Here is a 115,343-nt window from a genome sequence, read left to right as displayed (position 1 = left end):
GGCACAACGTGGACTACGGCACGCCTGTAGAAGTTATGGTAGCGCAAGGCGGCGGCCAAGTGGTGGAAGCTGGCTACGCCAACATGTGCAGTCCAGAACACGTGGAAATGATGATTTCTGAAAAAACAGCGGCCATTCTATACATCAAAAGCCACCATACCGTGCAAAAAAGTATGCTGACGGTGGCCGAAGCGGCCAAAGTGGCGCAACGCCACAAGGTGCCGCTAATTGTTGACGCGGCAGCAGAAGAAGATCTTTTCAAATACACTGAAGCAGGCGCTGATTTGGTGATTTACAGCGGCGCCAAAGCAATTGAAGGGCCAAGTGCCGGTTTAGTGGTCGGGAAAAAAGAATACATTGACTGGGTGCGCCTACAAGGCAAAGGCATTGGTCGAGCAATGAAAATTGGCAAAGACAATATCTTGGGCTTTACGCAAGCAGTGGAAGAATACTTGGCACATGGCAGTGAATCAGGGGCTTCGATGCAAGAGCGCTTAAAACCGTTTGTTGAAGCCATCAACAACTTGTCAGATTTAACCGCCAAAATCGTCCAAGATGGCGCTGGCCGAGACATTTATCGCGCCAGTGTTAAAGTGGACGGCAGAAAAACTGCCAAGGAAGTCATCCAAGCATTAAAAGCAAAAAGTCCAGCCATTTATACGCGAGAATATCAAGCCAACAATGGCATCATTGAGTTTGACATTCGTTCTGTCAATCAAGAAGAAATGAACAAAATCGTGCAACGATTACAAGAAATTATGGACACAAAGGAGAAATAAGCCATGTCATTAAAACCTAATTATTTAGAAGAACGCATTTGTTTAAACGTCTTAGCCAATTCAGTAGAAAATGCCCAAGCCTGTTATGAAGCAGCAGAAGGGCATGTTGTGTTAGGCGTCCTTTCAAAAAACTATGAAACCGATGAAGCAGCCATTGACGATATGAAAAAATACCAAGCAGCAACCAACAACGCTTTATCTGTCGGCTTAGGGGCTGGCGATCCTAATCAAAGTCAAATGGTGGCTCGCTTATCAGAAGTTCTACAACCGCAACACGTGAACCAAGTCTTCACAGGTGTCGGCGCTTCGCGGGCCTTACTTCGTCAAGACGAAACAGTGATTAATGGCTTGGTTTCACCCACAGGCAAAGTTGGCTATGTCAACATTGCGACAGGTCCGTTAAGCTCGGGTGCGCCAGCGGCGGAAGTGCCTATCGAAACCGCCATCAAATTGTTGAAAGACATGGGGGGCAGTTCCATTAAATATTTCCCGATGAAAGGCTTGGCTCACAAAGAAGAATACCAAGCAGTAGCAGCAGCTTGTGCCAAGTATGACTTTTATTTAGAACCAACAGGGGGCATTGATTTAGAAAACTTTGAAGAAATTGTTCAAATTGCGGTGGATGCCGGCGTTAAAAAAATCATTCCTCATGTCTACAGCTCAATTATCGATCAAGAAACAGGGGACACTAGAACAGAAGACGTGAAAACGTTACTAACCATGATGAAAAACACATTGAATAAGTAAAGGGCCAATCTTTATTTGACTTTCTTCGCCAGATTTGCTACTCTCAAGTGGAGAATAAATAAAAACCAACAAATGAATGTGGGGTATTTTGGTGAGTGTCGTAGGTATCTAATTGATAAGTTGAATAACCAGTGAACCAAGCAAGGTTTATTTGGTGTGCTTAGAAAGTGATACCTGTCAGTCATCTCATTTACTAAATACCTCCTTTAGAAGAGGTTTCTTTAGTAACCTTTATCCAATGATAAAGAGGACAGCGGTAGAACGCTGTCCTCTTTTTTCTGTAGAAACTGGTTTTTATTTAAAGGCGCCAGGTATTCTTTTCGCGATAGAAAGGAAGAAAAAACAAATGAATCATGAAACCATTCAAAAATTACAATTTACAACAATTCTTAAAGAAGTTCAAACACGTGCGATTGGCGAGTATAGTAAAGAACGGTTGGCGAAAATGGTCCCTGCAACACGTTTAGAAACAGTGCAGTCCCGCTTAACGGAAACAACCGAGGCCCGCTTAATTATTGATAGCGGACAACACGTCCCTTTCATGGGCTTGAGCCAAATTACCCGCTTGCTTCAACAAGTGAAAAAAGGCTTAATCCTTACACCAAACGAATTGATTGAGGTGGCTGACTTTTTAAGAAGTAGTCAGCGAATCCAGAAGTTTTTTGAAAAAAATCAATACCAAACACCACGCCTATTTAGTTACAGTCAGCACTTAGCTGATTTCAGAGCAATTGAAGAACAAATTTATACGAAAATCCATAACCAAAAAGTTGCCACCGATGCTTCTCGACAACTTCGGAAAATCCGGCGTCAAATCAATGAATGCCAACAAGAAATTGAAACAAAAGTCACCAAATTTTTACGTAATAAAAATAATCAACTGTATATTCAAGAAAATATGATGGTGAAAAAAGGGGAACATTACACGGTACCAATCAAAGCTAGCTATAAAAATAAGGTTTCAGGCACAATCATTGAGCAATCCAATAAAGGACAAACGGTCTTTATTGAACCTGTAGCAATTAGTAAATTAAATGAACAATTGACACTCTTAAAAGCGGAAGAAACAGCGGAAGAATATCAAATTTTGGCAGAACTAACAGGGTTAATCAATGAGCAAGAACGACTTGTCGATCAAGCCGTCGATACAATGACCACCTTAGATATTATTTTTGCACGAGGAAAGTATAGTCGCGAAATTGGTGGGATTACGCCAAAAGTAAACAAAGAAGAACGCTTGCGCATTGTTCAAGGAAAACACCCTCTTTTATTAGAACACGCAGTACCATTGACGTTTTCTTTAGGAGCAGAGTATCGAGGACTTGTCATTACAGGTGCCAATGCTGGTGGTAAAACGGTTGTCTTGAAAACAGTTGGCTTATTGACTGTCATGACACAATTTGGGTTGCAAATTCCAGCACAAGCGGGCACAGAGATTCCAGTATTAGATGAAATTTTTGTCGATATTGGTGATCAGCAAAATCTGGAAAATGCGTTAAGCACTTTTTCTGGGCACATGAAAAATATTGCGGAAATGTTGCGTAACGTTAAGCGACACACGCTTGTTTTATTAGATGAAATTGGCAGTGGAACCGAGCCGAACGAAGGAGCTGGCTTAGCGATTGCTATCATGGAAACGATGTATCAAAAGGGGGCCTTGGTAGTTGCAACGACCCATTATGGTGAAATTAAACGTTTTGCCCAAGAGCATGACGATTTTGTGCCCGCCGCAATGGCCTTCGATCGTGAAACATTAACGCCCAAATATCAATTGAAAATTGGTGAAGTTGGCGATAGTCAGGCTCTTTGGATTGCACGTAAAATGAAGATGGAGCCACAGCTCATTGAAAAGGCGGCTCATTATATTCAGCGGAAAGAATACCCTACTAATCGAAGTCTATTTAAACCCCTGAAAGCAAAAGAAACGACCTTTGCCACGTTTGTAGAAGAAACACACCGTTATCAAAAAGGTGATCGTGTCCTATTGACAGAAACACAACAAATTGGGTTGGTTTTTACAGATGAGGGTGAACAAGAAATCCAAGTATTTGTGAATGATAAAATCGAAAATGTACCACGAAGACGGTTGAAATTACAAGCGAAAGCACAAGATCTATATCCGCAAGACTATGATTTAGAAAGTTTATTTACAGATTTCCATGAACGAAAGAAACTCAAAGATATTGAACGCGGCTCAAAAAAAGCGCAGAAACAATTACGCAAAGAAGCCGAAAAAAGAGCAGCAAGACGCGACAAATAAGGAACTTAACAGAAGCAATACAACAACTTAACACTTTGTTTACTTGTTATTTATCAGAAATCAACTAAGACTTGTTATAGTCAATGTATGGGTAGATATGAAGGAGGAAACAAGGAAATGAAGAAAAGAGCTTTGCTAGGGGTTACCTTATTAACATTCACAACATTAGCGGGTTGTACAAATTTATCTGAACAAAAAAGCGGCGAAAAACAAACAGAGGTTGCTGAAGCGAAGGCAACTGAATCCGAAAAAGCACCAGTAAAAAATGTTATTTTTATGATTGGAGATGGCATGGGGAATCCGTATACAACGGGCTATCGCTATTTCAAAGCCAATCACTCAGACAAGCGTGTTCCCCAAACAGCTTTTGATACCTATTTAGTTGGGCAACAAGCCACTTATCCAGAAGATGAAGAAGAGAATGTCACCGATTCAGCGTCCGCAGCGACAGCGATGGCTGCTGGAGTGAAAACCTACAATAATGCTATTGCGCTCGATAATGACAAGTCCAAAACAGAAACAGTGCTGGAACGTGCGAAAAAAGTGGGGAAATCAACGGGGCTTGTAGCAACATCTGAAATAACACATGCAACCCCTGCTGCATATGGCGCACATAATGTTTCACGCAAAAATATGGCAGAAATCGCTGATGACTATTTTGATGATCAAATCGACGGACAACATAAAGTCGATGTGTTACTTGGCGGCGGCTCCGAATTATTTGCCCGGAAAGATCGTGATTTAGTCAAAGAATTTTCCCAAGCGGGTTATGGTCATGTCACAGACAAAAAGTCGTTAAATGAAAACCAAGACGACAAAATTTTAGGCTTGTTTGCACCAGGCGGGCTACCTAAAATGATTGACCGAACGGAAGAGGTCCCTTCATTAGCTGATATGACAGAAGCGGCTCTTCAACGGTTAGATAAAAATGAAAAAGGTTTCTTTTTAATGGTTGAAGGTAGTCAAATTGATTGGGCCGGGCATAGCAATGATATTGTTGGCGCGATGAGCGAAATGCAAGACTTCGAAGCGGCGTTTGAAAAGGCCATCGATTTTGCCAAAAAAGATGGTGAAACATTGGTGGTTACAACTGCAGATCATTCAACAGGGGGCTTGTCTTTAGGCAAAGGAGATCAATACAACTGGTTGACGGAGCCTTTACATGCGGCAAAACGCACGCCTGATTTTATGGCAGAAGAAATTATTAAAAATGGTAATGTGGAAAAAACAGTGACTGAGTATATTGATTTTCAATTAAGTGAGGCTGAATTGAAAGCAGTGAAAACAGCGGCGGAGTCAAAAGATGTTGAAAAAATCGCTCAGGCATTAAGAAAGATTTTTGATGAACGTTCGAATACTGGTTGGACTACTGGCGGACACACAGGAGAAGATGTAAATGTCTATGCTTATGGCCCACAAGCAGAAGCTTTTTCAGGACAAATTGATAATACAGACCAAGCGAAGATTATTTTTGGCTTAGTAGATGGCACCGGGCAAAAAGCTGAGATTAAAGATAAAGGTATTGGCAAATAACAAAATGAAGAAAAAGCAGAACGTATAGAAGTTCTGCTTTTTCTTCATTGGAGGCATAAAAATTTTATCTCTGTTATAATGAAGGTAACCAGATAAAAGTGAGGTCAAATAATGAAAAAAATGCATGTTGAAAGTGAATTTGCACCGTTACGTTCAGTTGTTTTAGCACAATCGCAATTTTGTTTACCAGATAAATTTGATGAAGCGGATACGACTTTTTTAACAGAGGAAAATGCCCGTTTAACACAGAATAATGAAGGGCGCGATTTAGCAGACTTTGCACCAGAACAACAAGTGCGTTGGGAAAAAGAAAAAGAAGTCATGCAAGGAGTATTAGAATCTTATGGCGTAGAAGTATTTCGTCCACGTTTATTGACAACCTATGAAAAAGAACATGGCAAGGAATTGGGCGTAGGATATAGTAACTTCTTTTCACGAGACCCTTTTTTTACAATTGGCAATCTCTTAATAGAAGGAAACTTAAGATTTCAACACCGTCGACAAGAAATTTTACCAATTCGTCCGATTATTCAGCAGTGGACACAAGAAGCAGAAGGCTATTATTTTGCTGCGCCACAACCTGACATTTCTGAAGGGGCTTTAAGTGAAGCAGGTCCCTTTATTGAAGGCGGCGATGTTTTAGTTCTAGGAAAAACAATTTTTGTGGGCTACTCTGGCTTGGCAAGTAACCTAGCAGGAATTCAGTGGTTAGCCAATATGATTGGTCATTTTGGTTATGAAGTGGTGCCGGTTCGGTTACATCCGCATATTCTCCACTTAGATTGTGCGTTAAGCTTGTTGAGAGAAGGCTTGATGATTGTTTGTGAAGAGGCCTTTTTGGATGGACTTCCTGCGCAATTAGCCAACTGGGAAAAAATTCACGTTACTTTGCAAGAAGCAGCGTATTTAGTGACAAATGGTCTACCGCTTAACGAAGAAACGTATATAACGGACCAATCGTTTACAACCTTAATTCCTCAAATAGAAGCAAAAGGTATCAAAGTTGAGGCAATTGATTACCATGTTTCTAGAATGTTAGGTGGTTCTTTCCGTTGTACAACGCAAGCTTTGATTAGAGAATAGTCAGCGAGTGATTATCAATTTTCGTAAGAAAAAATGTACGTTTTGTCTATGAAAACGATATAATTTTAGTTTTCACTATTTTTTTTAAAAATATTGAGGAAATTTTGATTTAATAAATGCGAGAAAACGTCAAAATGTTAGTGTTTGTTACTAATATTTTGACGTTTTCTCGCTGTTTTTTTATAAAATTACCACTTTATATATGAAAAAAAACGATATCTTTTTTGAAAATTACGTTTTCAAAGACACAAAAAGTCGTTGGAACCTTGCTGTTATAGTAAATTCATTTTTTTTGCATGAGGTGTTTAAAATTTGAAATCACAAGCAGTCTTTTTTTCGCTATACTTAGTTTACGTTCTACTGAGATAGAAAAGTTTTTCACTTTTTTATTCATTAATTAACCAAGATATAAAGGAGAGAGTAAAATGAAGAAAAAAACATTGGTAACTTTATTTGCAGGAACAGCTATTTTAGGGGCAAGCATCGCTCCTGCAGCAGCGCATGCAACAACGACTGGTACAACACCAGCAAACGTAGAGATGACAAGTGGTTCATTACCAGGCGGTACGGGTGATGGAGATGACGGAAGCACACAAGAGCCAGGACCAGGTACGAATACTAACTTTGATTTGTTATATGTTCCAACAGAATTCAAATTTGCTTCGACAGAAGTTAGTTCTGATTTATCAGCGATTTCGTTAGATGCGACAGGTACCCAAACAAAACGTTATGGTGTCGGGGATGTTCGTGGAACACAAGCGGGTTGGTCAGTTACTGCCGGCGTTGCTGAAATGAAAAACGGTACTGCTACGTTAGAAGGTTCAATTACCTTTGCACAAACAGGAGCGGTAGCGAAATATGATGAAACAACAACAAAATACTCACGTGATGTGGCTGCCTTTGCAGCAGATCCAGGAAGTCCTGAATTTGCTGGAACAACTATTCCAGTAGGTGGAGCAGCTGTATCAATTGCTACAGCAGCAGTTGGTAAAGGTCAAGGTACATGGGATTCTGAATTATCAAATGTAAAATTAAACATTACAACACCTAGTTCACAAATTATAAATGGTGCGTATACAGGTAACGTAACTTGGACATTAGTGGCTGCGCCATAAACAGTTACTAACGAGAATACTGCATTACTAGAAAAGGAGCTGCGCAGTGGTGCACGGCTCCTTTTCGATACATAGGAGGAACAAATAATGAAGACAATGCGCTGGCTAATCGTCACAGTTTTTATTTGTGTGATGGCATTAAGCATCCCTTCTGCTGTACAAGCAGAAGAAGCGGATGACAACATGAATACAAAATTTACAGTTAAACCCAATATTCCTGAGAATCAAGCGAAAAATACGCAATCCTACTATGATCTCATTGTAAAACCAGGACAGAAACAAGAAGTCGAATTATCATTAATTAATAAAACAGATGAAGAATTGACGATTGATTTAAATTTGGCGAATGCTGTGACGAATGACAATGGTTTAATTGTGTACAATGATTTCGAGAAAAAACCAGATTCAAGTTTAAAAGTACCCTTGACAACATTAATTAAATTACCTGAGGAACATGTAAAAGTTCCCGCTAAGAAAACCGTAACAGCCAAAATGACTGTCGAAATTCCAGCGAATGGTTTCCAAGGATTAGTTTTGGGTGGTGTTTATGCTTCGCTTGCAGAAGATGAAAAGGAAGAAAAAGGAAAATCAACGGGTTTAACCAGTCGATATGGATTTAATGTAGCAATTGCTTTACGAATGTCAGAAGATACACCGATGTATCTAGCAGAGACTCTTCAATTAGTTAAATTAGTTCCGACCATTGCTTTAGGAAATAAATCGGTCCAAGCGGTTATTCAGAATCCGACATCCGCTATTTTTCCTGAAGTACGTTTAGAAGGAAAAGTAACGAAAAAAGGCGAAACGAAAGAATATGCCAAACGGATTTTACCAAGTGTTCGTTTTGCGCCAAATTCGACGATGAACTTCCATTTAGATTTCGGGAAAGAAGATGTTCGTCCAGGAACCTATATTTTTGAAGGAAAAGCGGTCTTGAAAGAAGATGAACAACAAGTGTGGCCGTTTAAGCAAGAATTTACCATCAGTAGTCAAGAAGCCAAAAAATTAAATAAAGAAGCAGTAGTGAAATTGGTCCTACCGACTTGGTGGAATCAAGCTTTTTATGGCTTGTTAGCTGCAACAATTGTGAGTCTAATTCTAGCTATTTGGCGTTTTACGCAACAGAAAGCAACACTGAAACAACAAGCCTATTTACAACAAGAAAAACAGGCAGCCTTGAAAAATAGACAAGGAGCACGCTATGATGACAATGAAAAGTAAAGGGTCACTTCTGGTGACATTGGGAATACTTTTAACCGTCAGCATTGCGATTCTGACCGCTTCTTCTGAGAGCTTTGCAGAAGAAGCGGGACAAACGAATATCGGTGTGACGTTTTATGGAGGGAAGGCACCCCTAAGAACGAAAGGTGGCACTAAGTCAACAGAACAACCAGTCACTAATAAAGATAAAAAAACGTCACAACAACAAGACAAAGTGAGCAGAAAAACCACTGCTAAAACGAATCCGACTAATGCACAGACGTCATTACCAAGGACAGGTGAACGAAATAGCACGTGGCTTTACAGCCTTGGTATTGCATGTTTACTCGTAGTACTAACAAGTTTCTATTATTTGAATAAAAAAAGGAAAAAGGAAAAATAATGTGCTGTTTTTATAAACAGAGTCAATTGTAGAAGGAGGAATATAGATGGAGATTACGATGTGGATTTGGATTTGTGCTGGCTTGGCCGTCCTTTGTTTTGCTTTATTTTTACTGTTCTTAGTAAATAGCATGAATTTTGTTCATCAAGCAAAGCCTAAGCAGTCTTTAGTAAAACAATCAATGTTTAGTTGGCTGCTTCTGGTGATGTGTGGTGGCTGGGTAGCAATAGCTATCTTGCTGAATATCGCATTACAAACACAATTAACATAAAGAAAACCCGTTGTAAGTTTTTAAGAAACTTGCAACGGGTTTTTGTTAACTTTAAAATAAAGAACGGTACAATTTATCAAAAAAGTACAGTAGACATTTGTACCCAACTTAGATAGAAAATAAAGCGCTATCATTATATGATGATTACAGGAGGAGGACACAGCTGTGAATTATAAAATAAGTTATCTCCTTGACGAGTATGCAGGGCAAAAAATTGCGCTCTCTTTGGCTCAACAAATAACCGATCTTTCGCAACGAGAATTAGTGACACAACTTTCGACAATAGGCGGAGCAGTTCAACAGAATACCGTCAGCATTCCAAACCTTTCCGCAAATGAATGGGGAAAACAACTTTTTCAACAACGTCAAGTGATTTATAGCGAAACAGAAAGACAAGCACTTATTTTTTTACTCACTTATTCAGAAATCGAAGAACTATCGGTGTATCATTACCAAAATTTTTTAGATGTTTCGAAAGGTACTATTTTAGCGGACATCAAAAAAGTACGACACCAACTAGCAACTGAAAACATTGCTTTATCCTACGAACGAAAACGAGGGTTTTACCTAGAAGGAGATGAATTTCGGATTCGTCGTTTCGGGAAAAATTGGCTTGCCCGCCTCTTACAACAAAAGTCGGGCACCTTCGCTTTATTTTGCTGGCTCAGTCAGCATCAAATGAGCCAATACGCAAAAATGCGTGACGGCATTCAATTAGCCGTCCAGGAAGCGCAGCTTCAACTGGTACCCAGCAGATTGGATGAAATTAGTTACTTTCTTGCTTTTTCTCAAAAAAGATTAGGCAAATATGGAACAGTCGTCTGGCCTGAGAACCAGTTAATTCAGTCCTTACGCGCTTATCCCGTCAGTCGTCGTATTTTAAGTGATTTAGTTGGGCCAGTGGCGAATGTAGAAACTGAGAGTCTTTTTTTCACGATTTGTTTAATGACAGCCTTGCAAGGAGAATTGCGAGATACGAAGTTAGAGTTTTTATTAGATATTTCTGGTGAAATTATTCGGAAAATGGAATTGTTGGCCGTTGTTCAATTTGAACAGCCTCGTGAATTGCTCATGAATGTGTATTATCATCTGGTTCCTGCCTATTTTCGGATTAACTATGGCTTTTACTTGCCGAATGTTTTAATCAAGGATATTCGACAATCGTATCGGTCGCTTTATCATCTTTGTGAACAAGCGTTAACTCCTTTAGAAAAATTAACGAAACGGTCAATCCCGTCAGAGGAAATCGGTTTTTTTACCATATTATTTGGTGGAGAAATTTTCGGCCAAAAAAATGAGCAGCGGCAAGAAAAGCTAAAAGCGCTAATTGTTTGTCCCAGTGGTATCAGTTCTTCGTTGATTTTGCAATCGGAATTGCGTCGGCTATTTCCAATGATTGAATTTAAAGAAACGAATGCGGTGAGGGAAATAGAGAATGTATCTGAAAAAAGCTATGACATCATTTTCTCAACGGTCCCTATTGAAACAGCCAAAAAGGTTTATCTTACCAAGCCCATTATGAGCTCTTTGGAGAAAAATCAATTGATGCACCAAGTTCAATCAGATTGGCTATTGCCAGGTATTTCCATGCCAGATGTTAAAGATATTTTAGATGCGTTAAAACCTTATATTTCCTTAAAAAAAGGAGTCACAGAAGCGCAGTTATATCGTGTCTTGCATCGTAAAATGAACAAAATTTTAGAAAAAGAGGAGGATCTGCGTCCAATGTTATCGGAATTATTAACAACAGAAACAGTCCAAGTCCTGCCTGAAGTTGCAGACTGGCGAGCGGGAATTACAGAAGCTGCCAAGCCGTTATTAAAAAATGGCAGTATTACGGAAAAGTACATTGATGCGATGATTCAAAAAGTCGAATCGTTTGGGCCATTTATCCATATCTGTCCAGACGTAGCATTGCCTCATGCGCGACCAGAAGATGGCGTTAATCAGTTAGGCATGTCATTACTAAAAATCCAAAAAAGTGTCGATTTATTAGAAGATCCTAAGCATGAAATTCACCTTTTTATTTGTTTAGCTGCTTCAGATAACGAAACACATTTACGGGCCTTATCTAGTCTGACAAAAATTCTATCAAAAAAAGAATCATTACATCGCTTAGTGGCGGCTGAAACCGTCCCAGAAATACTATCAATTATCCAAGAAGGAGAGAAATAAGATGAAGATTTTTACAGTTTGTCAAAGTGGTTTAGGAACAAGTTTTATGGTACAAATGAATATCCAACAAATTTTAGAGGAAGTCGGTGTTGATACAGATAATTTTCAAATTGATCACACAGATGTCGGGAGTGCCAGTGGTGATATGGCTGATTACTTCTTTGTCGAAAAAACATTGCAAGATGCTTTAGGGTCAATTCCTGATGAAAAAATCATTCCTTTAAATGCGATTATTGATTACGATGAAACGAAGGAGAAAGTCTTGAAAGTTTTAGATGACAATGGCATTGCACATCAATAAGAAGGAGGAAAAACATGGAAACTTTATTGAATTTATTTGTTTCAATTGTTAGCCAGCCAGCGATTCTGGTTTCATTAATTGCTTTGTTGGGATTAGTTTTACAGAAAAAGAAATTTTCTGATGTTGTTCAAGGAACGTTGAAAACATTCGTCGGCTTCTTAGTTTTAATTGGTGGCGCAGGGCTATTGGCGAACTCATTAACGCCCTTTGCGGAGATGTTCCAAACCGCATTAAATACACAAGGCGTGGTGCCTAGTAATGAAGCAGTTGTAGCGATTGCCTTGCAACAATATGGGACACCAACTGCTCTGATTATGTTGGTGGGCATGGTTGTTAATATTCTGTTGGCGCGTTTTACACGTTTTAAATATATCTTTTTGACAGGTCAAGCGATGATGTACGTTTCGTGTTTGACAGCCGTTATTTTAGTGGGGGCCGGTTTTAGCGTTAGTTTACCAATGATTCTTTTAGGTGGTTTATTTGAAGGAACTTTATTAACAGTGACACCTGCTCTTTGTCAGCCCTTTATGAAACAAATTACTGGAAATGATAAAGTAGCAATGGGGCATACAGGGAATATTGGTTATGCGGCAAGTGGCTTTATTGGAAAAGTCTTTGGGAATAAAGAAAAGTCAACGGAAGATATTAAAATTCCTAAAAGTTTTGGTTTTTTAAGAGACTCAACCATCTCAATTATGATTTTGATGTCGATTGTCTATGTGATTTTGGCTTTGCTGGCTGGGACAGGCTATGTCGAGCATGAGTTAAGCAATGGCGAAAATGCGATTATCTTTTCATTAATTCAAGCAGGAACCTTTACGGCTGGTTTCGTAGTGGTTTTACAGGGTGTGCGGATGGTTTTAGGAGAAATTGTGCCAGCTTTCCAAGGAATTGCTAAAAAATTAGTGCCTAATTCTAAACCAGCACTTGATGTTCCCATTATCTTTCCTTATGCGCCAAATGCTGTCTTGATTGGGTTCTTTGTGAGCTTTATTGTGGGAACTATTTCAATGTTAGCGATGGTTGGTCTGAATACCACCGTGATTATACCAGGCGTTGTCGGGCACTTTTTCTGTGGTGCCGCGGCAGGCGTTTTTGGAAATTCCACAGGGGGACGTCGAGGAGCGATTTTAGGAGCTGCGTTTAATGGCTTATTAATTAGTTGGTTACCGTTATTTATTTTACCAGTCTTGGGTGATCTACAGTTAGCATCCTCAACGTTTGCGGATACAGATTATTTAATCCCAGGCCTATTTTTAGGCAAATTAGGTGAGGCAGGTCCGAGTCTTTTAGTAGGAGGAATCATTGCTTTTGTAGTGGTTGTTCTTTTGGCTAGCGCTGTTTTGACTATGCGGGAGAAAAAAGTCGCCGAAGAAAACTAAGTGTTTTCTTCTACAAAAAGGCAAGTGGGACAGAAGTCGTTTTGACTTCTGTCCCACTTGCCTTTTACCATTGTTCTTGGATAAACTGTGCAATTTGTTTCCGCGCTTGTCGTCCTTCTGGCAAGTATTGTTTCATTGCGAAAACGTGTTGCATGCCAGGCACCAATCGGCAAGTATCTTGTGGTCGTGGCCCTAATTGCTTTAAAAATTGGTGATAGGAAGGGCAAAAAACTTCATGTGTGCCGCCCACGAAAAAAAGTGGCGGAAATTTTTGATAATCAAAGGACAAGCAATTTAAAGAAAGCGTGGCGTGATTGGCCGTGTCGTCAATCTCTTGGGCAATTAATTGTAAATAGTTCATGCCAATCATTTTGTCCTTTTTTTGATAACTTTTGGCAACAGGAATGTCTAAATGTCCATCTAACCAAGGAGAAATTAAAACAGCAGCTTTGGGTAAGCGTTCAGGGAAATCGATGGCTAAATTCTGCAATACGTTTAAAACCAATGTACCACCAGCAGAATCACCTAATAAAATAACATCTTCGGGATCATAATGCTGTAAAATTTCTTGATAAGCAGCATAGCAATGATTATAAATATCAGCAAAAGACTTATTTGGTGCTAATGGATATACAGGGATAAAATAATCTGTTGCAAAAGAGAGATCTTCAATTAGTTTATAACTAAAGTCTAATTGGCTATAGGCGAGATTCAATGTAAAGCCCCCACCATGCAGGTACAGTACAGCTTTCTTGGTAGGCGCAATAACGGAGTTTGACATGCGATACATCGTAGGAAATTGAGTCGTTTCTTGAAGAGGAAAAAGATGACGTAAATGTTTTGGCAAAGTTACTTGTTCATTTAATGATCGTTGCCAATGATAAAAAGCCTTGGTGACTTTCGGATTTCGTTCAAGTCGAGCAATTTGGGAAAGACGTAAAGAATCTTCAAAAAGACAGGCTTTTAAGGATTTTTGACGAGAACGTGCGTGGAACAAATATGCGCTAGCTAACAACAAACCAATCGATTTCTTTTTCAATTAAGGCCCTCCATTCAGCAAAAAGTAAATCATTTTTTCTACAGTATAACATTTTAAAAGTAGAACAACGAAATTTGTTGAAGGGATGAAAGGACGGTTTAAACGAATGTACGTATTTATTTGTGGTTGCGTAAAGTAAATGATTGTAGTAAATTAAATGAGATTAAGAGGTCCGGTGAATGGGCGCGTTCACGGCAAGGAGAGAAGTAGGATGACAAATAAAAAGGTTACAATTAAAGATGTTGCCAATGACTCAGGTGTCTCCATTACTACCGTTTCACAAATTTTAAACGGGAATGGGGCACGGTTTAGTGGGAAAACGGTCGAAAAAGTATTGGCTGCAAAAGAGCGATTAAACTATCAGCCCGACTATTTTGCGCAACGTATGGTGATGAAAAAAAGTAAGACGATTGGCGTAATCGTACCTGATATTACTAATCCATTTTTCGCGCAATTGATTCGAGGAATTGAAAGTGTTTTATACAAAGAAAATTTTATACTGATGTTATGCAATGCGGACCAAGACGTTACAAGAGAACATGAATATTTAACAGAGTTGATTCGTCGTAGTGTCGATGGCTTTGTGATTGCAAGTTCTGAAATTTCCAATCAAACGATTAATGAAACGCTACGTGCGAAAAAGATTCCGTTTATTGTACTTGACCAAAAAAAAGCAGAAGGCTTTAGCGACGCTGTTTTGACAGACGATTATAGAGGTGGGCAACTAGCAGCAAAACATTTACAAGAGCAACGACATGAACAGGTCGTCGTGGTAATGCCACCACATGCGCCAGTCAATATTCAGCAACGGTTAAAAGGTTTTTGTTCTGTTTATACGGAAAAGGTCCAGTTAATCGAAACAGAATTATCAAAAACTGGCGGCTACCAAGCTGTCCCCGAAATTTTAAAAACAGAGAGCACCGGAATTTTTGCTATCAATGATGAAATTGCTTTTGGTTTATATCGAGGATTAGCAGAAGCGGGCAAAAAAATTCCTGAGGATTATAGTATTATTGGTTATGACAATGTTGACATGTGCGAGTATGTTTCGCCGCCGCTAACAACAATTGCTCAACCTGTTTTTCAATTGGGGCAAACTACGGCGACTTTATTATTGGAAAGAATCCATCAGCCTGCAAAAGATTGGGAGGAGCAAACCTTGCCGGTCCAACTGATTGAACGATTTTCGACAGCACCCTTGAAATAGCTTTCAAGGTGTGCTATATTTTTGTTGTGGAATTAAAACGTTTTACTAAAACGTTTTAATTAGAATGAAAAAATAAATTTTATTGAGGTGGATGAAAATGAACACGGTTACAATTATCGGAAGTATCAATTTAGACACAACATTAAGAGTCAAAGAAATGCCAAAACCAGGCGAAACAATTCACGCCATTGAACATTTTACAGCAGGTGGTGGTAAAGGAGCAAACCAAGCAGTTGCAGCGAAACGTTCAGGCGCAGAAACATATTTTATTGGTGCTGTGGGAAATGATGGCGCTGGAGCTATGATGACTGATTTAATGAGTCAAGATGAAATTAATTTAACTGGGGTTACCACTTTAGAGAAAACAGCTACTGGCCAAGCCTTTATTATGGTAGATAACGCTGGTGAAAATAGCATTATGATTTACGCAGGAGCCAATAACGCCTTTACGCCAAAACAAGTACAGGAACATCAAGAAATTATTGAAAAAAGTGATTTTGTGATTGCCCAATTTGAAAGTGCGATTGATAGTACGATTGCAGCGTTTAAAATTGCTAAAAAAGCAGGCGTCAAAACGATTTTAAATCCCGCACCTGCGTTAGAACAAGTTCCTGAAGAATTACTAAACGTGACAGATATGATTGTACCAAATGAAACAGAAACCGAAATTTTAACAGGCATTAAAATCACAGATGAAGCGAGTATGCGTAAAGCCGCAGAAGCACTTCATCAATTAGGGATTGAAGCAGTAATTATTACAGTAGGTAGTAAAGGCGCCTTTTATGACGTCAATGGACGAAGTGGTATTGTGCCTGCTTTTAAAGTGAAAGCGGTTGATACAACGGCTGCTGGCGATACTTTTATTGGCGCATTAAGTAGTATATTAGAGAAAGACTTTAGCAATTTGGAAGAAGCTATTCGTTATGGAAACAAGGCGTCCTCGTTGACTGTTCAACGTTTTGGAGCCCAACCTTCGATTCCTTATCAACACGAATTGGCAGACAAATAAAAAGGAGCGAGCGACATGAAAAAAACAAAAGTTATTAATTCAGATATTTCCCGCGTCATCGCACAAATGGGTCATTTTGATAAATTAAGTATTGGTGATGCAGGCATGCCTGTGCCTCGAACTACAGAAAAAATTGATTTAGCAGTTACCAATGGTGTCCCTAGTTTTATGGAAGTTTTAAACAATGTCCTTGAGGAATTGGCAGTTCAACGAATTTATTTAGCAGAAGAAATTAAAACAGAAAATCCTGACATGTTGACAGCAATTAAAACTCGTTTACCAGAAACTCCCATCAGTTTTATTCCTCATACAGAAATGAAACAAGAATTAAACAACTGCCATGCCTTTATTCGGACAGGGGAAATGACCCCATACGCAAATATTTTATTAGAAAGTAACGTTGTCTTTTAAACGAGAGAGGGGAAATAGAGATGAATGCGACTGCATTATTAATCGGTTTAGGACCGCTTCTAGGTTGGGGGCTTTTTCCAACAATTGCTTCAAAAATTGGTGGACGTCCGGTGAATCAAATTCTCGGTACCAGTTTAGGAACATTGATTTTTGCCGCTATTTTTTCAATGATTAATGGTTTGGCTTTTCCAGCGGGCATGGATTTATTCTTTTCAATTTTATCTGGTGTCGGTTGGGCCTGTGCGCAAATCATTACATTTAAATGCTTCACGATGATTGGTTCATCACGTGCCATGCCAGTAACGACCGCGTTCCAACTTTTAGGGGCTTCTCTCTGGGGTGTCTTTTTCTTAGGAAACTGGCCAGGTGCGACAGCCAAATTGTTAGGCGCATTTGCCTTAGTGTTAATCATGATTGGTGCCAAAATGACGGTCTGGTCGGAAACGGAATCCGCTGAGAGTGCTGGGATTATGAAAAAAGCAGTTCTTCTATTAGCCGTTGGTGAAATCGGCTATTGGGCGTACTCTGCAGCACCCCAAGCGACGGCAATTGATGGCATGCATGCCTTTTTACCACAAGCAATAGGCATGGTAATTGTCGCAGTTATTTATTCAGCAGTTGTCACTATTAAGGGTGGGGAAACATCGCCATTTATAGAAACTGTTTCTTACAAACAAATTTTTTCAGGCTTTTTCTTCGCCTTTGCAGCGTTAACTTATTTAATTTCAGCGCAGCCAGATATGAACGGCTTGGCAACTGGCTTTATTCTATCCCAAACATCAGTTGTGCTTGCAACGTTGACAGGTATTTGGTTCTTAGGTCAAAAGAAAACAGCCAAGGAAATGACCGTAACGATTATCGGCTTAGTTTTGATTTTGGCAGCAGCTACGATCACAGTGATGATTTAAAAAAGTATTCAACGACCTATTATTCAGGGCGTTGAATACTTTTTTTTATTTGTTCTAAAAATAATGCAGCAGCTGTGGAAAGAACCGTATTTTTGCGCCAAATTAAACTAATTTTGGCTGTTAAAGCAGGATATAGCGGGATAAAACGTAAATTTGTTTGCTTTGTTTCTAGAATACCATCAATGCTTAGGGCGCTACCTAGCCCAGCTTCTACCATCAGTGAAGCGTTGTAAAGTAAGTTGTAGGTCCCAACGATTCGGAACTGATCTAGACTTGCTTCGAGCCAATCAGAGAGTTGGCTCGGAACTTGTGCTTGTCGAGAAATAAATAAAGGTTCTTCTTTTAAATCGGCTGCAGTAATAACATTTTTAGTGGCTAAGGGATGGTCCTTTACAGTAATTAAGCCCCATGTATCTACAACTGGTAATGTTAAATAGCTATATTTTTGTTTAGGTGCAGGCTCAATAATTAAACCAAAATCTAATAATCCTTTGTCTAGCCGTTCTATTACATCATCTGCATTCCCACTGTATAAATGAAGGTGAATATCAGCTGAGTGCTGGCTTGTTATTTGTTGTAGTGCATTCGCTAAAAAAGACATAGCTTTTGTTTCGCCGCCACCAATCGTGATTTCGCCATTAATGAATTCATTTTGCGACAAGTTGGTGACTGTTTTATTCGCTAAGCTTAAAATATCTTGCCCTTGTTTAGCTAAATATTCTCCTTCAGGTGTTAATTGTATTTGTCGATTTCCTCGTATAAATAATGTCACGCCTAATTCTTCCTCTAATTCTTTTAATTGCTTAGATAATGTTGGTTGTGATACATGCAATTGTTTGGCTGCGCCACTAATCGTTTTTTCTTGGACCACTGCTAAGAAATAGTGAATCACTCGTAATTCCATTACTTTCCCTCCTATAACTAAAACGCATACTTATCTATTTATTATAAGTATTAGACAGAGGAGTTGTCACGTATTACGATAAATTTAGCAAAAGGAGGCGATTAGGAATGCTTACAAAAAATCTCCAAGAACTAATTGCAACAGGTAGCATTGATAAAGATGAACCACTATTTCAACTTATTCATCAGATTCAAGAGGAAAATAGTCGCTATTTAATAGAATTAAATCAACAAGCCTATACACATAATGAAGTAAGGAATCTTCTTGCCACGATTATCCAAGACAAAATTGACGAAACTGTTACGATTTTATTGCCTTTTTATACAGATTTTGGACGCAATATACATTTTGGTAAAAATATTTTTATTAATCGGGCAGCTATGTTTGTTGATTTAGGGGGCATTATAATTGAAGACAATGTTTTAATTGGTCCGCGCGTTAATCTCTTAAGTGTCAATCATCCGGAACTGCCAATGAAACGGCGAGGCGTATTGCTAGCACCAATTACCATTAAAAAATTTGCGTGGTTAGGTGCGGGTGTCACTGTTTTACCAGGTATTACGATTGGTGAAAATGCTATCGTAGCAGCTAATGCGACTGTAACTAAAGATGTGCCAGCTAACGCTATTGTTGCAGGAACACCAGCTAAAATTATTCGTTGGATTCAGGAAGATAAGGAGGAAATATAATGAAATCATTATCAGAAAAAGTTATTGTTATCATGGGCGCTTCCAGTGGCATCGGTGAGGCAACAGCCCGTTTACTTGCCAGAAAAGGAGCGAAGTTAGTCATTGCAGCACGTCGACAAGAACGTTTAATTGCTATAAAAAAAGAACTTCCTGAAGCAACGATTCTCGTGCAACAAGCAGATGTAACGAAAGAAGAGGAAGTTCAGCGTGTAATCAAGCTTACAATGGAAAAATATGGACGAATTGATGTTCTTTTTAACAATGCAGGAGTTATGCCAACGGCGCCTCTTATTGAAGCACCAAAAGGAGAATGGCGTCAAATGCTAGATATTAATATTATGGGTGTTTTAAATGGCATTGCGGCAGTTCTTCCAATTATGGTTGAACAAAAATCAGGGCAGATTATTGCTACTGATTCTGTGGCAGGACATGTCGTTTATCCAGATTCGGCTGTCTACTGTGGAACAAAGTTTGCTGTTCGAGCAATTATGGAAGGATTGCGACAAGAACAAAGAGAGAATAACATTAAATCAACGATTATTTCACCAGGTGCTGTACAAACAGAACTTTATCAAACAATTTCTAATCGAGTAGTAGCTGAAACGTTACATCTAGAACAGTTAAGTTGGGGCTTAAAGGCGGAAGACATTGCGCAAGCGGTGGTCTTTGCCATAGACACGCCAGATCGTATGTCAATCAGTGAAATGGTTGTTCGCCCGACAACACAAACGATTTAATTTAAAAAGTATTCCTAGAAAGGAATACTTTTTTTAAATCGTGATTGTTCGTTTTTTACAGAATTTAGAATTTGATATTTACATATTTGTTGGTTTATTATATGATTAAACACGTTGTTTCATTAATAAATTGAATATTTTACGAACATTGTAAGATGTTTAGATTTTAGGAGGACGGAACATGAAAGAAAAAATAAGTTCATATTTTGAACTTGAACAATTGAATACGAATATGAAACGAGAAATGTTAGCTGGTTTCACCACATTTATCTCAATGGCGTATATTTTGTTCGTTAATCCAACCGTACTTGGTGCTTCTGGCATGGACGAAGGCGCTGTTTTTACTGCCACCGCTTTAGCGAGTGCCTTAGGTTGTATTTTAATGGGTGTGTTGGCGAAATATCCGATTGCGACAGCACCAGCTTTAGGAATTAATGCATTCTTTGCTTATTCAGTCTCTGTTGGTATGGGGATTCCTTGGCAAACGACATTAGCGGGCGTTTTTGTGGCTTCATTGATATTTATTTTAATTACAATTTTTAAATTACGCGAGCTAATTATTGATGCAATTCCTGCAGACTTGAAATTTGCCATTTCAGGTGGGATCGGGTTGTTTATTGCTTTTCTTGGTTTAAGCCAAGGTGGCTTAATTGTGGCAAATGATGCGACACTCGTTGGCTTAGGACCTTTGAATGTTGGTTCAACCTGGGTCACCATTGTCGGCTTAGTCGTAACTGCAATTTTGTTAGTTCGTCGAGTACCGGGTGGTATTTTTATTGGGATGGCGATTTCAACGATTGTTGGTTTAGCGACAGGCGTTATTCCAATGCCTGATAAGATTATTTCAAGCGCGCCAAGTTTAGAACCAACATTTTTAGTGGCGTTAGGACATGTGAAAGATATCAATACGATTCAAATGTGGGTCGTGGTTTTAACGTTCCTATTAGTAACATTCTTTGATACGGCTGGTACGTTGGTGGGCTTAGCCAATCAAGCAGGTTTTATGAAGGACAATAAAATGCCGCGTGTGGGGAAAGCTTTAGCCGCTGATTCAACAGCGATGTTAGCTGGTTCTCTACTAGGGACATCGCCAGTTGGCGCATATGTCGAATCATCTGCGGGGATTGCTGTGGGTGGTCGTTCAGGAATCACAGCTATTACAACAGGGATTTTATTTATTTTCAGTTTGCTATTTTCTCCTTTGTTAGCAGTTGTCACTTCGCAAGTTACAGCGCCAGCGTTGATTATTGTTGGCGTTTTGATGGCACAATCCTTAAGCAAAATTAAATGGAACGAAATGGAAATTGCAATCCCTTCCTTCTTAATCTTGTTAGGAATGCCATTGACATATAGCATTTCAGATGGGATTGCCTTAGGCTTTATCTTCTATCCAATTACAATGATTGCGGCAAAACGTGGGAAAGAAGTTTCGCCAATTATGTATGGCTTGTTCTTTGTTTTTGTCGGATTCATGTGGATCCTGAATGCGCAATAAGTAAGAGAGAAAGTTATCAAATAGTTGATTCATAAGACAATGAACTTATGAATCAACTATTTTTTTTCGACTAAGCACTAGAAAAACGCCCCTTATTTGATGTATAATTTGCAAAGACATTGACCTGTGAAGATACAGGAACAGAGAGGAATTAATTGAGTGAAGTATACAGAAATTATGATTTCAGGTAGTAGTTTCTGTTGAAATGTATTGAGAATACTGGTTTTTAATGTCTTTTTTCGTACAGTAAATAAGTTCAAAAAGCAATGATTGTTAGCTCTTGTGTTAGCGGTTGTTGCTTTTTAAATACTTAAATATGTTTTGTTATTAAACAATATGCTTTCCTTATAGTAAGTATCAATTCATAAAACTAGGTATTCACAATTGTTATTAAAGAGGTAAAATCCGAAAATATGCGAATATGCATTGTATATTATAATTTTAATGTGATAAAATAAATATTTTAAAAATTATTTTTGTTAGAATTTTCATTGATATAAAAATAGAAAAATTAATGATAGTTGTTTTGTTATTAATTTTTTTGTTTTTGTTGTCTAATCAAAGACTTTTAGATTTTTCAGTATAAAAATACGTTTTTTAATTAGAATAAGATGAGTTTTTGCTTGAAAAATGATTGGATAGTGGTAAAATAATTTCATCAATATTGATAAAATTATAACGGAGGTGTATTAAAATGAATGTTGAAGAAGTTTTAGTGTCGCAAAAAACCCCAAATGCAATTAATGAAGAGACTGAATTATATGGGTTTGGGTATGGTTCTGTCGTTGAGAACATTACTGTCTCTAAAGGTGGAGGCGGTGGTGGAGGCGGCGGCGGTGGCTGTTGTTGTTGTTGCTGCTGTTGTTGTGGGGGTGCCACAGGATTAGAAGAATAGAAACTTCATAAGGTAAGTGGACGCACTTACCTCTTTACATACTCAAGTAAAAAGGAGTGAAAAAATGTATAAAGTAAACCCTTTTATATGGCATGATCTTAGTGAAAAAGAAACATTCTTTCAAACAAAACTATCTTCGATAATTATTACTAATAAAAATTTAGTTAGAATGTTAAAAGATTTAGAAAAAAATGAAGTAATAAATTTTGAGGAATCTCTATTATCCAATTATTTTAGGAGCAACATGATTAATAATGTACTGGTCTTTTTAGAAGAAAATAAATTAATTAAAAAGCTAGATATAGAAAATAATAAGGTTAATGAGGTTTTGGTATATACCGATGATTCTGAATTTTCTGAATTATTCGATTACGTGTTTTCCGAAAAATTTACAATTAGTCATCAGAGCAGTATTTCCCACTTAGAATCTAAAAATATGGATGGTAAATTGCTTATAGTATTTTTAAAGGCTTTCAATTTTAAAGAATATGAAAATATTGTAAATATAGCCAAGGAAAAGAATGTAGTCATTAAAATAATTTTTAGCTATAATCATCATATTTATTTTTCGAATTTCTATAAAAGGGAATGGTACAATCCATGTCCAATATGTTTTTTTTCTGAACTAGAAAGCCAATTAAGAGGAGAAATAACTTCTGATACAGCTAATTTTCAGACAATTATAGATTTACTTTATACAAAATCACAAAATTTTGCTATAGAATACCCGTTGCAAAAGGATGATTATTTTACGATAGTTTATACCATAATGAGGAATTTGGATAGCGATTTAATGAAATGTGACTTAGATGAAGTTTTATCTATTGATTTAAATAATCATTTAGTTACAAAAGATATTGCTTATCATTGGGGGTATTGTGATTGCTATGAGTGATTATTATTGGAATGAATATAAGAATGTACTATTAGATGAAGCATATTTAATTGATACGTTAAAATATCAACAAAGGGTAGTGAATAAACAAGTAGAAGAGAATAATTTAGATGAATTGAGCGATGTTTTAGGTCTTTATAATGTGAAATACTCGGATATTAGGTTAGCGGTATATCCTTTTGATGAGTTACCTGTCTTTATAAAAACGTTAGTTAGTGATTTACAAAAAAATTATGCTTCCTTTATATATAAAGTTAGTATGCCAATACTAGCCATAACAAAAAAAATAGGGAATGTAAATACTGGTTGTTATTCTTTTGATTTTAAAAATAATTTTTTGATTCTATATGAAACTGATGTAACTAAGATTAGAGAAATAGTAAATGATAAACTGGTATTAGCTTTTTTTTTAAACATAGAGGATGCAATTTGTTTATATAAAAAAAAGGCGTACACAAATGGTATAAAAGAAATTGGTTATGTTTCTAAAAGCAGTCAATTAGCGATTAGTAAAGAAAAAAACATAATAATAAACGAAATGCTAGTACCAGAGCAACAACTGACAAATGGATTAGGTATAAACTTGAGAAAATGTTTGTTAATGGAAGCTTTAATTTTAGAGGTGTTAACTAATGATATTCACGAATAAAAGTTCCTACGGTGTGAAAAGTGATATGTTTTTATCAAATATAAATATTGGATATGTGAATTTTTCACGTGTCAAGATTAAGCAAGGAACGACAGCAGGTAGTGCTTTCTCAGTTGACGAAAATAAACAGTTATCACTTATTAAAAGTTATAATGAATATTTAGAAAGACTTTTCTTAGGGATACCATTAAGTACAAATAAAACTATTTCTTCTGTAAATTTAGAAAAAAATATTGTAAGTAGCAGAAAATATTCAGAATTTGGATATGGAAATCATGAGTTTGGATTTAATGATACGACAGGAACTTCATCTGGAAAACTTTCAGAAGTAATAATCCAAAAGGCACTAACAGAATTGATTGAGAAAAATGAAGTATTTTGTTTTTGGTATGGTTTGAAAGGGGAAAAGTTAAAACAAGATAAAGAAATTCATGACTTAATTAATGATTATAATTTTATTTCAAATATGTTTAAAATTTATGTAGTTCGTGAACTTAGTAATTATTCAACAGTGATCGTGATGGGGTTTTTAGAAGGGAAATTACTAACCTCAGGTGTATGTTGTAGTATTACTATGGAACAATCTCTAATTTTGGCCTTGAAAGAAGCTAAGGGAATAGAGTGGCAAACTTTTAATAATCCCTTAGCAAAAGCAAATAAATTTTCTGATAAATTGCATAAAAAAATTTTAAAAAAAGTAAAGTTTATGGATGAAACATACAAAGTTATTACAAAAGATTCTATACAAGCTACGAAATACATTGAAACTGCTGATTGGATTAACCATGTTGAGATATCCGTAATTGGAGATGACATAAATAGAGGAGTTAAAACAATAAAATGTATATCCAAACAGTTACTAAATTCTGTACCAATTAAGATAAACATTGAAAGACAAAAAGATAAAGAGATTATTAAGAGATATTTAATTGATTATTCTATTGATTGTCCTATCCAATGATAGAAAGGAGAATACTTTTGAAAGGTTTTTTAAGAAATAAGGTGAATTTTGTTTTAAATGAGGATTTATTTATGTCACATCACTATAACGTATATATAGAAAAATATTCTAAAAGACCTATCAAAGCCTATGAGGTTGATTTAAAGAATAAAAGGCAGCATATTCTTTCAACTTTAGGAGAGTATTTGGAGCGAGAAACACTCATCAACGAAAATTCACCAAAAGAGCATACGGTTATTGCTACGAATTTAATTGATGGAAGCATTAAACAAGTTAATCTTGATATGATTTTGTTTAAGAATAGTTTTGTTGATTCTTCTGGTATGGCCTCGCATAAAAAATCAAAGCCATTAATATGGACAGCGTATAAAGAATTCTTTGAAAGACAGAGCTATATTACTAACTTCTTGTTTCATACTAAGGCTCAGCAATTAAATATAGATAAGATAGAAGAAATAAAAAAAATAGACAGATATTTGACTAATTATTTAGACAATGTCAAATATTATAATATATCTTTAAGTAAGAACCTTTACGTGGTACTTGCCGTTGGGTATGGTGAAAAATACAAAGCAGTGGGTTTGGGAACTAGTCAATCAGCAAGAAAAGCAGTAATAAAATCACAAAAAGAAATATTACAATATTTTGCTACATCGCATTCAAAATATAAAGAAGGAAAAGTTAGTCAAAGCTCTGGATTAGTAATTGACAATAAGGACATTTATCATGACTATTTTGATAGATTGAGCTCGAAAGAAGTTAAAGATTTATATGCATATCTTGAAGGTAGTGAATTTATTATTCTGAATAATGAAGAGAAAATAGAAAAAGTTAGTCATACATTTACTATCAAAAATATAAGTAATTCTCTTAATATGTATCCGTATATTACAATGTTTGAAAATAATCATGCTAAGAATGTGAAAGTAGTGAAGGTATTTGACCCAAAGTGGTTCCCCAACATGGCACCAAGAAATTTTTCGAAAGAAATAATATTAAATGTAGAGAATATATTAAAATTAAAAAGAAAAAATTTTTCAGAACTGTTACCATTTCCGTAAGGAGGAGTGAAAATGTTTATCTCAGTTAAATCATATGCATTGTTTAATATTAAAATGTTACTGAAAGATAAAATTCCTTTATTGTGGTCAATAGCCTTACCTGTAATTACTTTTTTTATGAATTATAGAAGTGTAACAAATGAATGGGAATTGGCATATTGGTGGGTATATATTGTTGTTTGTTCCTATGTTTATGGAGTAGGAGTTTACGCATTACAATTAAAGGAATATGGAAGCTTAAAAACAATTTTTTCAATAAATAATTCACCTTGGGCATTTTTTTTAGGCAATCTATTGACGCAAATTATGTTTAGCTTTATCAGTGTAAACTTACTTAATTTAATTGTGGTTATTTTACTACCATTATCGTTTCTCCGTCTTTTTTTATATAGCTTTATTACTATTATAGCGTGTTTACCAGTTGCATTTTTTAGTTACAATTTAACTCTAATAAAAAAAGTGCATGCTAATACTATAAATTCAATATTTACAATGCTAATTTTTGGTTTATTTATATTGTTAAATACGAATATAGAGTTAAATAAATATAACCCTCTGTCAATTTTATCTAATGTTTTAATTGAACATAAAAATATGGATGTCTTCAAATATGTTACTTTTTCAATATTTTTAGTTTTTATTAGTATGTATTCTATAGTTAAATTTGAACCGATTTCAAATGAAAGAAGGTAAAGCTATGATCGAAATAAAGGATTTAAATATTCCTTATGTAGATAAAAAAATAAGTATGAATATTTTAAAAGAGTATAATTTATTTACTGGTGATAATGGTAACGGAAAAACCTTACTATTAGATTACATTTCAGGAGTAAAAAAGGCAAAAAGAACTGTAATTAAGGGGAATGAAAGTATCATATATATTAATCAAAACATATATTTTTCTGATCGTTTATCAGGAATGGACTTTCTGAAATTTAGTTATGGTTTGGACGGAAAAAAAAGTATTCAATCTTTTTATCAATTAAGCGATAAAATTCTTAAGCGTGAAGATATTGATAAGTTGCTTAAAAAACAATGGGGAATGCTTTCAGGAGGGGAAAAAAAGTTCCTTTATGCTCTTATTTTGATGTCTTTAGAAAGAGAATGGTATATTTTAGATGAACCGTTTGCTTTTGTAGATAAGAAAAGAAAAAAAATGTTATATAAGATTATAGATATTAAGATATCAGAAGATAAGGGTATTATTTTAACTACTCATGAAGAAGATGAAGTAGTATTAAAATCAGTTAGCAAGGTTTTTGAAATATAACTGTAAGAAGTAGTGTCATCATTTTAGAATATTTAATGTTGTACGATAAAAGAATGAATTATAATAAGCTCAGACTGTAGTTTAAATTATAGTAAATATAAAATAATTATGTTTTTGTATAGTAGTTTTTTTGGAAAGTATAGATAATACTGGTTTTTAATGTTTTTGTTTGTATAGTAAATAAGTTCAAAAAGCAACGATTGTTAGCTCTGCTGCTAGCAGTTGTTGCTTTTTGAACTTAGTTAAATAGTGTAGTCTATGAAAATTAAAGTGCTAGTGACAAATCTACTCTACTAATTTAAATAACGTTTGTTTTTTGTTTAGATTAACTCATTAAATGTACAATCGTTTCAAATTAATGAGAGTTTTCGTAATAAAGTTTTACCTCTTTTGGTAAGTTATTTGGAATTTTTGATTTAACAGCCACCTCGTTCCCTTGCTTAAGGACTTCATCGTAGTACCAGCATTTAAATTTAATCATATCAAGAACTTTTTCCATTTGTCGCAATTCTTTTTCTACGCTTACTTTTTGTCGTTCAAATAGTTCTTTTCGAATTTTGAAAGTTTCTGACCCTAATTTTGTCCATTTCATAAATTGTTTAATATCTTTAATTTCTAATCCAGATTTCTTCAAACACTCAATCACTCTTAAAGCTTCAATTTCGTTATTAGAAAATTTTCGAATACCGGAAACACGCGTTATTTCAGGAAATAATCCTTCTTTATCATAATAGCGGAGAGTTGAAACTGGAATGTTAAACATTTTTGATATTTCGCCGATTGAATATGCTGTCATAGCTCCTCCTGAAAAATTTTTATAATCAGACTTGACCTAAAGTTAAGTTTAGGTAGTAAGATTGTATTATTAAAAAAATTAAATGTCAACTATAGGAGGGAAAGCAAGGATGCTAGAAGATACTACAATGATTCAAAAATGGGATAAGGTATTCCAAAAAAGCGATAAGGTTAATCATCGTAAAGTGACTTTTACTAATCGATTTGGAATAGCTCTAGTTGCTGATTTATATGAACCAAAAAGACAAGCGGAAGAGTTTCCTGCAATTGCTGTGTGCGGTCCGTTCGGGGCAGTTAAAGAACAATCATCAGGACTTTATGCTCAAACAATGGCAGAACGGGGCTTTTTGACGATAGCTTTTGATCCGTCATTTACTGGAGAAAGTGGAGGGATCCCACGTAATGTTGCTTCTGGCGATATTAACACTGAGGATTTCCAAGCGGCTGTTGATTTCTTGTCGGTCCAAAAAAATGTTGCTCAGGATAAAATTGGAATTATTGGTATTTGCGGTTGGGGCGGCATGGCACTAAATGCAGCTGCAATTGATACAAGAGTAAAAGCAACCGTTGTTTCGACTATGTATGATATGTCTCGTGTAACAGCTAATGGTTATTTTGATTCTATTGATGTAGATGGTCGATATGAAATGCGTCAACAACTCAATGCACAACGTATTGAAGATTTCAAAAATGGGGATTATGCTCGTTCGGGTGGTGTTCCAGATAGTTTGTCAGAAAGTGCGCCTTATTATATTAAAGATTATTTCGATTATTACAAAACAGACCGCGGCTATCATAAGCGATCGTTGAACTCAAATGAAGGTTGGAATATGACGTCTGCTCTTTCATTGTTAAATACTAAATTTCTGTCTTATAGTGATGAGATTTTTAGTGCGGTGTTAATTATTCATGGTGAAAAAGCTCATTCTCGATATTTCGCAGAAGACGCTTTTAAGAAGTTGCAAGGAGATAACAAGGAGTTGCTAATTATTCCTAAAGCAACACACACTGATCTCTACGACAAAATAGACATCATTCCATTTGATAAAATGACCGAATTTTTTTATCAAAATTTGGAAGTAAGATAGGAGGAATTTGTAAATGATTGAGAAACAAACTGCTGGAAGAGATGTTTTAGGTGAATTTGCACCCAAATTTGCTGAGCTGAATGATGATGTGTTGTTTGGTCAAGTATGGGCAAGAGAAGATAAACTTTCTTTGAAAATGCGTTCTATTGTGACAATAACGGCGCTCATTTCAAAGGGAGTTATCGATTCATCTTTGAACTATCATCTGGAAACTGCTCGGAAAAATGGTGTAACTAAGACAGAAATGGCTGAATTATTAACACATCTTTCATTTTATGCAGGATGGCCGAATGCTTGGGCAGCGTTTCGATTGGCGAAAGAAGTGTATGTGGAGGACCATAACAAAGAAGAACATGGGGGATTGTTTGGTCAAGGGGAATTAAACACAGCTTATTCAGAATACTTTATTGGTCAAAGTTATTTGAAACCATTGACTGATCCAAAAGAAACAGTGTTTATTGCCAATGTCACGTTTGAACCAGCTTGCCGTAATAATTGGCATATTCATCATGCGAAATCAGGAGGAGGCCAAATCTTGATATGCGTAGATGGTGAAGGTTGGTATCAAGAAGAAGGAAAAGAAGCACAAAGCCTGAAGCCAGGGGATACCATTACAATACCTGCCAATGTAAAGCATTGGCACGGTGCAAAGAAAGATCGGTGGTTTAGCCACTTAGCGATTGAAGTGCCTGGGGTAGAAACATCAAACGAATGGCTAGAGCCTGTTAAAAATGAATTTTATGATAATCTAAAGGAGTGTTAATAATGAAAGTAAGTATTGAAGATGTTATTAATGGGTACAGAAGTGATGCTCCTGTTGATTTAGAGCGAGATGCGTATGCTGAGGAGCTTTATCAAGAAGCGATAAAAATTGGAATAGAAATGAATACCAAGTATCATTCAGAAGAGGAATTACGAGAAATTATGAGTTACTTGATTGGAAAAAAAGTAGATGAAACTTTTCGTATATTTCCACCTTTTTATACGGACTTTGGTAAAAACATTACACTTGGCAAAAATGTCTTTATAAACTCAGGGACGCATTTCCAAGACCAAGGTGGGATTGTGATTGGTGATGGTGTATTTATAGGACATAATGTAGTACTTGCTACAATTAATCACGACCTATTTCCAAAGAATAAACGTAAAAATCATTATGCGCCAATTGTGTTAAAAAATAACGTATGGATTGGTTCAAATGCTACGATTACTTCAGGTGTAACGATTGGTGAGTGGTCAGTAGTTGCAGCAGGTGCGGTCGTCACAAAAGATGTTCCACCCTACACTGTAGTAGGTGGCGTTCCCGCTCGTGTGCTAAAATTAATAGATAAGGAAGAGGATGGTAATGATTGATAAAACAACAAAGTCAAAAGCAGATGAGACTGATAATATGAAGAAACTTTATCTTATGCGACATGGTGAAACGCTATTTAATAAATTAGGGAAAATTCAAGGAGCAAGTGACTCACCTTTGACTGAAGTAGGAATAAAACAAGCAAGAATTGCAAAAGAGTACTTCCAAAATCGTAATATTAAATTAGATGCTTATTATTCCTCTACACAAGAGCGTGCATCAGATACACTAGAGATAATTATAGGAAATAAAAAATATAAGCGAATGAAGGAACTAAAAGAATGGAATTTTGGTATATTTGAAGGAGAAAGAGAATATTTAAACCCTAAAAGACCTATTGGGGAAACTTCATATGGTGATTCTTTTGTGCCTTATGGCGGAGAGTCTTCAAAAGTGGTGCAGGAAAGAATAAACGAAGGACTTACTAAAATTATGGAACAAGAAAACAATCAGAACGTTTTGGCAGTTAGCCATGGGGGAGCTATGTATCTATTTATTCAAAAATGGCTAGCGTATGAAAAAGTTTCGAAGATAAAATTTTCAAATTGTTGTATTTTAGAGTTTGGGTATAAAAATAATAGTTTTGTATTTTTACAAGCGATAAATCATGATTTCTCTAATTTAGTTTAAATGTTTTTTTATGTATAATTTTTGGATGTAAATATTTTCCTTTTTTCAAAAGAAGATTAACTATAAATCATCCGTACACGATTGAACAAACATACACTCTTAATGTTTGTTCAATCGTGTATTTTAGTATGAATAATATTAGGTCTCATTTAAATAACTTACAAAATTGATATATGTTTAAATCTTTTTATCTATTGTATTAGGACTACACATCAAGTATAGTGGTTGATGTTCTAAAATTTTGTTGATTTAGTACTTCGTATTTGAATCCTATCTTTATTGGAATCTTATTTTTGGTATATACAACTCAAAATATAGCTGATAAGAAGGAGAATTTATATGAAACTAGATAAATTAAAAAATCTTGTATTAAGCCAAACGCAATTAAAGAGCTTGGTTGTAGTTTATAATCTGTATCCTAGAGGCAAACAAATGAATGAGCTGGAAAACCTCTGCCAAGTTTCTAAAAATGAATTAAAGAGAGTCCTAAAAGTATTGGATGAAGAAGTCAAAAGCCTTCACTTCTTTGATAAGGTTAACAATATAATAGTAGTTAAAGATAAGTTTGTTTCATTTAATTCTGAAATAAATGAGGCAACTTATACAATGTTGCTTATGCAGTTAAGAAAAAAATATTTACTTTCTTCAAGTGTTTACAAAGCATTGCTATTCGTATTAGAGCAACGCTATTTTTGTTTGCAAGAATTAGCTGATCACTTGTTCTATAGTGATTCTTATACTTATAAAATAATAAAAAGATTGAAAAATTTTTTCTATTACTTAGAAACAGATTTAAAATTAGTGAAAGTTAATAAATCTGATCTCTATCTTGAGGGGAGGGAATCTTCTAAAATAATTTTCCACTATTTATTAGTCATGTTGGTTTCCCATGAAAATGATTGGGTATTTCAAGACAGTGAAAAAGAAGTGGTGTTGTCTTACCAGCCCACAAAAATTTTAGATAGCTTAGAGTTACTCAGCGACTGTAATAGAGATAAAATTTTGAATCTTTTAGCAATCTATAAAATAACCTCTCACGTTAAGGACCCCTTATTTTGCCTATCTAAAAATATTATTGAAATAGGTGAACTGATGGATAACGATGGTGAATTTCCATTTTATATAAATCAAACTGTCGACGTATTAAATGATGATCGAAACCTTCATTTCTTATTCATGGTTCATTATTTCATACAAGAATTACGTGATAGAAATCAGAAAATTCTAGTTGGAAAGAATTATACGACACTTGAAAAAAATGAAATCATACAAACGTGTATGTATTTTCTAGAGGATATAAAACAAAACTTTTCGATATCTCAAGATTGTTACTATGAACTGCTATATACGTTATGTAAAAGGTTAGTTGTTGTTCATCATTTAGGGTTGCACCAGTTTATGTTTGAGAGACATACTGTAGAATTTAAAGGTGTTGTTGATAGGCGTGTTGAAGTATTATTTGATAAATATTTTTATGGTTATCAAAATGAAAGGTCATACGCAAAATTAAAATATAGCCTAATTCCTTTAGTCACTAGTTATGTGAAGTTAGCTGTGGAACAGCCTCTAAAAATATACGTTGAATTCCAACATCATTCAGAAGACAGAATGATTGTTGTAAATGCATTAAAACACAGATATAGTACAAAAATTTTAGAAATAGTGGAAAGTTATGAATTGGCAGATATTATTATTTCTGATACCCCTTCGATCTCTTTTAAAGAAAAAACTTATTTTTTAATTCGTCATGCTTTAGATCCACATACTTGGTGTTCTTCCATCGTTGAATATGTTAACAGTATTTTAAATACTAAATAAATTTAAGCGAAACCTCAATTAATAAATTTGAGGTTTTTTTGTGTATCAATATACAGCTGCACCTTACTAGTTATCACAGAAGACTAGTCTTTCGACTTAGACTATCAGACAGGTTTTTATCCAAAAAGTAACAAAACTAAAAAAAACAAGATAAGACTTTGGCGGAAAAAGATGCTATTTTTTTTGTGAGGTATCAGTATACACATAATCATCTATTTATTTAGGCAACTGTTTGATAAAGGATAAAGATTCATATACCAAGTAAATAATAAGTCAACACTATGATTTTAGGCAGTTACTATCATTAAATACTGTATCTCATAAGGATAAATAGGTGTATACCAAACATATATGTCCAGTGTGTAAGCACAAAATATTACTCTATCCATAGTAGATGTATAAGAAAATTCCCCCTATTTTTATTTTTGAAGCAAGTACAAACTGACATATGTGTTTGGTTATCTTATTAAAGTAAAGGAGGAATAAAATAAATTACACACGAAAAAGTCATTATGTGTAGCGAACAACTATGCTATGACAGACAAGTTATTTTGAGGATAATTCTTGTCCATACAAAGAAAGAGTGAAAACCATTTAGCACTTTTAAAAGACAAACAAAACAGGAGGAGAAATATACGTATGAAAAAACTATTTTTAGGAACCAGTTTACTTATTACTTCACTTTTCGTTGGCGTTCAAACTACACATGCGGAAATGAAAAGTGATGCGGAATCAAAAAGTACAGTAAAGACAGTTGCAGGTGAAACTACTGAACCGACACCCCCAGTAGATCCCACTGATCCGGAAAAACCAAATCCAGACCCAGAAGTACCTGGTACAGGAAATACTGGACCTCTTACAATTGATCATGTTTCTAGCATTGATTTCGGAGAACAGGAAATTAAAGAGAAAGAAGCTATTTATAATGCGAAGACAGAACATCCTTATGTACAGGTAACTGACCGGCGAGCCACTGGAGCTGGTTGGACACTAAAAGCATCTATTGATGAATTTAGCAATGAAGATAAGACAAAAATATTAAAAGGAGCAGAACTCTCTTTAAAAAACGGTAGCATTAAATCAATAAGTGGAAATGTGTCTGAAAAACCTCTAGGATATGATGTCAACTTGAACAAAGACATGCAAGTAATTATGCAAGCGGGAACAGATCAAGGCATGGGGACCTGGCTAGATGTATTTTCTGGAACAAAAGATGATAATGCGAATGTACAATTAAAAGTACCAGCTGGTTCAGCGAAAGCTAAACAAAACTATTCAAGCGTTATCCGTTGGGAATTAACCGATGCACCAGCTTAATAAAATAGATTCTCTAAAGCTAATAACTAGTTATTAGCTTTAGAGAGTAAATTACATACATCATATAGATTAGTTAGAGGTGAATAAATATGAAAAAGCTAGTAGTACTCTTAGTTATATTAAGTGGATTTTTAATCAAAGAGGATGGATACGCTTCTAATACACAACAAAAATCAAATGCTGAGAGTCAAGTTACAATTACATTTGTAGAAAGCTCAGAGAAGCAAGAACGGGCGGAAAGCAAAGATTCTCAGAAGATGACTTTCGATAGAAGTTCAAAAACATTTTTGCCTAGTACAGGGTCAAAAATGAGTGGGGTATTATTCATATTGGGTATGTTAGCATTTTTTCTAAGTGTTACTATTCTATCAATGAGAAGAAAACATAGGAGGAATAACTTATGAGAAAAATCATCTATTCGCTCTGTATCATTTGTTTTATCGCCATATTACCGGCCAACGGAGTCTCTGCAGCGGATATGGCATATAGTGTCAAAGCAAACTTGCCAGAAAATCAGCGAAACAATGAACATACGTATTTTGATTTATTCATGCAGCCTAAACAAAAGCAAGCAATCAGCATTACCTTTGAAAATCATTCAAAAGACCCAATTGAATTAGAAGTGAATTATCATGCAGCACAAACGAATGATAATGGTGTCATTGATTATAAAGGAACAAAAGAAAGAAAAGATAGCAGTTTAGCGTACGATTTAAAAGAGCTTATCACAGGTGACCAAATCGTAAAGTTGAATGGTAACGAAAAAAAAGAAGTACCCTATACTATCACAATGCCTGAACAAAAATTTGAAGGAATTCTTTTAGGGGGGTTCCATATTCATAAGAAGGACAAAGAAGCTGCTACGAATCAAAAATTTCAAATTAAAAATGACTATTCTTATGTCATTGGGTTGCAAGTGACAGAAACAGAGAAAAAAGTAATACCAGAATTAAAACTAAACACAGTTGAGCCTGGCTTAAATAATTATCGAACGACATTGTTTGCTAATCTTCAAAATACGGCTGCGACAATGATTACAGATATGACTGTTACCGCTGAAGTCTATAAAGAAAATGGTACAGAAGTCCTTCATAAAACGGTCAAAAACAATCAATCAATGGCTCCAAACTCAAACTATAACTTTCCAATTTCATGGGACAATCAAGCATTCCAACCAGGTAAATATAGATTGAAATTAAATGTAATTGATAAAACAGGCCACAAGTGGTCATTTAATAAAGAGTTTGAGATAAAAAATAATGTAAAAAAATATAACGAAGATGCAGTCAATATAAAAGATTCAACTAATAAAAATAATTATATAGTGTATGTTTTAGCACTCATGCTTTTTTTTACTGTAGGGATTATTATCTATTTACTGTTAAAAATAATCAAGAGAAAGTGAGGCAGAACTACTCGTATGAGAAAAAAATTTATATTACTTCTATTTGTACTGATTTTTTCTATTAAACAAGAAGAGGTGGTTTTTTCGGAAATGGAGACCGTATCTACTAAAGCAGAAATAATAGAACCTTATGACAAAGGACTTAAATCAATGGAACTACTAAATCCGTATTATATCGAAAGAGGAGGTTTTCTTGACCCCAGAAAGGTTGTTTTTAAAGCAACGGATGAAAATGATACAGACATTCCTCTTTCTGAAATTCGATATAAGTGGCTGGATAACGCCCTTGATACAAGCCAAGAGGGCAATAGTGCATATGCTAAATTTTTTTGGATAAAGGACAAGCATGAAACATTTTATGTTTCAAATATTATAGTTGCATATGATTTAGTCCTTGAAACAAAAAATAGTACATTATACCAAGGAGAAATATGGAATCCACAGGATAACTTTGTGAAAGCATATGATGAAGGTTCAAATCCTGTTTATTGGTCTGATGATCGAATTAAGACTAATGATGCATCCGTTAATACAAACAGTCCCGGTACCTACTATAAAATATATACTTTGAAAGGACAAAATAAAGAAGTGTCCTCTTCATTTACAGTAACGGTGAAAGAAGACCAAACAAAAGTAGAATTAAAAGATACAGAGTTATACGTAGGCCAGAAATGGGACTTAGGAAGTGTCTTTAAGAATGTAGTAGATAAAGATGGAAACCCAATAAAACCAGAAGAAGTAAACGATGTTTGGATAGATGGAAATAAGAAAAGAGAAATAGATACCAGTAAACCAGGTAAGCATTCTGTAAGGATCGCTATATTGAAGGCAAATAACGATTGGGCATTAAGTAATACCGTTGAAGTAACAGTAAAAGAGGACAAAACAAAAGTAGAATTAAAAGATACAGAGTTATACGTAGGCCAGAAATGGGACTTAGGAAGTGTCTTTAAGAATGTAGTAGATAAAGATGGAAACCCAATAAAACCAGAAGAAGTAAACGATGTTTGGATAGATGGAAATAAGAAAAGAGAAATAGATACCAGTAAACCAGGTAAGCATTCTGTAAGGATCGCTATATTGAAGGCAAATAACGATTGGGCATTAAGTAATACCGTTGAAGTAACAGTAAAAGAGGACAAAACAAAAGTAGAATTAAAAGATACAGAGTTATACGTAGGCCAGAAATGGGACTTAGGAAGTGTCTTTAAGAATGTAGTAGATAAAGATGGAAACCCAATAAAACCAGAAGAAGTAAACGATGTTTGGATAGATGGAAATAAGAAAAGAGAAATAGATACCAGTAAACCAGGTAAGCATTCTGTAAGGATCGCTATATTGAAGGCAAATAACGATTGGGCATTAAGTAATACCGTTGAAGTAACAGTAAAAGAAGAACCTTTCACACTAAAACATGTATCTGATTTTGATTTTGGTGAAAAAGAGTTGACATCAATAAATAGATTAGTAACTAATAACAAAGAAAATCCTATAATTGAATTAGAAACCCCTTCAATTATAGCAAAAGATTGGCAATTACAAGTTGAACTATCTCCGTTTCTAGATAAAAAGAATAGTAAAAGTATTTTGAAAGGAGTGAGCTTATTTATTCCAATGGGGAAACTAGAATCTGATTTAGAAACAGAGGAACCTATTCAATATGACTGTCAATTAGAAGCAAATGGAAAAGCGAGTATTTTAATGCAGGGAACGAAAACAAAAGGTAAAGGTCGTTGGAAAAATAAATTGGCAACAAAAGAAATAACTTTGTCCATTCCGCCAGAAAATAAAAAAGGCAGCTATGAATCAACATTGCATTGGACACTACTAGATGTACCAGGATAAAGTGTTAATGGCGACTTGGCTTAGAAACAAAGATCATTTAAACGAATAATATTTATGATCAAGAACAAAGATATATTTTTGAAATAAATGTAAGTAAAGAAGCTATCAAGAAGTTAGAATTTCAACTTCTTGATAGACTTGAGAAACTGATAGTGAGGCTTGTAAATATGAGGAAATATTTAACAGGATTTCAATTAAAGATTATCGGATTGATTACAATGGTAATTGATCACTTAGCAGAATTTTTCAATTTTTTAGGAATTCCATTATGGTTCCATTGGGTTGGAAGAATTACCGCCCCTATTTTTTTATTTGAAAGTTCTGAAGGTTTTGTTCATACGAGTAATCGAAAAAAATATATGTTGCGATTACTCGTAGGCTTTTGGATAATGAATTTAATAAATCTAGTATTGAATCAATACTTTGTGGTTAATGGAGAAATTATAGCAAATAATGTTTTTAGTACATTATTTTTAGGAACAGTTTATATGCAATCTATTGCATATCTTAAAGAAAGAAAATTTGTTGCAAGTTTCTTTTGGTTCATCATTCCTATCTTAATAGGATTAATTTCATTTATATTTACAATAGGTGAAATGAGTACGATAAAGATGATTAGTTTACAACTATACACCTTATTTTTACCATCTTTATTTGTTACAGAAGGTGGGTTTTTGATGGTAATATTAGGAGTATTGTTCTATATATTTCATGGAAAAAAACACTTTCAGGTTTTATCATTAGGAATTGTGTCTTTTATTTCAGCAGCAGCAAACGGTTTTTCAGATTTATTTTCTAGTAACTATCAATGGATGATGTTCTTCTCAGCAATTCCTATTATTTTATATAACGGAGAAAAAGGAAAGGGGTTAAAAAGTTTCTTCTATTATTTTTACCCTGCACATATTATCTTATTTGCCATTCTTTCTTTTCTACTTCGCCAATAGGAACAGTTCAGAATTAAAATTTGTTAACTCATATAAAGAAATCTATGAGTTAGTGTCTGTAGTCGTTAATTCCTGAATTTTATATGTTATTATTCTTAAACTAAATTGGTAATACTTTTGAGAAAAACAATAAAAGATGTACTTCATGTATTTCCGCTTTCTACTGAAATTATAGTATCAAGGAATAGTTCATTTCAAAATATTGTAGCAAAACTATTAGTATGGACTTAGAGTCAATCTTTCATTTTTGTTAGCAGAATGTCATATTGTTCAATAGACAAGTGCACCTTGAATATATTTTAATAAGATTAAGTACTTTGAAATTAAGGAAAGTTGATATAAAACATGTTGAAAGATAAATAGATAAAGGAGAACTTAGGTTGTTATTCATACTATCATTAAAATTTGTTTCGATGATAGCAATTATTTTCATCGGGATTAAGGCACATTGCGAAAATCATGATGACTATTTTTGAAAATGAGTATTGATTATTAGTAACTTAAATAATAAGTGACTATAAAAATATGAAATTTATTTTCTCTTCTGGATGTATGTGATCTTGTCTATCAGGCACCAGTAAATGGAAAATATTTAAAATAGATAAATAAAATTTATTTTATATAAACTTCCAATTAGATTATTAAAGAAAGGACTAAAAAAGTATGTGTATGAAAAAAGATATTATTGAATTACTCAGGAATCCAATGATCTCGTCTTATTCTATTGAAAAAATGTCTAATGGACGAATATCTACTACTACAGCATCCAAATATCGGAATCATGTAAAACAAGAGATAGATCCATTCCTTATATTCACTAAGATGTCTTATAGAACTATAAAAAATTTCGAGGAATTAGCTAAAGAATTAAAAGAAGTGAATCCTAAGACAAAAGAAGAAGTTACAATGATGATTGACAATTATAGTTTGAGAAATTACTACAAATTATAAAGTATCAAACTTTAATAAAACTAATTACCATTTTTGAATATAATATCATGATAATATAGGTTAGGAGCTGACTGTATTGAATTTAAAAAGAATCTTTTTTGTCGTAGCAATGCTAGGAGGAATCGTTACTTTTACTGCCTGTGGGCTAGGTAAGGATGAGGTAACAAACACAAACTATAAGGTAACTGTTGAAGACGCAGCAAATATTTACAAAAAAAATACGAATAATTCAGAAATTCTGTCTATTAACTTTGATATTGGTGAGAGCTCTAAAGAATATGAGTATATGTTTGTTAACAAGACTGAAAAAATATATATAAATCCACAAAACGAAAAGGTAAAAAAAGAAAGCATTACTAGCGGTGAAGAGAATAATAAAGAAACATTTAATACAAATGAGATTGAAGGGATTAAATCTACAAAAAAAGTTCTAGAAGAAGCTAAAAATAAGGTGGGAGGGATTTCTCCACGAGTATTAGATTGGCGATTAGAAAAAAAAGATGGAACATTAGTTTATGATATCAATGTTAAGACAAACACAGGTTCTGAAAGAGTTATATTAAGTGCAAAATAATTTATAAGTGTTATAAATTATGTAACATGTAACAAAAAAGAAGGGAATGGTTAAATGAAAAGTTCAGCTAAGTTATTTGTTTTAGGAATAGGACTAACTTTTGGAGGTCTTATAACGAGTATTCCAGCAGAAGCAAAAAATATTGTGACGAGTAACTATGAATTAGGGAGTTTTGCTCAAAATGACTCTGTCAATCACCCCTTGCTAAGAAGTAAACGTAGCCTCAGCGAAACACCTCCGAGAGTAGATTTTATTGATATTTCCTCTCATAATGGAGAGATTTCTGTAGAACAATTTCAAAAGATGAAAAACATGGGAATTAAAGGCGTAGTAGTCAAATTAACTGAAGGAACAACTTACAAAAACCCGTTAGCCCCTAGTCAAATTACTAATGCCAAAAAAGCAGGTCTAACTGTTTCAACGTATCATTTTTCTTGGTTTGAAAATCAACAAGAAGCAATTGATCAAGCCAATTACTATGCGGATTACGCAGAAGAATTAGGTCTATCCAAAAAGTGCGTCATGGTTAATGATGCAGAAACAACGCCAATGATTAACGCGGATGCTACAAAAGTTTCTGTCTACTTTAGAGATCAATTAGCAAAACGTGGCTTCAAAAACGTTGTCCATTATTCTAGCGCTAGTTGGTTCAATAATAATTGGATGGAATATGACGTATTAGGTAAAAAAAATAGTTGGGTGGCAGAATGGCCAGCGAACCCAAGTGCTAATAATTTATTGCACACAGATACAGCTGCTTGGCAATGGAGTAGTCAAGGTTCTTTTGATTTTGTTCCTGGAATTAACTTTGATTTCAACGTGGATTACTTAGGACGCTTTACGACTAAGTGAATAAAAGAGATTAGGACATAAGGGTTAAAAATCATAAAAAAGAAGACTGAAAATCTTTTTACGATTTTTGGTCTTCTTTTTATTTTAGTTGTTTATAATTTGAATAAAGTTAATTCCATTAATATAAGTGAAGTCTAAAATAAAAGCACTATTGGCAAATAATAGTGTTTTTAGAGCAAAATCTATTCGATTAGTGAATAAAATTTTTTTGACTACCTATACATATACATGAGTTCCTTGCAACGATTAATTGCGTGATCAAGGCTCTTATATTTATCAATATCAATATCTAATATGGATAAACGTAATTCAATATTTTTTATCTCCCTTAAATTTAAAACGGCATAGAAAGGATCAACTGTTTGATTATTGTTTATTTTTTTTGTTAAAAAAGCTTTTGAACGTGAAGAATATAGATTGTAGTTTAAAGAGTAAACTTTTATTGGAAAAAAATTAGTATTCATATGAACACCTACTTTCTGATACAAGTAAATTCTAACATTAATTTTCATATTAGTTACTTTTATTTCTAAATGTAATTGAATCTTAATAAATTCGAATTAAGTACTATCTAAATTATTTCAAGAAGACTTAGTTTTGTTTATTCCTTATTAATGTGTTATAGTGAACAAGTAATCAATTTTGATAAGTAATTTGAGTTATACATCTAAAAACTATACTTCTCCTTTTACCACTCAACATTTTTTGCAATAATTTGCATGATTTAGTGCACTAGGAGGAAATATACATGAACAATGGTACAGTAAAATGGTTTAACGCAGACAAAGGTTTTGGATTTATTACAGGTGAAGATGGCAATGATGTATTTGCCCATTTTTCAGCTATCCAAACAGATGGATTTAAAACTTTAGATGAAGGACAAACCGTAACGTTTGATACTGAAGAAGGTCCGCGTGGGCCACAAGCCACTAATATCGCAAAAGCTTAATTACGAGTAATAACGGATCAATTTTTGATCCGTTATTTTTTAATATTTATTGTATGAAAGAATTTAAAATTACAGAAAAGAGGAAATTATATGGGATTTAATGGATGGAAACCAAGTGTGCCTTCTGAAAGTAGTAAACAATTTTCTGAAAATCAACATGTGTCTTTTATGTATAGAAAAGAAATAAGAAGTGGTAAGATAAAAGATTTATTGACCAATTCAGCAATTATAGAATTGGACAGCATCAAAGGTCATAAAGAAAAAAATGAAACAATTGTGATTGGATATGACAAATTATATGGATCTAAGCATGAATGATAAATAGTTACTATTAATGAATTATTAAAATCTAAAAAACTTTATGCAAACTAGTATTAACTAGTAGTTATACTGGATAATTTTTTTGCGTAATTAGTTTATTAAATTATAACAGGTTATTTATCACATAAAACAAATTGAATAAATGTTTTTAAATAATAGTTTATAATTATAGGAAATCAAAATATTTGTATAAATAAATAACATCCTATAAAATTTTATTGTAAATAAAAATTAGGAGGATATATAAAATGAAAAAAAGCAATACAAGATTCAGAACTTATTTTACAGACGATGAAGCGGGGACAAACATTTCTTGGGGATCAGTTTTTGCTGGAGTAATTACATTTCTATCTATTTTTATGACTCTTGGACTTATTGGATCAGCGATTGGGTTCGGTACTTTAAAACCGACATCAAGTAACCCTTTAGATGGAGTTGGGACTGGACTCATTATTTGGACGATTATTACTATTGTGTTATCTCTGATGGCTGCAGGATTTGTATCTGGTGTAGCGGCTAAAAGAATTGGTTTATTACACGGTTTCTTAACATGGGCAACAAGTATGATTGTAGTAATGCTTTTAGTGAGTTATACAGCTGTTAGTACATTTTCAGCAATCGGTTCCCTTTTAGGAAATGTTGCTTCTGGTGTAGGGGATAGTGTTGGGGCAGTTGCTTCTACTACTGGCGATGCGATCTCAAAAGGTTTTGATAAAGTAACTGATGAAATTGGCACGGTCAATACACAAGAACTACAAAATAATGTAAATAAATATTTAAAAGATACGGATGTTCCAGAACTTCAACCAGATTATTTAAAAGATCAAATGAGTGAAGCGACTGATAAAATCAAAGATGCTGGTAAAGAAATTATAAAAAATCCTGAAAATGCAGATAAGGTTTTTGATTCTACAGCGGATTCTTTACAAGACCAAGCGAAAAAAATTGGCGATTCCGTAGATAAAAACGCGATTGTGAATGCTGTAGCGAAAAATAGCGACTTATCTCAAGAAGAAGCTCAACAAGCAACAGATAATATTTACAATGAATTAAAAACAGCTAGTGATGAAGCGCAAAAACAAATTGACACTGCACGTACTAATTTAGATAAAGCTAAAGATGATTTGAAAGAATCAATCGATGAAGCAAGACAAGCGGCAGAGGATGCATCAAACACGACAGCTAAAGCATCTATTTGGGGATTTGTTGCAATGGTCGTTGGCTTAATTATTACTTCCCTATTTGGATTATTAGGAGCTAACTTAGTAAAAAATCCTGAAAGAGAGCATAAAATGTAAGAACATTAAAGTAATTTAAATGTTAATAATCAATGTAATGAATATTTTGAACTGTTTATAAAAAAAGTCTGAGAACATTATTGTTAATGCTTTTCAGACTTTTTTATTGCATGCAATTGTTATTATTTAATCGAATTTTATAATTTTTAAATCTTTAAAAAACGCTTCTGTACCGATATCAACGAACAATCCTATACTACCAGAAGCAGCCTCCCCAAGTTTCATGTTCTCTACAACCAAAGAAGGAGTTTCATTATTGTTTATATAAAATTCACCTCTAGATTCTTGAATTATGGCTTTTAAAGTAATCCATTCGTTAAGCTTAATATCAGCTGAACCTTCATAATCCGCTATATTAAGATTTCTAAAATATTCAAAGGTATAGTTGGGGTATGAAAAATATTGTACTGCTCTATTCTTTCTTATAGGATCTTCGCTATGACCATTGGTAGGGCGTATATAAAAAGATTCAAATTTAGAATCATCATCATTTATCCTGAATGCAATACCGATAAAACCTCGAGCAAAGTTTGGAGCATTCGACAATAACCTACTTAACATTTTTACTTCAATTATACCATTATGAAAAGAAAAATTAGTTACTTTAGCGTAGGTATTTTCATCAAATTCCATTATTTTATTTGATTTTACAACTCTTAAAACAATATCTTTTTTTAAAGTAGTAAGTTTGGCATTTACATTTACTTGCTCAAAATCAAACATTTCTATATCCATGTTTTCACGCTCCCTAATTTTCTATAATATAAGGATAGCTTATTTTTTTTAGAATGAGAAGTAGGTACAAAAATGTAACTATATGTTAACTTGTGTTTTGTAAAATTCTCCCCACTCTCTCATAGATTCAATTACAGGTAATAATGTATTTCCTAGTTTAGTTAATTTATATTCGACATGGGGTGGATTTTTTTTAAAATCAATACGTTCAACAAGGCCATCTTTAATCATTGACTTTAAACTAGCTGTCAAAACTTTTTGTGAAATTCCACTCAATGATCTTTTTAACTCACTATTTCTTTTGGAACCAGTCATTAAATCCCGGATAATCAAGACCTTCCATTTACTATTAACTAGTTTAACTGTTGTTTCTACATCACAAATAGGTAATTGTGGATTTTTTTTCATAATTTTGTTCTCCGAATAGAATTTTTAATTTATCTATAGTATAAATTAAATTTATAGATAATTTCAACGGAAATATCTAATAAAATTTTATTAATAGACTTTCTATTTTAGCTAATATTGTGTGAAAAATTATAGATATATATTTTAAAACATAATCAGTTGCCTTGAAGTTAACTTCAAGGTTTATAATGATGAAAAATAGATAGTAGGGAGTTAGATAGATGAAAAAGACACTTTATTTAATGAGACATGGTCAAACATTGTTCAATCAACAAAAAAAAATTCAAGGATGGTGCGATTCTCCTTTAACAAAACAAGGAATTGAACAAGCTAAGATAGCTAAAGAATTTTTTGAAAAAAACGGTATTGTATTTGATGGTGCACACACTTCTACTCTTGAACGAGCTTCAGATACATTAGAATTAATTACAGAAATAAACTATGAGAGGCATAAAGGCTTAAAAGAATGGAATTTTGGCAGATTAGAAGCGGAGCATGAATATTTAAATCCACCATTACCTTATAGAGATTTTTTTGTACAATATGGTGGTGAAGAAGAAATAGAGTTTAGAAAAAGAGTAACAAAATGCTTAGTAAATATTATGCAGAAAGAACAAGGTAAAACTATTTTAGTAGTCTCACATGGAGCAGCTTGTAGGCAATTTATAAGAGAGTGGGCGCATTTAAGTGATATTACACCGCAAGCTCCTATTGGTAACTGTAGTATTATGAAATTTTGTTTTGAGAATGATCAGTTTTACTTAGAAGAGATTATTAATCATGATTTTTCACATTTAGAGTAAGGAGGTAAAGACAATAATGAATATAAAACAGGCAGCAGAAATGTTTAATTTAACAGTAGATACGTTAAGATATTATGAACGAGTGGGAATAATACCTCCTGTATCAAGAAACAGTAGTGGATATAGAGACTATAAAACTAAAGATTTAAATTGGGTTTATTTAGTAAAAAATCTTCGTAATGCAGGCTTATCTATAGAATCTTTGATTGAATTTTCAACTTTAGCACAACTTAGAGATAAACAAAATGTAGAAAATGCGCAGAAGCATATTTTAAAAGAACAGTTAGTAGAATTAGATAAAAAGCTAGAGGAAATGCAACAAACAAGAGAATTACTTGTGTACAAGATAGAAACATATGAGGATCATATTGCAAAATTTAAAGCTGGTGAATTGGATCCTGATAAAGTAGAAAAACTATGGGAACGAAAAAAATAAATTTTTTTCTTTTTATGTATTTAACTCTAAGATTTAGGATAGAACATGTAAAGAAATTAGAGGAGGGAAACAATATGCAAACAATTACTTTGAATAATGGTGTAGAAATGCCTCAATTGGGATTTGGTGTGTATCAAATTCCATTAGAAGAAACAGCTGAAGCAGTCTATCAAGCCATTAAAGCAGGATACCGTTTGATCGATACAGCTTCTATTTACGGAAATGAAAAAGAAACAGGTGAGGGAATCAAACGTGCCATCAATGAAGATCTGGTCACTAGAGATGAACTTTTTATTACCTCTAAATTGTTTATTCTTCAAGCATCAGAGGGCAAAGCTAAGGAAACGATTGAACATTCTCTTAAAGTAATGGGATTGGATTATCTTGATCTTTATCTTATTCATCAACCATATGGAGATATTTATGGTGCATGGCGGTCAATGGTTGCTACTCAAAAAGCAGGGAAATTGCGTGCAATAGGAATTTCAAATTTCAAGTCAGCTAAAATGATTGAGTTTGTTGGATTGAATGAAGTAAAACCTCAAATTAATCAAATTGAAGTGAATCCATGGAATCAGCGAATTGAAGATCAGGAATGGCACGAAAAATATGAAGTACAAATAGAAGCTTGGGCACCATTTGCAGAAGGCCGCCATGAACTATTCAAAAATCCAGTATTAGAAGAAATCGGTGAGCAATATGGCAAGTCAATTGGTCAAGTTGTGCTTCGCTGGCTAATGCAAAGAGGGATTGTAGCTTTAGCAAAATCAGTCCATCCTGAACGAATGGCTGAAAACATTGATATTTTTGATTTTGAGCTTTCAAAAGGAGACATTGAAAAGATAGCGAATTTAGACATGAAAGAATCTGCTTTCTTTGATCATGACGCACCACAGCAAGTGGAATGGTTTATGAATAGAATGCTAGACACTGAAATTAATGTGGATTAAAGGAGTTAAAAAGATGGGTCCATATGGTTACTTTAAAGTAACTAATTGCTAGCTTTAATAAAACCTTATAAAATTATTTTAGAAAGGAAGTGATTGTTATGAACAAATATAAAAATATAATTATCGGTTTTGGAAAGGGAGGGAAAACACTAGCAAAAGAAATTGCTATGCGTGGTGAAGAGGTATTGATGATTGAAGAATCTGAACTAATGTATGGAGGGACATGCATTAATGTAGGATGTATACCATCAAAATCTTTAATAATTAATGGAGAAAAACATGTAGATATGTCAACGGCACATTCAATAAAAAATAGTTTGACAAGTAAGCTGAGAGAAAAAAATTACAATAACCTTTTTGAGGAAGAGAATATAACTATTTTAAATGGAAAAGCTAAATTTTTATCAGATAAAATCATACAAATCACTAAGACAGATAATACGAAAATACAAGTTAAAGGTGAACGTATTTTTATTAATACGGGCTCAAAAGCTATCAAATTACCTATAGATGGGTTAAATAAAAGTAAGAATGTTTTAGATTCTACAACTGCTATGGAACAAGTAATAGCACCAGAAAAAATAGTTATTATAGGTGCTGGTTACATTGGGTTAGAATTTGCATCAATGTTTAATTCTTATGGAAGCAAAGTTAGTATTTTAGATGCTAGCTCTGAATTTTTACCTAGAGAAGATGAAGATATCTCAACATTAATATATAAAGATTTTTTAGATAAGGGAATTGATATTCAGTTAGGCGTATCTATAAACCATATCATAGATAAGGATAATTATACTGAAGTAATATATACTCAAGCTGGTAAAATAAAGAAAGTAGAAGTGTCTAAATTGCTTGTAGCTACAGGTAGAAAACCTAATACAGATGCCTTAGGATTAGAAAACACAAATATAAAAACGGATAGTCATGGGGCTATTGTTGTAGATGAATTTTTAAAAACATCTGTGGAAAATATTTGGGCAATAGGCGATGTAAAAGGGGGCCTACAATTTACCTATATTTCTTTAGATGATTATAGAATAATAGTGGATTATCTTTATGGTGACAAAAAGAGAAATACTATGAATAGAGGTAATATACCGTACAGTGTATTTATAACACCACCTTTTTCAAGTGTTGGAATAAAAGAAAAAGAGCTAGAAAAAAGCAAAGTAAACTATAAAGTTTTTAGTTTACCTGTAAAAGCTATACCTAAAGCCCATATTATTGATCAGACAGTAGGAATTTTTAAAGTAATAATAGATGCAGAAACTGAAAAGATTTTGGGAGCTTCTTTATATGGTGCAGAATCTCATGAATTAATAAATCTTATTTCGTTGGCAATGGATTTTAATATGGACTATAAAGTATTACGTGATAGAGTGTATACCCATCCTACTATGTCGGAATCTTTAAATGATTTACTAAAATAAAAAATTGAAGTTCATTTCATAACCATAGAAATGAACTTCAATTTTTTAGATTTGTACAATCTAATTCTCTTTGACCCCATAGTTTCATTTGTAAAACAATAGTTGCTAAATCTTTTCCCTTTTCAGACAAATAATAAGTAGACGAAGTAGTATTATTGAAAACTTCTTTTTCATTCTTAACAATCTCATTGTCTTCCAAAAGTTTTAGTTGTTGTTTGATCATTTTTGGAGAACTATTCGGAAGCAATCGGCAAACTTCTCCAAAGCGCATAGATCCTCCGTTTAGGGATTCTATTATTTGGGGAACCCACTTTTTTCCAAGTATATTAGATAAAGCCTCTACAGGGCATTTTTTTTCCACGTTTTTATCCATTATATAACACTCCTTTTATGATTCATTAAAAATAAAAACTAATTGAAAATAAATCTGTAGATATCAGTTTCTTTATGAAAGTAATAATTGTTAAAAAGTGTATTAGCGTGTGCAAAAGTACAATTATTTACATACATAAGATGCTCGATGAGTCTATTTCTTAATGCAGATTTGCTCATAAAAAAGTATTGTGCAATTTCTTCGAATGAATAAAATTTTTTTAATGCGTAAAACAATGCTTGATCATTTGCCATTAACATACTAGCACCGACATTAGCACGATATTCTTTTGGAAAATCTTCCATCAAGTAACCATTTTTCAAAAGAATATCAGAAAAAGTATGAGTTGCATTATTAATTTTAGGTATATCTATGTAGTAATGCATAACCTCATGCATTTTAGTGAAATTTTTTCGTTCTAACATTAATTCTTTGTTTGTTGTTATAATGACTTCATCGTCTACTTTAGAGATTGAACCAAGCATCCGTCTTTTAAGTTGTTTTTGAAACGTGTATTCAACAAATTCAACATCTTCAACTTCTTTTACATATTTTTCAATATCAAAGCATTTAACTTGTTCAATATTTTTGGAAGAGTAGTAAGATACTTCTTTTATTAATTCGTTCGAAAAATTAAATGCTTCAAAATAGAGTTCTTTACTAATAAAATCCACCAACAACAGTCCAATCAATTTTTTTTGTTACGTTCCTTTTTTTCTTTTGCTTTTTTTATAAGAAAATCTTGAAAGTCGATTAATTCTTCTTCTAATTCTTCTATATCTTCTATGTCCATATCAGAAGTATTAAGACGAAAATGTGAGATGATATTTTGTCCCACATTTGTTTTTTCTTCAGGGGGAATGGGATTGTTAGTTCTATTTGTAAGGTAGTCTGTTGATACATTATAGAAATCCGCAAATTGAATTAGTTCGTTATCACGAATGGGACGAGCACCTGATTCAATTTTATTATAAACACTTCTATCCATGTGCAGTAAATCAGCTAATTCTTTTTGAGTTAATTCTTTATTTTCACGTAGTTGTTTCAAACGTTCATTTGTTTTAATAATAGTCACCTTCAATCTATTGATTTAATACAGTTTAACATGGATTTAAAATAAATCTTTAAAAAAATCTGAAATAAATCTTGACATTTCTTTTATAGAATATTACACTATGTTCATAAAGATTCGAAATAGAATCTATTGGTTCTTTTACGAATCATAATTAAATAAACAAAAAGCGTTCACGAGGAGAAAATGAATTTCTGTTTCGCAAACACTTATATAAATACTAGACACATTTATTTTAAGCGATTTGACGAAATAATACAAGAATGAAATTTTTGTTCGAGGTTGTAAGTCTTGTTGAGGTGGTGCATACCAGCCGTTGAATGGGACGCAAGGTGGCAGTAGTATCTTTAATTAGAGCCATATTGATGACAGATTAATGCAGAGCTGTCAGATTATTTTCAATAACCATGTCGTGAGACACGTTGGAAATAGTTGCTGAACTAGATTGAATAAAAAAATCTATGCAAGCTCAATAAAAGGAGGAGAGCTGTACACCGTATATTACAATACTATCTAATGTGCCGTTATGTGATGTAAGAGTCACTAGCCATTGAAGATGATTCTATGTATTGTGATGAACGTAAGGATCTAAAATTGAAATACAATTTAAGTTTTTATTTTTAATCGTGAAAAAGATTTTTTCTAAAAAAAAATTCAATCTTAACTTTAGTAAGCACAACTGTATTATTTTAGTTGTACTTTTTTATTTTAAATGAAAGAACAGAATTTGTTATTAAGTGAATAAGGAGGATAAAAATGAAAGAAGAGCTATTACTTTTTGTTGAGAAGTTTGTTGAACGTATGAAACGACAGAAAAAAACTTTTTCTATTTCGGATATAGAAAAGAGCTATAACTTAGAACGTAAGAAGTTAGGTAAGAGTGCGGTTAAGTTAACAAACATGGAACGCTTAACAATTGAAAGTCGATTATTAAAAAATCAGATTTTACAACGAACATATAAAATGACAGGTTATCATAAACCTTGTCAAGTTGTGTTTTTTAGTTAATAAGAAGAATTGCATAAAGAGAGAAAGGCAGTCAATGGTTGACTGTTTATTTTTGTATAAAAATTAGTGAAAGAAGGAAATTATTTTGGCAAATAGAATTCAAGAAATTGCATTAAGTGATAAAAATTTAGGAAGTAAAATTAAAGCTGTTTATAAAACAGAACGTGATATTTATGTACATGGAGCACCTGTTCGTGGTCGTGTGTTCACCGCTTCAAGCGAAAAGCAACGTGATTTTGAGATTTTTGTTCCTCATTTACGAAATTCACAAATGTTGAATGGCCGTGAAGAAGTAAAATTAATTGATCCAGTAGCACGAATCAATGTAAAACGGAATAACATTGGAAATAGTCGCTCAATTGACATGGTAGTTTATGCAAAACGTTTAGAAGTAGTTGGAGGTAATAAATAATGGGATTATCATTTGAAAATAACACGATTGAAAATTTTGATGTAGTAGGAACATTTGGTACGATGAATTTCTTAGAAGTAGTTGCAATTAATGAACGTGATGGTGAAGGAAATGTGACTGACGATGTTCGTGAACAACGAGTAACGGTTTATTCTAGCAAATTAAATGACCAAGTAGAAATTGCGATTGATCCAGGCTATGACGTTAGTGATATCAATTATGATGATGAAATCGAGTTGACTGGAAATGTAACAGCTCGTGGATGGCTTAATGCTTACAAAGGTTTTAATGACAATGTACAAACAGAACAAGCGTTTAAAGTCCGTGCAGTGGGTATTAAAAAAGTAGGAGCTGTTAAACCAGCGCAACCTACACTACAAAAAGAAAATAAGAATTAAGCAAATTAGCAAAAATAAATATTAGATTGAGGTAGATTTAATGAGTAAAAGGGAAGAATTAAAAAAATAGGTGATGAGTTATATAAAGTTTTGGCACAAAACAACGTTACCTTTGAACAAGCAAAAGTAACGCTAAATTATCTTTCGATTAAATTAGATCATGAAATGCAACGAACAATGGTGTCTCTTAAGACGTTGTAAAATAGAGAATACTTTTTTCAGGAATGTAGTATTGAATATTGGAGCTGATAAATTCTAAAATTTTATCATCAATAATTGATTGGAATTTTTCAATTTTGAGTCTTTGGTTGTTGGCAAGAATAATTGTTACGGATTGCATGTCTATTTCACATGCTTTTTCAATTGTTTTTAGCATTATTATAGGACACCTCCTTTTGTTAATATTTTACCACTGAACCAGAAATTTCTGAAAAAATTAATTGGATGTGGGAATTGAAACGAAAGTAAATATCATATTCAGACGAATCGGTAGCACCGTTTAACAGCTAAAAAGGGCATTCTAACGAGTGCCCTTTTTACTATTAATTTGTGTTAACAAGATTTGTTAATAGACATTAATAATAAAGAAAAGGAGAGGTTAAATGAAACAAGGGAAACGCCTAGTTAGGAAAGAAAAAGAGTTGTTGAAAAGTTGCCGATTGAATCCAACAAATTGGTTAGTAGAAAGACGGTTGAAGAGTAGTGTGATTTTTCTTCATAAAGAAAGTGGTAATTTGAAGGAAATTTATTATTGAAAGGGGGGGCGGAGAAGTAGTGTTAGACTTGGCGGAAAGAATGGGTGTAAAACAAGAAAAATATAGGAGGTTTTTAGAGAGAAAAATTAGAGTCTATCGTATGTGGCAAAGTTTTAGTTATTATAGTACATTGTATTTAAAACTTTATAACGAAACTAGTGAGTATCTTATCCAGTTTTTATTGTTAGATGATTTATTTTTTGAATGTGATGAAGCTATTTTAAACTTGTTAGATAATTTTTTAGAACAATTAGTTAAAGCATATAATAATAAACTGCATGAAGATTTTGATAAGGGTGTTTTCTTTGAGGAATACACAAGTAAAGTGAATTGATTGTGAAATTTGAATGCTTTATAATGGCTTTAGAATAGACGTTAGAAGAGGTGAGAAAAATGGTGATGACAATGAATGAAATTAAAGAGCGTGTGAAACCTGTAGCAGAAAAACACAATGTACCAGTCGTTTATGTCTTTGGTTCTTATGCACGTAATGAAGCGAAAGAAACCAGTGATATTGATTTTGCTGTAGATATTACAGGACAATCAGAAGAAGCCTATTGGAATTTATATGGAGATTTCTTTGAAGAATTAAAAGAAGCTGTAGCGCATGATATTGATTTAGTGGAGCTAGAAACTCTTGTTGAAACACAAGATAAACCCGAAAGAAGAGAATTGTTAGCTACCATTTTAAAGGAAGGTGTAAAGGTATTTGAGAGATAGTACAGCAAAGGATTTACGTTTGTTAAGAGGAACGCTGATCTACATTGAAGATATAGAACAGACACTCAATCGTTTTGGAAGGGATTATGAAACCTTCTATCATGATAGAGTGTTTTTTAATGCAATCAGTATGTGTTTAATGCAAATTGGTGAATATACTGTTGGGAACAGTGGCTTTTCAGAAGAATTTAAAGAGAAAAATAGTGGTAAAGTTGATTGGAAAAGACTTAGGAATATGAGGAATATGTTTGCACATTCGTATAGCACAATGAATGAACGTCAGATTTTTCGAATGGCTACAGAATATATTCCAATGTATAAAGAATTTTGTAGACAAGAATTAGCACGGTTAAAAAAAGAAGGTAGGTAAATGGTAAAAAAATTATTTAGATATAGAGGTAGAAGAATTCGTTATTCTTCAAGAAATTTGTTGGCACTCTATAGAGTGTTATTTTTTATGCCAATTTTTGCTTGTTTAGGCTATTTTGTGGGCTATAAATGGATGTATCCTTTATATCTTTCAAATCCAACTGATTGGAAAATATATATTGTACCAGCGTTAATCATTATGGGTGTCTCGATAGGCTCAATCGTGCTAATTACATTGCTTGTTAAGGCTTCAATTATCAATTCGGGCTATTTTTCTAAAGTAGAACAACGTCAAGTGTTAGCTCGTATGATTATCGACAATGGCTATTATACGAAGAAGCAAGTTAAAGGTAGTGATGGTAAAACAAAAGAAAAAATAAAGTTCCCAAAAATTTATTATAAGTCTGCAAAAAATAGTATTTTCGTTTCATTTGAAACAGCAGGTAATAAATTTCAGGAAAAATTTGAAACCATTGGTGGTTTTTTGGAAACAGCGTTTCATGCGGACAATTTAAATAAAATTGATGAAAAAGGCTTTATTACCTATGAACTAGCTTCTGATGTTTACAATAAGCGTATTTGGATAAAGGATATGCAAGCTGATAAAGGAAAGGTTCAATTAATGAAAGGGTTGTATTGGTACTTTGATAAAGACCCACATTTATTATTAGGTGGTGGAACTGGCGGAGGCAAAACTTTTACCATTTTATCTCTAATTTATGCACTTTGCCGTGTGGGTGAAATGGAAATTTGTGATCCTAAAAATTCTGACTTGATGGCACTAGGTAAGTTACCAATGTTTGCAGGAAAAGTGCATACAGGAAAAATAGATATTGTTAATTGCTTGAAAAATGCAGTTGAATTAATGAATGCACGTTTTGAAATGATGAATAATAGCCCTGATTACAAAATGGGTAAAAATTATGCGTACTATGGTTTAAAGCCTAAGTTTATTGTGATTGATGAATTTGCAGCATTTAAAGCAGAATTAGCGAATGACTATGCGATTGATGGCGATGTAGATGAATATTTAACCCAACTTATTTTAAAAGCTCGTCAAGCAGGGATTTTCTTTATCGTTGCAATGCAACGTCCAGATGGTGAATTTATCAAAACGGCTTTACGTGATAATTTTATGTTTCGAATGTCAGTTGGCCGTCTTTCAGAAACAGGTATTTTGATGATTTTTGGTGATGAAAATAAAAATAAAAACTTTAAATATGTTGAAAAAGTTGACGGTCAAAAAGTCTATGGTCGTGGTTATGTTGCACAAGGAGGTTCAGTAGCAAGAGAATTTTATAGCCCGCAAGTACCACAAGATTTTGACTTCATTCAGGAATTTATCAAGATTTCTAAAGAACTAGGATATGAAGAAATTTCAAAAGAAGTTCAAGAAGAAGTATCTAAAAAAATATCAAAACATGTGGATAAAGAAGCCCTTGCTGAAATTGATGAAGAGTTAGAAGCGGGGCAAGCAAAGTTAGCAAAGTTAAGTGAAAAATTTGGATAATAAGAAAGGAGCTTTTTATTGGATTCTAATGAAATAATCAAACACGTTAGAGAACGAGTATATGTTGAAGTCAAGAAACGATATAAAAAGCCTGATTTAGATACACGTATTCGTGACATTCTCTATGAACAATCAGAAAGCTATGCAAAATTAGTTCGATTTTCTAATGGAAAGCGAATAAAAAAATTAACTGATCCTGTTGAGTTTGAAAAATTTATAGAAAATAAGGGAACTAAAATTGTTGAAGAAGTAATCTTTGCTTTGAATAAAAAGGAGGAAAAAGAAAGTGAAATTTAAATCGCAAGGACAAATGCTAAGTTATGTAAAAGAGAAGGAACAAAAAATAATTAAAGAAATTGACCGAAGAGCAGAAAAAGAAGGAGTTTTAGATAATAATAGATTGCTTGATTATAAGTCTTTAGTGACTTCTATTTTAGATGCAGAAGCTTTTTATGATGAAGATAGACCAGTTGAGGAAAAGAAATTCTCAACATCACAAGAAGTTGATAAGTATTTAGAAACAATATTTAAGGAGCATATGGATTCTGCTTGGAAAGAAATATTTGGTAAGTAGGTGTTAAGTATGTTTTCGTTTGAGGAAGTGATTTTACAACTTGAAAATAAAATTGCACTAAAAACATTAAAAAACTGGGCGAATAAAATAGAGAGATTAACAGATAAAAAATTTGAAAGGAAATATGCGAAAAATTCTAAAGGTTATACCTATTCGTTTAAAGTTTTCAGTTCTAATGATGTTGAATCCTTTTTTAAATTAATTGATCTAAGAAGTAAAAATATTCCTTTAGATATAGCTATTTCGGATGTTTTTATGTCAGAAGAAGAGAAAAAGAAGAAGGAAACTATTTCAATAACAAAAGCAGAGTTTCGAGAAAATCAAGCAACAGTGAAAGAGCTAATCGATTTAGTAAAGGACGTACTATCAGATAATGCAGAGATAAAAAAACGCTTGAAAGTTTTAGAAATGAAGTAAGGAATGGTAGGAGAGTAGACTAGAAGTTGCTAGGGATTGTTGCGTGCTTTGTAGATAGAATAGGGGTGGCGCCCCAAGGCGCCCGCCCCTATTCTATCGTTAACAAAAGTAGCAACGTATATCCCAAATACTTCTAGTCGTGAGGTGGGCTTGACCCACTTCGAAATTTTCTACCCCCGTTTTATAACATGGGGGTAGAAATTAACATATCATATAAAAAAGTTGCTTAAACACTATGTCTCGCAAGGGATTGAACGATTTTGTTTTTGGAAACTTTTTAGTAGATATTTGGAAACTTTTTTGGAAGTAGGGTTAAATAGTGAGGGGCGTTGATTTAAAGAGATATAGAAAAGAATTAAAATTGAAACAAATAGAAATGTGTGAATTGTTGTCTATCACTAAAGGTTTTTATTCTAATTTAGAATCTGGAAAACGACCGATTACACAAGAGATGGAGAAAAAAATAGTGGAAGTATTGCATATTGATGGTGGTCATGCTTCGGTAGAAGCAAAAATTGACTTTTTGAGAATACGATTTAAGACATTAGATGTTCGGACAGTTATTGAAAAGTTGTTGCACATGGATATGAACTGGTTTACTCATGAATCGAGAGGGTTTTATCATTATACCGAAACGTTTTCTTATAGTGCAATTCGGATTTTTCGGAATCCTGAAAACGTCAATATGGGAATTATGTTGGACTTGTCTGGTGAAGGTTGTCGGCAACTAGAAGAAATTTTTGAAGAGGATAACAATAGATCGTGGACAGAGTTTTTTCGCTCCCTCTATGATGATGATATTTTCGGTCAAGGTATTTTAGTAGATACAAAAATTACACGAATTGATATTGCTCTTGATGAATTGATTGTGAAAGGACAAGAAAATTTTGATTTATATGTTTTGAAAGAAAAAATGGAACTAGGGCTTGTGGATACCACTTTTAAGAATTTTGATTTTAGTGGGGGCTTTGCTTATGAAAATAAAAAAATGGTAAATAAAGGTTTGTCTCTTTATTTTGGCAGTCGTCAATCGCCATTGTATTTTAATTTTTACCAAAAAGATTATGAATTAGCACGAAAAGAAAGTATAAGTGTTGAGGAAGCAAGAGAAAAGCATGAAATTAAAAATAGATATGAAATCCGCCTTTCTGATGAAAAGGCGTTTTTATTTGTGGAATATTTTCTATCAAGTGGTGAATCGTTGGATTGGCTAGTGAAAGAAATTATTAATCAATCTTTGACAGTTTTTGACATTGAAGATGGTACGAAAGTTTATTGCAAAGCTTGGTATGATGTTGTTGATAAATTGGAAGGTTTAAAATTGTCTGTTCAAGGTGAAAAACCGTCTATTGAGAAAACACTTCGATGGTTATCAAATTATTTAGCTCCTTCATTAAAGATGATTAAAGAAATTGATAATCTGTTAGGAACAAATGAATTGATGGAGCGTATTGATTTAGCAGAATTAAAAGATAAACATGAAGAAATAATTGAAATGGTGTGTGTTGATGCTAAAGATTTATTGTTTACTACTAATCAAAATAATAGTGTTCGTTCGTACATGCAACAAGAATTTGATTTAGAGGAAGCATATCCATTTTAAAGATTAAGGGGGATATGGATACACTTGATTCGTTATTTTAAATAGATATGAGTTTAGTTGAAAGGAATGTATGAATTATGAGTAGAGAATTTATTGAACGCAATACTAAAGTAGCAATTGCTATTACTGAAAAAATGAGAAAAGGTAAAAATGATTTACAAAAAACAAAAGAAAAAATTGTTCAATTAGATGAACAAGAAGAATTGACTATTCCTTTTTTAAAGACTACTTTTGAAAAGCTTTCAGAATCAAATGAAGAGCTTTTAAAAGAAATTTCAAGATATGAATATACTTATGTGGTTCATGAAGCAGAAATGACGGTTAAAGAGAAAGCAATTTGGGAAGAATTTTTCAGTATAAAAAAATTGTATGATAAAGAGCTTTCAGAATTTGCCAGTTTTAAAGAGAAGTATAAATATTTTGAGCCCAAAAATAGTGAAGAATTAAAACAACAAGCTCGAGTGTTGTTAGAAAAGAAAGGGTATATTGTTGATAGTCCTTTTGAAGGTGATTTTGAACGTTGGATTGGTGTTTATGCTAGGCCTAAAGATAAACCAACATATTTAGATCCAACTGATGGAGAAGAAGTTGGTTTGCAAGAATTGTATAGTGTCAATGGGTTTAAACAGGACTTTGCAGAATGGTTTGAAGGAGAAATTGTGGAAGGTAAATTAATTAAAATGGTGTAAGTTAGTAGTAAGGTCTGGTTTAGAAAGGAGTTAAAATGGATAGTATTTTAAGAAAAATTGGTTTCTATAGAGATTTAAAATCTTTTGATTCTTTTAAAAAAGATGTATTAAAAATATGTATTTTTAATATACTACGTGTAATTTTATCAATGGTAGTGCTTGTAAAATGTATAAGTGTTTTTTTGTCACTATTTAAAAGAGATTCGCGGTTCGTTGAAGTAGCAATAAAAATGCCTTCAATGTTCTTAACGATTTTGTTAGGTATCGTATTTTTGATTCTATTTAACTTACCCGCTCCAACAGAGCGTGTTAAAAAGAAATATAAAGAATGTGCACCAAAAAAAATGGTAGAGGTTAAGAAAGAGTATTTAAGTGATACGCCAGAAATTTTGAAAGATAAGTATGGAAGATTTAATAAGATAAGATATAAATCTAAGGAAGAGTTGACTTCTATTATGGGTATCTCTGTTAGAAATGATAAAGGAGTAGTTGTTAAACAAGAAAGAATTTTGACAGATGTAATAAATTTAAATTTTTTTTCTGGCGAAATTGTTTTTCAAGTGGAACATGTTGAACACTCCTTTTTAATAGTAGAAGAGGAACAGTTTGTTGATGAACGTTTTGATAAATTTTTCTCTGACGAAAATAGAAGAGAATTATCTAGGAAGTATACCTTTTATGTAAATGATGGTGCGCAAGATATTAATGAGTATGTTGTGGGCTAAGAGAAAGGAAGAGTGATAATCTGAAAGTTGAACGTGCGCCATAGTGTTATTTAACTTAAAGAAGTTTGTGATTAAGCGATAGAGAAAACTCTATGGCTATTTTTTATACCAAAAAATAATGATGAAAAGAGGAAATATTTTGAAGAAAACAACGATTATTCAAGGATTAGCAACGACAATTATTTTAGCAGGTATGGCAATGCCAATGATGGTTCAAGCGCAAGAAGGCGGACAAGTTCCACAAACAGTTAGAGCCGACTTTTTTCAACGTGCAAATGCAAGCTCTAACTCAATCATTAATGCGCCGAACGCTTCTGTGGTAACACCAGATGATGAAGCTGGTTCAAAGTATAGTTTTATTGCAAAGTTTATTAAAGGTGTCACTACGGTTGAAACAGGTGGTGATGGGTGGACGAATGATGTTTACGTTAATATGCCTCCGCAAAAATGGGATGGGAAAATCGGTCTTGATGTAACGAAAACGAAGAAAGGACAATCGTGGATTCGTTACAACAATGTAGGTACAGCTGATGATGGGACACCAATTGATTTAAAAATTACCATTCAAGATTGGGAACAATATAAAAATGCACAAAATATGGTGTCAAATAATATTGTTGCTTTTAACAATGTATCCGCAATTGCAACCTACCAAGGTGGTTTCTCATGGGTGAAACAAACATGGACGTATCTAGAACATGGCACAGACAAAGAAAAGCCAGTTTCAGGCTACTATTCATGGATTGATATTGATAATTTACAAGGAATGACGATTGACAAAGATTCGTACAAAGCAATCGATAAATTGTACGTACCAACGAAAGATACAATTGTTAAATATAAAGAAGAAAAAGACGGTGGAAAAACTTTTTATGATTCTGACGATATTCCATTAGATGATGGTGACAACCGTGGTGATTTTACGTTCTTGTATTCTAATCGTTCTCGATTTGATTTCACGTACAGTGAAGATTTCGCGACACGTGAAAAGAATTTAGGGTATCCTTTACCGCAAAAAAATAATAACCAGTATAGTTATTTTGGCTATAGTGCCAAAAAACCAGTTCGGACAGCGCCAATGATTCCTACTAAAACGGTGACAGATAGTGATGAAACAAATGTTGATAAAAATACGTTAGAAGGATTAGGCGAAGTATATAGCTATACGATCACACATAAAGTTCCTGATGAAATGAAAGAATTTTATTATAGCAACTATGAAATGCAAGACGAACTGATTCCTGAATTGGAACGTGTGTCTGATGTGAAAGTCACGGACGAAGCAGGAAAGGACGTTACCAATAAATTTGAAGCGAAGCATGAAGGCAATTTAGTACGTATAGTTGCAAAGGCTGACGTATTAAAAACAGCGGATTTCTATAATCACGAATACAAATTCAATTTCCAAACAAAAATTCGTGAAGGTGCCAGCTTAGATAAGTACCTTATTGATGGCAAGTTACAAATTCCAAATAAAGCAAAAATTATCCAAAACAACAAAGAAGTCCCAACTGATGAAACAACAACCACTGTCACACCAAAAGACCCGTCTATCGCGAAGAAAATCCTTGAAGGCGATAAAGAAGTGGATTTGACCAGTGCCAAAGTGGGCGATGAAGTGACATTCAAATTAGATGTGCAAGTACCAAACACCAAAGATATGACTTCTTTAGTCATTCAAGATGATTTAGAAGATGTTTTAGAAGCGAATAAAGAAGTGAAAGTCACTCTTTCAGATGGGAGAGATATTACGGATCAAGGAAAAATTAGTGTTGATGAAAAAACACAAAAAGTTTCTTGGGCTGCCAATGAACCAAACAAATTAAAAGAAAAACAATTGTTTGTGTACATTAAAGGGAAATTGAAAGACGCAGATTTTTCTCAATATGTCGATGATAAAGGGAATATTATGATTCCAAACGTGGCACAATTGGTGATTAATGATGAACCGACAGATTCTAACAAAGTGAATGTTACAACTCCACAAGAAAAACCAAAAGTATTGCCAAATACTAATATGGATTTTGGAACAAGTGCAGGTGTAGCTACAGTGATTGCAATTTCATTAATTGGTGTGGTCGTAGCAGTGAAACGACAAAAAGATAGCAAAGAGGGCTAATTAATGAAAAAATGGATTGAAAAAAACAAATATTTTGTTGGAGCAATTGGAGTTATTCTCATTGCTCTTTTTTCATTCCTTCTTTTTGAAAACCAACAAAAAGAAGAAGTGAAAGAAGCTATAAATACAGTGGTATCAAGTGGCTTAGAGGAAGCGGAGAAGCCAAAAAAACATGTAGAGACAAAATCTAGTGAAACTGTTCAAAGTAATCAAGTAGATGTTATTACTGGTACGGAAGCACAAGAAGAAACACCTATTCCAACAGTGATTTCTTTAACCGAAGGCGAACGTCCGTCTGTTAAAACGATTCAAAATGCCCAAGAAAATTTTAATGAAGTGTCGGATTCTGTTTTAGGGTCTATTGAAATTGATTCTATTCAATTAAAATTACCTATTTTAATGGGTGATAGTTTTGACAATATGCTTTATGGAGCGTGTACTGTTTTATCAAAACAAACGATGGGAAAAGGAAATTATGCTTTAGCTTCTCACAATGCTGGGTATGAAGGATTACTTTTTACCTCGTTAAATAAAGTTTCTGTAGGAGATTTGGTCAAACTTAATGATCGTGAAGGACATTCGTTCATATATAAGGTAAAAGAGCAAAAGCATGTTGATATGACTGATACAACTATGTTGAATCTAACAAGAAAGCCAACATTAACTTTAATAACTTGTGACCAAGCCACAAAAACAACAGGAAGAATTATTGTGATTGCGGAATTAGTTTAGAGGAGGGAAAAAGTTGGTTGAAAAAATAAGGGAATTGTCAAAAGAAGAATTTGTCAATCAGTACATGTTTGATTTTAAGTCATTAATTTTCAAATCCAATAATCCTGAAAAAATAACAGCTAAACAAGAAAAACTCTTGGAATGTGAAAAGAAAATCGCTGTATTATTTTATGAAACATATAGACGAATGAAGGGGTATCCGCCTGATGAAAAAGAACTGGGGAGGATTGTTCAAAGAAATTTTCTTGACCGTTTAAAGTTATTTCGAGTGGAATATGATGTGATTAGTGAAGAAAAATTTTGTGGTCTACACGTAAAAATGGTCAAACAGCAAATGCCATTAGAAAAGTATCGAGCAGATGATTTATCTTATATTTTAGGACGAGAAAAGAAGATAGCTATTAATTATTTTATCGCACATGATGATTTTCCTATGGGTTATGAAGAACTAATGATAAGTCGTTCTAAACAAGCAGTTACCCAAGGCTTGGAAGAGTTAAGGGGGGGATTTATGGAAAGATACCATAAATATTACAGAAAAATGGAAAGGAGTTGTATTTTATGAATCAACATATTATGCCAATTTTTAGAGAGCATAGTAAATTTTACCAAAGGTATTCAAATGTACCAGTTCCTGAAATGCTTCGCTTGCATGGATTCATAGTTGATGAAATGCCAATTGATGAAGCAGATATTGTTTATATGGAAGAATATAAAAATTCTTTACTTAAAATGGGGATTATTATTGATGAAGTACCTTTTAAGAAGGAATTTGTTGCGCAATACGTTTTTCATGGCGGTATAACTAGTTTGATGGCAGAAGGTCAATATTTGAGAAAGCCTAACGGGGATAAAATGTACAATTCGTATTATTTTTATTTGTATAAAGAAGGCTTTCAAACACATAAGGGGCATGTTAGAGAGAGAGTTTATGTTGAAAAGGCGATTAAATCTACTTTTTTAAAAACGTTTGAAAGTTGTTTGGGCTTATTAAGAGTAGGAGGGGAATATGAATTTAAAGAAAATTAAAAAGAAAGAGAAGAAAGAAAAAACACCCAAGGTTAAAACTTTTTCTCAAAAGAAAGCGAATCGGGTTGTGTTAATTGGCGCTAGTGTTTTACTGGTGATGTCAGGAGTTGGTGCGCTTCGAGCCAATGTGATGGCAAGTAATGTAGATAATTTGTATTCAAAAGTGGATACATTAAGTGAACAATCAAAAAAGAATAAAGTTGATAGAGAGGAGCTTGATTATTCAGCCCTCTCTTTTTATGTCGAAAATTTTGCGAAAGAGTATTTGAATTATAACTCGAAAGCTAGTGATGAAGCGAAAAAGGCTCGTATTGATCGATTATCTAAATATTTATCACTGGATGTAAAAGATGTTGATGAAACAGAAAATCTACAAGGGAATGTCTTACGTACGTTTAAAAATACGTCTTTATCACGTATAGAGAAAATGGAAGATTGTTATTTGGTTTATCTAAATGTGAGTTATGAATGGGAGAAAGATAAAAAGACTGAAAATGTGACACAGAATATGGTTTTACCAATTCGAGTAAAAGACAATTTGTTTTCAATTGTAGGACGTCCTTATTTTGTAGCAAGTAGTTTACCACAAGGGAAAACAGTACCTCTAAAACAGACAGAAAATTCAGTAGATGTTGATGGGAAAGAAAAACAATCTGTAGAGAAATTTTTAAAGATGTTTTTTACAAAATATTCAGTTGGGAACAAACAAGAATTAATGTTGTTAATGAAAAATCCAACAACGACAGCTGGTCAAGACTCGTTTGTTTCAATAGATTCTGGTGATATGAAATTTTTTGATACAAAGCAGAAAGACGTAACAGGGGTTCAAGTATCGGTTACTTTTTCAGATAAAACAACAAAATTAACGCATACAGAGGATTTTTCGCTTTGGTTATCTAAAACGGAGAATTCTTATTTTATTAATACGATGAAACATTACTTTACAGAGAAAGAAGGAAATGACTAATGAATACAGGAAATTTGAGTAATTTTTTAAGTACAAGTTTTATTACAATTATGGCGGCTGGTGTAATTATTTTGATTCTAAAACACTGGAAAGGTGCTGAATGGGCAAAAATTGGTTCCGTAATTGTCATTGCCTTAATCTTACAGGATTTTGCGACGAATCAAGGAAAAAATATTTTTGCAGTTGTTAAATGGTTCCTAAGTTTAGTTGGAATTAAGATGTAGGTGAGTATATGAAATATTACGATTATTCGAGGGGCTTAAAAGCCCCTTATTCAATGCAAGTTATTAAGTCACCTAAGGGTCAAGTGGTGTGGGTATTTGCACAACCTGTTAGCCTATCCTATCTCCTAATTCTATTCTTAGGGATTGTGTTAACTGGTTTGTTTTGGAAAGAAGTACCATTACCACAAATTTTAGGAATTAACTTAAATTTGTTAATCATGGTATTGGTTCCGAATAAAGTTGCTCGTTGGTATTCCGAAAAGGAATTCGAAGGAAAAACAGGCTTTGGTTTTTTAAAAGATGGTTTTGTCTATATGAAAAATTATGTGTTAGATAGTAGGCCAATTGTAGCTTTTGAACGAGTAAAAGAAATAGAAGAGTTTTCGTTTAAACGATAAAAAATAAAAAGGAGTGTGAATATGCAACTAGAATATCCATTAACGAATCATATGAAAGGAAATATTGTTTTAACACAAGAAAAAACAGCGATAGCTTACTATCGTGTTCGCTCTGAAACCGTAATGTTGACTGATGTTGAAAAGAAATTAAAAACGAAAAGGAAAGTTGCTCGTGCGTTAAATCGTTTAAAAGCAAATGATGGATTTGAAATTAACCTTTTGCCAGTTAATGCCGACATTCGAGGGAAAATGGGTGCTATGCGTTCTTTAATTGATTCTAGTAATTATGAAGTAGGCGTAGATAAATTGATGAAAACGGCAATGGTTTTAGAACAAGAAATGGGCATGGTTTACGAATATACATGGGTAATTGGTGTACCTTTAATCAAAAAAGACTTGGCTGTTGATTTAAAAGAAACCGTTACTAACTCAATTAGTAACGTATCGGAAAAGTTTGTCAAAGGCTTAGGTTTTGATGTAGAACTAGCAGAAGATTGGGAAAAAGATTATCGAGAGCAAGAATTAGAAGTTTACCAAAATCTATCTGAATTGTTAATTGAACGATTAACAGAAGATGAATTGTATTATTACCAAGCGTATCAATTTTTAAAAAATATTCCTCATGAGCGACAAGATGTTCTTTCTAGTCAAAATTTAGATAATTTAATGGCAACAAAAATTAAACCGTTATTTGGCGGGGGATTGCATTTGAATTGTGATTATGGCGAAAGCTATATATCCTATCTTCCAATGGGAGATGTAGGTGTTTTTCTTGATGGTAATCATTTTTTAGAGGTCGTTCAAAAAATGCCTTTCCCAGTCGAAGTGAAGATTCAAGCGACTTTTGCAGAAAGTAAAGGGCAATTAGCACTGTCTGGGCGTTCGTCACGTGCAAGAACCCGCACTAAGAATATCATGCAGGAAGCACACTTAGCTGGTTCTAAACAAAAACGAAAGATTGTTGAAGGTCAATTATCACTTGACGATTTAGACCAAAAAATTGATGATGGTGTGGATATTATTGACTGGAAAGCAGTGATTGTTGTTAGTGGTAGCACGAAAAAACAAATGCGTGCAAGAAAAAAATATTTAATCAATCGTTTTGATAGTTTAGATATTCCACTTATTAAAGCAACGTTTGATAATCCTTATTTATTTCAATCAACCTTATTTGGTAATTTTTTGCGAATGCAGACTTCTCGTTGGCAACACACGTCAACGATTGAATCGTTTGCCGAGTTGAATTTCTTTACTTCACTTCATGCAGGTACGAAGTTAGGCTTTTACCTTGGACGAGTGGATACAACTTTGGAAGAAAAAGCAGATAGAAAATCTATTATTTCTAGTTCAAAAAATCTAATTTTTATGAACATGCTATTAGCAAATAAAGAAGGGGTTGATGGAAAGAAAACAAACAACCCACATTGGGCGCTTACAGGTGATACTGGGAATGGAAAATCAGTGACGGCTAAAACCTTATTTATGCAAATGGCACTTTTAAAAGACAGAGTGTTATACATTGATCCAAAAAAAGAAATGCGAAAGCAATTTATGTACACAATTAATGACCCTGAATATCAAAAGAAATATCCTTTAGATGTTGATTTTGTGAAGTCCTTTAATTTCGTCACTTTAGATGTTCGTGATACGAAAAACCATGGCGTGCTTGACCCGATTGTTTTATTTGATGAAACAGAAGCGATTGCAACAACTAAAGCAATGTTAACCAATATATACGAAGGAACATGGAATTTAAAGCAAAAAACAGAAATTAATGAAGCGATTGCGAAAGTTGTTTCGGAACGGAAAGAAGGCAAAAAGGTTGGATTTTGGCATGTAATTGAGCGATTAGTGGAAAGTGAAATTTCTGACGTGAAAGATATGGGTAGATTTATTTTGTCGACTGTTAAAGGTTCAGTTTTAGAATTAGCTTTTTCTCATGGTGATGTTGAGGGTCTATCATTCGATAAGAAAGTAACAATTTTAGAAATTGAGGACTTAGACTTACCAACTGATAAAAATGAAAATTTAGATGAAAATAAACGTCTTTCTGTTACATTGATGTTTGCTTTAGGAACATTTTGTTCGAAGTTTGGTTCAAGAAATCCAAAAGAAGAAACAGTGACGTTCTTTGATGAATCTTGGATTTTTCAATCTTCGCCAGAAGGTAAAGCGATTTTAAAATCAATGAAACGTATTGGACGTTCGTTTAATAATTTCTTAGTATTGATTACACAATCAACAAATGATTTGGATGATAGTGAAGATGGTACTGGTTTTGGTACAGTGATTTGTTTTGATGAAGTTCAAAATCGAGAAGGTGTTTTGAAATATCTCAATTTACCAGTGAACGAAATTAACATGAAATGGGTCTCAAATATGGTTCAAGGTCAGTGTTTAATGAAAGATATGTTTGGTCAGACTAATCGAATTGTTGTTCATGTTGTTTTTGAAGAATGGTTGGAACTGTTCAAAACCGTTGATGATACAGAAGCTTCTAAAATGGAGAACCGCTTTGTTGCATAGGAAGGAAGTGAGAAGATGCAGTATCTAATTGACAGTTATAGTGCGTATACGGTTGATGGTGGTTTGTTGGATAAAGGATGGCAAGTAGTGAATTGGTTCTTTGTAGATATACCATTCTTTATCTTACGAATGTTTGTTTCTTTTTTCCTTTTTTGTGAGAACGTCTTAAACCAATCTAGTTTCTTTGAAGGAAAACAAGAAACAGTATTGAATATGTCAAAAAATGTTCTAAGTGGCATTGGTGGCAAGGGATTTAGAGGTGGTTCTTTACTAGCATTAGCGATTCTTATTAGTGCATATTATCTGCTTTATCATTTCTTTTCCAGTCGTAGAAGCTTTTCAAAAGTATTCCTTCATTATTTAGCAGTTGTTGTTTTGTTTGGTTTTTGGTTTGGCTCTGTATCAACGTCAACAGGCACAACAAGTGGCTCAATGTTCTTGATTCAATCAACTAACGCAATTGCTAAAGGAGTACAAAGTACATTTACTTCAAGTGCTAATTTAGGAACAGAAGGATCTAAAGATGGAGAAGTATATCAAAGTCCAATTTTTGATGCCACAGTAAAACAAACATTTAATTTTGTGAATAGTGGTTCGCTAGATGGAAAAATGGAGAATGGTAAGAAATTAGATGAAGATAAACTACTAGAAAAGCCTAAATTGTCTAAAAAAGAAAAAGCAAAGTTTGAGGATGAAAGAAGTACCTATATAAAAAATAATGAGAAAGATAATCCATACTTCTCACAGGACGGAGCAAAAACAATGGAAAAAGCTTTTGGCGTTGGTGTGGGTTTAGTCAATTTAGCAGTCTTAGCAGTGCCTGTCACGTATATTAATATTATGCTAAATGTAATTCAAATCATTGTTGATTTACTCATTCTTGTTTTTCCGATTATTGCGTTGGTGTCTTTCTTCCCTCGGTGTCAAATGATGATGTTTAAATTTTTTAAATCATTAATTGGCATTTTATTTTTACCTGTAGTTTTCGGTATCTTTTTGTCTGTGTTATTTTGGATTAATAAGTTAATTGACCAAGCGTTTTTAGGATTGATGGATAAAGTAAGTAGTAGTTTATTAATGGTGATGTCTGGTGGTGTTTTTCTTTTAGGAACATTAATTGTTACTGCATTGGTGAAAATTATGTTGTATCGGAAAATTTGGAAAAGCAGATATAAAATATTATCATTCTTTTCTGATGGTCAAGTTCAACAACCTTCTTTTGAATCAAAAATGAGTGAAAAAACAAAAGAAACGTTTGAGCGTACAGGTGAAATTGGTGTTGGAGCAGTAAAAGCAGGAATAGGTGCTTCCACTGGAAATTTAGCGTTGGCTGCTGATGGTGCTAGTCATTTAATGCCAAAGCATGACAAGGCATTGAACTTAGCTCAAGACCATTTTATTGACGATAATGGGCAATTTGCGGGTGTTAAAACAGGATTGAATTCATTGTTGAATCGTTCTACTCAAGAAGAACAACAACCATTAAAAGATGATTTATTGACCGAAAAAGAAATTGTGGAAGTAGAAGAGCCAACTAATGTTGATAACGAGGAATTAGAAGAAATAGAAGATAGAGCTTTAACTGATGAAGTGGATAATTTTGAAGATTTAACAGATGATGAAGCGGATAATTCTTTAGAAGAAATTGATGTTCCAGTCTTAGATGAAACTGTATCTGATTCTGATACTTCTTTAGCTGATGAAAGTAATATTGAGTTAGAGCCAATTATTGAAAATGAACTTGATAGTTTAGATTCAAGTGTAGAATCAAGTGAAAATGATAGAGAGGTATTAAATCAAGAACTTGATAAGCAAGAAATAGCAGACAATTTGAATGTTAGGGTCGATAATTTCGATGAGCTGGCATTTGCTCGTGAAGAACGTGCATTTTTTGATGGTGGAGAGGATAGCGAATTTATCACAAACAACAATGATTCATTAAATAACGTTTATTCATTTTACCAAACAGAAGAAAACTTCAATAATTTAGAACAAACAGAGGAACAATTTTTTGGAAGTGTGGACACGGAAGAATATAATGTTGAGGTTGTAGAGGGCTGATGAAATGTTTATCAGTCTTCTTTTTTATTGAAAGGAGAGATCATGAAGAAATTAGGCAAGGTTTTAATTGTTAGTTGTTTTATTTTTATTCTTCCTTTTTTACTATTTTTAGGTGTATTTTCTTCTAGTGAAAGCGGAGATTCTTCCCAGTTTCAGCCTGCTACACCACAGGAAAAAGTAGCATTAGAAGTTTCTAACTACGTGACGTCACACGGTGGAACGTTGCAGTTTGCTTCCGCTTGGATTGGCAATATGGAACATGAAAGTGGATTAAATCCTGCTAGAATTCAAAGTGATTTGGCTTTTAATCCTTCTATTGCTTATAACGCTAGTTTAGGCGGTTATGGAATTGGATTAGGACAATGGGATTCAGGACGAAGAGTTAATTTATTAAATTTTGCAAAAAGTCAAAAAAAGGAATGGGAATCAGTAGCTTTACAAATGGATTTTGCGTGGAATAAGGATGGTTCTGATAGTGATTTACTTAAAAGAATGTCTAAATCAAAAGATGTAAATACACTTGCGGTTGATATTTTGAAGCTGTGGGAGCGAGCTGGAACAAAAGATGATCCCGCAGAACAAGTAAAAAGAAAGGCTAGTGCTAATAATTGGTATAAACGACTTTCTACAGGTTCCATGGGCGGAGGTTCAGCCAATGTTGGTGGAGGAAAAATTGATGCCTTGGAAAAAGTGATGGGGCAAACTATTAATGGTGGTCAATGTTATGGCTTATCTGCTTTTTTTGTTGAAAAACAAGGAGGTCTACAAATGATGGGTACGGGGCATATGTTTGCGAGTGAAATTGGTAATGATTATCCTTGGAGTTCAATTGGTTGGACAGTCATAAAGAATCCAAATTATTCAGATATTAAAGCAGGAGATGTCATTAATTTTGGTCAAGGGGGTGTGGCTACTAGTATTTATGGGCATACTGGTATAGTGGCAAGTGTTGAAGGTAAAAACAAGTTTACTACTTATGAGCAAAACGCTGAACAAGGTCAAATTGTTGCTAAGTATTCTCGGACTTGGGGATTAGATTTTCCACATGTGACCAGCATAGTAAGGAAATAGGAGGAATTATGAATGACTTTGAGTAAGAAAAGTGGTTTAACTAATCGTCAGATAAAAGAAATCTGTTCGAAATTTAACTGTAGAAAAAATGAATTTGCAGTTCAAAAGTACCAAGATAGTTTTTTATTAGCTGTGAATAATAAAGAGTATCGTGTTAAATTTTCTGAGGGGATTTTTTCAAAGATTATGTATATTAAAGAAGTGCAACGCATTTCAAAGAAAGTAGGTAGAAAATGAAAAAGTTAAGTTTAGTAGTTTTAGTATTAGGTGTTGGATTAATATTTTCTGCTTGTGGAGGAAATACCAAAGGTCATGAAACGGTGGCTTCGTCAACAACTGAATTGGTGACTATGAAACCAGTTGATAATATTAATACTACGAAAAGAAGTGAAGTAACTGAAAAAAGTAGTACCAAGTCTATACAGAGTAAGGATAAATCAACGGAAGAAAAGGTATCTAACACTTACCAGTTGGTAGAGGACTTTGGAAATGCTTATGCTAATTTTTCTAGTATCAATGATCGTAACGAAAAATTGAAGAAATTAATGACTGCTGAATGTATAACGAAAAATGGTATTGATGTGAAAACTGGTGCAAAATTGGAAAGTAAAGGTGAAGTAAGTTCAATATATCAAAATGATAAAAAGGAATACGCAGTCTTGCTTGATTGTGAACAAAACGGAACAAAAACAAGGGTACTTTTACTGGCAAAAGTGAAAGGGAATAAGATAGCAGAAATTACTTATAACTCAGTGAAACAAGAGTATTAATTTTGATATACAATTTTTTGCTTTATTTAATAGTATTACGTTTATATAAGTTAGGAGATGATAAAATGAAAAAGGCAGCTTCAATTGTGTTGATGGTTGTTGCAATTTTTATGATATCTGCCTGTGGTTCTAAATTAGATAAAACAGGTGAAGAATTTAAAGACTCTATAATTAAAGATTCTGCATATGGTGATGAGTATTCAGAAGATAGTTTTAGTTTTTTGATGTATAAAGATAAAGACACTAATCGTTATTTGGCTGATATTTGGGTTCCTGTTAAAGATGAGCCTAGTGCATTGGAGTATTTTTATTATTATGATGAAGATAAGCAGTTAGATAGTACAAAAAGCAAAGCAACTTTTGATGATATGAAAGCTAGTGGTAACTATGAAGTTATCTACAAGTCGGGTAAATTTAAATAGAAATTCAATTTTAATGAACATTTGACATAGGGTAGTGCTAATTAAGTACTGCTTTTTTTTATGTAATTAAATAGAAGGAGATGGTATTATTAATGTTAAGTACTGTGACAAAAAAAGACATTATTAGCCTTGGATTTTCTCCATACCAATCACAACGTGTTATTCGTGAAGCCAAAGCTTTACTAGTAGAAAGAGGTTGCCACTTCTATAGTGGTAAGAAAATCTCTTGTGTTCCTGTGAGTGTAGTTGAAGAAATTTTAGGAATAGAGGTTAATAAAGGTGGCAAAGACATCAAATGTTTATAAAGACAAAAAGACAGGTAAGTATTATTTTGTTGCAAGTTTGGGTTTTGATTTAAAAGGGAAAAGAATACAAAAATTTAAGCGTGGATTTAAGACAGCAAAGGAGGCAAAAAAAGCTTATAATCAGTTTATGATTGATTATCAAGAAAAACGTGAAAAGATTACATTTGGTAATTTTTACGAAGAATATTATAAATGCTGGTACAAAAATCATGTTAAGGAAGGTACTTTTAAGACCAATACAGGTATAATTGAAAATCATTTATCTATCTTTAATGAGGTACAGATAAATGCTATTGAAACAGTTGATTTACAAAAATTGATTAATTATTTATCTGGTGAGTATAAAACTAAAACAGGTGAAAGTTTATCTCCAGAGTATATTAATTTAATCATTTGTAATATTCAATCCGTATTTGAGCGAGCTTTTATTTTTGGATTTATTGATGAAGATATATCAAAAAAAGTAAGTAGAGTTCGAGTTGAAGATAAAGAAGTTAACATTTGGACTATAGATGATATGCAAAAAGTAATGCTGCTTAGTGATGAAAGCGATAGTTTATTGTTCTTTAAAAAAATGTTTTTTAGATTTTTATTCATGACAGGTCTTCGGCTAGGTGAAGCCTTAGCTTTGAATTGGGAAGATGTTGATTTTGACAGTAAAGTTGTTTATATTAATAAGACGATGCTTGTTAAAAATAAAAGAGAGTTTAGAACTACAACGCCAAAAACAAAAAGTAGTATTAGAACGGTATCTCTTGACGATGAAACGCTACGGCTTTTTGAAATATGGAGAGAACAGCAATCTCCTTTAAAAATAAACCTTATATTTTCTATAGATGGTGGAACATTGGCTAAGTCTACAACGCATGGCTGGCTTAAAAAAATTTGTGACTTAGCAGATGTGCCAGTGATTAAGATACACGCTTTAAGACATTCTCATGCTTCTATGTTAATTGCCCTTAAGGAAGATTCACTGGTTATTAAGGAAAGGTTGGGTCATAGTCGTATAACAACCACTTTAGAAAAATATGGGCACCTTTATAATGGAAGAATGAATGATGTTTCTAAGAAATTAACTGATTTAAAAATTTAGAATAGTAATTGTTAGCTTTATTGTTAGCAAATATAATGAAAACTAATTGTAAGCTTTGTTTTAAAGCGATTTAGAAAGGGATTAATAGAAAGTGAAGTATACAGAAATTATGGTTCGCTATGGCGAATTATCAACTAAAGGAAAAAATCGTAAAACGTTTATCATGCAGTTAGCACAAAATGTGAAACGTGCGTTAGCTGATTTTCCAGCATTGAAAATCCATGCAGATCGAGATAGAATGCATATTTTATTAAATGGGGAAGATAGTGAAGAAGTGATTCCGAAACTAAGTAAAGTGTTTGGAATTCAAAATTTTTCGCCAAGTATTCGTATTGAAAAAGAAATGCCAGCGATTCGTGCAATGGTTCAAGAGGTTGTTCGGGAAGTTTATACGCCAGGTAAGACGTTTAAAATTACTGCTAAACGCTCGGACCATTCATTTGAACTTGATTCAAATGGCTTGAATCAAGAATTAGGTGGGGCCGTTATTGAAGCCATTCCGGAAATTCAAGTACAAATGAAAAAGCCTGATATTAACTTAAGAATTGAAATTCGTAAAGATGCGGCGTATTTATCTTATGAAACGATTCGCGGTGCGGGTGGATTGCCAGTGGGCACCAGTGGTCGTGGTATGTTGATGTTGTCAGGAGGCATTGATTCACCAGTTGCTGGTTATTTAGCTATGAAACGTGGCGTGGAAGTGGAAGCTGTCCATTTTGCTAGTCCGCCTTATACAAGTGAACAAGCGTTACAAAAGGCTAAAGATTTAGCTGAAAAATTAGTCCCTTATGTAGGAACTATTCAATTTATTGAAGTGCCCTTTACAGAAATTCAAGAAGAAATAAAACGAGTTGTTCCCCAAGGCTACTTAATGACCATTACACGACGTTTAATGTTACGCTTAACAGATGCAATTCGTGAAATGCGGAAAGGTTTAGTCATTATTAACGGTGAATCGTTAGGACAAGTGGCTTCGCAAACACTTCAAAGTATGGTAGCAATTAATGAGGTTACCTCAACACCGATAATTCGACCCGTTGTTTCAATGGATAAGACAGAAATTATCGAAATTGCCGAAAAAATTGACACGTTTGAATTAGCCATCCAACCCTTCGAAGATTGTTGTACAATTTTTGCGCCACCGCAACCGAAAACACGACCGCGCTTGGATAAAGCGCAAGATTATGAAGCGCGCTTAGACTTGGAAGGTTTAATGGCTCGGGCCTTAGAAGGACTCAAAATTACAGAGATTTCAGCAGAAACAGCGAAAGATAAACAAGAAGACGAATTTGCAGATTTCCTATAAGAAATAAATACAGTGACGGTCGCTTAGACGTCACTGTATTTATTTTGTACTTATTTCACAAACAAGTTGCTCGGAGAGGGGAACCGTGATAAACTGAATATGTGAAGTAGGTAACAAGGAGGACAGAGGATGGAGAAAAAAATGCCTAAAGCAACGGCAAAACGTTTGCCGGTTTATTTACGTTATTTAAAAATGTTAGGGGATTCTGGTGTTAAACGCATTAAATCACGAGAGTTTAGTGAAATGATCCAGATTCCTTCTGCAACGATTCGGCGTGATTTTTCCCACGTTGGTGAACTGGGCCGAAGCGGTTATGGTTACGATGTGCCGTATTTAATTGAGGTATTTAGTAATATTTTAAATACGCAAGAAGAAAAAAGAATTGCTCTGATTGGTTGTGGCAATTTAGGCAAGGCATTATTAAAAAATAATTTTAGACGCAACGAGAATTTGAATATTGTCTGTGCTTTTGATAATGATTCAGCTTTAGTTGGCACCACGATTAATGGATTATTAGTTCATGATATGTCTGAGTTAGAAGCATTCGTTCGACAAGAAGGGGTCACGGTAGCCATTTCTACAGTACCAAGTCACCATGCCCAAAAAGCCATCGACAAAATTGTACAAGCGGGTGTGACTGCGATTTTAAATTTTGCGCCAGACCGTGTCAGTGTGCCAGCCAACGTTAGTGTGCAGTATATTGATTTAACAACGGAACTGCAAACACTGATTTATTTTAATGAAACTTTTTCACTAGCAAATAGCCCAAAGCAATAAAATTGTCTTCATAAAAATCCTCTACTATACTTATTATTGAAAGTGGAAAAGGAGGATTTCAGAATGAATGTTACAAGAAAAGGGCACGTATTAGAATTGACAGGTGAGCAGCCTAAAGTTGGCACAAAAGCCCCCGTCTTTTCTTTGAAAAATTTAAACAACCAAGAAATCAACTTGGCAGATTATAAAGGTAAAACGGTTTTAATTAGTGTGGTTCCTGATATCGACACACGTGTTTGTTCACTGCAAACGAAACGTTTCAATCAAGAAGCGGCGAAATTAGACGGTGTTCAGATTATCACGATTTCCAATAACACAGTTGAAGAACAAGCAAATTGGTGTGCCGCTGAGGGTGTCGAAATGGAAATGCTTCATGATACTGAAGACTCATTTGGTGCAGCTTATGGTTTGTATATTCCAGAAATGGGCCGTTTAGCACGTGCTATTTTTGTGATTGACCCAGAAGGAACGTTAGTTTATGAAGAAATCGTCTCAGAAGTTTCGTCGGAACCCGATTATCAACAAGCGTTAGAAGCTGCAAAAAAAGTGTAATCCCTCTAGATTACAAATTGACTTTGCTTGCGCTTCATTGTAGAATGAAGCAAAGACAGCGAACAAGAGGAGTATCATTGGCGTCGTTTTAGAGAAAAAGTCGTTCAGGTGCAAGACTTTTACACAACCAGTGAGAAGGTAGCTTGTGAGTCAATGGTTTGAACACAGTACGTTAGTAGAACGATTCGTTTCGTGAACGTTATCTCACGAATGAGTGGCATTTGAATGAATTCAATTCAAATGCAATTTAGGTGGTACCGCGTAAATAAGATGAATCTACGCCCTAAAATACGAAAGTATTTTAGGGCGTATTTTAGTGTTTAGCCCAAAAAACTCATTTGTAAAATAATTACCGCTCCAAATCGCGTATTTTAAGAAAGAAGGGGAAAAAATGTCAGAAGAAAAAAACTTACCAACGAAATATCAACCGACAGAAATCGAAGCTGGCCGTTATCAAAAATGGCTAGATCAAGATTTATTTAAACCAAGTGGCGACAAAAAAGCAAAGCCCTATTCAATTGTTATTCCACCACCCAATGTAACAGGGAAACTACACTTAGGGCATGCTTGGGATACAACATTACAAGATATGATTATCCGCCAAAAAAGAATGCAAGGCTTTGATACGTTATGGCTACCAGGAATGGACCATGCCGGAATTGCCACGCAAGCAAAAGTAGAAGAGAAACTAGCACAACAAGGAATTTCACGTTACGACTTAGGTCGTGAAAAATTTGTTGATCAAGTGTGGGAATGGAAAGAAGAATATGCTTCTCACATTCGTGAACAGTGGGCAAAAATGGGCCTTTCTTTAGATTACAGCCGTGAACGTTTTACTTTAGATGAAGGGCTATCTGAGGCCGTTCGTAAAGTGTTTGTCTCTCTTTACGAGAAAGATTTGATTTACCGTGGTGAATATATCATTAACTGGGATCCAAAAGCGAAAACAGCATTGTCTGATATTGAAGTAATCCATAAAGATATTGAAGGAGCTTTTTACCACATGAGCTACCCATTATCAGATGGTTCTGGCGTTGTTGAAATTGCGACAACGCGTCCTGAAACAATGTTGGGAGATACGGCGATTGCGGTCCATCCAGAAGATGAACGGTATCAGGAACTTATTGGTAAGACAGTTGTCTTGCCATTAGTCGATAAAGAAATTCCAATTATTGCAGATGACTATGTAGATATGGAATTTGGAACAGGGGTTGTAAAAATCACACCTGCTCATGATCCAAATGACTTTGAAGTCGGTAATCGTCATGACTTACCTCGAGTAAATGTTATGAACGAAGACGGCACGATGAATAAACTGGCTGGAAAATATGAAGGAATGGATCGTTTTGCTGCACGTAAAGCGATTGTCTCTGACTTGAAAGAATTAGGTCGCTTAATTAAGATCGAAACAATGAATCACAGCGTGGGCCATTCAGAACGAACAGGCGTTGTCGTGGAACCTCGTTTATCGACCCAATGGTTTGTAAAAATGGGACCATTAGCTGAAAAAGCAATAGAAAATCAAAAAACAGAAGACGCTGTTGAATTTTATCCACCACGCTTCAATCAAACATTTTTACGTTGGATGGAAAATATTCATGACTGGGTTATTTCGCGACAATTATGGTGGGGCCATCAAATTCCTGCTTGGTATCACAAAGAAACGGGCGAGATGTATGTTGGGATGGAAGCACCAGCCGACAGTGAAAACTGGGTTCAAGATAGTGATGTCTTAGATACATGGTTTAGTTCTGCATTATGGCCATTTTCAACGATGGGTTGGCCGGACGAAGCAAGCGAAGATTATCAACGTTACTTCCCAACAAGCACATTAGTTACTGGCTATGATATTATTGCCTTTTGGGTAAGTCGTATGATTTTCCAAAGCTTAGAGTTTACAGGCGAACGTCCCTTCCAAAATGTCTTAATTCACGGCTTAATTCGTGATGAGCAAGGACGCAAAATGAGTAAATCATTGGGGAATGGGATTGATCCAATGGATGTCATCGAAAAATATGGCGCAGATGCGTTACGTTGGTTCTTATCAAATGGTTCAGCACCTGGTCAAGATGTTCGTTTTAGTTATGAAAAAATGGATGCTTCTTGGAACTTTATCAATAAGATCTGGAATGCAAGTCGTTTCGTTATTATGAATGTAGAAGGTATGACTGCTGCAGATATTGACTTTAGTGGTGAAAAGACTGTCGCTGATCGTTGGATTTTAACGCGCTTAAACGAAACAGTCGCCCGTGTGACAGAATTATTTGATCGCTTTGAATTCGGTGAAGCAGGTCGCCAATTATACAACTTCATCTGGGATGATTTCTGTGATTGGTATATTGAAATGAGTAAAGAAATTCTTTACGGAGAAAATGAAGCAGCTAAACAAACAACACGGAGCATCTTGGTGTACACATTGGATCAAATCTTACGCTTATTGCATCCAATTATGCCATTTGTAACAGAAGAAATTTGGGAAAAAATTCCGCATCAAGGTGAGTCATTGGTTGTGGCAGAGTACCCAGTTGTTCATGAAGAATTTAACGATGAAGCAGCAGCTCGAGGAATGGAAGTTCTGAAAGAAGTTATTCGTTCGGTTCGGAATATTCGAGCAGAAGTGAATACACCACTTTCTAAACCAATTACTTTGTTAATTAAAACAAACGATACAGAAGTAGAAGAATTTTTAACAGCTAATACTAGCTACTTGGAACGCTTCTGTAACCCAGAGGAATTAGTCATCAGTCGTGAAATAGAAGCGCCAGAATTAGCCATGTCCGCTGTTTTAACAGGCGCAGAACTATTCCTACCATTAGCTGGTTTGATTAATATTGAAGAAGAAATTGCTCGCTTAGAAAAAGAATTAGACAAATGGACAAAAGAAGTCAAACGTGTGCAAGGCAAACTTTCAAATGAACGTTTTGTGTCAAATGCACCAGATGAGGTCGTGGAAGCAGAACGTGCAAAAGAAAAAGACTACCTTGAAAAACAAGAGGCTGTCAAAGAACGGATTGCCCAATTACGTTCAATCTAAAAAAGAAAAGACAACAAAACCAACGTTTGGTTTTGTTGTCTTTTTGTTATAATTTGCCAAATAATTGAAACAAATACAACATTAAGTAGCTGTAAGTAGCCACAGACCAGAATTTCAATAAAAGAACAATTTTCATGAATTCTTTTAAAGAAATATCTGTAATTCCCGCCACTAAACAAACAATATCATCTGGAGCGAAGGGGACTAACATAGTAAAGATTAAAAGCTTTTTGACATTGTGTTCATTTTTGTCTAAAATCTCTTCAAATTTTTTGTATTTATTGGGTGAAAGGATTATTTTTACAAAGCTACGTCCATAGTAACGAACCAGTAAAAAGCCAATAAACTCACCAATAATCAATCCAAGATAGCTATACAAAAGGCCTTGCAAATTGCCAAACATCAACATTCCTGCAACAGAAGAGATTCCTCCAGGTAGAATAGGGATAATCACTTGGACGATTTGTAAAAGAACGAAACACAGAACCGCATAGTTACCAAACTGTTTAATAAAAGCTTGCAAGGAAGCAACAGAATGAAAAATTCCTCTGGAATATCCCCATAGAATTAAGCCGAAGAAAAGCACCAGTCCAACTAGGGGTAACCACCGAATGAGTTCATTTAAAAATTTTTTCTGATTAGTCATGAGTGGCCTCCTGACGTTTTCGACGGTATTTTTTAAAGCCAAGATAACCAGCCGTTCCCAGTAAAATCGTTCCGCTGACGGCAGTGCCGAGATAAATCATTCTTGGATGATAGGCAAAGGTTAACTGCTGTTTGCCAGCTGGAACTTCAACAGCTAAAAAGCCACCTAGAATGCGTTGTGTTTTTAATGGTTCTTTTTGTAGCGACGATTTGACTTGCCAATCTTGGTCATAAGGAATGGACGTATACAGTAACTGAGTGTCATTTCCAGGTACATTCAGTGCGCCATTTAAATGGCCTTTTTTAGTTGCATTCACGTGAAGAGCTTGTTGGCGTAATTTGTCAACCGCAAGATTAAAGGCTGTTTGGTCTAAAGTTTGAAGCTGCCAATTAGTTAAATCAACCACTTGTTCAGCAGTTAGTGACAGGGTCACGGTAGTTCCTTTTTCAAAATGCCCTAAATTGAACAGCTGATTGGTTGCAATATAAATTGGCGTCGAGATAACTTGTTGGTTTACCTTCAATTGTGTAACCTTTTTCCATTTTAAATTCGGAATATAAAGATGCAAGTCGCCAGTGCTATTCACTTTAAAGGTTGCTTCAATTGTTTCGTTGGTATGATGAGGTTCATTTATCAACGAAGCTGTTTTAAAGTAAGGTTTATCCGTCGGCACGAGCATTTGCAGGAGTTCTTCTTGGGCATCTAAAGGATTATTTTTTGCTAATTTTAACTTGGTTAATGCGGTTGGCGCCAAAAAGCCCATACCGATTGCTTCATCATTTTCCATGATTTTTGTGGAACCAACTGTTTTTAGCAATTTTTCACTCGTAGGTTTTTCAATTGGTAAAAAGTCATATTTCACATTTAAAAGTAAATTGGTTAGTTGTGAATTATCCACATAAGCAATCCGGCGATCATTTTTTCGATATAAACCTAGCGCACTTAATGTGTCTTGGGTAGTGGCAGTTAAAGTCGAAGTATAGCTAGAAACGCCAGCATAGCCATAAAGTAAAGGATTGTTGTAGCCGTTATTGATTTCACGGAACCCTGTTTCTTTGGAAGGAATGACTTGTTTCATGCGATAAAGTTCTGGTGCTGAGGCCATTTTTTCATCGATTAATTGGCTGTGTTTTCGGTAATCTTGGGCAAATGTTGCTTGGCTACCAAAGGGCATGTGTTTAAAAGAAATCCAGAAATTCGTTGTTAATTCTGTGCTGACCAGTAAGAATAAAGCCACGACTACATAGTTTCTTAAGGCCTTTTTGTGTGCTAAACGCAAGCAAAAGAAAATCAACCAAATAAAAAGTAAACTTAGCCATAAATAATTGATCGAAATTAAGAGATTTTTTTGTGGACCATAATACAAAGATCCGTAGCCAATGACTAACAGCAGACTAAAAATAATAGGTGCGGTCCAAGGAATGGTCACTTTTTTAAGCCAAACTTCATAGGCAAAGACAATCAATAAAAAGCTAAAGATAAAGACATTTCGGTATGGGAAACCAGCTGGGCTTTGAAACATGTGCCAGACAGTGTTAAAGGCTTCTAACCAAAAGCTTAAAAAGAGAATGAATAAAAGAATCGCTGAAGCTATTCTTTCTTTTAACGCAATTTGTTTCGTTTGAAAATAGGCGACACAGAGGAGTGTCACAAATAATCCAGCAAAAACGGTTGGTAAATGGTCTAAACGCAACTCATAATTAATAGAACCTAAGCCTAATTGCGAGAAGAATGAAGTGTTGAACTTAGGCGTTAAAAAGAACGTCGAGACATCAAAATCTGCTTTTTTTGTATAGAGCATTCCTTCTGCTGCAGGTAATAATAAAAAGCTAGTTGCGGTTCCTGTTAAAAAAGAAACGAGGATGAATAACGGACTTTGTTTAAAAAATTGCCGAATAGCATGGGCTTGGGTATTCTTTTTAAAGAACCAATAGATACTGTACAAAACAGCAAAGAGACAAATCATATAACCCATGTAGTAATTCGTCACAATCGCTAAAAACAGGGTGATACTGTATAAGCCCCATTTGCGTTGATCCCATAAACGTTGGAGTCCCAATAAGATAAGCGGGAATAGAATCAGTGCATCCAACCACATAAAGTTTTGGCTATAGACGGTGACAAAGCCACAGAAACTATAGGACGTTGAAAAAAGTAACGTGGTGCCATCAACTTTTTGATAGGTGTATTTTAAATAGCTAAACATCGTAGTGCCCATCAAGGCAAGTTTTAAGGTAATAATCCATAAAATTGCTATAGGTAATTGTTCATAAGGAAAAAAGAAAGCCAACACATTAAAAGGGCTCAGTAAGTAATAGGCTGCCAAAGGAACAATCGACTCACCAATCTCATTGGAAAAAGAGTAGAATGTAGTTATTCCCTCGTGAAAAGAGCGTTTAAAAAAACTCAAGAAAGGCATGTATTGCGTGCCTAAATCACTAACTAATAAGTTGTTGTCACCAAAAGGCGCAAGTTGTAATGTCATCCATACAAGCAACAGAAGTAAAAACGGCAAGAAAAAACTTCCTAACCATAAAAGCTTCGATTTGTTTTTCATCAAAATAAGTCCACCTTTATAAAAAAATCATGAATAAGCGTGTTGAACGCTCTAAAAATAGTTTTTAATTGGCTGGCTGGAACGAACCATCCAGAATGTTAGTTTACCATAAGTTCATTAATGTATCCGCTAATAACGCAAAATTATGAAAAATGCAAAAAGTTTTCAAGAAAAAGTTTCAATTGGTTATTAGTGAAAAAGTCACCTAACTTAGTTATAATGTAGAAGAAGACAAGGAGTTGGACAAGATGCAATTAACAATAGAAGAAGCCATTGAATGGATTCATAGCCGGTTACCCTTTGGTTCAAGACCTGGTTTGGATCGGATTAATGCGTTATTAGAAAAAATTGATCATCCAGAAAACAAAGTGCCAACGATTCATATCGCAGGAACCAATGGTAAAGGCTCAACCGTGACATATTTACGCTGTCTATTAGAAGAAATGGGCTTGAAAGTCGGAACCTTTACCTCTCCTTATATTGAATCATTTAATGAAAGAATTGCGATAAATGGTCAACCAATTTCAGACGAACAATTGATTACCTATGTGGAGAAGTATCAACCAATCATTAAAGAATTAGACCAAATCACTGAAGTGGCTGGAATTACAGAATTCGAAACATTGACAGGAATGGCCTTGGACTATTTCGTGAATGAACAAGTGGATATCGCAGTTGTTGAAGTTGGCTTAGGTGGATTACTTGATAGCACCAATGTCGTGAAGCCATTATTGACGGGAATTACGACAATTGGGAAGGATCACACAGAAATTTTAGGTGAAACAATTGCTGAAATTGCCTATCAAAAAGCGGGTATTATTAAAGAAAAAGTCCCAGTAGTAACAGGCAATATTTGTGCTGATGCGCTAGCAGTCATTGAAAAAGTCGCACAAGAAAAACAGAGTCCAATTTTTCGTTTTGGCAAAGAGTATCAAGTGGAATATCTACATCCTGATACACATTGGGGGGAAGTATTTAATTTCTATGGAGAAATGGGCAAACTGACAAAGATTAAAGTTCCCTTGTTGGGGCGTCACCAAGTAGAAAACGCGGCGGTAGCTATTCAATTATTTGACAAGTATTGCCAACTACAACATTTGCCGTTTAAAGAACGAGACATTACTCAAGGGTTAGCTAAAGCGCAATGGCCAGCTCGAATGGAACGTCTTAGTGATGAACCGTTGATTGTTTTAGATGGTGCCCACAATGATCATGCAGTAAAACGCTTAGTTGAAAACTTGCGCAAAGAGTTTCCACAACACACGATTCATATTTTATTTTCAGCTTTAGCAACTAAAGATGTGGATGAGATGATTCAGGACTTAAAGCAAGTATCGAATGCGCATCTTTACTTAACTAGCTTCGATTATCCTAAAGCTATTGCACTTACAGAAATGGAAAAATATGAAGACGATTTAACAGAAATTGTGTCTTTATGGCAATTTGGCTTAGGCGAAATTTTAGAAAAAATGTCGACAGATGATTTATTATTAGTAACAGGTTCATTATATTTTGTTTCTCAAGTAAGAGAATTACTTTTAACTATAGGAGGAAATGATGAAGAAATTTGATGGCGTAATTTTTGATATGGATGGGTTGCTTTTTGATACGGAGTTGATTTACTATACATCTACTCAAAAAGTAGCAGATGCAATGGGGTTACCATATAGTAAAGAAGTCTATTTAGACTATGTTGGGATTTCCGATGAAGAAGTACAAGAGAATTACCGACGTATTTATGCGTCCTATGGTCACGACACAGTGGAAGAATTTATCCGCCGTTCTTATGAGGATACCCTGCAAGAGTTTCGATCTGGTAACGTCCCTTTAAAACCAGGGGTGGTGGAATTCCTTGACTTTTTAGATGATCAAAAAATTCCTCGATTAGTTGCTTCAAGTAACGTCCGTCCAGCAATTGAAATGTTATTAAGCCATGCTGGGATTCAGGATCGTTTTGTAGGGATCGTTTCAGCAGAGGATGTTAAACGAGCAAAACCGGACCCAGAAATTTTTCAAAAAGCTCGTCAACTTTTAGGAACAGAAGCCCCGAAAACCTTGATTTTCGAAGACTCATTTCATGGGGTAAGTGCGGCTCATAGTGCGGGCATTCCAGTGATCATGGTACCTGATTTATTGCAACCAACTGAAGTTATCCAAGAGAAAACATTACATGTCTTGGAGAGTTTACATCAAGCGCCACATTATTTAAAATAATAAAAACAACACTCCTTTGCGTAGTTTATTAATGACTAGCAAAGGAGGTTTTTTTTATGCAAGTATCGGATCTGTTTATTCGCGAGATGCCGAGTGATTGTTTACCACGAGAACGGCTCTTAGCGATAGGAGAAAAAGCATTATCGAATCAAGAGTTGTTGGCGATTCTGTTACGAACTGGCTCAAAAGAAGCAGACGTGATGACTGTTGCCGCAACGCTATTAAAACAGTTTAAGCAACTTTCTTATTTGCAGCAAGCCACGTTGAACGAGTTAATGGCTATTAAAGGTATTGGACAAGTGAAAGCCATTGAATTACGTGCGGCCATTGAATTGGGGTGTCGAATTTATCAAAGTAGTCAAATCAAATTTGGCAAAGTTACGTCCAGTCAACAAGTCGCTCAACGATTACTCCAAGAGATGAAGGGGCTGCAACAAGAACATTTAATTTGTATTTACTTGAATACCAAGAATGACATTATCCAACAGAAAACGATTTTCAAAGGATCACTGAATCAAAGTATTGCTCATCCACGCGAAATTTTTCGGGAAGCGGTTAAATATTCATCTGCTCGCATACTATTAGCTCATAATCATCCATCTGGCAATCCGACACCGTCTCCACAAGATATTCAATTTACCAAACGAATGGAAGAATGTGGCGAAATGATGGGGATTCAATTGTTGGATCATATTATTGTTGGTGATAGCGGATACATTAGTTTGAGAGAAGAGAATTTTTTTGCTTCAGAATGAGGACAATTCTTGCAAAAATATTTTATCACGTGTAAAATGAAAGGGTAATCTTGTTTGGAATTATGTAGACTTTTTAAATTTTTTTAAATATTCTATTGGAAGCGAGCAAAGTTACGACTATTTATGTGCAAATGCACGAGGAGGAACAAAAGAATGGAACAAGGAACAGTAAAATGGTTTAACGCAGAAAAAGGTTTTGGGTTTATCTCACGCGAAGACGGAAGCGACGTATTCGTACACTTCTCAGCTATCCAAGGTGATGGTTTCAAAACTTTAGAAGAAGGTCAAGCAGTGACTTTTGATGTTGAAGATTCAGACCGTGGCCCTCAAGCAGTTAACGTAGAAAAAAACTAATAAAAAATAATCCAAAAACACCTAACATGCGTTAGGTGTTTTTTTGTTAGAAAAAATAGAGAAGAAAAATGGACAAGCATTTTTCTTCTCTATTAAATGAGAGTTTTATTGATCACTAACTGTGGCAGTCATAATCATTGGCAGAATCATTGGATGACGTTCTGTTTGTTCAAACAAGAAAGGCTGTAAAGCGGTCGTCATGGCTTCGCCTAATTTTGCTTCGGTACAGTTTTTATCTTTCATTGCTTCACGTAGAGCATTGAATAAAAGACGTTGGCCTTCATGAATCATATCACCAGACTCACGCATGTAGACAAAACCACGGGAAAGAATGTCTGGACCAGCCATAATTTCTTTATTTTTAATATCAACCGTTGCTACCGCTAAAACTAAACCTTCTTCAGATAAGATACGACGATCCCGTAAAACAACATTCCCGATATCACCGACACCATTTCCATCAACGTACACGTCATTAGCGTTGAAGTGACCAGCAGGACGTGCGCTATCAGCCGTTAAAGCTAAGACATCGCCGTTGCCCATGATAAAGCAATTTTCTTCAGGAACCCCTGTATCTTGAGCGAGCGAAGCATGGATTTTTAACATTCTAAATTCACCATGAACAGGCATGAAATATTTAGGCTTCATCAAGCGAAGCATTAATTTTTGCTCTTCTTGTCCACCGTGACCAGAAGTATGGATATTATTGATTTTTCCGTGGATAACTTCTGCACCGGCTTCAGATAATAAGTTGATTAAACGGTTAACGCTTGTCGTATTTCCAGGAATTGGTGAACTTGAGAAAACAACCGTATCGCCTGGTTGAATACTAATTTGGCGATGTGTACCGTTAGCAATCCGACTAAGCGCGGCCATAGGTTCTCCTTGAGAGCCAGTACATAAAATCATTGTTTCATTTGCTGGCAATTGATTCAGTTCCGCCGCATCGACAAACGTTCCTTTTGGCACTTTGATGTAGCCTAAGCGTTCGCCATTGACAATGGCATTTTCCATGCTACGACCAAAAACAGCAATTTTGCGACCTGTTTTCACGGCTGCATCAGCAGCTTGTTGTAAACGGAAAATGTTTGAAGCAAAACTGGCAAAGATAATCCGACCATCAATTTTTTCAAAGATTTTTAAAATAGAGGTCCCAATTGTTTTTTCAGATTTTGTAAAGGTGGGTATTTCAGCATTGGTACTGTCTGAAAGAAGACAAAGGACGCCTTCTTCACCTAATTTCGCCATTCTGTGTAAGTTGGCTGGCTCGCCAACGGGTGTAAAGTCAAACTTAAAGTCACCTGTTGCGACAATGTTACCAGAAGGCGTTTTAACCACAACGCCCAAGGCATCAGGAATACTGTGAGTCGTCCGGAAAAAGCTAATCGCTGTTTTTCTAAAACGAATCACCGTATCTTCATTAATTTCGTGTAATTCCGCTTCTCGCAATAAACCATGTTCATCTAGTTTGTTGGTAATTAAAGCCAAGGCTAGTGGTCCCGCATAGATTGGGATATTCGCTTGACGTAAAAGATAAGGAACGCCACCAATATGGTCTTCATGACCGTGGGTAATAACGAGTGCTTTGACTTTATGCAAATTTTGAACGATGTAGCTATAATCTGGAATCACGTAGTCAATCCCAAGTAAATCATCTTCTGGGAATTTGATCCCAGCATCAATAATGATAATTTCATCTTGGAATTGTACCCCATATGTGTTTTTTCCAATTTCGCCTAAACCACCGATTGCAAAAACGCCAGTTTCGTTATTTTTTATGTTTACTTTCATGTTAAAACTCCGTTAGAGTGAAGTCCGCATGTTCTTGCTCGTAAGCAAGATGTTTTTCGTCTAATAATTGAACGTATTCAATATTGTATGGGGTATTTTCTTCAACTAATTGGCGCACGATTACATCGCTATCGGCTTCCATGTAAAGAGATTTTGTGTCTTCTCTTTTTGGGTTTCTGATTTTTGTTTCTTGATAGTATACTTTGTAAATCATCGATTCATTTCTCCTTCAGCTACTAATAGTAGCAATTTATAGTTTTTTTTATTTTAAGACAGAAAATTAAACACAACAAAACGAGGTGCTGATCACCTAAAAAAGAATGCTCATCAAAAACATCTGTTAATGATGAAATGAAGCCTCGACTTTGCTTCATTCTGGGTATTTGATTTTATGTGTTCTTTTTTCAACCGTCCCGTGTGTTGTGAATAACAACAATTAAGCTTATTTTATCATAGAATGATAAGGAAGTATAGAAACACTCACTGGACTTTTAAAAAAAACAAACTTCTTGTTTCGCCTTATTCTTGATCAAGTTCGAGTGCCTTTTTTTTAGGACGCCAATACCAACTTAAGCCAATCACGTGGGCTAAATAAACAATCGCTAAAGTCGTAGTCATCAACGTATTTCGGACAATTAAACACGGAATGGCAAATAAAAGAAACATGGAAATAAATAGTTTCCATTTACCTTTATGAGTAATTTTTTTCTCAAAGAAGGCTTCTTGGATATATTTTTGATAATAAGAAGAAGCTAAAAATTTGTTATAAAGTTTATCTGAACTACGCATCCAAAAAAAGGCCGTTAATAAATAAAAACCAGTGGTGGGTAAAAGCGGCAAAAAGATTCCTAACGTGCCTAAAGCAAACGTACAGGAACCGAGAAAAATGAAGAATAATTTTTTCATTCAAAGGGTCCTTTCAGTTTTTCCCAATTATGGCACAATCAAAAGGAAGTAGCAATTTTAATCGTATAAGTAAATCATTAAAATTATCTATTTTTTAGAAAATCTAAAAGAGAAAGGATAGAAAGAGAAAGGCTGTTTTTTCTAGCCAGACAGCTTGTATTACCGATTTCTTTTTGATACAGTGGGAGTACTAGAAAATTTAAAGTAAGATAAGAAGGAGATGATTAATTGAAGTTAATGTGGCGTTACACAATGCGTTATAAGAAATTACTTTTTGCTGATTTTATTTGTGTGTTTGGTTTTATTTTGATTGAATTAGGCTTGCCGACCATTTTAGCACGAATGATTGACAAAGGAATTATTCCTAAAGATATGGACTATATTTATCAGCAAGGGATTTGGATGGTTGTAATTACGATTATTGGTGTCGCAATGAATATTTTGCTGGGGTACTTTGGTGCCAGAATTACAACAAACATTGTTCGTGATATTCGGGATGATTTATTTGAAAAGATTCAAACTTTCTCACATAGTGAATATGAAAGTATTGGGGTTTCTTCCTTAATTACGCGAACTACCAATGATGCATACCAAATTATGCTCTTCATGGGAAATATTTTACGTCTTGGCTTTATGACGCCAGTGATGTTTATTGCCAGTCTTTACATGGTGATGCGAACGAGTCCGTCGTTAGGAATGTACGTTTTAGGTGCCTTGCCTTTTCTGCTGCTAGCAGTTGTCGGGATTGCTCGTTTGTCAGAACCGTTATCTAAAAAGCAACAAAAGAACTTAGATGGAATCAATGGGATTTTAAGAGAAAATCTTTCTGGATTGCGGGTAATACGCGCATTTGTTAATGAAAAATTTGAAGAATCTCGTTTTAATAAAGTCAATGAAACTTACACTAAAAGTTCAAAAAGTTTGTTTCGTTTAATGGCAGCAGCCCAACCAGGCTTCTTTTTCTTATTTAATATTGTGATGGTCTTAATCATTTGGAGCGGGACTGTTCAAATCAGCCATGGGGATTTAGAAGTTGGGAATTTAATTGCTTTTATTGAATATATTTTCCATGCGCTGTTCTCGTTTATGTTATTTGCCAGTGTCTTTATGATGTATCCGCGGGCTGCGGTTTCGGCTTCACGGATTCAAGAAGCCTTAGACATGGAACCAGCTATTCGTGAAGAAGAAGGCGTAACAGAAACAGCTACTAAAGGCTATCTAGAGTTTAAAAATGTAACCTTTGCCTATCCTGGACATGCGGAAAGCCCAGTCATCCGCAATGTAAGTTTTAAGGCGTCACCTGGTGAAACAGTGGCCTTCATTGGGAGCACAGGTAGTGGGAAATCAACATTAATTCAATTGATTCCACGGTTTTATGATGTATCAGAAGGTGAAATTTTAATCGATGGAGTGAACGTAAAAGATTACCAACTTAGTGCATTACGCAATAAGATTGGCTATATTCCACAAAAAGCGTTACTTTTTACTGGTACAATTGCTGATAATCTTCGCTACGGTAAGGAAGATGCGACGTTAGAAGAAATGGAACGAGCAATTGACATTGCTCAAGCTACAGAATTTGTTTCACAAAAACCGCAAGGCTATGATGAACCTCTTTCAGAAGGTGGCACGAACTTTTCTGGTGGTCAAAAACAACGTTTAGCTATCGCACGGGCGATTATTCGCAATCCGGAAATTTATATATTTGATGATAGTTTTTCTGCGTTAGATTATCAAACAGATGCAAATTTACGAGCGCGTCTGAAAAAAGAGACAACAGAATCCACTGTTTTAATTGTGGCACAACGTGTTGGAACAATTATGCATGCGGACCGCATTGTTGTTTTAAACGAAGGCGACGTGGTCGGAATTGGCACACATCGTGAATTACTTGAGACTTGTCCAATTTACTATGATATTGCGGCTTCTCAATTGTCAGAGGAGGAATTAGCATGAAACACGCCTTTTCTTCTATGAAACGAATCGGTCGCTATATTAAACCGTACCGAGTGACGTTTTATTTAGTTATTTTATTTACAATATTAACCGTGGCCTTTAATGCAGCGTTGCCTTATTTGACTGGATTACCAACGACAGAAATTAGCCGTAATATTGCGGCCGGTGAATCAATCAATTTTGATTATGTAATCCAATGTTTAATTTGGATTTTAGTTGTGGGAACAGGTTATTGTGTGGCACAATTTTTGTCAGGCTTTTTAATGACGAATGTCGTTCAACAATCCATGCGCGATTTACGTCGAGATATTGAAGAAAAAATCAATCGTTTGCCAGTTTCTTATTTTGATAAGAACCAACAAGGAAATATTTTGTCACGGGTGACGAACGATGTGGATGCTGTCAGCAATGCGATGCAACAAAGTTTTATTAATATTGTTTCGGCAGTCTTAGGGATTGTGATGGCGGTAGTGATGATGTTCTTGATCAATCCGCTGATGGCGATTTTTTCAGTGATTATGATTCCGTTGTCTCTGATTATTTCCAGAACAATTGTTAAAATCTCCCAGAAATATTTCCAAGGAATGCAAAATTCTTTAGGAGACTTAAATGGTTATGTTCAAGAAAATATGACTGGGTTCAGTGTCTTAAAACTATATGGCTGGGAAAAAGAAACTCTTGAAGGTTTTAAACAAGTCAATCACCGTTTAAATGGTTTTGGCTTCAAAGCATCCTTTATCTCAGGATTAATGTTGCCATTGGTTCAAATGACCGCTTATGGGACCTATATCGGGGTAGCTGTCCTTGGTAGTTACTATGTGGTTGCTGGTGTGATCGTAGTGGGGCAATTACAAGCGTTTATTCAATATATTTGGCAAATTAGCCAACCAATGGGGAATATTACGCAGTTGTCTGCAGCTTTACAAAGCGCTTCAGCTTCGACCATGCGGATTTTTGAAATCCTAGATGAACCAGAAGAAGAACTTAACGAACAAGATGTTCCTTTGCCAGAACCTATTTTAGGCTCTGTTGAATTTGAAAATGTCAGCTTTAGTTATGACCCAGAAAAACCGTTAATTCGTAATTTGAACTTTAAAGTTGATGCGGGCCAAATGGTTGCGATTGTGGGACCAACTGGCGCTGGGAAAACAACCTTAATCAACTTACTGATGCGTTTTTATGATGTAACAGAAGGCGCCATTAAAATTGATGGCATTGACACGAAAAAAATGAACCGTAGTGATGTCCGATCTGTATTTGGAATGGTATTGCAAGATGCTTGGTTGTATAAAGGTACCATTGCAGATAACATTCGTTTTGGGAAGTTAGATGCCACGGATTATGAAGTTGTCGATGCAGCGAAAACGGCCAATGTGGATCACTTCATTCGGACAATGCCAGACGGGTATGAAATGGAAATCAATTCTGAGGGAGATAACGTTTCCCTTGGTCAAAAACAATTGTTGACCATTGCCCGAGCGGTAATTTCTGATCCGAAAATTTTGATTTTAGATGAGGCGACTAGTTCAGTCGATACACGCTTGGAAGCCTTAATTCAAAAAGCAATGGATCGTGTTATGGAAGGACGAACGAGTTTCGTTATTGCCCACCGCCTATCAACTATTCGTGAAGCTGATTTAATTCTTGTTATGAAACAAGGAGAAATCATTGAAAAAGGTACGCATCATGAGTTGCTAGAACAAGGTGGCTTCTATGAAAAACTATACAATAGTCAATTTGCTGAAGAAGGCGACTATGAGGAATAAAAAGAGGTCGGGACAGAAGCGTTTAACTCCGAGAAATAAGAAGGAATTTCCGAAAATTGTTCTGTAATTTTTGGAGAATTCCGGCTTATTTCCGAAGGAGTTGCTTTTGTTCCCGCCGTTTATCAGTTTTTGAGCGTGGAGCAAAAATCCAAAGTGATTTTTGTCCCACGCTCTTTTCTTGTCTTTTTTACTATGAAAGTGAGGAATTCTTGTCTATACTTAATGAAAAGAGGTGACAGAGTTTGAAAAAAGAATATTTTATTGCTGCTAGTGCAGATGTCTATGGAAACGTACAACTAGCAAAGGATAGTAATATTTGGTTTCAGTCGGTCTTAAGAGGTGACAGTAACACAATTACCATTGGTGAAGGTAGTAATATTCAAGAAGGCACGATTATTCATGTTGATGAAGATGCCCCGACAATTGTAGGCAAGTATGTAACGGTGGGCCATCAATGCATGTTACACGGTTGTAAAATCGGTGATGGTGCTTTGATTGGCATGGGTTCAACGATTCTAAATAACGCTATTATTGGAGAAAACAGCCTGATTGGTGCGGGCTCTTTAGTGACAGAAGGCAAAATTATCCCGCCAAATGTTTTAGCATTTGGTCGACCCGCGAAGGTTATCCGTCCGTTAACGGCAGCAGAAATAGCCAGTAATCATATGAACGCCTTACATTATGTTCAACGAGCAGAAGAATTTCGCCAACAAAAATACCCGAAACTAACATAGAATTAGGAGGAAAATGATGAAGAAAATTAAAGTAATGACGGTTTTTGGAACACGGCCAGAAGCAATCAAAATGGCCCCTTTAATCAAAGTTTTAGAAGAGCAAAGTCAAGGATTTGACTCTGTAGTAGTCGTAACAGCGCAACATCGCCAAATGTTGGATCAAGTGTTAGAAGATTTTCAAATTACACCGAATCATGATTTAAATATCATGAAAGATGGGCAAACCTTAACAGATATTACAAGTCGTGTTTTGAATTTATTAACTGAGGTTCTTGTGACAGAACAGCCGGATATTGTCTTGGTTCATGGCGATACTACCACGTCATTTGCGGCTGCGTTAGCTGCTTTTTATCAACAGATTCCGGTGGGACATGTGGAAGCAGGATTACGGACCTGGCAAAAATATTCTCCGTTTCCGGAAGAAATGAATCGTCAACTGGTAGACGTGTTAACTGATATTTATTTTGCCCCAACCACTCAAAGTAAGGACAATTTAATCAAAGAAAATCATCCAGAAGAACATATTTATGTAACTGGCAATACAGCGATTGATGCGATGGTGTACACCGTTGATGCCCACTATCAAAATGATTTATTGGAAAAAATCCCTACAGACCAACGCATTGTACTAATCACAATGCATCGTCGTGAAAATTTAGGCCTGCCAATGGCAAATGTGTTTAGAGCTGTTCGTCGACTTGTAATGGAACATCCAGAAATTGAAGTCATTTTCCCTATGCACAAAAATCCCAAAGTCCGTGAAATAGTAGCGGAACACTTAGGTGAATTAGCTCGTGTGCATTTAATTGAACCATTGGATGTCAAAGATTTTCAAAATTTTGCAGCGAAAAGTTCTTTAATTTTAACTGATTCTGGCGGTGTGCAAGAAGAAGCTCCTTCCTTAGGTGTGCCAGTTTTAGTTTTACGAGATACAACGGAACGTCCAGAAGGCGTAGCGGCAGGAACATTGAAATTGGTTGGTACAGATGAACAAGTAGTCTATCAAGAGGCGAAAACATTATTGACTGATTCTGATGCTTACCACGCGATGGCGCATGCACAAAATCCGTATGGGGATGGTCAAGCTAGCCGCCGAATCGTTGAAGCCATTGCCTATGAAATGCAGCAATCAGATAAAAAACCAGATACGTTTACAGCAAAATAAATAAAAAGGCAGAGAAGCGCTGAAAAATGTGCTTCTTTTGCGTATCTTATTTTGAAGAATCAATTAGACAAAAAATGCTAGAAAGTAGTGAAGTGAAGATGTATCAAACGATTTTATTTGATTTAGATGGCACAATTACGGATTCTGGTAGCGGCATTATGCGTTCTATTTTATACGCAACAGAACAATTAGGCTGGCCAGCTCCTAGCGAGGAGACGTTACGTTCTTTCATAGGGCCGCCTTTATATGAATCATTTTTGCACATGGCGCCTTCAGCTGAAGCAGCGCAACAAGCCGTGGGTCATTATCGAGCGTATTATCAGAGAAAAGGTATGTTTGAAAACCATGTGTATCCAGGGATCCCAGAGGTACTAACAAGGTTAAAGGAAGCGGGAGCAAAGTTATACATTGCGACTTCCAAGCCAGAAGAATTTGCTAAAAAGATTATTACTCATTTTGATTTAGATCGTTATTTTACAGGCATCTATGGAGCGAGTATGGACGGTCATCGTTCTAAAAAAGCAGATGTGATTCAGTATGCATTAACGGAAGCTCAATTAGACCCAACCAAAGAAGCGATTATCATGGTTGGTGATCGTAATCATGACATTCTTGGTGCTCAACAAAATGGCTTAGATAGTATAGGTGTCTTGTATGGATTTGGTGAAGAAACAGAGTTACAAGAGGCGGGAGCGACATTCCTAGTACAATCGCCTAAAGACTTAGGTGCTATTTTGCTACAAAATTCCTAATAGAAAATGGATTTTCGATAAATTTAGGAGGATTTTAAGATTTATTATCGTTTCAATAGAAAAGCGCCATCATAGGCTTTAAACGTTGTCAATGATGAATTTTTTATCGGGGAATGACGGTCTTTTTATTAAAAACATTTAATTTTAAAGAGGTTTCATGTATAATAGTTTCAGTCATAAACGATAGAATAGTAAGGAGGGTTAGTTTTGGCTAATGATAACCAAAATAACCAAGATCCCAAATCTTCGCTTAGAGATCAAGTAACTGGGTCTTTAAAAGGTAGAAATGATGGCGATCAACCTGATTCCTCTGAAAAAAATGATAGGTCTCCCCAACCTTCATCTGATGAATCACAAGAAACAGCGAGCCGCACAACACAAACACGTGCAGGTTCTAGAGCTGCTCGAAGACGTGGGAAAGACAAGACAACACAGACAGTCGAAGAGCCAACCCCGATTGAAACAGACGAAAAGCCAACAAATACAAAAAAACAAACACGTAAAAAAGAAGATCGTTTAGTCGGTCGTATCGTGTTAATTGTAGTTTCTGTATTAGTTTTAATGATGGCAATCTTTGGGTTTACTTTTTATAAATATGTAGATGCTGGGCTACAGCCACTAGACAAGAACAATAAGAAGCTTGTTCAAGTGCATATCCCAGAAGGATCTTCTAATAAGCAAATTGCTGCGGTTTTAGAAGAAAGCAACGTCATTAAAAGCGGAATGGTTTTTAACTACTACGTAAAATTTAAAAACTTAACAGATTTTCAAGCGGGCTATTATCAAATGTCTCCAAGCATGACACTCGATGAAATTGGTGAAATGCTAAAAGAAGGAGGCACGCCAGAACCAACTAAAATTGCAGATGGCAAAGTAACGATTCCTGAAGGCTACGATATAGATAAAATTGGCGAAGCTATTGAAAAAAATACAGATTTCAAGAAAGCAGATTTCATTGCATTAATGAAAAACGAAGACTTCTTCAATCAAATGAAGGCTAAGTATCCTGATTTACTTGAAAGTGCTGCAACTGCAGAAGGGGTTCGTTATCGCTTAGAAGGCTATTTGTTCCCTGCAACTTATGATTACTACAAAAAAGCAACACTTCCTGAATTTGTCGAACAGATGGTTGCTAAAATGAACACAGTAATGGAACAATATACGCCGACAATTCATGCAAAGAATTTAACCAATCAGCAAGTCTTAACGTTAGCTTCATTGGTTGAAAAAGAAGGAGTCAAAGAAGCAGACCGCAAACAAATTGCGCAAGTATTCTTTAACCGCTTGGCTGCCGATATGCCGATCCAATCAGATATTTCTATTCTGTATGCTCTAGGAGAACACAAAGAAACTGTAACGTATGCTGACTTGGAAGTGGACTCGTCTTATAACTTGTATAAAAATACTGGTTATGGACCAGGACCATTAGATAGCCCAAGTGAGGAGTCAATTAAAGCAGTCTTGAATCCGACACCAAGTGACTATTTATACTTTGTAGCAGATATTTCTACAGGAAAAGTATACTTCTCAAAAACATATGAAGAACATCAAGTATTAGTAGATCAGTATGTCAATAATTCAAGTAGTGAATAAAATGAAAACATAAAAGAGCTTGGTGAATCAATTTTGTATGATTCACCAAGCTTTTAGATACTCAAAAAGTAATCTGTTTAGCAGAGGGAAAGAGTAGCAACTAGAAATTTATATAAATAAAATTTAGCAAAATCACAAAAATTCAATAATTATATTTACAATTTAGAAAAAGCGTGGTACTCTTTTGTGGATTGAAAGCGGAATTTTTTTCAATAACCAACCAAGAACTACGTATCGTTAAGCGAAAAAGGAGAATTAACATGGTAGAAAAAGTATATCCAATGACTCTTGAAGGAAAAGAAAAATTAGAACAAGAGCTAGAAGAATTAAAAACAATTAAACGTAAAGAAATCGTAGAGCGTATTAAAATCGCTCGTAGCTTTGGGGATCTTTCAGAGAACTCAGAGTATGAATCAGCTAAAGATGAACAAGCTTTCGTTGAAGGACGTATTACAACGTTAGAAAATATGATTCGTTTTGCAGAAATCATCGATAATGATGGCGTGGACCAAGACGAAGTTTCCATCGGTAAAACAGTTACTTTCCAAGAATTGCCTGATGGAGAAGAAGAGGAATACACAATCGTAGGAAGTGCCGAAGCCGATCCATTTTCTGGTAAAATTTCTAACGATTCACCGATTGCGCAAGCCTTAATTGGTAAACAATTAGGCGACCAAGTGATTATTGCAACACCTGGTGGCGACATGACAGTTAAAATTACAAAAGTTGAAGCAAACTAAATAATTGAGTAGGGCAGGCAGCTTCCAAGGCCTGTCCTTTCGCAATCTATGACATTTAGGGCTAAAGTCCTATGGTAACCTGAGGCGCAAACCACTATGATTAAATAAAATAAACGAGTAAGATAAATGACAGAGGGAGGAGGCAAATCTATGAATAACCCTTGGCGCTTTTTTATCGTCGCAGAAGCATTACTTTTTATTCTGGCGTTATGGCAAATTGTACATAATCCTGGATTAGCTGTTTTATTAACAATTGGCGTTTTACTTGTGGCCTATGTTTCCAGGAAAGCATCTAAAACACATTTTAACAACTTTCAATTCGTCCTCGGCGTTGTTTTTATTGTCATTGGTGCAATGAACAGCACGGCTGTTTGGTTTATGTTGATTTTTGGCGTACTCTTTATCGGCTTAAAAGGCTTTGAGATTTCAGGCGTGGATATAGCTGAGCGAGCACCTTGGCGTAAAAAACAAATGATTATGGTGGAGACGGCGGCAAAAGAACCTAAAAATGGCAAACGATTTAAACGCCGCTGGTTTGCCAACGAACGCATTGGTAACAATATCTATGAATGGGACGATATCAATATTGATTTAATCTCTGGGGACACCATTATTGATTTAGGTAATACGCTACTACCGAAAGAAGACAATATTATTATTATTCGTAAAGGTTTTGGCCGCACGCGAATTCTAGTGCCGTTAGGTGTAGCTATTTTGTTAGAACATTCAACTTTTTACGGAACGGTACGTTTTGAAGAAGAAAAATATCAATTGAAAAACGAATCATTAAAAATATACAGCAATGATTATGATACCAATCTTCGTCGTTTGAAAATTATGACGAACACTTTAGTAGGAGATGTTGAGGTGATCCGTGTATGACCGATCGGATTTCAAGACGCATGATTTCATTATATGCGTCCCTTAGCACCTTTATTGTTATCTTAATTACATTGTTTTCATATTTTCATTCGATTAAACAAAACCGGTGGTTATTAGAGCTTCTTCAGAGAAAAGTCTTTTATCTACCACTAATTGTGCACATTGTTCTCATATCCTTACTAATAGGCTTATTGACCTTTTTACTGATTTCATTGGTTCAAAAAGGGCAATATGGACGGATTGAAGAAAAACTTCGGTTATTGGCCAACGGTAATTATGAAAGTCCAGTCTTAAACAAACCAACGACCAGTGAAAATCAAGACCATTATCTAACCGAAGTCGAACAAGATATTTGGTCGATTAAAAATAAATTATTAGAGATGTCTAAAGAATTGCAATTATTAAACAGTCGACCGCAATTAATGGATGGGCAAACAAAAGAAGAAATTTTAGAGAACGAGCGGCATCGTTTGGCGCGGGAGTTGCATGATTCAGTCAGTCAACAACTTTTTGCAGCCATGATGATGTTGTCTGCATTAAATGAACAAGCACAACGAACAGAAACCCCGGAACCATATCGTAAACAACTAGCCATGGTGGCAGAAATCATTAATGCCTCCCAATCGGAAATGCGCGCGCTACTATTGCACTTGCGTCCTATCAGTCTAGAAGGAAAAAGTTTGCGTAAAGGTATTGAACAATTACTGAAAGAACTACAAACAAAAATTAAAATTGAATTGATTTGGGATGTTGAAGATGTTCATTTAAATAGCAGCATTGAGGATCATCTTTTCCGAATTGTGCAGGAGTTACTTTCAAATACCTTAAGACATGCCAAAGCAAAGGAATTAGAGGTATACTTACACCAAGTCGATAAAAACGTGTTATTGCGTATTGTTGATGATGGTGTCGGCTTTGATATGAAGGAACAAAGTAATAAAGCCGGTAGTTATGGCTTAAATAATATTCGAGAACGTGTTGTCGGCATGGGCGGTACAGTTAAAATTATTAGTTTTAAAGGGCAGGGAACCAGCGTTGAAATTAAAGTTCCTGTCATAAAGGAGGAAACTGCAAGTGATCAAAGTAATGTTAGTGGATGACCATGAAATGGTCCGTTTAGGCGTTTCATCATATTTATCTATTCAAGAGGATATAGAAGTCGTAGGCGAAGCAGAAAACGGTAAGATTGGCTATGAAAAAGCATTGGAACTACGTCCAGATGTTATTTTGATGGATTTGGTAATGGAAGAAATGGACGGCATTGATTCAACAAAAGCGATCTTGAAAGATTGGCCAGAAGCCAAGATTATTATTGTGACGAGTTTTATTGATGATGAAAAAGTGTATCCGGCGATTGAAGCTGGTGCAGCGGGCTACCTATTAAAGACATCAACAGCACATGAGATTGCTGATGCAATTCGGGCGACTTATCGCGGAGAGCGTGTGTTGGAACCTGAAGTGACGCATAAGATGATGGAACGGTTAACAAAAAAACAAGAGCCGGTGTTGCACGAAGATTTGACAAACCGGGAACACGAAATTTTAATGTTGATTGCACAAGGTAAAAGTAATCAGGAAATAGCTGATGAACTCTTTATCACTTTGAAAACAGTTAAAACACATGTTTCAAACATTTTAGCAAAACTAGATGTGGATGATCGGACCCAAGCGGCGATTTATGCTTTTCAACATGGTTTAGCCAAATAAATATCAGATAAATCCATAAATAAATTCTAGGAAATCCTTCTAGGAATTTATTTATGGATTTGTTATACTAATTTTAACGAACAGACAGGAGCGGTCAGAAGAAATGAAACAAAATTTTGCAATTATTGGTTTAGGACGTTTTGGCGGCAGCATATGCCAAACTTTGGTGGAAGCTGGTCAAGAAGTTTTGGCCATTGACAGCAGTGAAGACCGTGTCAATGAATATATGAATATTGCAACGCATGCAGTGGTGGCTAACGCCCAAGATGAAATGACGTTGCGTTCTTTAGGGATTCGGAATTTTGATCACGTAGTGGTGGCAATTGGTGAAGATATTCAAGCGAGTATTTTAGTGACACTAATGGTTAAAGAGATGGGGGTTCCCAATGTCTTGGCCAAAGCAGTCAATGAATATCATGCCCGTGTCTTAGATAAAATTGGGGCAGACATGGTCGTTCACCCAGAGCGGGATATGGGCATTCGAATTGCTCACAAACTTGTTTCACGCAATATTTTAGATTATATTGAATTATCTAGCGAATTTTCATTAGCTGAGGTTCGGGTCACCAATCCTAAATTTTACAATAAAACCTTAGCAGAATTAAATTTCCGTCAGCGATTTGGTTTAACTGTGGTAGCGATTCGCCGCTCGAAAACAGAAGTAATTGCTTCGCCAGATGCTTCTGAAATTGTTCGAGAAAACGACAATTTATTAGTTATCGGTGATACCGCAGACGTGGATTTATTAGATGAAAAAATGAATGGCTAAGCACTTTATTCTCTAAAAGCACTGCGCTGTGCTACAATAAATGGCGACAGAGATGTGAAGGAGGAACAAAGAATGAAATTAGAAGTGACACCGAAAGCCCAACAATGGTTTAAAGAAGAAACCGGGGTTCAGCCTGAGACAGGCATTCGTTTTTTCGGAAAAATTTACGGAAAAACACCTGTTCATGATGGTTTTTCCATTGCGATGTCTGTAGAAGCGCCAGATGAGCCAATGATTAAAGAGAACCTAGATGGGATTACCTATTTTATTGAAGAAACAGATGATTGGTTCTTTAAAGGGTATGATTTGATTGTTGATTATGATGAAAAGAATGATGAGCCGCGTTATCAATTTGAAGCAAACCAAGAAGATTTAACAAAATAATTTTAGTGCTAAACAAAAGAGGCTGAAGTAGTGCGTAGGACTATTTCTGTTGCTTTCGTTTAACCGCTAGTCAGCCTGAGAAAAAATCGTTTTGGATTTTTTCTCAGGTTCTTTCTATTTAAGTTATTTTAGTTGGATATCGTTATTTAATAAGGCTATTATATGGTATAATGATAATTAACTGAAGTGTGGAGGAAATAAAATGTTATCAATTGTTGTCCCTTGTTATAATGAGGAAGCAGCGATTCCGCTGTTTTTTGAAGAAGTAGAAAAAATTAGCCAGAAACTGTCTCATTCAGTAGAATATATATTTGTGAATGATGGCTCAAAAGACAATACGTTAGCTGTTTTAAGACAGCTTTATCGCGAACATCCAGAGAAGGTCCGTTATCTTTCTTTTTCACGAAATTTTGGGAAAGAAGCGGGCTTATACGCTGGTTTAAAAGAAGCAACAGGTGACTTAGTGACAGTCATGGACGTTGATTTACAAGACCCGCCTGAGTTATTACCTCAAATGATTGAGATGATTGAAACCAGTACAGATTTAGATTGTGTTGGCACACGACGCATAACAAGAGACGGCGAACCGCCCATTCGTAGCTTTTTTGCACGGATGTTCTATAAACTCATTAATCGAATTGCTGAGACGGAAATGGTGGATGGTGCCCGTGACTTCCGTGTCATGACCCGACAAATGGTCGATGCGATTTTAGAGTTATCTGAGTATAATCGTTTTTCAAAAGGGATTTTTAGTTGGGTCGGCTTTAAAACAGAATATATTGAATTTAAAAATCGAGAACGAATTGCTGGAGAAACCTCTTGGTCTTTCTGGAGTCTATTAAGTTATTCAATTGACGGGATTGTCAATTTTTCAGAAACACCATTGAATATTGCTTCATACGTTGGCGCCTTTTCGTGTATTGGTTCTGCACTAGCAATGTTAGTGATTATCTTTCGAACATTAGTTAATGGTGATCCAACGAGCGGCTGGCCTTCAATGGTTTGTATTGTACTTTTTGTAGGTGGTTTGCAACTATTATGTTTAGGAATTATTGGCAAATATATCGGCAAAATTTTCTTAGAAACGAAAAAACGACCAATTTATATTGTAAAGGAATCAGAAAAAGATTCTAAAAAATAACCAAAAAAGCAGAGAAAAATTCTCTGTTTTTTTGTTGTGCATTAAAAAAAGTGTAAATAGGCTTTTCAGAAAAACAACATTTTTTACATAAAAAATACATTAACTTTACCTATTTTTATCTTAATGAAACAGCTTTGCTCTCGCGGTTGCAAGAAATAAATGTTAAAATCAAAAGGTATGCTATTAAATGTTTTTTTGGAGGTTGGGTCATGATAGAAGTTATCGACTTGAAAAAAGTATTCGATAATGGGTTTGAAGCGTTAAAATCGGTCAATTTTACGATTGAGCAAGGGGACTTGGTTTGTTTGTTAGGACCAAGTGGGTGTGGGAAATCCACAATTTTAAACTTAATTGCAGGTTTATTACATCCAAGTGATGGAGATATTCAGTTTCGACAGCAATCGGTTGTCAAAACAGCACCAAAAGATCGGAACATCGGGTTCGTTTTTCAAAACTATGCCTTATATCCACATATGACTGTTCTAGAAAACGTAATGTTTCCTTTGACAGTAGGAAGTAAGAAAGTTCCCAAGGCAGAGGCACAAGCTATTGCCGAAGAATATATGAAACTAACGAATATTGAAGAGTTAAGCCATAAAAAGCCAGGCACACTTTCTGGTGGTCAACAACAGCGTGTTGCGATTACCCGGGCGTTAGTTCAAAAACCAGATGTTTTATTATTAGATGAGCCTTTAAGTAACTTGGATGCACGTTTGCGTTTGAAAATTCGTGAAGAAATCCGCCGCTTGGTGAAAGAAGTAGGGATTACAACAATCTTTGTAACGCACGACCAAGAGGAAGCGCTATCAATCAGTGATAAAATTATTTTATTAAACGAAGGGGTTATTCAACAAAATGATGAACCTCAAAACCTTTACTTAGAACCAAATAACTTATTTGTTGCTCAGTTCATAGGTAACCCAATTATTAATTTATTGTCTGTTGAAGTGAAAGACGGCAAAATGTACCACGAAAGTTTTGAAATTCCGCTTGAGCGTTTTGAGCAAGCACGCTTTAAAATGCCAATGACTGACGGGAAATATACGTTTGCTTCTCGTCCAGAAGATGTGGTACCAGCTGAAACAGGTCTCTTTACCACAACGACAGATTTAGTGGAATTGATTGGTCGAGAACGTATTTTACGATTTACATTAGGAAATGAACAAGTGAAATCAATTGTAAGTGTAGAAGAAGCGATTGAAGAAGGAGACACTTTATCTTTTGATTTTTCATATAAAAAAGTATTTATCTTTAACGAAGCGGGAGACCGGGTTTACTAATGAAAAAATACAATCCAGAAAATCAACCAAAAGCATGGCTCTTCCTTCTGCCATCATTAGGAATCATTTTACTGTTTAGCGTTTATCCGCTGTTTCGTTCTTTGTGGATGAGCTTCCAAAAAGGTTCCTTAATTAACCAACGCTACGCTGGTTTAGAAAATTATCAACGTGTATTGAATGATCCAATCTTCTATAAAGCGTTAAAAAATACAGCGCTCTATGCATTTGCTGTGGTACCGATTGCCTTGATAATTTCCCTAGCAATTGCTTGGATTATCTTTGAAAAAGTTAAACATAAGAGTTTCTTTGAAACGATTTTCTTTATGCCTTATGTAACGAGTACGATTGCCATTGGGATTGTCTTCCGTTACTTCTTTAATGGCGATTATGGAATTGTCAATTACGTCTTAGGCTTTTTCGGCATTCCTTCTGTCAACTGGCTAGATAATGTTCAAATGAGTATGCCAACATTGATTATTTTTGGGGTTTGGACGAGTTTAGCATTTAATATTATTATTTTGTTGGCTGGGTTGAGAAATATTGATGAAGAACACTTTAAAATAGCGAAAATGTTTGGTGCCTCAGACGGCGAAATTTTCCGACGTATTACGTTTCCGCAACTAGTCCCGACCATTGCCTTTTTATTAACGGTCAATTTAATTGGCGCCTTTAAAGTTTATACACAAGTTTATGCTTTATTCGGTGGTCGTGCGGGGATTGCCAATAGTGCCACAACCGCAGTGTACTATATTTATGACAAATTCCACATTGCAGGGCGTCCCGGAATTGCGATGGCCGCCACAGTGATTTTATTTGTGATTATTTTAGTGGTCACTTTCTTACAAAATAAACTCTTAAAGAAAGTGGGGCAATAAGCCAATGAAAAAAGTTTTAACGATTATCGCATTTGTTTTCTTAGGCATTTTAGCCGTTATTACGTTATTTCCATTTGTCTATATGATTTTAGCTGGTTTAATGAGTTACTCTGAAGCGACCAGCATGCCGCCAACCATGTTTCCGAAACAACCACAATGGCAAAACTACACAGAGGTCTTTCAAAAAGCACCCTTTCTTCGGTATTTCTTAAACACAGTCTTTGTTTCAGGTGTTACAACGATTGCTACGGTAGTCACCGCCGTGTTAGCTTCATTCGCGTTAACGAGTTTGAAGTTCCGTTTTAAAAATGTGGTCATTGCTTTGATGATTTCGTTGTTAATGGTTCCGTATGAATCTATTATTTTTACCAATTATCAAACGATTGCGCAATTAGGTTTGTTAAATACTTACAGCGCCTTAATTATTCCATTTTTAACTAGTATTTTTTATATTTACTATTTAAACGGGTATTTAAAAGGTATTCCTGATACTTTTTATAAGGCTGCCAAGATTGATGGCGCTAGTGATTTAGAATACATTTGGCGTATTTTAGTACCAATGTCAAAACCAGCGTTGGTAACAGTAGGGATTTTAACATTTATTTCTAGTTGGAATTCTTTCTTGTGGCCATTGTTGGTGACGAACGAGAAAAAATACCGTCTATTGAATAATGGACTATCGGCCTTTGCGACAGAGAGCGGTAGTGACGTACATTTACAAATGGCTGCTGCAACATTAACCGTTATTCCAATTTTAATTATTTACTTGATTTTCAGAAAAGAAATTATCAGAGGAGTTGCAAAAAATGGAATCAAAGGCTAAAACAACTGTGACTTTTCACAGTGGCATTTTAACAATTGGAGGAACCGTGATTGAAGTGGCGTATAAAGATGCCCACATCTTCTTTGATTTTGGTACAGAATTTCGACCAGAATTAGATTTGCCTGATGATCACATTGAAACCTTAATTAATAATCGTTTAGTGCCAGAATTAAAAGACTTATATGATCCACGTTTAGGTTATGAATATCATGGTGCAGAAGACAAAGAGTATCAACACACCGCTGTTTTCTTATCTCATGCCCATTTAGATCATTCACGCATGATTAATTATTTAGACCCAGCTGTTCCGTTGTACACCCTAAAAGAAACGAAAATGATTCTAAATAGTTTAAATCGCAAAGGTGATTTTTTGATTCCATCACCGTTTGAAGAAAAGAATTTTACCCGAGAAATGATTGGTCTTAATAAAAACGATGTGATTAAAGTTGGCGAAATTTCAGTGGAAATCGTACCTGTTGATCATGATGCGTACGGTGCTTCGGCATTACTGATTCGCACGCCTGACCATTTCATCACATACACAGGTGATTTGCGCTTACATGGCCATAATCGTGAAGAGACTTTAGCTTTTTGTGAAAAAGCCAAACATACTGAATTATTAATGATGGAAGGCGTAAGCATTAGCTTCCCAGAACGTGAACCAGATCCAGCCCAAATAGCGGTTGTCAGTGAAGAAGATCTTGTTCAGCACTTGGTTCGTTTAGAACTAGAAAACCCGAATCGACAAATTACCTTTAATGGTTATCCAGCAAACGTGGAACGTTTTGCTAAGATTATTGAAAAGTCACCACGTACAGTCGTTTTAGAAGCAAATATGGCTGCGTTGTTACTTGAAGTATTTGGAATAGAAGTTCGTTATTATTATGCTGAATCTGGTAAAATATCAGAATTGAATCCAGCGTTAGAAATCCCGTATGACACGTTACTAAAGGACAAAACAGACTATTTGTGGCAAGTTGTGAACCAGTTTGACAACCTCCAAGAAGGTAGTTTATACATTCACAGTGATGCGCAACCGTTAGGGGACTTTGATCCACAGTATCGCGTGTTTTTAGATTTGTTGGCTAAAAAAGACATTACTTTTGTCCGTTTAGCTTGTTCAGGACATGCAATTCCAGAAGATCTGGATAAAATTATTGCATTGATTGAACCTCAAGTATTGGTTCCAATCCATACGTTAAAACCAGAAAAACTGGAAAACCCGTATGGTGAAAGAATATTGCCAGAACGTGGCGAGCAAATTGTTTTATAAATTTTTTTAAGGGAGAGAAAAAAATGAAGTTCAAAACTCTAGCAACAACAGTGTTAGCAACCGCAGCTATTTTCGCATTGGGGGCTTGTGGTAACGGTAATGGGGCCAAAGAATCAAACGATATTGTGAAAGAAGTGAAGGAAGATACGACAATCACTTTCTGGCATGCAATGAATGGGGTTCAAGAAGAAGCGTTAACAAAATTAACGAAAGACTTCATGAAAGAAAATCCAAAAATTAAAGTGGAATTACAAAATCAATCTGCTTACCCTGATTTACAAGCCAAAATCAATTCGACTTTAACTTCACCAAAAGATTTACCAACAATTACGCAAGCGTACCCAGGCTGGTTATGGAATGCTGCACAAGATGAAATGTTAGTGGACTTAAAACCATATATGGATGATGACACAATCGGCTGGAAAGATGCAGAGCCAATTCGTGAAGTATTGTTAGACGGCGCCAAAATCGACGGCAAACAATACGGCATTCCATTTAATAAATCGACAGAAATGTTATTCTATAATGCTGATTTGTTGAAAGAATATGGTGTTGAAGTACCGAAAACATTAGAGGAATTAAAAGAAGCTTCTAAAACAATTTACGAAAAATCCAACAAAGAAGTCGTTGGTGCTGGTTTTGACTCGTTAAATAACTATTACGCAATTGGAATGAAAAACAAAGGCGTTGATTTTAATAAAGACTTAGATTTAACAAGCAAAGATTCACAAGAAGTCGTGGACTATTACCGTGATGGTATCGAAGCAGGTTACTTCCGCACAGCTGGTTCAGATAAATATTTATCTGGCCCATTTGCAAACAAAAAGGTAGCGATGTTTGTCGGTAGTATTGCTGGTGCTGGTTTTGTTCAAAAAGATGCTGAAGCTGGTGGCTATGAATACGGTGTTGCACCACGTCCTGAAAAAATCAATTTACAACAAGGAACAGATATTTATATGTTCGATAGTGCTACGCCAGAACAACGGACAGCGGCATTTGAATTCATGAAATTCTTAGCTACGCCTGATTCACAATTGTACTGGGCACAACAAACAGGTTATATGCCAATTTTAGAATCTGTTTTACACAGTGATGAGTACAAAAATTCTAAGACAACCAAAGTACCTGCACAACTTGAAAACGCAGTAAAAGATTTATTCGCTATCCCAGTAGAAGAAAATGCTGATTCAGCCTATAATGAAATGCGGACAATTATGGAAAGTATTTTTGCTTCATCAAATAAAGACACGAAAAAATTATTGAAAGATGCAACGTCACAATTTGAACAAGCATGGAACCAATAATCAATAAATAAACAGACGTGGGAGGTTGGGATCTGAGTCGTTATGGCTCGTGTTCTAACCTTCCTGTTCTTTTGGGCGGAAGAAGGAGAGAAACAAAATGCAAATAAAAATTTTAGCAACAAGTGATATGCATGGGTATATTATGCCGACAAGTTATAGTGAAAAAAAGATGGATTTGCCTTTTGGAACCGCAAAAGCAGCAACCATGCTGAAAAAGTTACGGGCGTCTGCCAAAGGACCAGTTTTTCAAATTGAAAATGGGGATTTTATTCAAGGTTCGCCGCTTAGTTACTACGTAAGAAAAGCAGAAACACATTCAGTGGAAGCCATCACTAAAATCATTAATCAAATGAATTATGATGTTAGCATTTTAGGCAACCATGAATTTAATTACGGATTAGATTATTTAAAGGAAACGATTGCCAGTTATCAACAGCCAGTTTTAGCTGCCAATATTCTTGGTAAAGATGGACAACCTTATTTCGGTCAGCCGTATGTCATCATAGAAAAACAAGGGGTTAAAGTAGCCATCCTTGGCGTGACGACTCAATATATTCCTCATTGGGAACAGCCGGCAACAGTCAAAGATTTAACGTTTAAAAGTGTCGTTGAAACAGCGGCAGAATACGTGCCAAAACTGCGGGAAGAAGCGGACCTAGTTGTTGTCGCTTACCATGGCGGTTTTGAAAAAGATTTAGAAACAGGGGAACTCACGGAATTACTAACAGGAGAAAATGAAGGCTACGATTTATTGGAAAAAGTTCCTGGGATTGATGCCTTAGTCACTGGTCACCAACATCGAGAAATTGCTACAAAACTGAATGGAATACCTGTGATTCAACCAGGTTTTCGAGGAGCTTTTGTTGGAGAAATTACTTTAGAAATTGAACCTATGGCTAAAGGCTATCGCGTTATCGGAAGTGATGCAGCTATTCATCCTGTTGGAAACGAACAACCAGATACAGAAGTTTTAGCTTTGACAACAGCGTTACATGACGAGGTAGAAGAGTGGCTTGACCAACCAGTGGGAAATGTGGAAGGGGATATGACGATTCAAAATCCGAATGCCGTACGCCTAAAAGAACATCCATATATAGAATTTATTAATAACGTCCAAATGGCTTCAAGCGGAACGGATATTTCAGGGACTGCACTTTTTAACAATGAAGGCAAAGGGTTTAATAACCAAATTACGATGCGCGATATCATTACCAACTATATTTATCCAAATACCTTGGCTGTATTGCGTGTCACTGGACAAGACCTCCGTGAAGCGTTAGAACAAAGCGCTACTTATTTTGTGTTAGAAAAAGGCCAACCAATTTTTAACCCGAAATATGTCGATCCAAAACCACAATACTATAATTATGATATGTATGAAGGCATTGAGTATACGCTTGATTTAAGACAACCGTTTGGTGAAAGAGTGACGAAACTTAATTATCATGGCAAAGCAGTGCAAGCAGAAGATGTTTTGGAAATCGTGACAAATCAATACCGAGCAGTCGGTGGCGGAAACTATCAAATGTTCCAACCTGAAAAAATTATTCGAGAAATCCAAATTGACATGACGGAACTGATTGCAGAATATTTAAAAAAACATCCAATCATTCAAGCGTCGACAAATGATAACTTCAGGGTTATCTGGTAAAAAATAGCAAAAAAAGCCTTCAACCATGCAATTACTTGAAAGATGGTTGAAGGCCTTTTTTTGAGTTAATAGCCTTTTTTTAAGGAAACTTGGTTTTTGACGAGGGTTTGATCTGTCACAAATTGATTTAAGTTTGGAATAAAAATCGCCAGTAATTTTGATTTGAACTTCGGTGTCATGCCAGAAATATGAGGTGTTAGTAAAACATTCTGCATCTCCCATAAAGGGCTATCTTCGGGAAGAGGTTCTTCTTCAAAGACATCTAAGGCAGCAAAAGCAATGGTTTTATTGTTTAAAGCAGTTATCAAATCGCTCGTTGCTACTGAGGCGCCGCGACCAACATTTACGAAAATTGTTTCAGGAGCCATTTTTTCAAAAAGTGCCTGATTGTATAAATGTTTTGTTGTTTCAGTCAAAGGAAGAATGTTCACAACAATGGACATTTCATGGATAATTTTACTCATATTCTTCTGTGAATAGCATTCAATGAAGCCTTCCGTCACATGTCCAGAGGTATTCACGCCATAAACTTGAAGATTTAAACCTTTAGCAAATTTAGCTAATTGTTGTCCGATTTGCCCAGTGCCTACGATTAACATTTTTTGCCCAGAAAGTTGTTGATAGGAAGGGGCTGTTTGATTCCATGTGTGTTGCATTTGTTGTTGGATACTTTCTTGCAGTCCGCGAGTATGTGCTAATAAAACGCCTAAAACATGTTCTGAGATAGAAACACTATGGATTCCGCTACCATTAGACAACAGAATGCCTTTTTCTCTTAATTTATCAAAATCCATATAATCAGCACCAGCAGAAATGAGCTGAATCCATTTTAGGTGACTAGTATCAGAGGCTAATAAACGCGGACCAATTTCTTTATGCCAGCCTAACATAATTTCGATTGCCTCTTCTTCAGCAGAGGATAAATGATCAGTAGATGTTTTAACTAGATAATTGGGCGCCACAGCTTTCACTTGTTCCAGTTGTTCTTCGTTGAATACTTCATTTAAATAAATAATTGGTTGGTTCATCTTTCTTCCTCCTAGCACTTTTTATTGTATCAAAAATAAATTTAAAAGAGAAAAAGAAAGGCTTTTCAGTAAAGCAGAAAGCCAAGGACAAAAATCCGATTTAGATTTTTGTCCTTGGCTTAAAAACTGCTAAAGTCCAGTGCTAACCTTATTTAGGTACGCCGTTTTCAAATAAACTTGTACTATGAACTGGTTGACGTCGAGCATCGGGCCGTAAGTAATGTAAAGCATTATTTACGGCAGTAGGTGCCTCACCAAATCCTGTAGCGATTAATTTCACTTTTCCCTCATAGGAACAGATATCCCCTACAGCGTATACACCAGGAATGTTAGTTGACATATCGGAATGAACATTAATAGCATTTCTAGAAACGTCTAATCCCCATTCTTTGAGGTGTGTTAAAGAAGAAGTGAAGCCATAATTGATAATTAAATCATCCAGAGGGAGATCCAATGTTTGGTCACCTTTTGTCTCCGTTAATTGGATGCCTGTGAACGTTTCGTTTTCCTTTAAAATATCACTAATGATATAAGGAGTTCTGATAGAAACACTAGATTTTTCCAGTTGTTCCACGCTATGTTCATGGCCGCGAAATTGTGGGCGACGATGGATAATAGATACTTCTTCTGCAACGTTTTCTAGCATTAAAGCCCAGTCAATTGCGGAATCGCCGCCACCAGCAATCGCAACTTTTTTGCCAGCGAATTTTTTCATGTCAGTCACATAATAATGGATTGACTCACCTTCAAAGGCTTCAACATTTTCGATAGCTAAACGTCGAGGTTGGAAAGCACCGTTACCAATCGCAAAGATAACCGTTTTAGAATAATGTGTGCCTTTAGTTGTGTCTAAGCGCAGAAGTCCATCTGCTTCCTGTGCAAGGTGTGTGACCTCTTCTTCCAAACAAACATCGTGCTGAAATGGCTGCATCTGTTTTTCCAAATTGGCAATTAACTCACCGGCTTTAATAGCAGGGAATCCAGGAATATCATAAATATATTTTTCGGGATACAGCATTGTTAGCTGACCACCTAATTGCGGCAGGCTATCAATGATTTTCGTTTTCGCTTTACGAATTCCCGCATAAAAAGCGGCAAATAATCCAACAGGACCGCCGCCGATAATTGTTAAATCATAAATATCTTTTTCATCAGACATTTGAAAATTCCTCCTAATTCATTTAGGGTTGAGACAACTATTGATCGTTTTGCGAACACTTCACAAAATAGCACGGCTTTTCGAAAAAAGCAAGTTTGGCTAACGAATCAAAGCATTCTTTAATCATTGGAAAAAGATCATAGCAATTTTCAGCATTTTTCGATATGATGGAACTATAAAATAATTATCTAGGAGGACATTCTCATGTCACAATTTCCACAATTAGATTTAGAAAATGCTAAAGGCCCAAAAGCGGTCATTAAAACAAACCGAGGCGACATCACTGTTCAATTATTCCCAGAACAAGCGCCTAAAACGGTTGAAAATTTTGTTGAATTAGCGAAAAAGGGCTACTATGATGGCGTTATTTTCCATCGTGTGATTCCTGATTTTATGATTCAAGGCGGTGACCCAACCGGAACAGGAATGGGCGGCGAAAGTATTTATGGAGAAGCATTTGAGGATGAATTTTCTCGGGATGTTTTCAATTTGCGTGGCGCATTGTCAATGGCAAATGCTGGTCCTAACACAAATGGCAGCCAATTCTTTGTTGTTACTAATCAAAATGTTCCAGCTCAAATGATGAGTCAGTTAGAAGATGCTGGTTTTCCAGAAGAAATTATTGAAGCTTACAAACAAGGCGGAACACCTTGGTTAGACTTCCGTCATACTGTTTTTGGTCATGTTGTTGATGGTATGGATGTAGTGGATGAAATTGGTGGAGTCCAACGGGATGCCCAAGACCGTCCAACATTTGACGTCGTCATGGACACAGTTGAAATCATTGGTGAATAAGTTTAACCAATTGAAAAAGAGAGTACCAACGAGGGACAAATTCGTTGGTACTCTTTATTTTTTTCTTAAAACGACTAACTTTTTTTTAAAAGCATCCAAATCGCTTCTTTTAATGAAGTCTTTATAGGATACTGAGTTAAAGAATAGAAGGAGAGGAACCAAATTTGTTAGAAAAATACAGATATCCAATGGCCTTGGCTTTGTTTGCAGTAATACTCCCATTTATAGGAACGTTTTTTACGTATGTAGATCAGCAAGGAATCGTTCATGAACCAGGATTTTATACAATCATAATTGGAGAAATTTTACTTCTATTTTCAGGTATCTGGTTCGTCAGAGTTTATTTAGCTAAACGCAAAAGAAAGAATTAAAAACAGCTGTCCTAAAAACTAGGACAGCTGTTTTTAATTAAAAGCTTTTTTGATACGTAAAAGGCCTTCTTCGAGAGTTTCTTTTGAACAAGCTAAGTTTAAACGCATGTGTTGAGAACCTTGGGGACCGAAACTAATTCCTGGATTTAGAACCACTTTCCCCTTATGAATTAAGGTATCGCGAAGTTCCCGATCCGTTAGCGAATAAGAACTAAAGTCTAACCATAAAAGATAGGTTCCTTCAGGCTCCATTACACGAACGCTAGGCAGCTCTTCACGGAAAAAGGAAAGGGCAAAATCAATATTTTCTTTTAAATAATCAAGTAACGCCGTTAGCCATTCTTCCCCTGTTTGATAGGCAGCTGCCGTTCCAACGTAGCCAAAAGTATTGATACCGCCTTGATGATTTTTGTCTTGTAAAGATACGAAAGATTGCCGTAGTTTTTCATTAGGAATGAACAGCATTGAATTTTTAATACCCGCTAAATTAAAGGTTTTCGTTGCCGCTGTTAAGGTAACAGTGAATTCCTTAAATGCTTCATCAGCAACAGTGAAGGAAGTGAAGGTATGCGGTTTGAAAATCAAATCCTGATGAATTTCATCGCTAACTACAGTTACTTGGTGTTTTTGGCATAAACGGCCAATTGCTAGCAATTCTTCTTTTGTCCAAACACGTCCACCAGGATTATGGGGATTACAAAAAAGTAACAGTTTCACCTTTTCTTCGATTATCTGTTGTTCCATTTTAACCAAATCAACTTCATAATGTCCGTTAACTTCTAGTAAAGAATGGCACACAAGTCTACGCTCATTTTGTTTTACCACATCTGCAAAAGGGGGGTAGACTGGATCACAAATCATGACAGAATCAGCAGGTGCTGTATACGCTTGAACGGCTGTGGCCAAGCTGGGTACCACGCCACTATTAAACAAAATTTCTTCTTTTTCAACAATCAATTGATGGTGTTGCCGTTGCCAATCTTGAATTGCTTGATACAGTTCATTAGGTGCCACTGCATATCCTAGAATGCCCTGTTCAATAACTTGTGACAAGGCATCAAGAATAGGCTGATGTACTTTGAAATCCATATCAGCAACCCATAAAGGTAGTAAATCTTTTTCGTGGTAACTCGTTTCAACGGTGTCCCATTTAACACAATTCGTGTGGCGACGATCAATGGTTTCATTAAAATTAAACATAAGATAACTCCTTTTCTTCTATATAAAGTCTTACTTCCTATAGTATAGTAGATTTTGCTTAAAAGATGAAACAATTGTTTTAACAACTAGGGAAGAAATAATGCACAAACGTTGAAAAAATGCTATTATTTTAAATGAGTAGAAACGGAAAAAGAAATTTATCGTATGAAAAGAGGAAATTTGATGAAGTACAAAATTGGTATGGTACTTTCTGGCACAATTACCGGACTTCAACCATATGGTGCATTTGTTTCTTTAGACGAAGAAACACAAGGACTGATTCATGTTTCGGAAGTACAAGCTGGCTTTACTAAAAATATCCATGGACTCTTAACCGTTGGACAAAAAGTAACCGTTCAAGTTATTGATGTTGATGAATATTCTCAAAAGATTAGCTTATCTTTACGGACCCTTGAAGACAAAGTTCATTCAGTGAACCATCGACGCAAAAAATATTTTACGGATAAGAATAAAAAAATTGGCTTTGCAACCTTAGACAAAGAACTTCCAGAATGGATTGATGAAGCAATGGATAAGTTGCTTGAAAAATAATTCTGTATTTTTTCAGAAAGTGTGTTACAATTTCTTTTGTTAGTGAATCTAAAAATTAATTGAGGTGGATGTCGTGTCTAACAAAAAAGTCGCTGGAACAATCATACTGAACTTAAACGATGGTAGTAAAAAATTTTTGATGCATCCAATAGGTGAAGCGATTGAGTTTGCGATGGCAAAAGTTTCTGATGAGATGACGGGTTTAGCTAGTATGCTACAATGGTTCAAAGAAGAGGTTCAATTGGACGTTACTTCAATTAGCTTAGTAGAATTAACTAACGCGCATATCAATAAAGAAAATGTTCCGCTGTTTGTCTTCGAGATGGATGAACAAGCACTTAAAAATGAAATGGATAAAGACTATACATGGGTAGCACCTGCAGAATTAAAAACGATTTGGTCAAAATATCATATTGAAGGTGTCCCAATGTTTTAAACAAAAAAGAAAGAATCTGTCGATAATCGAACAGATTCTTTCTTTTTTTATGTTGTACGTAAAAAAGTTAATCGAACTATTTCAAATATATGATTCAAATTGTTCGATTTTTAGTAAGGAATTAAACTGTTTTGATAGACAATTAGGATTTAAAAAGTTTAAAAACGAAATAATTGAAAAGAATGAAAACAGATTGAAAACTTCTTTTAATTTTTTTGAAAAAAAGTGTTGACCAAACATCAAAATCTTGATATATTATTACATGTCGCAAGGCGAGTCACACAGCTGAGCGATTCAGAAATCAATAATTAAATAACAATTCTTGATTTCAAATATCTCGAAAAAAGTTTGAAAAAACAACGAAAAAGTTGTTGACAAATAACAAGCGAGGTGATAAGATATAGAAGTTGTCACAACAGACAACAACAACCGAGCGAAACAACTTAAAAAACTTTTTAAAAAAGTTCTTGACATTCAAACGAAAGTTTGTTATGATATAAAAGTTGCTGCGAGGTAACGTAGACCTTTGAAAACTGAACAAAGAATAGACGAACCAAATGTGTAGGGCGTCTTGATTCAATTCAAGACAACAAACATTTTTAACAAGCAAGCAATATGCTAGCAAACAAATTGAGCTTAACAATCGTAAGATTGTTCTAACTTTTATTATGAGAGTTTGATCCTGGCTCAGGACGAACGCTGGCGGCGTGCCTAATACATGCAAGTCGAACGCTTCTTTCCTCCCGAGTGCTTGCACTCAATTGGAAAGAGGAGTGGCGGACGGGTGAGTAACACGTGGGTAACCTACCCATCAGAGGGGGATAACACTTGGAAACAGGTGCTAATACCGCATAACAGTTTATGCCGCATGGCATAAGAGTGAAAGGCGCTTTCGGGTGTCGCTGATGGATGGACCCGCGGTGCATTAGCTAGTTGGTGAGGTAACGGCTCACCAAGGCCACGATGCATAGCCGACCTGAGAGGGTGATCGGCCACACTGGGACTGAGACACGGCCCAGACTCCTACGGGAGGCAGCAGTAGGGAATCTTCGGCAATGGACGAAAGTCTGACCGAGCAACGCCGCGTGAGTGAAGAAGGTTTTCGGATCGTAAAACTCTGTTGTTAGAGAAGAACAAGGACGTTAGTAACTGAACGTCCCCTGACGGTATCTAACCAGAAAGCCACGGCTAACTACGTGCCAGCAGCCGCGGTAATACGTAGGTGGCAAGCGTTGTCCGGATTTATTGGGCGTAAAGCGAGCGCAGGCGGTTTCTTAAGTCTGATGTGAAAGCCCCCGGCTCAACCGGGGAGGGTCATTGGAAACTGGGAGACTTGAGTGCAGAAGAGGAGAGTGGAATTCCATGTGTAGCGGTGAAATGCGTAGATATATGGAGGAACACCAGTGGCGAAGGCGGCTCTCTGGTCTGTAACTGACGCTGAGGCTCGAAAGCGTGGGGAGCAAACAGGATTAGATACCCTGGTAGTCC

Annotated in this window: 123 protein-coding genes, 1 rRNA gene and 1 other annotated feature (2 of these 125 running past the window's edge); of the genes, 107 read left to right on the top strand and 17 right to left on the bottom strand. The window is 35.1% G+C overall.

The features are described 5' to 3' along the window. The 12 genes from IGL90_RS12080 to IGL90_RS12025 all read left to right on the top strand — a co-directional run. Window positions 1-779: the 3' portion of a DgaE family pyridoxal phosphate-dependent ammonia lyase gene (locus IGL90_RS12080; RefSeq protein WP_375368734.1), read on the top strand. The gene continues 325 nt to the left of window position 1, outside the view; 779 of the gene's 1,104 nt are visible here — the last part of the coding sequence; its start codon lies off the left edge, out of view; the stop codon is at window positions 777-779. Between the two features lie 3 nt (window positions 780-782). Next, window positions 783-1,526 (top strand): 2-dehydro-3-deoxy-phosphogluconate aldolase, encoded by a 744-nt coding sequence (dagF, locus tag IGL90_RS12075; protein WP_002361094.1) that lies wholly within the window; start codon window positions 783-785, stop codon window positions 1,524-1,526. 346 nt (window positions 1,527-1,872) lie between these two features. Further along, the gene (locus IGL90_RS12070; protein WP_002355085.1) at window positions 1,873-3,786 is read left to right on the top strand and encodes an endonuclease MutS2; all 1,914 of its coding nucleotides are present in this window, start codon (window positions 1,873-1,875) and stop codon (window positions 3,784-3,786) included. 87 nt (window positions 3,787-3,873) lie between these two features. Beyond that, on the top strand, window positions 3,874-5,319 hold the full coding sequence (locus tag IGL90_RS12065) for an alkaline phosphatase (protein ID WP_002381148.1): 1,446 nt from the start codon (window positions 3,874-3,876) through the stop codon (window positions 5,317-5,319). A 111-nt stretch (window positions 5,320-5,430) separates the two neighbouring features. Further along, entirely contained in the window at window positions 5,431-6,402 is a 972-nt protein-coding gene (locus IGL90_RS12060) for a dimethylarginine dimethylaminohydrolase family protein (protein WP_002359145.1), read from the top strand. Window positions 6,403-6,827: 425 nt separating this feature from the next. Next, complete coding sequence (locus IGL90_RS12055) at window positions 6,828-7,517, top strand: WxL domain-containing protein (RefSeq protein ID WP_048737538.1); 690 nt, start codon at window positions 6,828-6,830, stop codon at window positions 7,515-7,517. An 87-nt stretch (window positions 7,518-7,604) separates the two neighbouring features. After that, entirely contained in the window at window positions 7,605-8,738 is a 1,134-nt protein-coding gene (locus IGL90_RS12050) for a DUF916 and DUF3324 domain-containing protein (protein ID WP_002385299.1), read from the top strand. Further along, a complete protein-coding gene (locus tag IGL90_RS12045) occupies window positions 8,719-9,120 on the top strand; it encodes an LPXTG cell wall anchor domain-containing protein (RefSeq protein ID WP_048737540.1) in 402 nt (133 codons plus the stop codon). The genes IGL90_RS12050 and IGL90_RS12045 overlap by 20 nt, the downstream gene beginning before the upstream one ends. Before the next feature lie 46 nt (window positions 9,121-9,166). Further along, window positions 9,167-9,391, top strand: a complete 225-nt coding sequence (locus IGL90_RS12040; RefSeq protein WP_002378909.1) for a hypothetical protein — start codon at window positions 9,167-9,169, stop codon at window positions 9,389-9,391. A 165-nt stretch (window positions 9,392-9,556) separates the two neighbouring features. After that, window positions 9,557-11,566, top strand: a complete 2,010-nt coding sequence (locus tag IGL90_RS12035; protein WP_048737545.1) for a BglG family transcription antiterminator — start codon at window positions 9,557-9,559, stop codon at window positions 11,564-11,566. Window position 11,567: 1 nt separating this feature from the next. Continuing rightward, entirely contained in the window at window positions 11,568-11,867 is a 300-nt protein-coding gene (locus IGL90_RS12030; protein ID WP_002355095.1) for a PTS sugar transporter subunit IIB, read from the top strand. Between the two features lie 14 nt (window positions 11,868-11,881). Then, a complete protein-coding gene (locus IGL90_RS12025; protein ID WP_002355097.1) occupies window positions 11,882-13,249 on the top strand; it encodes a PTS ascorbate transporter subunit IIC in 1,368 nt (455 codons plus the stop codon). 64 nt (window positions 13,250-13,313) lie between these two features. On the opposite strand, the gene IGL90_RS12020 is transcribed toward IGL90_RS12025, so the two are convergent. Continuing rightward, a complete protein-coding gene (locus IGL90_RS12020) occupies window positions 13,314-14,288 on the bottom strand; it encodes an alpha/beta hydrolase (protein ID WP_048737547.1) in 975 nt (324 codons plus the stop codon). A 211-nt stretch (window positions 14,289-14,499) separates the two neighbouring features. Here IGL90_RS12020 and rbsR point away from each other — a divergent pair, with 211 nt between their 5' ends. From rbsR to rbsU, 4 genes are all read left to right on the top strand, one after another. Beyond that, on the top strand, window positions 14,500-15,495 hold the full coding sequence (gene rbsR / locus IGL90_RS12015) for a ribose utilization transcriptional repressor RbsR (protein WP_002359151.1): 996 nt from the start codon (window positions 14,500-14,502) through the stop codon (window positions 15,493-15,495). A gap of 91 nt (window positions 15,496-15,586) precedes the next feature. Next, entirely contained in the window at window positions 15,587-16,504 is a 918-nt protein-coding gene (rbsK, locus tag IGL90_RS12010) for a ribokinase (protein ID WP_174078543.1), read from the top strand. 15 nt (window positions 16,505-16,519) lie between these two features. Beyond that, a complete protein-coding gene (rbsD, locus tag IGL90_RS12005) occupies window positions 16,520-16,915 on the top strand; it encodes a D-ribose pyranase (RefSeq protein WP_002355102.1) in 396 nt (131 codons plus the stop codon). 20 nt (window positions 16,916-16,935) lie between these two features. Further along, window positions 16,936-17,823, top strand: coding sequence for a ribose/proton symporter RbsU (rbsU, locus tag IGL90_RS12000; RefSeq protein ID WP_010777945.1), 888 nt, complete (start codon window positions 16,936-16,938; stop codon window positions 17,821-17,823). 19 nt (window positions 17,824-17,842) lie between these two features. Here the strand turns inward: rbsU and IGL90_RS11995 are convergent, their stop codons facing one another. Then, a complete protein-coding gene (locus IGL90_RS11995) occupies window positions 17,843-18,727 on the bottom strand; it encodes a LysR family transcriptional regulator (protein WP_002370030.1) in 885 nt (294 codons plus the stop codon). Window positions 18,728-18,834: 107 nt separating this feature from the next. Between IGL90_RS11995 and IGL90_RS11990 the strand changes: the two genes are divergently transcribed. From IGL90_RS11990 to IGL90_RS11945, 10 genes are all read left to right on the top strand, one after another. Beyond that, window positions 18,835-19,416, top strand: a complete 582-nt coding sequence (locus IGL90_RS11990; RefSeq protein ID WP_002355105.1) for a DapH/DapD/GlmU-related protein — start codon at window positions 18,835-18,837, stop codon at window positions 19,414-19,416. Continuing rightward, window positions 19,416-20,153, top strand: coding sequence for an SDR family oxidoreductase (locus tag IGL90_RS11985; RefSeq protein WP_002359155.1), 738 nt, complete (start codon window positions 19,416-19,418; stop codon window positions 20,151-20,153). Before IGL90_RS11990 ends, IGL90_RS11985 begins: the two co-directional genes overlap by 1 nt. Window positions 20,154-20,334: 181 nt before the next feature. Then, window positions 20,335-21,648, top strand: coding sequence for an NCS2 family permease (locus tag IGL90_RS11980; RefSeq protein ID WP_002355107.1), 1,314 nt, complete (start codon window positions 20,335-20,337; stop codon window positions 21,646-21,648). 694 nt (window positions 21,649-22,342) lie between these two features. Continuing rightward, window positions 22,343-22,543 (top strand): hypothetical protein, encoded by a 201-nt coding sequence (locus IGL90_RS11975; RefSeq protein ID WP_002365266.1) that lies wholly within the window; start codon window positions 22,343-22,345, stop codon window positions 22,541-22,543. A gap of 64 nt (window positions 22,544-22,607) precedes the next feature. Next, window positions 22,608-23,438, top strand: coding sequence for an McbB family protein (locus tag IGL90_RS11970; RefSeq protein WP_002365265.1), 831 nt, complete (start codon window positions 22,608-22,610; stop codon window positions 23,436-23,438). Beyond that, complete coding sequence (locus IGL90_RS11965; RefSeq protein WP_002401933.1) at window positions 23,431-24,087, top strand: hypothetical protein; 657 nt, start codon at window positions 23,431-23,433, stop codon at window positions 24,085-24,087. The genes IGL90_RS11970 and IGL90_RS11965 overlap by 8 nt, the downstream gene beginning before the upstream one ends. Beyond that, the gene (locus IGL90_RS11960; protein ID WP_010712829.1) at window positions 24,071-25,048 is read left to right on the top strand and encodes a hypothetical protein; all 978 of its coding nucleotides are present in this window, start codon (window positions 24,071-24,073) and stop codon (window positions 25,046-25,048) included. The genes IGL90_RS11965 and IGL90_RS11960 overlap by 17 nt, the downstream gene beginning before the upstream one ends. Window positions 25,049-25,065: 17 nt before the next feature. Then, window positions 25,066-26,109, top strand: coding sequence for a YcaO-like family protein (locus tag IGL90_RS11955; protein WP_010712828.1), 1,044 nt, complete (start codon window positions 25,066-25,068; stop codon window positions 26,107-26,109). Between the two features lie 12 nt (window positions 26,110-26,121). Beyond that, window positions 26,122-26,802 (top strand): hypothetical protein, encoded by a 681-nt coding sequence (locus tag IGL90_RS11950; RefSeq protein WP_002365261.1) that lies wholly within the window; start codon window positions 26,122-26,124, stop codon window positions 26,800-26,802. After that, on the top strand, window positions 26,789-27,379 hold the full coding sequence (locus IGL90_RS11945) for an ATP-binding cassette domain-containing protein (protein WP_002394296.1): 591 nt from the start codon (window positions 26,789-26,791) through the stop codon (window positions 27,377-27,379). Before IGL90_RS11950 ends, IGL90_RS11945 begins: the two co-directional genes overlap by 14 nt. Window positions 27,380-27,734: 355 nt before the next feature. Here IGL90_RS11945 and IGL90_RS11940 read toward each other — a convergent pair whose 3' ends face one another. Then, window positions 27,735-28,175, bottom strand: a complete 441-nt coding sequence (locus IGL90_RS11940; protein ID WP_002401936.1) for a MerR family transcriptional regulator — start codon at window positions 28,173-28,175, stop codon at window positions 27,735-27,737. An 82-nt stretch (window positions 28,176-28,257) separates the two neighbouring features. Between IGL90_RS11940 and IGL90_RS11935 the strand changes: the two genes are divergently transcribed. The 15 genes from IGL90_RS11935 to IGL90_RS11865 all read left to right on the top strand — a co-directional run bounded on the left by IGL90_RS11935 (window position 28,258) and on the right by IGL90_RS11865 (window position 43,523). Then, window positions 28,258-29,262, top strand: coding sequence for an alpha/beta hydrolase (locus IGL90_RS11935; protein ID WP_373465613.1), 1,005 nt, complete (start codon window positions 28,258-28,260; stop codon window positions 29,260-29,262). Between the two features lie 13 nt (window positions 29,263-29,275). After that, window positions 29,276-30,025 (top strand): carboxymuconolactone decarboxylase family protein, encoded by a 750-nt coding sequence (locus IGL90_RS11930; protein WP_002401938.1) that lies wholly within the window; start codon window positions 29,276-29,278, stop codon window positions 30,023-30,025. Window positions 30,026-30,027: 2 nt separating this feature from the next. Beyond that, window positions 30,028-30,615 carry an acyltransferase gene (locus IGL90_RS11925; protein WP_002401939.1) on the top strand — a complete coding sequence of 196 codons (588 nt, stop codon included), beginning with the start codon at window positions 30,028-30,030 and terminating at the stop codon, window positions 30,613-30,615. Continuing rightward, window positions 30,608-31,246, top strand: a complete 639-nt coding sequence (locus IGL90_RS11920) for a histidine phosphatase family protein (RefSeq protein WP_010712825.1) — start codon at window positions 30,608-30,610, stop codon at window positions 31,244-31,246. Before IGL90_RS11925 ends, IGL90_RS11920 begins: the two co-directional genes overlap by 8 nt. A gap of 339 nt (window positions 31,247-31,585) precedes the next feature. Beyond that, window positions 31,586-33,064: a helix-turn-helix domain-containing protein gene (locus tag IGL90_RS11915; protein WP_010712824.1), complete on the top strand. Its 1,479-nt coding sequence runs from the start codon at window positions 31,586-31,588 to the stop codon at window positions 33,062-33,064. A gap of 639 nt (window positions 33,065-33,703) precedes the next feature. Continuing rightward, window positions 33,704-34,381 (top strand): WxL domain-containing protein, encoded by a 678-nt coding sequence (locus IGL90_RS11910; RefSeq protein WP_010712823.1) that lies wholly within the window; start codon window positions 33,704-33,706, stop codon window positions 34,379-34,381. Window positions 34,382-34,470: 89 nt separating this feature from the next. Beyond that, window positions 34,471-34,785 carry an LPXTG cell wall anchor domain-containing protein gene (locus IGL90_RS11905; RefSeq protein WP_010712822.1) on the top strand — a complete coding sequence of 105 codons (315 nt, stop codon included), beginning with the start codon at window positions 34,471-34,473 and terminating at the stop codon, window positions 34,783-34,785. Further along, the gene (locus tag IGL90_RS11900; protein ID WP_010712821.1) at window positions 34,782-35,786 is read left to right on the top strand and encodes a DUF916 and DUF3324 domain-containing protein; all 1,005 of its coding nucleotides are present in this window, start codon (window positions 34,782-34,784) and stop codon (window positions 35,784-35,786) included. Before IGL90_RS11905 ends, IGL90_RS11900 begins: the two co-directional genes overlap by 4 nt. Before the next feature lie 15 nt (window positions 35,787-35,801). After that, window positions 35,802-37,631 carry a bacterial Ig-like domain-containing protein gene (locus IGL90_RS11895; RefSeq protein ID WP_430604652.1) on the top strand — a complete coding sequence of 610 codons (1,830 nt, stop codon included), beginning with the start codon at window positions 35,802-35,804 and terminating at the stop codon, window positions 37,629-37,631. A 167-nt stretch (window positions 37,632-37,798) separates the two neighbouring features. Then, the gene (locus IGL90_RS11890) at window positions 37,799-38,578 is read left to right on the top strand and encodes a TraX family protein (protein ID WP_163404294.1); all 780 of its coding nucleotides are present in this window, start codon (window positions 37,799-37,801) and stop codon (window positions 38,576-38,578) included. Window positions 38,579-39,605: 1,027 nt separating this feature from the next. After that, on the top strand, window positions 39,606-40,103 hold the full coding sequence (locus IGL90_RS11885; RefSeq protein ID WP_232323123.1) for a PepSY domain-containing protein: 498 nt from the start codon (window positions 39,606-39,608) through the stop codon (window positions 40,101-40,103). Window positions 40,104-40,157: 54 nt separating this feature from the next. Then, a complete protein-coding gene (locus IGL90_RS11880; RefSeq protein WP_002371722.1) occupies window positions 40,158-40,955 on the top strand; it encodes a GH25 family lysozyme in 798 nt (265 codons plus the stop codon). A 748-nt stretch (window positions 40,956-41,703) separates the two neighbouring features. After that, the gene (locus tag IGL90_RS11875; RefSeq protein ID WP_002371724.1) at window positions 41,704-41,904 is read left to right on the top strand and encodes a cold-shock protein; all 201 of its coding nucleotides are present in this window, start codon (window positions 41,704-41,706) and stop codon (window positions 41,902-41,904) included. Between the two features lie 90 nt (window positions 41,905-41,994). Then, window positions 41,995-42,222: a hypothetical protein gene (locus IGL90_RS11870; protein ID WP_002380886.1), complete on the top strand. Its 228-nt coding sequence runs from the start codon at window positions 41,995-41,997 to the stop codon at window positions 42,220-42,222. Between the two features lie 251 nt (window positions 42,223-42,473). Next, window positions 42,474-43,523, top strand: a complete 1,050-nt coding sequence (locus IGL90_RS11865) for a hypothetical protein (protein ID WP_010712816.1) — start codon at window positions 42,474-42,476, stop codon at window positions 43,521-43,523. Window positions 43,524-43,649: 126 nt separating this feature from the next. On the opposite strand, the gene IGL90_RS11860 is transcribed toward IGL90_RS11865, so the two are convergent. Together IGL90_RS11860 and IGL90_RS11855 are read right to left on the bottom strand one after the other, a co-directional pair. Next, window positions 43,650-44,258, bottom strand: coding sequence for a hypothetical protein (locus tag IGL90_RS11860; RefSeq protein ID WP_002371732.1), 609 nt, complete (start codon window positions 44,256-44,258; stop codon window positions 43,650-43,652). A gap of 78 nt (window positions 44,259-44,336) precedes the next feature. Next, window positions 44,337-44,666 carry a winged helix-turn-helix transcriptional regulator gene (locus tag IGL90_RS11855; RefSeq protein WP_002365236.1) on the bottom strand — a complete coding sequence of 110 codons (330 nt, stop codon included), beginning with the start codon at window positions 44,664-44,666 and terminating at the stop codon, window positions 44,337-44,339. Between the two features lie 221 nt (window positions 44,667-44,887). Here IGL90_RS11855 and IGL90_RS11850 point away from each other — a divergent pair, with 221 nt between their 5' ends. The 4 genes from IGL90_RS11850 to IGL90_RS11835 all read left to right on the top strand — a co-directional run bounded on the left by IGL90_RS11850 (window position 44,888) and on the right by IGL90_RS11835 (window position 48,285). Continuing rightward, a complete protein-coding gene (locus IGL90_RS11850) occupies window positions 44,888-45,469 on the top strand; it encodes a histidine phosphatase family protein (RefSeq protein WP_002380883.1) in 582 nt (193 codons plus the stop codon). A 16-nt stretch (window positions 45,470-45,485) separates the two neighbouring features. Then, window positions 45,486-45,905 (top strand): MerR family transcriptional regulator, encoded by a 420-nt coding sequence (locus tag IGL90_RS11845; protein WP_002371441.1) that lies wholly within the window; start codon window positions 45,486-45,488, stop codon window positions 45,903-45,905. A gap of 14 nt (window positions 45,906-45,919) precedes the next feature. Continuing rightward, on the top strand, window positions 45,920-46,855 hold the full coding sequence (locus IGL90_RS11840) for an aldo/keto reductase (protein ID WP_174078539.1): 936 nt from the start codon (window positions 45,920-45,922) through the stop codon (window positions 46,853-46,855). Window positions 46,856-46,953: 98 nt separating this feature from the next. Then, entirely contained in the window at window positions 46,954-48,285 is a 1,332-nt protein-coding gene (locus IGL90_RS11835; protein ID WP_002365232.1) for an FAD-dependent oxidoreductase, read from the top strand. Window positions 48,286-48,322: 37 nt separating this feature from the next. On the opposite strand, the gene IGL90_RS11830 is transcribed toward IGL90_RS11835, so the two are convergent. From IGL90_RS11830 to IGL90_RS11820, 3 genes are read right to left on the bottom strand one after another with little or no spacing between them, the layout of a single operon-like run. Next, window positions 48,323-48,658, bottom strand: a complete 336-nt coding sequence (locus IGL90_RS11830) for a winged helix-turn-helix transcriptional regulator (protein WP_002365231.1) — start codon at window positions 48,656-48,658, stop codon at window positions 48,323-48,325. A gap of 38 nt (window positions 48,659-48,696) precedes the next feature. After that, a complete protein-coding gene (locus IGL90_RS11825; RefSeq protein WP_002365229.1) occupies window positions 48,697-49,350 on the bottom strand; it encodes an ImmA/IrrE family metallo-endopeptidase in 654 nt (217 codons plus the stop codon). Then, a complete protein-coding gene (locus IGL90_RS11820; RefSeq protein WP_002371437.1) occupies window positions 49,347-49,733 on the bottom strand; it encodes a helix-turn-helix domain-containing protein in 387 nt (128 codons plus the stop codon). Before IGL90_RS11820 ends, IGL90_RS11825 begins: the two co-directional genes overlap by 4 nt. A 753-nt stretch (window positions 49,734-50,486) precedes the next feature. On the opposite strand from IGL90_RS11820, the gene IGL90_RS11815 reads away from it, so the two are divergent. The 3 genes from IGL90_RS11815 to IGL90_RS11805 all read left to right on the top strand — a co-directional run bounded on the left by IGL90_RS11815 (window position 50,487) and on the right by IGL90_RS11805 (window position 51,548). Continuing rightward, window positions 50,487-50,738, top strand: coding sequence for a hypothetical protein (locus tag IGL90_RS11815; protein WP_002365227.1), 252 nt, complete (start codon window positions 50,487-50,489; stop codon window positions 50,736-50,738). Window positions 50,739-50,823: 85 nt separating this feature from the next. Further along, entirely contained in the window at window positions 50,824-51,150 is a 327-nt protein-coding gene (locus IGL90_RS11810; RefSeq protein ID WP_002371436.1) for a hypothetical protein, read from the top strand. Then, the gene (locus IGL90_RS11805; RefSeq protein ID WP_002371435.1) at window positions 51,150-51,548 is read left to right on the top strand and encodes a DUF961 family protein; all 399 of its coding nucleotides are present in this window, start codon (window positions 51,150-51,152) and stop codon (window positions 51,546-51,548) included. The genes IGL90_RS11810 and IGL90_RS11805 overlap by 1 nt, the downstream gene beginning before the upstream one ends. A 187-nt stretch (window positions 51,549-51,735) precedes the next feature. Here the strand turns inward: IGL90_RS11805 and IGL90_RS11800 are convergent, their stop codons facing one another. Beyond that, window positions 51,736-51,924, bottom strand: a complete 189-nt coding sequence (locus tag IGL90_RS11800) for a hypothetical protein (RefSeq protein ID WP_002371434.1) — start codon at window positions 51,922-51,924, stop codon at window positions 51,736-51,738. A gap of 226 nt (window positions 51,925-52,150) precedes the next feature. Here IGL90_RS11800 and IGL90_RS11795 point away from each other — a divergent pair, with 226 nt between their 5' ends. From IGL90_RS11795 to IGL90_RS11650, 30 genes are all read left to right on the top strand, one after another. Then, on the top strand, window positions 52,151-52,303 hold the full coding sequence (locus IGL90_RS11795; protein ID WP_002371433.1) for a DUF6906 family protein: 153 nt from the start codon (window positions 52,151-52,153) through the stop codon (window positions 52,301-52,303). 40 nt (window positions 52,304-52,343) lie between these two features. Continuing rightward, complete coding sequence (locus IGL90_RS11790; RefSeq protein WP_002394269.1) at window positions 52,344-52,637, top strand: hypothetical protein; 294 nt, start codon at window positions 52,344-52,346, stop codon at window positions 52,635-52,637. A gap of 59 nt (window positions 52,638-52,696) precedes the next feature. After that, on the top strand, window positions 52,697-53,023 hold the full coding sequence (locus IGL90_RS11785; RefSeq protein ID WP_002393071.1) for a nucleotidyltransferase family protein: 327 nt from the start codon (window positions 52,697-52,699) through the stop codon (window positions 53,021-53,023). Further along, entirely contained in the window at window positions 53,013-53,393 is a 381-nt protein-coding gene (locus IGL90_RS11780; RefSeq protein WP_002371429.1) for a HepT-like ribonuclease domain-containing protein, read from the top strand. The genes IGL90_RS11785 and IGL90_RS11780 overlap by 11 nt, the downstream gene beginning before the upstream one ends. Further along, window positions 53,394-54,902 (top strand): cell division protein FtsK, encoded by a 1,509-nt coding sequence (locus IGL90_RS11775; protein WP_002380872.1) that lies wholly within the window; start codon window positions 53,394-53,396, stop codon window positions 54,900-54,902. Between the two features lie 18 nt (window positions 54,903-54,920). Then, on the top strand, window positions 54,921-55,199 hold the full coding sequence (locus IGL90_RS11770; RefSeq protein WP_002371427.1) for a hypothetical protein: 279 nt from the start codon (window positions 54,921-54,923) through the stop codon (window positions 55,197-55,199). Beyond that, a complete protein-coding gene (locus IGL90_RS11765) occupies window positions 55,189-55,476 on the top strand; it encodes a hypothetical protein (RefSeq protein WP_002371426.1) in 288 nt (95 codons plus the stop codon). Before IGL90_RS11770 ends, IGL90_RS11765 begins: the two co-directional genes overlap by 11 nt. Before the next feature lie 9 nt (window positions 55,477-55,485). Continuing rightward, on the top strand, window positions 55,486-55,893 hold the full coding sequence (locus IGL90_RS11760; RefSeq protein WP_002410060.1) for a hypothetical protein: 408 nt from the start codon (window positions 55,486-55,488) through the stop codon (window positions 55,891-55,893). 319 nt (window positions 55,894-56,212) lie between these two features. Then, window positions 56,213-57,496 carry an XRE family transcriptional regulator gene (locus tag IGL90_RS11755; protein WP_002402321.1) on the top strand — a complete coding sequence of 428 codons (1,284 nt, stop codon included), beginning with the start codon at window positions 56,213-56,215 and terminating at the stop codon, window positions 57,494-57,496. A 77-nt stretch (window positions 57,497-57,573) separates the two neighbouring features. Next, on the top strand, window positions 57,574-58,185 hold the full coding sequence (locus tag IGL90_RS11750) for a hypothetical protein (RefSeq protein WP_010827767.1): 612 nt from the start codon (window positions 57,574-57,576) through the stop codon (window positions 58,183-58,185). Window positions 58,186-58,220: 35 nt separating this feature from the next. Next, on the top strand, window positions 58,221-58,910 hold the full coding sequence (locus IGL90_RS11745; protein ID WP_010827766.1) for a hypothetical protein: 690 nt from the start codon (window positions 58,221-58,223) through the stop codon (window positions 58,908-58,910). A 121-nt stretch (window positions 58,911-59,031) separates the two neighbouring features. Next, window positions 59,032-61,029, top strand: a complete 1,998-nt coding sequence (locus IGL90_RS11740) for an isopeptide-forming domain-containing fimbrial protein (protein ID WP_025191192.1) — start codon at window positions 59,032-59,034, stop codon at window positions 61,027-61,029. A gap of 3 nt (window positions 61,030-61,032) precedes the next feature. Then, complete coding sequence (locus IGL90_RS11735) at window positions 61,033-61,761, top strand: class A sortase (protein WP_002402326.1); 729 nt, start codon at window positions 61,033-61,035, stop codon at window positions 61,759-61,761. Window positions 61,762-61,774: 13 nt separating this feature from the next. Continuing rightward, the gene (locus IGL90_RS11730; protein ID WP_002402327.1) at window positions 61,775-62,326 is read left to right on the top strand and encodes a hypothetical protein; all 552 of its coding nucleotides are present in this window, start codon (window positions 61,775-61,777) and stop codon (window positions 62,324-62,326) included. Beyond that, complete coding sequence (locus IGL90_RS11725) at window positions 62,323-62,790, top strand: hypothetical protein (RefSeq protein WP_002365204.1); 468 nt, start codon at window positions 62,323-62,325, stop codon at window positions 62,788-62,790. Before IGL90_RS11730 ends, IGL90_RS11725 begins: the two co-directional genes overlap by 4 nt. Next, complete coding sequence (locus tag IGL90_RS11720; protein ID WP_002402328.1) at window positions 62,771-63,757, top strand: conjugal transfer protein; 987 nt, start codon at window positions 62,771-62,773, stop codon at window positions 63,755-63,757. Before IGL90_RS11725 ends, IGL90_RS11720 begins: the two co-directional genes overlap by 20 nt. Continuing rightward, window positions 63,757-63,981, top strand: coding sequence for a hypothetical protein (locus tag IGL90_RS11715; protein ID WP_002365201.1), 225 nt, complete (start codon window positions 63,757-63,759; stop codon window positions 63,979-63,981). The genes IGL90_RS11720 and IGL90_RS11715 overlap by 1 nt, the downstream gene beginning before the upstream one ends. 8 nt (window positions 63,982-63,989) lie before the next feature. Then, window positions 63,990-64,379 carry a conjugal transfer protein gene (locus IGL90_RS11710; protein ID WP_163404290.1) on the top strand — a complete coding sequence of 130 codons (390 nt, stop codon included), beginning with the start codon at window positions 63,990-63,992 and terminating at the stop codon, window positions 64,377-64,379. Between the two features lie 21 nt (window positions 64,380-64,400). Further along, a complete protein-coding gene (locus tag IGL90_RS11705; protein WP_010827764.1) occupies window positions 64,401-66,905 on the top strand; it encodes an ATP-binding protein in 2,505 nt (834 codons plus the stop codon). A gap of 15 nt (window positions 66,906-66,920) precedes the next feature. Beyond that, a complete protein-coding gene (locus IGL90_RS11700; protein WP_010827763.1) occupies window positions 66,921-68,966 on the top strand; it encodes a hypothetical protein in 2,046 nt (681 codons plus the stop codon). A 42-nt stretch (window positions 68,967-69,008) separates the two neighbouring features. After that, entirely contained in the window at window positions 69,009-70,037 is a 1,029-nt protein-coding gene (locus tag IGL90_RS11695; RefSeq protein ID WP_002402332.1) for a phage tail tip lysozyme, read from the top strand. Window positions 70,038-70,049: 12 nt separating this feature from the next. Next, window positions 70,050-70,274, top strand: a complete 225-nt coding sequence (locus IGL90_RS11690; RefSeq protein WP_002365195.1) for a hypothetical protein — start codon at window positions 70,050-70,052, stop codon at window positions 70,272-70,274. After that, the gene (locus IGL90_RS11685) at window positions 70,271-70,807 is read left to right on the top strand and encodes an EF0163 family protein (RefSeq protein WP_002402333.1); all 537 of its coding nucleotides are present in this window, start codon (window positions 70,271-70,273) and stop codon (window positions 70,805-70,807) included. The genes IGL90_RS11690 and IGL90_RS11685 overlap by 4 nt, the downstream gene beginning before the upstream one ends. 65 nt (window positions 70,808-70,872) lie before the next feature. Continuing rightward, entirely contained in the window at window positions 70,873-71,229 is a 357-nt protein-coding gene (locus IGL90_RS11680) for an LptM family lipoprotein (protein ID WP_002399130.1), read from the top strand. A 92-nt stretch (window positions 71,230-71,321) separates the two neighbouring features. Further along, window positions 71,322-71,534 (top strand): DUF3173 domain-containing protein, encoded by a 213-nt coding sequence (locus tag IGL90_RS11675; protein ID WP_002399131.1) that lies wholly within the window; start codon window positions 71,322-71,324, stop codon window positions 71,532-71,534. Further along, window positions 71,509-72,627 (top strand): site-specific integrase, encoded by a 1,119-nt coding sequence (locus tag IGL90_RS11670; RefSeq protein ID WP_002402334.1) that lies wholly within the window; start codon window positions 71,509-71,511, stop codon window positions 72,625-72,627. The genes IGL90_RS11675 and IGL90_RS11670 overlap by 26 nt, the downstream gene beginning before the upstream one ends. A 91-nt stretch (window positions 72,628-72,718) precedes the next feature. Beyond that, the gene (thiI, locus tag IGL90_RS11665) at window positions 72,719-73,933 is read left to right on the top strand and encodes a tRNA uracil 4-sulfurtransferase ThiI (RefSeq protein ID WP_002359156.1); all 1,215 of its coding nucleotides are present in this window, start codon (window positions 72,719-72,721) and stop codon (window positions 73,931-73,933) included. 129 nt (window positions 73,934-74,062) lie between these two features. Continuing rightward, window positions 74,063-74,710: a redox-sensing transcriptional repressor Rex gene (locus IGL90_RS11660; protein ID WP_002365189.1), complete on the top strand. Its 648-nt coding sequence runs from the start codon at window positions 74,063-74,065 to the stop codon at window positions 74,708-74,710. 63 nt (window positions 74,711-74,773) lie between these two features. After that, window positions 74,774-75,262, top strand: coding sequence for a thiol peroxidase (gene tpx, locus IGL90_RS11655; RefSeq protein ID WP_002355111.1), 489 nt, complete (start codon window positions 74,774-74,776; stop codon window positions 75,260-75,262). Window positions 75,263-75,311: 49 nt separating this feature from the next. Continuing rightward, window positions 75,312-75,551: a binding site (T-box leader), on the top strand. Between the two features lie 102 nt (window positions 75,552-75,653). Beyond that, window positions 75,654-78,296 (top strand): valine--tRNA ligase, encoded by a 2,643-nt coding sequence (locus tag IGL90_RS11650; protein WP_048737552.1) that lies wholly within the window; start codon window positions 75,654-75,656, stop codon window positions 78,294-78,296. A 46-nt stretch (window positions 78,297-78,342) separates the two neighbouring features. On the opposite strand, the gene IGL90_RS11645 is transcribed toward IGL90_RS11650, so the two are convergent. Together IGL90_RS11645 and IGL90_RS11640 are read right to left on the bottom strand one after the other, a co-directional pair. Then, window positions 78,343-78,942 (bottom strand): TVP38/TMEM64 family protein, encoded by a 600-nt coding sequence (locus IGL90_RS11645; RefSeq protein ID WP_048737553.1) that lies wholly within the window; start codon window positions 78,940-78,942, stop codon window positions 78,343-78,345. Further along, a complete protein-coding gene (locus tag IGL90_RS11640) occupies window positions 78,935-81,499 on the bottom strand; it encodes a YfhO family protein (protein ID WP_048737556.1) in 2,565 nt (854 codons plus the stop codon). The genes IGL90_RS11645 and IGL90_RS11640 overlap by 8 nt, the downstream gene beginning before the upstream one ends. 248 nt (window positions 81,500-81,747) lie before the next feature. Between IGL90_RS11640 and IGL90_RS11635 the strand changes: the two genes are divergently transcribed. The 4 genes from IGL90_RS11635 to IGL90_RS11620 all read left to right on the top strand — a co-directional run bounded on the left by IGL90_RS11635 (window position 81,748) and on the right by IGL90_RS11620 (window position 84,822). Continuing rightward, window positions 81,748-83,070 (top strand): bifunctional folylpolyglutamate synthase/dihydrofolate synthase, encoded by a 1,323-nt coding sequence (locus IGL90_RS11635; protein ID WP_048737558.1) that lies wholly within the window; start codon window positions 81,748-81,750, stop codon window positions 83,068-83,070. After that, window positions 83,054-83,713: an HAD family hydrolase gene (locus IGL90_RS11630; RefSeq protein ID WP_016616796.1), complete on the top strand. Its 660-nt coding sequence runs from the start codon at window positions 83,054-83,056 to the stop codon at window positions 83,711-83,713. The genes IGL90_RS11635 and IGL90_RS11630 overlap by 17 nt, the downstream gene beginning before the upstream one ends. A 56-nt stretch (window positions 83,714-83,769) precedes the next feature. Then, a complete protein-coding gene (radC, locus tag IGL90_RS11625; protein WP_002365188.1) occupies window positions 83,770-84,468 on the top strand; it encodes a RadC family protein in 699 nt (232 codons plus the stop codon). A gap of 153 nt (window positions 84,469-84,621) precedes the next feature. Further along, window positions 84,622-84,822 (top strand): cold-shock protein, encoded by a 201-nt coding sequence (locus IGL90_RS11620; RefSeq protein WP_002355121.1) that lies wholly within the window; start codon window positions 84,622-84,624, stop codon window positions 84,820-84,822. A gap of 105 nt (window positions 84,823-84,927) precedes the next feature. Here IGL90_RS11620 and rnjA read toward each other — a convergent pair whose 3' ends face one another. The 3 genes from rnjA to IGL90_RS11605 form a co-directional block, all read right to left on the bottom strand. Continuing rightward, complete coding sequence (gene rnjA, locus IGL90_RS11615; protein ID WP_002355122.1) at window positions 84,928-86,613, bottom strand: ribonuclease J1; 1,686 nt, start codon at window positions 86,611-86,613, stop codon at window positions 84,928-84,930. 1 nt (window position 86,614) lies between these two features. Next, complete coding sequence (locus IGL90_RS11610) at window positions 86,615-86,827, bottom strand: DNA-directed RNA polymerase subunit epsilon (RefSeq protein ID WP_002355123.1); 213 nt, start codon at window positions 86,825-86,827, stop codon at window positions 86,615-86,617. Between the two features lie 305 nt (window positions 86,828-87,132). Further along, a complete protein-coding gene (locus IGL90_RS11605) occupies window positions 87,133-87,519 on the bottom strand; it encodes a YbaN family protein (protein ID WP_048737560.1) in 387 nt (128 codons plus the stop codon). A gap of 228 nt (window positions 87,520-87,747) precedes the next feature. Here IGL90_RS11605 and efrA point away from each other — a divergent pair, with 228 nt between their 5' ends. The 19 genes from efrA (at window position 87,748) to IGL90_RS11510 (ending at window position 108,314) form a co-directional block, all read left to right on the top strand. Beyond that, window positions 87,748-89,475, top strand: a complete 1,728-nt coding sequence (gene efrA, locus IGL90_RS11600) for a multidrug efflux ABC transporter subunit EfrA (RefSeq protein ID WP_010707113.1) — start codon at window positions 87,748-87,750, stop codon at window positions 89,473-89,475. Continuing rightward, complete coding sequence (gene efrB / locus IGL90_RS11595) at window positions 89,472-91,241, top strand: multidrug efflux ABC transporter subunit EfrB (protein WP_048737562.1); 1,770 nt, start codon at window positions 89,472-89,474, stop codon at window positions 91,239-91,241. Before efrA ends, efrB begins: the two co-directional genes overlap by 4 nt. A 242-nt stretch (window positions 91,242-91,483) precedes the next feature. Then, on the top strand, window positions 91,484-91,975 hold the full coding sequence (locus IGL90_RS11590) for a gamma carbonic anhydrase family protein (protein ID WP_048738052.1): 492 nt from the start codon (window positions 91,484-91,486) through the stop codon (window positions 91,973-91,975). Between the two features lie 13 nt (window positions 91,976-91,988). Continuing rightward, window positions 91,989-93,140: a non-hydrolyzing UDP-N-acetylglucosamine 2-epimerase gene (gene wecB / locus IGL90_RS11585; RefSeq protein WP_048738054.1), complete on the top strand. Its 1,152-nt coding sequence runs from the start codon at window positions 91,989-91,991 to the stop codon at window positions 93,138-93,140. A 74-nt stretch (window positions 93,141-93,214) separates the two neighbouring features. Then, entirely contained in the window at window positions 93,215-93,892 is a 678-nt protein-coding gene (locus IGL90_RS11580) for an HAD family hydrolase (protein ID WP_002386325.1), read from the top strand. Window positions 93,893-94,099: 207 nt separating this feature from the next. Then, window positions 94,100-95,485, top strand: a complete 1,386-nt coding sequence (mltG, locus tag IGL90_RS11575; protein ID WP_002415850.1) for an endolytic transglycosylase MltG — start codon at window positions 94,100-94,102, stop codon at window positions 95,483-95,485. A gap of 260 nt (window positions 95,486-95,745) precedes the next feature. Beyond that, entirely contained in the window at window positions 95,746-96,225 is a 480-nt protein-coding gene (greA, locus tag IGL90_RS11570; protein WP_002355133.1) for a transcription elongation factor GreA, read from the top strand. A gap of 150 nt (window positions 96,226-96,375) precedes the next feature. Further along, window positions 96,376-97,107, top strand: coding sequence for a cell wall-active antibiotics response protein LiaF (gene liaF / locus IGL90_RS11565; protein ID WP_002381168.1), 732 nt, complete (start codon window positions 96,376-96,378; stop codon window positions 97,105-97,107). Continuing rightward, window positions 97,104-98,207 carry a sensor histidine kinase gene (locus IGL90_RS11560; RefSeq protein WP_002365182.1) on the top strand — a complete coding sequence of 368 codons (1,104 nt, stop codon included), beginning with the start codon at window positions 97,104-97,106 and terminating at the stop codon, window positions 98,205-98,207. The genes liaF and IGL90_RS11560 overlap by 4 nt, the downstream gene beginning before the upstream one ends. Further along, on the top strand, window positions 98,182-98,814 hold the full coding sequence (locus IGL90_RS11555; protein WP_002355137.1) for a response regulator: 633 nt from the start codon (window positions 98,182-98,184) through the stop codon (window positions 98,812-98,814). The genes IGL90_RS11560 and IGL90_RS11555 overlap by 26 nt, the downstream gene beginning before the upstream one ends. Window positions 98,815-98,917: 103 nt before the next feature. Then, entirely contained in the window at window positions 98,918-99,583 is a 666-nt protein-coding gene (locus IGL90_RS11550) for a potassium channel family protein (protein WP_002355139.1), read from the top strand. A 54-nt stretch (window positions 99,584-99,637) separates the two neighbouring features. Continuing rightward, window positions 99,638-99,967: a HesB/YadR/YfhF family protein gene (locus IGL90_RS11545; protein WP_002355140.1), complete on the top strand. Its 330-nt coding sequence runs from the start codon at window positions 99,638-99,640 to the stop codon at window positions 99,965-99,967. A 202-nt stretch (window positions 99,968-100,169) separates the two neighbouring features. Beyond that, a complete protein-coding gene (locus tag IGL90_RS11540) occupies window positions 100,170-101,108 on the top strand; it encodes a glycosyltransferase family 2 protein (RefSeq protein WP_002378890.1) in 939 nt (312 codons plus the stop codon). Window positions 101,109-101,254: 146 nt separating this feature from the next. Then, window positions 101,255-102,388, top strand: a complete 1,134-nt coding sequence (locus IGL90_RS11535) for an ABC transporter ATP-binding protein (protein ID WP_002396511.1) — start codon at window positions 101,255-101,257, stop codon at window positions 102,386-102,388. Further along, entirely contained in the window at window positions 102,388-103,263 is an 876-nt protein-coding gene (locus tag IGL90_RS11530; protein ID WP_002355143.1) for a carbohydrate ABC transporter permease, read from the top strand. The genes IGL90_RS11535 and IGL90_RS11530 overlap by 1 nt, the downstream gene beginning before the upstream one ends. A 4-nt stretch (window positions 103,264-103,267) precedes the next feature. Further along, complete coding sequence (locus IGL90_RS11525) at window positions 103,268-104,086, top strand: carbohydrate ABC transporter permease (RefSeq protein WP_002355144.1); 819 nt, start codon at window positions 103,268-103,270, stop codon at window positions 104,084-104,086. After that, the gene (locus tag IGL90_RS11520) at window positions 104,070-105,359 is read left to right on the top strand and encodes an MBL fold metallo-hydrolase (protein ID WP_048738057.1); all 1,290 of its coding nucleotides are present in this window, start codon (window positions 104,070-104,072) and stop codon (window positions 105,357-105,359) included. The genes IGL90_RS11525 and IGL90_RS11520 overlap by 17 nt, the downstream gene beginning before the upstream one ends. Before the next feature lie 23 nt (window positions 105,360-105,382). Then, window positions 105,383-106,663, top strand: a complete 1,281-nt coding sequence (locus IGL90_RS11515) for an extracellular solute-binding protein (protein WP_002359172.1) — start codon at window positions 105,383-105,385, stop codon at window positions 106,661-106,663. A gap of 97 nt (window positions 106,664-106,760) precedes the next feature. Further along, window positions 106,761-108,314 carry a bifunctional metallophosphatase/5'-nucleotidase gene (locus IGL90_RS11510; RefSeq protein ID WP_048738058.1) on the top strand — a complete coding sequence of 518 codons (1,554 nt, stop codon included), beginning with the start codon at window positions 106,761-106,763 and terminating at the stop codon, window positions 108,312-108,314. Between the two features lie 65 nt (window positions 108,315-108,379). On the opposite strand, the gene IGL90_RS11505 is transcribed toward IGL90_RS11510, so the two are convergent. Continuing rightward, window positions 108,380-109,342: a phosphoglycerate dehydrogenase gene (locus tag IGL90_RS11505; protein WP_048738060.1), complete on the bottom strand. Its 963-nt coding sequence runs from the start codon at window positions 109,340-109,342 to the stop codon at window positions 108,380-108,382. A 148-nt stretch (window positions 109,343-109,490) separates the two neighbouring features. Next, window positions 109,491-110,501, bottom strand: coding sequence for an NAD(P)/FAD-dependent oxidoreductase (locus IGL90_RS11500; RefSeq protein WP_002368301.1), 1,011 nt, complete (start codon window positions 110,499-110,501; stop codon window positions 109,491-109,493). Between the two features lie 204 nt (window positions 110,502-110,705). Here IGL90_RS11500 and IGL90_RS11495 point away from each other — a divergent pair, with 204 nt between their 5' ends. Both IGL90_RS11495 and IGL90_RS11490 read left to right on the top strand, forming a co-directional pair. Further along, a complete protein-coding gene (locus tag IGL90_RS11495; RefSeq protein ID WP_002361120.1) occupies window positions 110,706-111,296 on the top strand; it encodes a peptidylprolyl isomerase in 591 nt (196 codons plus the stop codon). 164 nt (window positions 111,297-111,460) lie between these two features. Beyond that, window positions 111,461-111,667, top strand: coding sequence for a DUF3955 domain-containing protein (locus IGL90_RS11490; RefSeq protein WP_002355151.1), 207 nt, complete (start codon window positions 111,461-111,463; stop codon window positions 111,665-111,667). 33 nt (window positions 111,668-111,700) lie between these two features. Here the strand turns inward: IGL90_RS11490 and IGL90_RS11485 are convergent, their stop codons facing one another. Further along, window positions 111,701-112,867, bottom strand: coding sequence for a MalY/PatB family protein (locus IGL90_RS11485; RefSeq protein WP_033595447.1), 1,167 nt, complete (start codon window positions 112,865-112,867; stop codon window positions 111,701-111,703). A gap of 183 nt (window positions 112,868-113,050) precedes the next feature. On the opposite strand from IGL90_RS11485, the gene IGL90_RS11480 reads away from it, so the two are divergent. The 4 genes from IGL90_RS11480 to IGL90_RS11465 all read left to right on the top strand — a co-directional run. Continuing rightward, entirely contained in the window at window positions 113,051-113,419 is a 369-nt protein-coding gene (locus tag IGL90_RS11480) for a CvfD/Ygs/GSP13 family RNA-binding post-transcriptional regulator (protein WP_002365178.1), read from the top strand. A gap of 64 nt (window positions 113,420-113,483) precedes the next feature. Then, window positions 113,484-113,855: a hypothetical protein gene (locus IGL90_RS11475; protein WP_002385270.1), complete on the top strand. Its 372-nt coding sequence runs from the start codon at window positions 113,484-113,486 to the stop codon at window positions 113,853-113,855. After that, window positions 113,839-114,087 (top strand): hypothetical protein, encoded by a 249-nt coding sequence (locus tag IGL90_RS11470; RefSeq protein WP_002392518.1) that lies wholly within the window; start codon window positions 113,839-113,841, stop codon window positions 114,085-114,087. Before IGL90_RS11475 ends, IGL90_RS11470 begins: the two co-directional genes overlap by 17 nt. 432 nt (window positions 114,088-114,519) lie before the next feature. Further along, window positions 114,520-115,343 (top strand): 16S ribosomal RNA (locus IGL90_RS11465); it runs 737 nt beyond the window's last position.

The sequence above is a fragment of the Enterococcus sp. DIV1307a genome (genome assembly GCF_050537425.1).
Taxonomy (GTDB): domain Bacteria; phylum Bacillota; class Bacilli; order Lactobacillales; family Enterococcaceae; genus Enterococcus; species Enterococcus faecalis.
This window is presented reverse-complemented; position numbering and strand designations above follow the sequence as displayed.

Coding starts and splice junctions, on each gene's coding strand:
- IGL90_RS11950 (WP_002365261.1), top strand. CDS start 26,122: ATGTTTATCTCAGTTAAATCATATGCATTGTTTAATATTAAAATGTTA.
- IGL90_RS11620 (WP_002355121.1), top strand. CDS start 84,622: ATGGAACAAGGAACAGTAAAATGGTTTAACGCAGAAAAAGGTTTTGGG.
- IGL90_RS11705 (WP_010827764.1), top strand. CDS start 64,401: ATGCAACTAGAATATCCATTAACGAATCATATGAAAGGAAATATTGTT.
- IGL90_RS11750 (WP_010827767.1), top strand. CDS start 57,574: ATGAGTAGAGAATTTATTGAACGCAATACTAAAGTAGCAATTGCTATT.
- IGL90_RS11515 (WP_002359172.1), top strand. CDS start 105,383: ATGAAGTTCAAAACTCTAGCAACAACAGTGTTAGCAACCGCAGCTATT.
- IGL90_RS12055 (WP_048737538.1), top strand. CDS start 6,828: ATGAAGAAAAAAACATTGGTAACTTTATTTGCAGGAACAGCTATTTTA.
- IGL90_RS11905 (WP_010712822.1), top strand. CDS start 34,471: ATGAAAAAGCTAGTAGTACTCTTAGTTATATTAAGTGGATTTTTAATC.
- IGL90_RS11630 (WP_016616796.1), top strand. CDS start 83,054: ATGATGAAGAAATTTGATGGCGTAATTTTTGATATGGATGGGTTGCTT.
- tpx (WP_002355111.1), top strand. CDS start 74,774: ATGAATGTTACAAGAAAAGGGCACGTATTAGAATTGACAGGTGAGCAG.
- IGL90_RS11740 (WP_025191192.1), top strand. CDS start 59,032: ATGAAAAGAGGAAATATTTTGAAGAAAACAACGATTATTCAAGGATTA.
- IGL90_RS11605 (WP_048737560.1), bottom strand. CDS start 87,519: ATGAAAAAATTATTCTTCATTTTTCTCGGTTCCTGTACGTTTGCTTTA.
- IGL90_RS11495 (WP_002361120.1), top strand. CDS start 110,706: ATGTCACAATTTCCACAATTAGATTTAGAAAATGCTAAAGGCCCAAAA.
- IGL90_RS11865 (WP_010712816.1), top strand. CDS start 42,474: ATGAAAAAAAGCAATACAAGATTCAGAACTTATTTTACAGACGATGAA.
- IGL90_RS12040 (WP_002378909.1), top strand. CDS start 9,167: ATGGAGATTACGATGTGGATTTGGATTTGTGCTGGCTTGGCCGTCCTT.
- dagF (WP_002361094.1), top strand. CDS start 783: ATGTCATTAAAACCTAATTATTTAGAAGAACGCATTTGTTTAAACGTC.
- IGL90_RS11960 (WP_010712829.1), top strand. CDS start 24,071: ATGATATTCACGAATAAAAGTTCCTACGGTGTGAAAAGTGATATGTTT.
- IGL90_RS11650 (WP_048737552.1), top strand. CDS start 75,654: ATGTCAGAAGAAAAAAACTTACCAACGAAATATCAACCGACAGAAATC.
- IGL90_RS12060 (WP_002359145.1), top strand. CDS start 5,431: ATGAAAAAAATGCATGTTGAAAGTGAATTTGCACCGTTACGTTCAGTT.
- IGL90_RS12070 (WP_002355085.1), top strand. CDS start 1,873: ATGAATCATGAAACCATTCAAAAATTACAATTTACAACAATTCTTAAA.
- IGL90_RS11690 (WP_002365195.1), top strand. CDS start 70,050: ATGACTTTGAGTAAGAAAAGTGGTTTAACTAATCGTCAGATAAAAGAA.
- IGL90_RS11870 (WP_002380886.1), top strand. CDS start 41,995: ATGGGATTTAATGGATGGAAACCAAGTGTGCCTTCTGAAAGTAGTAAA.
- rbsR (WP_002359151.1), top strand. CDS start 14,500: ATGACAAATAAAAAGGTTACAATTAAAGATGTTGCCAATGACTCAGGT.
- IGL90_RS11805 (WP_002371435.1), top strand. CDS start 51,150: ATGGGATTATCATTTGAAAATAACACGATTGAAAATTTTGATGTAGTA.
- IGL90_RS11965 (WP_002401933.1), top strand. CDS start 23,431: ATGAGTGATTATTATTGGAATGAATATAAGAATGTACTATTAGATGAA.
- rbsD (WP_002355102.1), top strand. CDS start 16,520: ATGAAAAAAACAAAAGTTATTAATTCAGATATTTCCCGCGTCATCGCA.
- IGL90_RS11485 (WP_033595447.1), bottom strand. CDS start 112,867: ATGTTTAATTTTAATGAAACCATTGATCGTCGCCACACGAATTGTGTT.
- IGL90_RS11895 (WP_430604652.1), top strand. CDS start 35,802: ATGAGAAAAAAATTTATATTACTTCTATTTGTACTGATTTTTTCTATT.
- rnjA (WP_002355122.1), bottom strand. CDS start 86,613: ATGAAAGTAAACATAAAAAATAACGAAACTGGCGTTTTTGCAATCGGT.
- IGL90_RS12065 (WP_002381148.1), top strand. CDS start 3,874: ATGGGTAGATATGAAGGAGGAAACAAGGAAATGAAGAAAAGAGCTTTG.
- IGL90_RS11635 (WP_048737558.1), top strand. CDS start 81,748: ATGCAATTAACAATAGAAGAAGCCATTGAATGGATTCATAGCCGGTTA.
- IGL90_RS11695 (WP_002402332.1), top strand. CDS start 69,009: ATGAAGAAATTAGGCAAGGTTTTAATTGTTAGTTGTTTTATTTTTATT.
- efrB (WP_048737562.1), top strand. CDS start 89,472: ATGAAACACGCCTTTTCTTCTATGAAACGAATCGGTCGCTATATTAAA.
- IGL90_RS11835 (WP_002365232.1), top strand. CDS start 46,954: ATGAACAAATATAAAAATATAATTATCGGTTTTGGAAAGGGAGGGAAA.
- IGL90_RS11800 (WP_002371434.1), bottom strand. CDS start 51,924: ATGCTAAAAACAATTGAAAAAGCATGTGAAATAGACATGCAATCCGTA.
- IGL90_RS11985 (WP_002359155.1), top strand. CDS start 19,416: ATGAAATCATTATCAGAAAAAGTTATTGTTATCATGGGCGCTTCCAGT.
- IGL90_RS11975 (WP_002365266.1), top strand. CDS start 22,343: ATGAATGTTGAAGAAGTTTTAGTGTCGCAAAAAACCCCAAATGCAATT.
- IGL90_RS11880 (WP_002371722.1), top strand. CDS start 40,158: ATGAAAAGTTCAGCTAAGTTATTTGTTTTAGGAATAGGACTAACTTTT.
- IGL90_RS11725 (WP_002365204.1), top strand. CDS start 62,323: ATGAATCAACATATTATGCCAATTTTTAGAGAGCATAGTAAATTTTAC.
- IGL90_RS11480 (WP_002365178.1), top strand. CDS start 113,051: ATGAAGTACAAAATTGGTATGGTACTTTCTGGCACAATTACCGGACTT.
- IGL90_RS11760 (WP_002410060.1), top strand. CDS start 55,486: ATGTTTTCGTTTGAGGAAGTGATTTTACAACTTGAAAATAAAATTGCA.
- IGL90_RS11915 (WP_010712824.1), top strand. CDS start 31,586: ATGAAACTAGATAAATTAAAAAATCTTGTATTAAGCCAAACGCAATTA.
- IGL90_RS11815 (WP_002365227.1), top strand. CDS start 50,487: ATGAAAGAAGAGCTATTACTTTTTGTTGAGAAGTTTGTTGAACGTATG.
- IGL90_RS11520 (WP_048738057.1), top strand. CDS start 104,070: ATGGAATCAAAGGCTAAAACAACTGTGACTTTTCACAGTGGCATTTTA.
- IGL90_RS12030 (WP_002355095.1), top strand. CDS start 11,568: ATGAAGATTTTTACAGTTTGTCAAAGTGGTTTAGGAACAAGTTTTATG.
- IGL90_RS11840 (WP_174078539.1), top strand. CDS start 45,920: ATGTATTTAACTCTAAGATTTAGGATAGAACATGTAAAGAAATTAGAG.
- IGL90_RS11660 (WP_002365189.1), top strand. CDS start 74,063: ATGGAGAAAAAAATGCCTAAAGCAACGGCAAAACGTTTGCCGGTTTAT.
- IGL90_RS11680 (WP_002399130.1), top strand. CDS start 70,873: ATGAAAAAGGCAGCTTCAATTGTGTTGATGGTTGTTGCAATTTTTATG.
- IGL90_RS11510 (WP_048738058.1), top strand. CDS start 106,761: ATGCAAATAAAAATTTTAGCAACAAGTGATATGCATGGGTATATTATG.
- IGL90_RS11540 (WP_002378890.1), top strand. CDS start 100,170: ATGTTATCAATTGTTGTCCCTTGTTATAATGAGGAAGCAGCGATTCCG.
- IGL90_RS11580 (WP_002386325.1), top strand. CDS start 93,215: ATGCTAGAAAGTAGTGAAGTGAAGATGTATCAAACGATTTTATTTGAT.
- IGL90_RS11970 (WP_002365265.1), top strand. CDS start 22,608: ATGTATAAAGTAAACCCTTTTATATGGCATGATCTTAGTGAAAAAGAA.
- IGL90_RS12025 (WP_002355097.1), top strand. CDS start 11,882: ATGGAAACTTTATTGAATTTATTTGTTTCAATTGTTAGCCAGCCAGCG.
- IGL90_RS11995 (WP_002370030.1), bottom strand. CDS start 18,727: ATGGAATTACGAGTGATTCACTATTTCTTAGCAGTGGTCCAAGAAAAA.
- liaF (WP_002381168.1), top strand. CDS start 96,376: ATGAATAACCCTTGGCGCTTTTTTATCGTCGCAGAAGCATTACTTTTT.
- IGL90_RS11890 (WP_163404294.1), top strand. CDS start 37,799: ATGAGGAAATATTTAACAGGATTTCAATTAAAGATTATCGGATTGATT.
- rbsU (WP_010777945.1), top strand. CDS start 16,936: ATGAATGCGACTGCATTATTAATCGGTTTAGGACCGCTTCTAGGTTGG.
- IGL90_RS11745 (WP_010827766.1), top strand. CDS start 58,221: ATGGATAGTATTTTAAGAAAAATTGGTTTCTATAGAGATTTAAAATCT.
- IGL90_RS11920 (WP_010712825.1), top strand. CDS start 30,608: ATGATTGATAAAACAACAAAGTCAAAAGCAGATGAGACTGATAATATG.
- IGL90_RS11855 (WP_002365236.1), bottom strand. CDS start 44,666: ATGAAAAAAAATCCACAATTACCTATTTGTGATGTAGAAACAACAGTT.
- IGL90_RS11830 (WP_002365231.1), bottom strand. CDS start 48,658: ATGGATAAAAACGTGGAAAAAAAATGCCCTGTAGAGGCTTTATCTAAT.
- IGL90_RS11640 (WP_048737556.1), bottom strand. CDS start 81,499: ATGAAAAACAAATCGAAGCTTTTATGGTTAGGAAGTTTTTTCTTGCCG.
- IGL90_RS11700 (WP_010827763.1), top strand. CDS start 66,921: ATGCAGTATCTAATTGACAGTTATAGTGCGTATACGGTTGATGGTGGT.
- IGL90_RS11505 (WP_048738060.1), bottom strand. CDS start 109,342: ATGAACCAACCAATTATTTATTTAAATGAAGTATTCAACGAAGAACAA.
- wecB (WP_048738054.1), top strand. CDS start 91,989: ATGATGAAGAAAATTAAAGTAATGACGGTTTTTGGAACACGGCCAGAA.
- rbsK (WP_174078543.1), top strand. CDS start 15,587: ATGAAAATGAACACGGTTACAATTATCGGAAGTATCAATTTAGACACA.
- IGL90_RS11900 (WP_010712821.1), top strand. CDS start 34,782: ATGAGAAAAATCATCTATTCGCTCTGTATCATTTGTTTTATCGCCATA.
- IGL90_RS11715 (WP_002365201.1), top strand. CDS start 63,757: ATGAATACAGGAAATTTGAGTAATTTTTTAAGTACAAGTTTTATTACA.
- IGL90_RS11795 (WP_002371433.1), top strand. CDS start 52,151: ATGAAACAAGGGAAACGCCTAGTTAGGAAAGAAAAAGAGTTGTTGAAA.
- IGL90_RS11945 (WP_002394296.1), top strand. CDS start 26,789: ATGAAAGAAGGTAAAGCTATGATCGAAATAAAGGATTTAAATATTCCT.
- IGL90_RS11925 (WP_002401939.1), top strand. CDS start 30,028: ATGAAAGTAAGTATTGAAGATGTTATTAATGGGTACAGAAGTGATGCT.
- IGL90_RS11930 (WP_002401938.1), top strand. CDS start 29,276: ATGATTGAGAAACAAACTGCTGGAAGAGATGTTTTAGGTGAATTTGCA.
- IGL90_RS11860 (WP_002371732.1), bottom strand. CDS start 44,258: ATGGATATAGAAATGTTTGATTTTGAGCAAGTAAATGTAAATGCCAAA.
- IGL90_RS11980 (WP_002355107.1), top strand. CDS start 20,335: ATGAAAGAAAAAATAAGTTCATATTTTGAACTTGAACAATTGAATACG.
- IGL90_RS11675 (WP_002399131.1), top strand. CDS start 71,322: ATGTTAAGTACTGTGACAAAAAAAGACATTATTAGCCTTGGATTTTCT.
- IGL90_RS11720 (WP_002402328.1), top strand. CDS start 62,771: ATGAATTTAAAGAAAATTAAAAAGAAAGAGAAGAAAGAAAAAACACCC.
- greA (WP_002355133.1), top strand. CDS start 95,746: ATGGTAGAAAAAGTATATCCAATGACTCTTGAAGGAAAAGAAAAATTA.
- IGL90_RS11610 (WP_002355123.1), bottom strand. CDS start 86,827: ATGATTTACAAAGTATACTATCAAGAAACAAAAATCAGAAACCCAAAA.
- IGL90_RS11735 (WP_002402326.1), top strand. CDS start 61,033: ATGAAAAAATGGATTGAAAAAAACAAATATTTTGTTGGAGCAATTGGA.
- IGL90_RS11685 (WP_002402333.1), top strand. CDS start 70,271: ATGAAAAAGTTAAGTTTAGTAGTTTTAGTATTAGGTGTTGGATTAATA.
- IGL90_RS11845 (WP_002371441.1), top strand. CDS start 45,486: ATGAATATAAAACAGGCAGCAGAAATGTTTAATTTAACAGTAGATACG.
- IGL90_RS11935 (WP_373465613.1), top strand. CDS start 28,258: ATGTCAACTATAGGAGGGAAAGCAAGGATGCTAGAAGATACTACAATG.
- IGL90_RS11910 (WP_010712823.1), top strand. CDS start 33,704: ATGAAAAAACTATTTTTAGGAACCAGTTTACTTATTACTTCACTTTTC.
- IGL90_RS11710 (WP_163404290.1), top strand. CDS start 63,990: ATGAAATATTACGATTATTCGAGGGGCTTAAAAGCCCCTTATTCAATG.
- IGL90_RS11775 (WP_002380872.1), top strand. CDS start 53,394: ATGGTAAAAAAATTATTTAGATATAGAGGTAGAAGAATTCGTTATTCT.
- IGL90_RS11530 (WP_002355143.1), top strand. CDS start 102,388: ATGAAAAAATACAATCCAGAAAATCAACCAAAAGCATGGCTCTTCCTT.
- IGL90_RS12045 (WP_048737540.1), top strand. CDS start 8,719: ATGATGACAATGAAAAGTAAAGGGTCACTTCTGGTGACATTGGGAATA.
- IGL90_RS12050 (WP_002385299.1), top strand. CDS start 7,605: ATGAAGACAATGCGCTGGCTAATCGTCACAGTTTTTATTTGTGTGATG.
- IGL90_RS11550 (WP_002355139.1), top strand. CDS start 98,918: ATGAAACAAAATTTTGCAATTATTGGTTTAGGACGTTTTGGCGGCAGC.
- IGL90_RS11850 (WP_002380883.1), top strand. CDS start 44,888: ATGAAAAAGACACTTTATTTAATGAGACATGGTCAAACATTGTTCAAT.
- IGL90_RS11785 (WP_002393071.1), top strand. CDS start 52,697: ATGGTGATGACAATGAATGAAATTAAAGAGCGTGTGAAACCTGTAGCA.
- IGL90_RS11645 (WP_048737553.1), bottom strand. CDS start 78,942: ATGACTAATCAGAAAAAATTTTTAAATGAACTCATTCGGTGGTTACCC.
- radC (WP_002365188.1), top strand. CDS start 83,770: ATGCAAGTATCGGATCTGTTTATTCGCGAGATGCCGAGTGATTGTTTA.
- IGL90_RS11875 (WP_002371724.1), top strand. CDS start 41,704: ATGAACAATGGTACAGTAAAATGGTTTAACGCAGACAAAGGTTTTGGA.
- IGL90_RS11500 (WP_002368301.1), bottom strand. CDS start 110,501: ATGTCTGATGAAAAAGATATTTATGATTTAACAATTATCGGCGGCGGT.
- IGL90_RS11790 (WP_002394269.1), top strand. CDS start 52,344: ATGGGTGTAAAACAAGAAAAATATAGGAGGTTTTTAGAGAGAAAAATT.
- IGL90_RS11990 (WP_002355105.1), top strand. CDS start 18,835: ATGCTTACAAAAAATCTCCAAGAACTAATTGCAACAGGTAGCATTGAT.
- IGL90_RS11940 (WP_002401936.1), bottom strand. CDS start 28,175: ATGACAGCATATTCAATCGGCGAAATATCAAAAATGTTTAACATTCCA.
- IGL90_RS11560 (WP_002365182.1), top strand. CDS start 97,104: ATGACCGATCGGATTTCAAGACGCATGATTTCATTATATGCGTCCCTT.
- IGL90_RS11525 (WP_002355144.1), top strand. CDS start 103,268: ATGAAAAAAGTTTTAACGATTATCGCATTTGTTTTCTTAGGCATTTTA.